115 protein-coding genes, 2 pseudogenes, 1 riboswitch and 2 other annotated features are annotated in these 115,343 nt (G+C 36.8%); of the genes and pseudogenes, 36 read left to right on the top strand and 81 right to left on the bottom strand.

Going from position 1 to position 115,343, the window contains the following annotated elements:
- Positions 1-63: 63 nt before the first annotated feature.
- Entirely contained in the window at positions 64-459 is a 396-nt protein-coding gene (locus GX497_05605) for a hypothetical protein (protein ID HHY72689.1), read from the bottom strand.
- 479 nt (positions 460-938) lie between these two features.
- Positions 939-2,804, bottom strand: coding sequence for a DNA primase (locus tag GX497_05600; GenBank protein ID HHY72688.1), 1,866 nt, complete (start codon positions 2,802-2,804; stop codon positions 939-941).
- A 58-nt stretch (positions 2,805-2,862) separates the two neighbouring features.
- On the opposite strand from GX497_05600, the gene GX497_05595 reads away from it, so the two are divergent.
- The gene (locus tag GX497_05595) at positions 2,863-3,099 is read left to right on the top strand and encodes a hypothetical protein (GenBank protein ID HHY72687.1); all 237 of its coding nucleotides are present in this window, start codon (positions 2,863-2,865) and stop codon (positions 3,097-3,099) included.
- On the opposite strand, the gene GX497_05590 is transcribed toward GX497_05595, so the two are convergent.
- The 25 genes and pseudogenes from GX497_05590 to GX497_05470 form a co-directional block, all read right to left on the bottom strand.
- Positions 3,096-4,784 carry a hypothetical protein gene (locus GX497_05590; GenBank protein ID HHY72686.1) on the bottom strand — a complete coding sequence of 563 codons (1,689 nt, stop codon included), beginning with the start codon at positions 4,782-4,784 and terminating at the stop codon, positions 3,096-3,098. The two genes, GX497_05595 and GX497_05590, sit on opposite strands and share 4 nt — an antisense overlap.
- Complete coding sequence (locus GX497_05585) at positions 4,784-4,969, bottom strand: hypothetical protein (protein ID HHY72685.1); 186 nt, start codon at positions 4,967-4,969, stop codon at positions 4,784-4,786. The genes GX497_05590 and GX497_05585 overlap by 1 nt, the downstream gene beginning before the upstream one ends.
- A 204-nt stretch (positions 4,970-5,173) precedes the next feature.
- A complete protein-coding gene (locus GX497_05580; GenBank protein HHY72684.1) occupies positions 5,174-5,356 on the bottom strand; it encodes a hypothetical protein in 183 nt (60 codons plus the stop codon).
- Between the two features lie 6 nt (positions 5,357-5,362).
- Complete coding sequence (locus GX497_05575) at positions 5,363-5,968, bottom strand: HNH endonuclease (protein HHY72683.1); 606 nt, start codon at positions 5,966-5,968, stop codon at positions 5,363-5,365.
- 2 nt (positions 5,969-5,970) lie between these two features.
- On the bottom strand, positions 5,971-6,201 hold the full coding sequence (locus GX497_05570) for a hypothetical protein (GenBank protein HHY72682.1): 231 nt from the start codon (positions 6,199-6,201) through the stop codon (positions 5,971-5,973).
- 168 nt (positions 6,202-6,369) lie between these two features.
- Positions 6,370-6,852 (bottom strand): DUF669 domain-containing protein, encoded by a 483-nt coding sequence (locus tag GX497_05565; protein HHY72681.1) that lies wholly within the window; start codon positions 6,850-6,852, stop codon positions 6,370-6,372.
- A 2-nt stretch (positions 6,853-6,854) separates the two neighbouring features.
- Positions 6,855-7,058: a hypothetical protein gene (locus tag GX497_05560; GenBank protein HHY72680.1), complete on the bottom strand. Its 204-nt coding sequence runs from the start codon at positions 7,056-7,058 to the stop codon at positions 6,855-6,857.
- Positions 7,059-7,091: 33 nt separating this feature from the next.
- Complete coding sequence (locus tag GX497_05555) at positions 7,092-9,047, bottom strand: AAA family ATPase (GenBank protein HHY72679.1); 1,956 nt, start codon at positions 9,045-9,047, stop codon at positions 7,092-7,094.
- Positions 9,044-9,370 carry a hypothetical protein gene (locus GX497_05550; GenBank protein HHY72678.1) on the bottom strand — a complete coding sequence of 109 codons (327 nt, stop codon included), beginning with the start codon at positions 9,368-9,370 and terminating at the stop codon, positions 9,044-9,046. Before GX497_05550 ends, GX497_05555 begins: the two co-directional genes overlap by 4 nt.
- Positions 9,367-9,540, bottom strand: a complete 174-nt coding sequence (locus GX497_05545) for a hypothetical protein (GenBank protein HHY72677.1) — start codon at positions 9,538-9,540, stop codon at positions 9,367-9,369. The genes GX497_05550 and GX497_05545 overlap by 4 nt, the downstream gene beginning before the upstream one ends.
- Positions 9,541-9,819 carry a VRR-NUC domain-containing protein gene (locus GX497_05540; protein ID HHY72676.1) on the bottom strand — a complete coding sequence of 93 codons (279 nt, stop codon included), beginning with the start codon at positions 9,817-9,819 and terminating at the stop codon, positions 9,541-9,543.
- Positions 9,812-10,066: an IDEAL domain-containing protein gene (locus GX497_05535; protein ID HHY72675.1), complete on the bottom strand. Its 255-nt coding sequence runs from the start codon at positions 10,064-10,066 to the stop codon at positions 9,812-9,814. The genes GX497_05540 and GX497_05535 overlap by 8 nt, the downstream gene beginning before the upstream one ends.
- A complete protein-coding gene (locus GX497_05530) occupies positions 10,056-10,892 on the bottom strand; it encodes a DUF1351 domain-containing protein (protein HHY72674.1) in 837 nt (278 codons plus the stop codon). Before GX497_05530 ends, GX497_05535 begins: the two co-directional genes overlap by 11 nt.
- Positions 10,889-11,398, bottom strand: coding sequence for a hypothetical protein (locus GX497_05525; GenBank protein HHY72673.1), 510 nt, complete (start codon positions 11,396-11,398; stop codon positions 10,889-10,891). Before GX497_05525 ends, GX497_05530 begins: the two co-directional genes overlap by 4 nt.
- Positions 11,373-12,647: pseudogene (locus GX497_05520) on the bottom strand (DEAD/DEAH box helicase). Before GX497_05520 ends, GX497_05525 begins: the two are co-directional and overlap by 26 nt.
- Positions 12,635-12,919, bottom strand: a complete 285-nt coding sequence (locus tag GX497_05515) for a hypothetical protein (protein ID HHY72672.1) — start codon at positions 12,917-12,919, stop codon at positions 12,635-12,637. Before GX497_05515 ends, GX497_05520 begins: the two are co-directional and overlap by 13 nt.
- A 75-nt stretch (positions 12,920-12,994) precedes the next feature.
- Positions 12,995-13,147, bottom strand: a pseudogene (locus GX497_05510) (endonuclease).
- A gap of 70 nt (positions 13,148-13,217) precedes the next feature.
- A complete protein-coding gene (locus GX497_05505) occupies positions 13,218-13,379 on the bottom strand; it encodes a hypothetical protein (protein ID HHY72671.1) in 162 nt (53 codons plus the stop codon).
- A gap of 224 nt (positions 13,380-13,603) precedes the next feature.
- The gene (locus GX497_05500; GenBank protein HHY72670.1) at positions 13,604-13,864 is read right to left on the bottom strand and encodes a hypothetical protein; all 261 of its coding nucleotides are present in this window, start codon (positions 13,862-13,864) and stop codon (positions 13,604-13,606) included.
- 15 nt (positions 13,865-13,879) lie between these two features.
- Entirely contained in the window at positions 13,880-14,044 is a 165-nt protein-coding gene (locus GX497_05495; GenBank protein ID HHY72669.1) for a hypothetical protein, read from the bottom strand.
- Positions 14,045-14,048: 4 nt separating this feature from the next.
- Positions 14,049-14,186 carry a hypothetical protein gene (locus GX497_05490; GenBank protein HHY72668.1) on the bottom strand — a complete coding sequence of 46 codons (138 nt, stop codon included), beginning with the start codon at positions 14,184-14,186 and terminating at the stop codon, positions 14,049-14,051.
- A 104-nt stretch (positions 14,187-14,290) separates the two neighbouring features.
- Positions 14,291-14,605, bottom strand: coding sequence for a hypothetical protein (locus tag GX497_05485; GenBank protein HHY72667.1), 315 nt, complete (start codon positions 14,603-14,605; stop codon positions 14,291-14,293).
- Complete coding sequence (locus GX497_05480; GenBank protein HHY72666.1) at positions 14,586-14,819, bottom strand: AlpA family phage regulatory protein; 234 nt, start codon at positions 14,817-14,819, stop codon at positions 14,586-14,588. Before GX497_05480 ends, GX497_05485 begins: the two co-directional genes overlap by 20 nt.
- 16 nt (positions 14,820-14,835) lie before the next feature.
- Positions 14,836-15,018 (bottom strand): helix-turn-helix transcriptional regulator, encoded by a 183-nt coding sequence (locus GX497_05475; protein ID HHY72665.1) that lies wholly within the window; start codon positions 15,016-15,018, stop codon positions 14,836-14,838.
- A 15-nt stretch (positions 15,019-15,033) separates the two neighbouring features.
- Positions 15,034-15,753: an ORF6N domain-containing protein gene (locus tag GX497_05470; protein ID HHY72664.1), complete on the bottom strand. Its 720-nt coding sequence runs from the start codon at positions 15,751-15,753 to the stop codon at positions 15,034-15,036.
- 62 nt (positions 15,754-15,815) lie between these two features.
- On the opposite strand from GX497_05470, the gene GX497_05465 reads away from it, so the two are divergent.
- Positions 15,816-15,977, top strand: a complete 162-nt coding sequence (locus tag GX497_05465) for a hypothetical protein (GenBank protein HHY72663.1) — start codon at positions 15,816-15,818, stop codon at positions 15,975-15,977.
- Here the strand turns inward: GX497_05465 and GX497_05460 are convergent.
- Complete coding sequence (locus tag GX497_05460) at positions 15,967-16,140, bottom strand: hypothetical protein (GenBank protein HHY72662.1); 174 nt, start codon at positions 16,138-16,140, stop codon at positions 15,967-15,969. The genes GX497_05465 and GX497_05460 overlap by 11 nt on opposite strands.
- 302 nt (positions 16,141-16,442) lie before the next feature.
- On the opposite strand from GX497_05460, the gene GX497_05455 reads away from it, so the two are divergent.
- The 4 genes from GX497_05455 (at position 16,443) to brnQ (ending at position 20,206) form a co-directional block, all read left to right on the top strand.
- Positions 16,443-16,865, top strand: a complete 423-nt coding sequence (locus tag GX497_05455; GenBank protein ID HHY72661.1) for a helix-turn-helix transcriptional regulator — start codon at positions 16,443-16,445, stop codon at positions 16,863-16,865.
- A 20-nt stretch (positions 16,866-16,885) separates the two neighbouring features.
- A complete protein-coding gene (locus tag GX497_05450; protein ID HHY72660.1) occupies positions 16,886-17,308 on the top strand; it encodes an ImmA/IrrE family metallo-endopeptidase in 423 nt (140 codons plus the stop codon).
- A gap of 71 nt (positions 17,309-17,379) precedes the next feature.
- Positions 17,380-18,552, top strand: a complete 1,173-nt coding sequence (locus GX497_05445; GenBank protein HHY72659.1) for a site-specific integrase — start codon at positions 17,380-17,382, stop codon at positions 18,550-18,552.
- 355 nt (positions 18,553-18,907) lie between these two features.
- Entirely contained in the window at positions 18,908-20,206 is a 1,299-nt protein-coding gene (brnQ, locus tag GX497_05440) for a branched-chain amino acid transport system II carrier protein (protein HHY72658.1), read from the top strand.
- Between the two features lie 34 nt (positions 20,207-20,240).
- On the opposite strand, the gene ezrA is transcribed toward brnQ, so the two are convergent.
- Positions 20,241-21,935 carry a septation ring formation regulator EzrA gene (gene ezrA, locus GX497_05435; protein ID HHY72657.1) on the bottom strand — a complete coding sequence of 565 codons (1,695 nt, stop codon included), beginning with the start codon at positions 21,933-21,935 and terminating at the stop codon, positions 20,241-20,243.
- 167 nt (positions 21,936-22,102) lie between these two features.
- Between ezrA and hisJ the strand changes: the two genes are divergently transcribed.
- The gene (gene hisJ / locus GX497_05430) at positions 22,103-22,930 is read left to right on the top strand and encodes a histidinol-phosphatase HisJ (GenBank protein HHY72656.1); all 828 of its coding nucleotides are present in this window, start codon (positions 22,103-22,105) and stop codon (positions 22,928-22,930) included.
- On the opposite strand, the gene refZ is transcribed toward hisJ, so the two are convergent.
- The gene (gene refZ / locus GX497_05425) at positions 22,927-23,559 is read right to left on the bottom strand and encodes a forespore capture DNA-binding protein RefZ (GenBank protein ID HHY72655.1); all 633 of its coding nucleotides are present in this window, start codon (positions 23,557-23,559) and stop codon (positions 22,927-22,929) included. The genes hisJ and refZ overlap by 4 nt on opposite strands.
- 155 nt (positions 23,560-23,714) lie before the next feature.
- Positions 23,715-25,637, bottom strand: coding sequence for a sensor domain-containing diguanylate cyclase (locus GX497_05420; GenBank protein ID HHY72654.1), 1,923 nt, complete (start codon positions 25,635-25,637; stop codon positions 23,715-23,717).
- A 417-nt stretch (positions 25,638-26,054) separates the two neighbouring features.
- Between GX497_05420 and rpsD the strand changes: the two genes are divergently transcribed.
- The 3 genes from rpsD to GX497_05405 all read left to right on the top strand — a co-directional run bounded on the left by rpsD (position 26,055) and on the right by GX497_05405 (position 30,069).
- Positions 26,055-26,657 (top strand): 30S ribosomal protein S4, encoded by a 603-nt coding sequence (gene rpsD / locus GX497_05415; protein ID HHY72653.1) that lies wholly within the window; start codon positions 26,055-26,057, stop codon positions 26,655-26,657.
- A gap of 133 nt (positions 26,658-26,790) precedes the next feature.
- On the top strand, positions 26,791-28,401 hold the full coding sequence (locus GX497_05410) for a Na/Pi cotransporter family protein (protein HHY72652.1): 1,611 nt from the start codon (positions 26,791-26,793) through the stop codon (positions 28,399-28,401).
- A gap of 153 nt (positions 28,402-28,554) precedes the next feature.
- Positions 28,555-30,069, top strand: coding sequence for a PAS domain-containing protein (locus GX497_05405; GenBank protein HHY72651.1), 1,515 nt, complete (start codon positions 28,555-28,557; stop codon positions 30,067-30,069).
- A gap of 41 nt (positions 30,070-30,110) precedes the next feature.
- On the opposite strand, the gene GX497_05400 is transcribed toward GX497_05405, so the two are convergent.
- Positions 30,111-31,367 (bottom strand): tyrosine--tRNA ligase, encoded by a 1,257-nt coding sequence (locus GX497_05400; protein HHY72650.1) that lies wholly within the window; start codon positions 31,365-31,367, stop codon positions 30,111-30,113.
- 41 nt (positions 31,368-31,408) lie between these two features.
- Positions 31,409-31,639 (bottom strand) — a binding site (T-box leader).
- A 134-nt stretch (positions 31,640-31,773) separates the two neighbouring features.
- Here GX497_05400 and GX497_05395 point away from each other — a divergent pair.
- Entirely contained in the window at positions 31,774-34,557 is a 2,784-nt protein-coding gene (locus tag GX497_05395; protein ID HHY72649.1) for a peptidoglycan glycosyltransferase, read from the top strand.
- 80 nt (positions 34,558-34,637) lie between these two features.
- On the opposite strand, the gene acsA is transcribed toward GX497_05395, so the two are convergent.
- On the bottom strand, positions 34,638-36,356 hold the full coding sequence (gene acsA / locus GX497_05390) for an acetate--CoA ligase (protein ID HHY72648.1): 1,719 nt from the start codon (positions 36,354-36,356) through the stop codon (positions 34,638-34,640).
- A gap of 357 nt (positions 36,357-36,713) precedes the next feature.
- Here acsA and GX497_05385 point away from each other — a divergent pair, with 357 nt between their 5' ends.
- Both GX497_05385 and GX497_05380 read left to right on the top strand, forming a co-directional pair.
- Positions 36,714-37,325, top strand: a complete 612-nt coding sequence (locus tag GX497_05385; protein ID HHY72647.1) for a CBS domain-containing protein — start codon at positions 36,714-36,716, stop codon at positions 37,323-37,325.
- Positions 37,322-38,497 carry an acetoin utilization protein AcuC gene (locus GX497_05380; GenBank protein HHY72646.1) on the top strand — a complete coding sequence of 392 codons (1,176 nt, stop codon included), beginning with the start codon at positions 37,322-37,324 and terminating at the stop codon, positions 38,495-38,497. The genes GX497_05385 and GX497_05380 overlap by 4 nt, the downstream gene beginning before the upstream one ends.
- A 61-nt stretch (positions 38,498-38,558) precedes the next feature.
- Here the strand turns inward: GX497_05380 and ccpA are convergent, their stop codons facing one another.
- Together ccpA and GX497_05370 are read right to left on the bottom strand one after the other, a co-directional pair.
- A complete protein-coding gene (gene ccpA / locus GX497_05375) occupies positions 38,559-39,557 on the bottom strand; it encodes a catabolite control protein A (GenBank protein ID HHY72645.1) in 999 nt (332 codons plus the stop codon).
- A 266-nt stretch (positions 39,558-39,823) separates the two neighbouring features.
- Positions 39,824-40,900, bottom strand: coding sequence for a bifunctional 3-deoxy-7-phosphoheptulonate synthase/chorismate mutase (locus GX497_05370; protein ID HHY72644.1), 1,077 nt, complete (start codon positions 40,898-40,900; stop codon positions 39,824-39,826).
- A 172-nt stretch (positions 40,901-41,072) separates the two neighbouring features.
- On the opposite strand from GX497_05370, the gene GX497_05365 reads away from it, so the two are divergent.
- Positions 41,073-43,238, top strand: coding sequence for a cell division protein FtsA (locus GX497_05365; GenBank protein ID HHY72643.1), 2,166 nt, complete (start codon positions 41,073-41,075; stop codon positions 43,236-43,238).
- Positions 43,239-43,272: 34 nt separating this feature from the next.
- Here the strand turns inward: GX497_05365 and ytxJ are convergent, their stop codons facing one another.
- The 8 genes from ytxJ to GX497_05325 form a co-directional block, all read right to left on the bottom strand.
- Entirely contained in the window at positions 43,273-43,599 is a 327-nt protein-coding gene (gene ytxJ, locus GX497_05360) for a bacillithiol system redox-active protein YtxJ (protein HHY72642.1), read from the bottom strand.
- 18 nt (positions 43,600-43,617) lie between these two features.
- Complete coding sequence (locus GX497_05355) at positions 43,618-43,992, bottom strand: YtxH domain-containing protein (GenBank protein HHY72641.1); 375 nt, start codon at positions 43,990-43,992, stop codon at positions 43,618-43,620.
- Positions 43,985-44,425, bottom strand: coding sequence for a DUF948 domain-containing protein (locus tag GX497_05350; protein ID HHY72640.1), 441 nt, complete (start codon positions 44,423-44,425; stop codon positions 43,985-43,987). Before GX497_05350 ends, GX497_05355 begins: the two co-directional genes overlap by 8 nt.
- A gap of 148 nt (positions 44,426-44,573) precedes the next feature.
- Entirely contained in the window at positions 44,574-45,875 is a 1,302-nt protein-coding gene (locus GX497_05345) for a UDP-N-acetylmuramate--L-alanine ligase (GenBank protein HHY72639.1), read from the bottom strand.
- Between the two features lie 142 nt (positions 45,876-46,017).
- Complete coding sequence (locus GX497_05340) at positions 46,018-48,318, bottom strand: DNA translocase FtsK (GenBank protein ID HHY72638.1); 2,301 nt, start codon at positions 48,316-48,318, stop codon at positions 46,018-46,020.
- A 21-nt stretch (positions 48,319-48,339) separates the two neighbouring features.
- Complete coding sequence (locus tag GX497_05335; protein HHY72637.1) at positions 48,340-49,134, bottom strand: DUF1444 domain-containing protein; 795 nt, start codon at positions 49,132-49,134, stop codon at positions 48,340-48,342.
- Positions 49,135-49,183: 49 nt separating this feature from the next.
- Positions 49,184-49,714 carry a hypothetical protein gene (locus tag GX497_05330; GenBank protein ID HHY72636.1) on the bottom strand — a complete coding sequence of 177 codons (531 nt, stop codon included), beginning with the start codon at positions 49,712-49,714 and terminating at the stop codon, positions 49,184-49,186.
- Between the two features lie 11 nt (positions 49,715-49,725).
- Positions 49,726-50,799, bottom strand: a complete 1,074-nt coding sequence (locus GX497_05325) for a M42 family metallopeptidase (GenBank protein HHY72635.1) — start codon at positions 50,797-50,799, stop codon at positions 49,726-49,728.
- Positions 50,800-51,021: 222 nt separating this feature from the next.
- On the opposite strand from GX497_05325, the gene GX497_05320 reads away from it, so the two are divergent.
- Positions 51,022-51,330, top strand: coding sequence for a hypothetical protein (locus tag GX497_05320; GenBank protein HHY72634.1), 309 nt, complete (start codon positions 51,022-51,024; stop codon positions 51,328-51,330).
- 11 nt (positions 51,331-51,341) lie between these two features.
- On the opposite strand, the gene trmB is transcribed toward GX497_05320, so the two are convergent.
- Complete coding sequence (gene trmB, locus GX497_05315) at positions 51,342-51,983, bottom strand: tRNA (guanosine(46)-N7)-methyltransferase TrmB (GenBank protein ID HHY72633.1); 642 nt, start codon at positions 51,981-51,983, stop codon at positions 51,342-51,344.
- Between the two features lie 74 nt (positions 51,984-52,057).
- On the opposite strand from trmB, the gene GX497_05310 reads away from it, so the two are divergent.
- Positions 52,058-52,342 carry a hypothetical protein gene (locus tag GX497_05310; GenBank protein ID HHY72632.1) on the top strand — a complete coding sequence of 95 codons (285 nt, stop codon included), beginning with the start codon at positions 52,058-52,060 and terminating at the stop codon, positions 52,340-52,342.
- 6 nt (positions 52,343-52,348) lie between these two features.
- Here the strand turns inward: GX497_05310 and GX497_05305 are convergent, their stop codons facing one another.
- The 6 genes from GX497_05305 to pepV are packed head-to-tail and all read right to left on the bottom strand — an operon-like array spanning position 52,349 to position 58,950.
- Positions 52,349-53,143 (bottom strand): phosphotransferase family protein, encoded by a 795-nt coding sequence (locus GX497_05305; GenBank protein ID HHY72631.1) that lies wholly within the window; start codon positions 53,141-53,143, stop codon positions 52,349-52,351.
- A gap of 25 nt (positions 53,144-53,168) precedes the next feature.
- A complete protein-coding gene (gene pulA, locus GX497_05300; GenBank protein HHY72630.1) occupies positions 53,169-55,322 on the bottom strand; it encodes a type I pullulanase in 2,154 nt (717 codons plus the stop codon).
- Between the two features lie 30 nt (positions 55,323-55,352).
- On the bottom strand, positions 55,353-56,378 hold the full coding sequence (locus tag GX497_05295) for an NERD domain-containing protein (GenBank protein ID HHY72629.1): 1,026 nt from the start codon (positions 56,376-56,378) through the stop codon (positions 55,353-55,355).
- A gap of 17 nt (positions 56,379-56,395) precedes the next feature.
- A complete protein-coding gene (locus GX497_05290; GenBank protein ID HHY72628.1) occupies positions 56,396-57,082 on the bottom strand; it encodes an LrgB family protein in 687 nt (228 codons plus the stop codon).
- Entirely contained in the window at positions 57,079-57,471 is a 393-nt protein-coding gene (locus GX497_05285) for a CidA/LrgA family protein (protein ID HHY72627.1), read from the bottom strand. The genes GX497_05290 and GX497_05285 overlap by 4 nt, the downstream gene beginning before the upstream one ends.
- Before the next feature lie 36 nt (positions 57,472-57,507).
- Positions 57,508-58,950, bottom strand: a complete 1,443-nt coding sequence (pepV, locus tag GX497_05280; GenBank protein ID HHY72626.1) for a dipeptidase PepV — start codon at positions 58,948-58,950, stop codon at positions 57,508-57,510.
- Between the two features lie 301 nt (positions 58,951-59,251).
- Between pepV and GX497_05275 the strand changes: the two genes are divergently transcribed.
- Positions 59,252-59,467 carry a DeoR family transcriptional regulator gene (locus tag GX497_05275; GenBank protein HHY72625.1) on the top strand — a complete coding sequence of 72 codons (216 nt, stop codon included), beginning with the start codon at positions 59,252-59,254 and terminating at the stop codon, positions 59,465-59,467.
- Between the two features lie 37 nt (positions 59,468-59,504).
- Here the strand turns inward: GX497_05275 and GX497_05270 are convergent, their stop codons facing one another.
- Entirely contained in the window at positions 59,505-60,227 is a 723-nt protein-coding gene (locus GX497_05270; protein ID HHY72624.1) for an rRNA pseudouridine synthase, read from the bottom strand.
- Between the two features lie 135 nt (positions 60,228-60,362).
- On the opposite strand from GX497_05270, the gene GX497_05265 reads away from it, so the two are divergent.
- The gene (locus GX497_05265) at positions 60,363-60,602 is read left to right on the top strand and encodes a lysogenization regulator HflD (GenBank protein HHY72623.1); all 240 of its coding nucleotides are present in this window, start codon (positions 60,363-60,365) and stop codon (positions 60,600-60,602) included.
- Between the two features lie 12 nt (positions 60,603-60,614).
- Here the strand turns inward: GX497_05265 and GX497_05260 are convergent, their stop codons facing one another.
- Positions 60,615-62,249 carry a polysaccharide biosynthesis protein gene (locus GX497_05260; GenBank protein ID HHY72622.1) on the bottom strand — a complete coding sequence of 545 codons (1,635 nt, stop codon included), beginning with the start codon at positions 62,247-62,249 and terminating at the stop codon, positions 60,615-60,617.
- A gap of 105 nt (positions 62,250-62,354) precedes the next feature.
- On the opposite strand from GX497_05260, the gene GX497_05255 reads away from it, so the two are divergent.
- Positions 62,355-63,626: an NAD(P)/FAD-dependent oxidoreductase gene (locus GX497_05255; protein HHY72621.1), complete on the top strand. Its 1,272-nt coding sequence runs from the start codon at positions 62,355-62,357 to the stop codon at positions 63,624-63,626.
- A gap of 39 nt (positions 63,627-63,665) precedes the next feature.
- On the opposite strand, the gene GX497_05250 is transcribed toward GX497_05255, so the two are convergent.
- The 3 genes from GX497_05250 to GX497_05240 form a co-directional block, all read right to left on the bottom strand.
- On the bottom strand, positions 63,666-65,642 hold the full coding sequence (locus tag GX497_05250; GenBank protein ID HHY72620.1) for a HAMP domain-containing protein: 1,977 nt from the start codon (positions 65,640-65,642) through the stop codon (positions 63,666-63,668).
- A 206-nt stretch (positions 65,643-65,848) separates the two neighbouring features.
- Positions 65,849-68,269, bottom strand: a complete 2,421-nt coding sequence (locus GX497_05245) for a leucine--tRNA ligase (GenBank protein ID HHY72619.1) — start codon at positions 68,267-68,269, stop codon at positions 65,849-65,851.
- A gap of 97 nt (positions 68,270-68,366) precedes the next feature.
- Positions 68,367-68,611 (bottom strand) — a binding site (T-box leader).
- Between the two features lie 63 nt (positions 68,612-68,674).
- Positions 68,675-68,950 (bottom strand): YtzC family protein, encoded by a 276-nt coding sequence (locus GX497_05240; protein HHY72618.1) that lies wholly within the window; start codon positions 68,948-68,950, stop codon positions 68,675-68,677.
- A gap of 136 nt (positions 68,951-69,086) precedes the next feature.
- Between GX497_05240 and GX497_05235 the strand changes: the two genes are divergently transcribed.
- Complete coding sequence (locus GX497_05235) at positions 69,087-70,043, top strand: TIGR01212 family radical SAM protein (protein ID HHY72617.1); 957 nt, start codon at positions 69,087-69,089, stop codon at positions 70,041-70,043.
- Positions 70,040-70,615, top strand: a complete 576-nt coding sequence (locus GX497_05230; protein ID HHY72616.1) for a methyltransferase domain-containing protein — start codon at positions 70,040-70,042, stop codon at positions 70,613-70,615. Before GX497_05235 ends, GX497_05230 begins: the two co-directional genes overlap by 4 nt.
- A gap of 56 nt (positions 70,616-70,671) precedes the next feature.
- On the opposite strand, the gene GX497_05225 is transcribed toward GX497_05230, so the two are convergent.
- Positions 70,672-71,703 carry a tetraprenyl-beta-curcumene synthase family protein gene (locus GX497_05225; GenBank protein HHY72615.1) on the bottom strand — a complete coding sequence of 344 codons (1,032 nt, stop codon included), beginning with the start codon at positions 71,701-71,703 and terminating at the stop codon, positions 70,672-70,674.
- A gap of 75 nt (positions 71,704-71,778) precedes the next feature.
- Entirely contained in the window at positions 71,779-72,567 is a 789-nt protein-coding gene (locus GX497_05220) for an alpha/beta hydrolase (GenBank protein ID HHY72614.1), read from the bottom strand.
- 132 nt (positions 72,568-72,699) lie between these two features.
- Between GX497_05220 and GX497_05215 the strand changes: the two genes are divergently transcribed.
- Positions 72,700-73,221, top strand: a complete 522-nt coding sequence (locus GX497_05215) for a gamma carbonic anhydrase family protein (GenBank protein HHY72613.1) — start codon at positions 72,700-72,702, stop codon at positions 73,219-73,221.
- A 375-nt stretch (positions 73,222-73,596) separates the two neighbouring features.
- Here the strand turns inward: GX497_05215 and GX497_05210 are convergent, their stop codons facing one another.
- The 3 genes from GX497_05210 to GX497_05200 form a co-directional block, all read right to left on the bottom strand.
- Positions 73,597-73,797 (bottom strand): cold-shock protein, encoded by a 201-nt coding sequence (locus GX497_05210; protein HHY72612.1) that lies wholly within the window; start codon positions 73,795-73,797, stop codon positions 73,597-73,599.
- A gap of 208 nt (positions 73,798-74,005) precedes the next feature.
- The gene (locus tag GX497_05205) at positions 74,006-74,212 is read right to left on the bottom strand and encodes a cold-shock protein (protein ID HHY72611.1); all 207 of its coding nucleotides are present in this window, start codon (positions 74,210-74,212) and stop codon (positions 74,006-74,008) included.
- A 268-nt stretch (positions 74,213-74,480) separates the two neighbouring features.
- A complete protein-coding gene (locus GX497_05200) occupies positions 74,481-75,683 on the bottom strand; it encodes a methionine adenosyltransferase (GenBank protein ID HHY72610.1) in 1,203 nt (400 codons plus the stop codon).
- Positions 75,684-75,839: 156 nt separating this feature from the next.
- Positions 75,840-76,006, bottom strand: a riboswitch (SAM riboswitch).
- 178 nt (positions 76,007-76,184) lie between these two features.
- On the opposite strand from GX497_05200, the gene pckA reads away from it, so the two are divergent.
- Positions 76,185-77,768, top strand: coding sequence for a phosphoenolpyruvate carboxykinase (ATP) (pckA, locus tag GX497_05195; protein HHY72609.1), 1,584 nt, complete (start codon positions 76,185-76,187; stop codon positions 77,766-77,768).
- 251 nt (positions 77,769-78,019) lie between these two features.
- Here the strand turns inward: pckA and GX497_05190 are convergent, their stop codons facing one another.
- A complete protein-coding gene (locus tag GX497_05190) occupies positions 78,020-78,826 on the bottom strand; it encodes a S9 family peptidase (GenBank protein ID HHY72608.1) in 807 nt (268 codons plus the stop codon).
- Positions 78,827-78,962: 136 nt separating this feature from the next.
- Between GX497_05190 and GX497_05185 the strand changes: the two genes are divergently transcribed.
- Genes GX497_05185 through GX497_05175 form a run of 3 tightly spaced genes read left to right on the top strand, consistent with a single transcriptional unit; the run spans position 78,963 to position 81,549 of the window.
- Positions 78,963-79,961, top strand: coding sequence for an ABC transporter substrate-binding protein (locus GX497_05185; GenBank protein ID HHY72607.1), 999 nt, complete (start codon positions 78,963-78,965; stop codon positions 79,959-79,961).
- Positions 79,962-79,979: 18 nt separating this feature from the next.
- The gene (locus tag GX497_05180; protein HHY72606.1) at positions 79,980-80,756 is read left to right on the top strand and encodes an ABC transporter ATP-binding protein; all 777 of its coding nucleotides are present in this window, start codon (positions 79,980-79,982) and stop codon (positions 80,754-80,756) included.
- A complete protein-coding gene (locus tag GX497_05175; GenBank protein ID HHY72605.1) occupies positions 80,737-81,549 on the top strand; it encodes an ABC transporter permease in 813 nt (270 codons plus the stop codon). The genes GX497_05180 and GX497_05175 overlap by 20 nt, the downstream gene beginning before the upstream one ends.
- 6 nt (positions 81,550-81,555) lie before the next feature.
- Here the strand turns inward: GX497_05175 and ytkD are convergent, their stop codons facing one another.
- From ytkD to GX497_05160, 3 genes are all read right to left on the bottom strand, one after another.
- Positions 81,556-82,032 (bottom strand): nucleoside triphosphatase YtkD, encoded by a 477-nt coding sequence (ytkD, locus tag GX497_05170; GenBank protein HHY72604.1) that lies wholly within the window; start codon positions 82,030-82,032, stop codon positions 81,556-81,558.
- Between the two features lie 101 nt (positions 82,033-82,133).
- Positions 82,134-82,490: a hydrolase gene (locus GX497_05165; GenBank protein ID HHY72603.1), complete on the bottom strand. Its 357-nt coding sequence runs from the start codon at positions 82,488-82,490 to the stop codon at positions 82,134-82,136.
- 89 nt (positions 82,491-82,579) lie between these two features.
- Positions 82,580-82,978, bottom strand: a complete 399-nt coding sequence (locus GX497_05160) for a phage holin family protein (protein HHY72602.1) — start codon at positions 82,976-82,978, stop codon at positions 82,580-82,582.
- 125 nt (positions 82,979-83,103) lie between these two features.
- On the opposite strand from GX497_05160, the gene GX497_05155 reads away from it, so the two are divergent.
- The gene (locus GX497_05155; protein HHY72601.1) at positions 83,104-83,364 is read left to right on the top strand and encodes a cytosolic protein; all 261 of its coding nucleotides are present in this window, start codon (positions 83,104-83,106) and stop codon (positions 83,362-83,364) included.
- A 185-nt stretch (positions 83,365-83,549) separates the two neighbouring features.
- On the opposite strand, the gene GX497_05150 is transcribed toward GX497_05155, so the two are convergent.
- The 5 genes from GX497_05150 to GX497_05130 form a co-directional block, all read right to left on the bottom strand.
- A complete protein-coding gene (locus tag GX497_05150) occupies positions 83,550-84,953 on the bottom strand; it encodes a HAMP domain-containing histidine kinase (GenBank protein ID HHY72600.1) in 1,404 nt (467 codons plus the stop codon).
- Positions 84,931-85,641: a response regulator transcription factor gene (locus GX497_05145; protein HHY72599.1), complete on the bottom strand. Its 711-nt coding sequence runs from the start codon at positions 85,639-85,641 to the stop codon at positions 84,931-84,933. The genes GX497_05150 and GX497_05145 overlap by 23 nt, the downstream gene beginning before the upstream one ends.
- Positions 85,642-85,770: 129 nt before the next feature.
- Positions 85,771-86,673 (bottom strand): c-type cytochrome, encoded by a 903-nt coding sequence (locus GX497_05140; protein HHY72598.1) that lies wholly within the window; start codon positions 86,671-86,673, stop codon positions 85,771-85,773.
- Between the two features lie 115 nt (positions 86,674-86,788).
- Complete coding sequence (locus tag GX497_05135) at positions 86,789-87,847, bottom strand: tartrate dehydrogenase (protein HHY72597.1); 1,059 nt, start codon at positions 87,845-87,847, stop codon at positions 86,789-86,791.
- The gene (locus tag GX497_05130; GenBank protein ID HHY72596.1) at positions 87,844-88,905 is read right to left on the bottom strand and encodes a TRAP transporter substrate-binding protein; all 1,062 of its coding nucleotides are present in this window, start codon (positions 88,903-88,905) and stop codon (positions 87,844-87,846) included. Before GX497_05130 ends, GX497_05135 begins: the two co-directional genes overlap by 4 nt.
- Before the next feature lie 125 nt (positions 88,906-89,030).
- Between GX497_05130 and GX497_05125 the strand changes: the two genes are divergently transcribed.
- From GX497_05125 to GX497_05105, 5 genes are all read left to right on the top strand, one after another.
- Positions 89,031-90,653, top strand: coding sequence for a sensor histidine kinase (locus GX497_05125; protein HHY72595.1), 1,623 nt, complete (start codon positions 89,031-89,033; stop codon positions 90,651-90,653).
- Positions 90,634-91,326 carry a response regulator gene (locus GX497_05120; protein HHY72594.1) on the top strand — a complete coding sequence of 231 codons (693 nt, stop codon included), beginning with the start codon at positions 90,634-90,636 and terminating at the stop codon, positions 91,324-91,326. The genes GX497_05125 and GX497_05120 overlap by 20 nt, the downstream gene beginning before the upstream one ends.
- Before the next feature lie 270 nt (positions 91,327-91,596).
- The gene (locus GX497_05115) at positions 91,597-92,646 is read left to right on the top strand and encodes a TRAP transporter substrate-binding protein (protein ID HHY72593.1); all 1,050 of its coding nucleotides are present in this window, start codon (positions 91,597-91,599) and stop codon (positions 92,644-92,646) included.
- 87 nt (positions 92,647-92,733) lie between these two features.
- The gene (locus tag GX497_05110) at positions 92,734-93,246 is read left to right on the top strand and encodes a TRAP transporter small permease (GenBank protein ID HHY72592.1); all 513 of its coding nucleotides are present in this window, start codon (positions 92,734-92,736) and stop codon (positions 93,244-93,246) included.
- 1 nt (position 93,247) lies between these two features.
- Complete coding sequence (locus GX497_05105; protein ID HHY72591.1) at positions 93,248-94,666, top strand: TRAP transporter large permease subunit; 1,419 nt, start codon at positions 93,248-93,250, stop codon at positions 94,664-94,666.
- Between the two features lie 62 nt (positions 94,667-94,728).
- On the opposite strand, the gene GX497_05100 is transcribed toward GX497_05105, so the two are convergent.
- From GX497_05100 to GX497_05080, 5 genes are all read right to left on the bottom strand, one after another.
- Positions 94,729-96,243 carry an o-succinylbenzoate--CoA ligase gene (locus GX497_05100; protein ID HHY72590.1) on the bottom strand — a complete coding sequence of 505 codons (1,515 nt, stop codon included), beginning with the start codon at positions 96,241-96,243 and terminating at the stop codon, positions 94,729-94,731.
- A gap of 191 nt (positions 96,244-96,434) precedes the next feature.
- Positions 96,435-97,259 (bottom strand): 1,4-dihydroxy-2-naphthoyl-CoA synthase, encoded by an 825-nt coding sequence (menB, locus tag GX497_05095; protein ID HHY72589.1) that lies wholly within the window; start codon positions 97,257-97,259, stop codon positions 96,435-96,437.
- Between the two features lie 33 nt (positions 97,260-97,292).
- Positions 97,293-98,111 (bottom strand): 2-succinyl-6-hydroxy-2,4-cyclohexadiene-1-carboxylate synthase, encoded by an 819-nt coding sequence (menH, locus tag GX497_05090; GenBank protein HHY72588.1) that lies wholly within the window; start codon positions 98,109-98,111, stop codon positions 97,293-97,295.
- Positions 98,101-99,879 (bottom strand): 2-succinyl-5-enolpyruvyl-6-hydroxy-3-cyclohexene-1-carboxylic-acid synthase, encoded by a 1,779-nt coding sequence (gene menD, locus GX497_05085; GenBank protein HHY72587.1) that lies wholly within the window; start codon positions 99,877-99,879, stop codon positions 98,101-98,103. The genes menH and menD overlap by 11 nt, the downstream gene beginning before the upstream one ends.
- Entirely contained in the window at positions 99,866-101,284 is a 1,419-nt protein-coding gene (locus GX497_05080) for an isochorismate synthase (GenBank protein ID HHY72586.1), read from the bottom strand. The genes menD and GX497_05080 overlap by 14 nt, the downstream gene beginning before the upstream one ends.
- Before the next feature lie 279 nt (positions 101,285-101,563).
- Between GX497_05080 and GX497_05075 the strand changes: the two genes are divergently transcribed.
- Together GX497_05075 and GX497_05070 are read left to right on the top strand one after the other, a co-directional pair.
- A complete protein-coding gene (locus tag GX497_05075) occupies positions 101,564-102,496 on the top strand; it encodes a 1,4-dihydroxy-2-naphthoate polyprenyltransferase (GenBank protein HHY72585.1) in 933 nt (310 codons plus the stop codon).
- Between the two features lie 90 nt (positions 102,497-102,586).
- Positions 102,587-103,339: a yteA family sporulation protein gene (locus GX497_05070; protein HHY72584.1), complete on the top strand. Its 753-nt coding sequence runs from the start codon at positions 102,587-102,589 to the stop codon at positions 103,337-103,339.
- A gap of 43 nt (positions 103,340-103,382) precedes the next feature.
- Here the strand turns inward: GX497_05070 and GX497_05065 are convergent, their stop codons facing one another.
- The 7 genes from GX497_05065 to glgB all read right to left on the bottom strand — a co-directional run bounded on the left by GX497_05065 (position 103,383) and on the right by glgB (position 113,388).
- The gene (locus GX497_05065) at positions 103,383-103,823 is read right to left on the bottom strand and encodes a universal stress protein (GenBank protein HHY72583.1); all 441 of its coding nucleotides are present in this window, start codon (positions 103,821-103,823) and stop codon (positions 103,383-103,385) included.
- Between the two features lie 97 nt (positions 103,824-103,920).
- On the bottom strand, positions 103,921-105,186 hold the full coding sequence (locus tag GX497_05060; GenBank protein ID HHY72582.1) for an S-layer homology domain-containing protein: 1,266 nt from the start codon (positions 105,184-105,186) through the stop codon (positions 103,921-103,923).
- A 179-nt stretch (positions 105,187-105,365) separates the two neighbouring features.
- Positions 105,366-107,765 (bottom strand): glycogen/starch/alpha-glucan phosphorylase, encoded by a 2,400-nt coding sequence (locus tag GX497_05055; protein HHY72581.1) that lies wholly within the window; start codon positions 107,763-107,765, stop codon positions 105,366-105,368.
- A gap of 52 nt (positions 107,766-107,817) precedes the next feature.
- Positions 107,818-109,254 (bottom strand): glycogen synthase GlgA, encoded by a 1,437-nt coding sequence (gene glgA / locus GX497_05050; protein HHY72580.1) that lies wholly within the window; start codon positions 109,252-109,254, stop codon positions 107,818-107,820.
- Positions 109,251-110,279, bottom strand: a complete 1,029-nt coding sequence (locus GX497_05045; protein HHY72579.1) for a glucose-1-phosphate adenylyltransferase — start codon at positions 110,277-110,279, stop codon at positions 109,251-109,253. Before GX497_05045 ends, glgA begins: the two co-directional genes overlap by 4 nt.
- Positions 110,280-110,292: 13 nt before the next feature.
- On the bottom strand, positions 110,293-111,426 hold the full coding sequence (locus GX497_05040) for a glucose-1-phosphate adenylyltransferase (protein HHY72578.1): 1,134 nt from the start codon (positions 111,424-111,426) through the stop codon (positions 110,293-110,295).
- 15 nt (positions 111,427-111,441) lie between these two features.
- Positions 111,442-113,388, bottom strand: coding sequence for a 1,4-alpha-glucan branching protein GlgB (gene glgB, locus GX497_05035; GenBank protein HHY72577.1), 1,947 nt, complete (start codon positions 113,386-113,388; stop codon positions 111,442-111,444).
- A 413-nt stretch (positions 113,389-113,801) separates the two neighbouring features.
- On the opposite strand from glgB, the gene GX497_05030 reads away from it, so the two are divergent.
- Positions 113,802-114,173, top strand: a complete 372-nt coding sequence (locus GX497_05030; protein HHY72576.1) for a response regulator — start codon at positions 113,802-113,804, stop codon at positions 114,171-114,173.
- Positions 114,174-114,213: 40 nt separating this feature from the next.
- Entirely contained in the window at positions 114,214-115,110 is an 897-nt protein-coding gene (locus GX497_05025) for a hypothetical protein (GenBank protein HHY72575.1), read from the top strand.
- Positions 115,111-115,343: the final 233 nt, after the last annotated feature.

Genomic DNA, 115,343 nt, shown 5'->3' with positions numbered 1-115,343 from the left:
TTTTTGATAGAATTCTATGCTATTAATATAAATCGGATTTTCAATACTTTCTATGGCACAAGCTTAAGTTAAGTTTATGTGAAGTGCAAAATCAATCATTTTAATAATTTGAGCATGTTTGTTGTAAATATATCCTGGTGTATATCCTAGCTCATAAGCAGCTTCAGTTAACGTTTTTCCTTCAACATATTTTTTAAATAATATTTTATTTTCTAAACCTTTAAATTTACTAATTAGCTTTTTGGCATCATATAAATCATTCATTTTATGTGCTAATTCATATTCAATATTGACAATGACTTCTTCAAGATTAGCCGCAATTGATTCACGGTCTAATTTAACATTTCGCAAATCACCTTGAATCCATCTTCGTAATTCCCTTTTATTTCGTGTCAATTCAAATTCTAAGTAAACAATTTCTTCTTCTAATCTCTGATACTCTTTCAGCCATTCATACAACATGCTCACCTGCCTTATTTCACAAAATTTCTCACAGACTCCTCACAGTAATACTTCAAACCTGTGAGACACTCAAAGCCTTGATATGATTGGTTTCATCATACCCATATTGGGTATTTTCTCACAGGTTTACCCCCTATTTTTCTTTATATAGAATTAATTTTTTATTTATTTATATATAAATTATTTAAGAAGGTGATTTTATCTGTGAGGCCTGTGAGAACTAAACAAACCCTTATATGTCAATACTTACAGACCTCACACATTCCTCACAACCTCACAGACTTAAGATGTTTTTTACATAAAAACCGTCAAAATTGTCACGAAAATAGGTGATTTTTTGACCAAATTTCGGTCATGACGTTTTGACAGATTCAGTTATATCAATGGTTAAAAAAAAGTATTTGACCAAAAAACGGTCAAAATTTTAGCCATTTTCATGACCATTTTTATTTCACAACTTTGGGAAAACGCAAAAATCATTCTTCTTTTACATAAATTCTTTTAGATTTTCCATCAACATATTTTGAATCTGAAATATACCCATATAATTGTCTTATTTGACTACTAAACTTTGCCAATGATACTGCTTGATACCCATTGTCAGAACAATACAATCTGTACATATCATAGACATCTTTGACGACTGCACGTTCCAAATCAACCTCTTCATTATTGATAAAACTAATAATCGGATTATTTTCTTCCTGGTATTTTTCCATTTCCCGTTCGACTAGTTTCGATTTCGTAAACTGTTTGTTTTTAAGTAATCGCTTCAGCGCATTTAACGCTAAATTAAGTACATACTGCATAGATTCATCTGACAGTAATTTATCAGTAATAAAGGGGTCAAAATCATCATCATTTGCGCTGAATTTTGCTTTGAATGGGACAATCTGCAACCGTCTGCCCAACCCATCTGAATAATCATTAATACGCGGCATTTCATTAGCTGAGAAAATGAGTTTTGCATAATTCGTAAAATCGAATGGATCCTTTCCTTTTCGCTCAACGTTTAATGCTTCACCAGTAGAGAGTTTTTTCAACACGCCTGTACTTTTAATATATGCCTTATCGATATCATCACCAATATTAACTAACTTTCCAAACAGTTCGGCGGTTTTAAATCGCTGGTCTAGCTCTTTCAAGTCAAGTGAAGATGTATTTTCCGAACCTACTAGTTCACGAATTATCTTTAAAAATGACGATTTTCCATTACTTCCACCCCCAGTTAGTACAAACATTGCTGCAAATTCATTACGGCGGAATAAAATATAACCCAAGATTTCTTCTAAAATTGCCCGTATTTTTTTGTCATTTACAGCCAGCTTTGATAATGTTTTATCAGTCACATCATAGTAGGCATCCTTTATGTAAGCGACTGGTATTTTATTTCTTGTGATAATATCAGGTGAAAAATCTTCTAATTCCCATGTTTCCAAATTAAATACTCCGTTTTTAACTGGCACATATTTGGTAGATGAGAAGTTTTTTTCTTTCGCTTTCAGTTGTAAGTATGCCAATGTTTCTTGACGCTGCATACGTTTGAGATTGGGAATATGCTTAATCATGGCGCCCTCAATGTATTCCTGTTTATCACTGTATACACCATCTTGGTAAATGTGCAGTACGTTAGCTATTTTACAAATATGATGCTCATTTATAAGAAAATCACCGAACTTTTCGTGTTGGAAAGAGCCTTTTATAAAAAAAGACTCTTTCATGAATGCTTCATCACGAAGAATAATATCTAGTTCACGTTGTTCCACTGGCTCTTCTAGGATGTATTTGTTAATGATGAATATGGTATCTTTTATATCCTTTTTTGCCATTCCTTGAGACTGCATTTTTAAAATGTAGGTAAATAATTTATCGTTCCGGCCGTCACCTTCAGTTAACTTTGTTAGGTTAGGATTTTTATTACTATATGGATATAACCACACTGGCAACGGTTCATGATTGTCAGCTTTTCGAATCCATTTTCTTGTTTTGCCATTAATTTTGAGTGGATCCGCGGTATTTTTAATACCTAACTTATAATCACAAAGTAACCCTATGTTGGAATACCACTTAATTTTATTTGCCGTTATGTCATAACCTTTGAAGTAAAAATGATATCCATTATCGGTTTCCAGGACTGAGCATTGAATATTTTTATCATCTACTATGTCTAGTAATATATCAGCTGCATCGATATCATCAACATCAACCATAATGTAGTCATCTTCCAAAATACCAACATAGGAATCTTCTTTTCTGGCAGTATGATAGGATAGTAACTTAGCACCATCTTTAAAACTGGTTGCCGCATGTTTTCCGAAACCTTTCAGGTAGCCTTTATAAATGTTAATCACCTACTTTCATGATAGAATGGTATAAAAAGTTAGATTGGATGTGTTTTATTTGTTAAGAATTTCTAGATTTATTCAAGGAGTTAAAGGTATATTTTATCTGTTTACTGGAACATTTTTAACAATTCAATATTTAGCTAGAGATGTTGAAAAAACTGAAAGCATCATTGATTTCTTGAAATCTATTGATGACAGCCTATTAAAAGCTACTTTAATACTGACTTTTTTACTTGGAATAGAACATTTATTAAAGGTAATGGAATATTCCCACGAAAAGAACTCAAATTAATACTCATCCCCATAAAAATCATTAATTCTCTTCTTTGCCAATTCTAAATACCACCAATGGTCTAACTTACTCGGTATTTCCATCACGTTCACATCATCATTGATAATGAAACAGTGTTCAGGAACATATGCTATTTTTTCAGCAAGCCCATCTTTTACTTTCCGCAGCTCCTTATCATTTTTGTCTAAGCTCGCAAACACCCGAAACACTTTTTCATTCATTCGTTTATTTCCATAGACCGCATAATCATATTTACCACTTACTTTTACGATTTTTTGAAATTTAACTAAGTCCGTACAACTGGCAATTGTATCTTCAGGATCGATGCCTTTAACAAAATAATTTACAATTGCTTCATTCACGATTGGTAAATCGTAATCTAAGTTGTTTAATTTTTTAACATATGATCCTTTAGACTTGTACTTCCCATCAGCGTCTACAACGATGTAATTATTAACGTCTTTTTGGATGACTTTGACAAACTCCTCAAATTCAAGTTCCATCTTGGTCCGTTGTTCCCACTCGTAGCAAATATCATCAATTAACTCGTAGTCATTATAGTGATGTAATTTAACCAGGACCCCATCGGTATTTGCTTGAATAAGTGTACAGTAAGGCTCTAACTTCTCAATTAAGTCCAACAATAAAACTTGCCCGCCAATACAAACATTGTTGGCCATTAATGGGTCATATAGTCCGTTATATTTATCCTTCATTGCTCCAAAAGTTCCATTTATGACTATTTTTAAAGGTGCCTGGCGCTTATCTTTAGCTGCTTTATATTCTAAACGTCTATCCCTGATTTCTCGGAATTTTTCAGGATTTTTAACGTTCCTGGACAAGTATCCGTATTCAATCATCAGGGCAGGATAATATGACGCAACATCTATATTGATAAAATGACCAGTGCCAATGTAGTTATTTCTTGCACCATGGACTCCACCCCAAGCGAACAAGTGCGGTACACCTGCGACATCAATTTCTAAAACTTTTTTATAATCCTTATTTTCTTTATAAAAATCTAGGACTTCCGTATATTTATCGATGCGTAGTGTTGGAGGGAACGAGAAATTAAATTCATCGTCCCTCGGAAATAATGGTTGTTTTGCATCTAAAATAGTTGCCGACAATTGAGCTTTTGTTTTTGAGATATTACGTAAAGGTAGATTGAACATTTTTAGAAGCTCAATTTGCGATTCAAATTCCTCCAAGTTTTCCATAAATATGTGCATGGCCTCATGAACATCGTGTCGGCAGTATTTAATGACTTCTTGAATCTCGGAATCTGTTAAATTACGGTCAGTATCAAATGACACGGATGATTCTCTTATGTCATGGCCCATGAAACCTTCCAGCTGCTTGAGTGATCGTAATTTATTGGTCATGACATCGTAATTGAAAAGTTGTATCTTCCAGAAGTCTTTGTAAAACTTCCATCCTGGTTCTTTCTTGACAATAATCCATTCATTTACTTCCTGCGGCTTGAATCCACATACAATGCCTTTCAAAATGTATTGGTCATAGTGTCGGCTATTGTAACCTACCCAAATGTCATTTTTATGCTCGTTGTAGTACTCAATTAAAGCTTGCGCATTATTTACAAAAACGTGTTCACTTTTTGTATCCGTATCAGTAATGACAACTAGCCAATCATATTTAAACACTTCAAAGTCATAAAAGAGCATTACATATCACCTGTTTTCCTCAATACATAACCTCGTAAATAAGGATCGAGCGAATGAATGTCAATGGTTTCATTCGTATGAAAACGAGTAAGGCACTCGAGACATTCACGATACCTGCGAATGCCTTTTCCATTTACACGACTGTTTAAAACTTTCGTTTTGCCGTTGCATATTGGACATTTCATGAAATCACCTTCTTTATTAATAACCATGTGTATATTTAAGAAAAGTTGTGTCTAAACTATATTTGAAAAATTGAATATTTAATAAAGGCGGTGGTGCAAATGAGCTGCGGAGTGAATCTTGAAATAAAAATTTCACTCAAAGGAATTTTACTTAAGTTCCGATCGTACTTTAAAAAGAAGTAGTACGACGGTTAGTAGCAATGTTCAAAACATTGTTACTAAAAAATACAAAAGTAAATTAAACAATAGAAAGCTCATTTGTATCACCTTTTTTATTAAATATTCAATTTCATTTTCGCAATCGGCACAACATTCTAAAATGGTGTAACCGCCAACAACCTTCGTCGGTGATTCACTTTCTCTACCGCAAAACGAACATTTATTCATTAAATATCACACCTTCTTTTTCTTACGTTGACCAATTTTTCCATATATGTCTGCGATGATAATGCCCGTTTTTGTTAGTTCGGCATTATCTGTAATTAATTTATTTTGATTTAATCGTGCAAGTTGTCCACGAGTAATTAATTGCAAATTATCTAATGACACGTTTTGTTTATTTCCATCTAGGAACAACAAACAGTGACCTTTTGGTATTGGTCCGTTTGCTTCTTCCCAAACAACAACTTGCTTTAGTCTCCATCGTTCATGCCATGCCCCTTCGTCAGATACTTTTATTAGGACATAGCCGTCTCGATCTACACGTTCAGTACCTACTGGCTTATAATTTTTTGGCCTTTGACCTTTTTTAAATGAAGTACTATTACCTCCGACATTGTATAAACCTTTTGTTCCTTTATTGGCAGGAGTTTGACCTGGTTTAAATTGACTATTTACCCCATTAGTCAATCCGTGATTTTTCATGAAATCTCGTATTTTTCGGACTTCTATATTCAATCCAAAATGCTCATTAAATTTCTTGGTTAACTCATTACTGGTTATACCTTTAACATTTTTACGAATAAATTCAGCTTGTTCTTCTGTATATTTATGGGCCACCTTTACCCCTCCAGCATTTTGGGTTTCACCGCATTAGCTGCAATGTTTTCCTCATACGCAGTTTTTGCTTTTAATACTAAAGTACCGTTTGCGATAATTTGAGTTGCAACATCAGTAACTGCTTTTGCCCTGTTAATTTCTTCTGCTAACCTATCACCAACTAGTTCTTCATCCCCTAATCGCTCTAGCTGCGCAAATAAATGATTTTGTAAATCACCCAATGTGTTTTTCATTTATAATCACCCTTTCAAAAATCCATTTTTAACCCAAATATTTCTCCAGGCTTTTTCAAGCCTTAATTTACTTCGCCTTTTGATTGCTTTTTTCAAACGTTTTACCCTTTTACGCTTGTTCAAAATATCAACCCCTAAAATAAAAGGGAGCGTGGTAGCTCCCAATATTTAAACTTCAAATACTTCTAAAATCTCGAATGTATCGTAGCCGTCTTTATTTGTGCCTTTTTCAAGCAAATACTCAAACTTACCATCAATATCTTCATGGATGTCCATCACTAATTCCGCATAATCTGAAAATCCTTTAAATTCAACATCATCTTTTTCACAATCCCAAATGCCACGCAACATTTCATTATTTTGATGAACTTGTAATCCAAATGCACGATCATTTTGCGGCTGCATCACCTTATTGTAGAAAATGCGTTGTCCCCCAAAATCTCCTTCTAAAATCTTAAACCAAATTGATAACATTGGGTCGCCTTTTTTTGATTGGGTTAATTCCATCTTTTCAACTTCAACCTCATACTCCCCATCAGGAACAGGCTCAAGATCACCAAGTCCACCGTTTTCCTCTACTTCCTTTACATCAGCTGCTAATGCCTCAACATCTACTTGTTTATCAAATTTGCTCCAATCGAATGTTGTCATAATTATTCAACCCCCATGATTTCTTTTGGTGTATTGTAAGAAAAAGTTAAATCAACTAAGAAATACTCACCATATTTGTTGTGTTTTTCAGCAATTTTGTGCATTATTAAATGCTTGTCCTCTTTTGCTTCAGTTACGATTGCTTCAGCTTCCAAACGAGTTGTTGCGAAGTGTTGTTCCTTTGTATTCAATTCATATTTTGCCATTTTCATAACCTCCAATAGTTATAGATTTTTATATTAAGAACGGCGGCGGCGTGTACGTTTTGCCGGTGGTTCCTCTTCAGTTTGTTCTTTTGCGGATGATTCTTCACCAGGTGGCGTATCGTCAACCGCTTCACGTTGTCTACGTTTGCGCTCTCTCTTAGGTACTTCGCTTTCATCCTCTTTTTCGTCCTCATTGTCAGATTTACGAGAACGTCTTTCACGTTTTGGTGGCTCGTCAGTGGCATTTGCTTCTTGTTCAAAAATCCCTTCGTCATATTCCTCTTTTGTTACTGGTTCACAATGTGCAAAATCGATTCCAGTTGGAGTTTCATCACCTTTTTTGTACATCACGTAAGAGTCACTTTCTGGATGGTAAAAATACGAATCTTCCTCGAAAACTTCTGTAGATTCTTGCTCTGAATCTTTTCTCTTTCTTTCACGCTTAGGCTTGTCATCTGATTGCTTTTCTTTCGCAGGTGCCGCTTTCTTCTTAGTCGCTTTACCTTCCTGTGCTGCAGTTAATTCTTCAATAAAGGCATCCATTTCTAGTGGAATGACATCCACTTGGAAATCAAAGCGGCCGCCACCAAATACATTTTGCTTTTTTGCCAGCTGCAGGAATCGTTCATCATCTGAATTAACGAATGCTCTTAATGTAAGGTCCACGGTACCAGTTAAGAAATTAGCGACTTTATCATTGATGTTAGGCTTAAATGTGGTCCGTTTTGCCCCACCTTTAAGAGTGATTTCCTCAACTTTTTCCTTACTGATATAGATGATTTGGTATCCTAATGCTTTTAATCGCTTCATAGCATTGTTAAATTCCGTTGTTACCTTTGACCATCCCTTACCATATGATCCATCAGATTCATGTTCCCATCCGTTTTTATCAAACACATAAATCCGGCAATGTTCATACAGATCCTCAACCAAGTCTAGTGCCACAGCTTCAAAATCGTTTTCTTCTGTTTCCAAGTCACTAATAGTTTCCAAGAAAACATCCCATGCTAATTTGCGATTTGTAACACGACCTGTTTTAGTTACCTCATCCTTAATCGCAATTACTGGTGCTGTAGTATTGTCCGTATTTCCATCAGTGTTAAGGAATAACACGTTATCCACATTATCCACAAAAGTACTTTTTCCAACATAGCTGTCTGCATAAATCCAAAAGTCCGGCTTAGTATCAATCTTTCTTTCGCGACGTTCATTTTTAGGTAATGCCATTAAAACCTCTCCTTTTTCATTTGTAATTAGTTCTAAATAATTTGGTGCAAATTTTGGATTGCAGCTGAAGCAATTTCCACTTGTGTTTTTTGGCCATTCCGTTGCCGATTCAATATTACTAATGCTGTTTTGAAAATAAATCACGTTCATGTTGTCATATTCAATAGGCACCAATGTTAGTTGTGATTCTTCAACAGCTTGGACAATTCGTTTGCGATAGTGAAACAAATCCTCGTTGTCTTTTTGCTTTAATGATGTTTTTGGAACAAACAAATAGGCTAATCGTTGTACATCAAATTCATCATCTTCTAAGTAGTGCTTATAAATATGCAACTGTCCAGAATCCATGTAATTTTTAATATGATTGGAATACTTAAAGTCCATCACCATACAAGTTCCATCTGGTGCCTTTAAGATTAAATCCACGAATCCCTTATAGTTTTCAGTGTTAATCTCGTATTCATGGATCAACTCAAAGTCTTGAAAATTTTTATCCAAGTAATCTTTAACTTTAGGAATCAATACTTCTAGCTTTATCGCTTCATTGATAATTTCATCCGTTAACACTGGAAATGCGTTGTAGTATTCTTCCAAAGCTGTTTCCACATTAGTTTCAATACCCCTGTGAAGTGCTGAACCAATGATTAATGGATTATCCGCATCATATTTCGGTAATTCAGTTAATTTATCAATGTAACGCAACTTAAAGTGATAGGGACAATCTTCAAATAGTGATACACGGCTGTATGAGTATTGAGTCATGTTTTCATCACTTCCAATACTTCCTTGGTTGATTTTTGAACTTTATTTATTGCTAAATAAATTTTTCGGTTCGAATCCTCGACCGATTTTAAATAGCTGTTTAAGTCGCTGACGGCTTTTTTTTCAACGAGTAATTCTCTTGTATTGATTAGTTTTAAAGCGTTCAAAATGGTACTTGAATAACCTTTAAATCGCCATTTCATTGATGTAGACTTATCTATTGGATTGAACACTTCTTCAAGACGTTCCACAGTTACGTTCATGCTGTCATATTCAGAGATTCTCACAGTACCTAAGTCTATTAATACTTTTTTATTGCTCACTCCATCACCTCACGCTTAAACCACTTGTACTTTTTAAATTCTGTCAGTGACCAATTATATTTGGAAGCCGGTTCCAAGTTTCCATTATTCTTTACATATATTTCTTTTATTTCATCTTTCATAATTAATTCGAACAACTCAGCAAGTGATATTTCTTTATATCTCTTCACCTAAAACCACCTCTCTTTCCAAGATTCAAAATCTTTTGGTCTTAAAATATAAGCTTCACCGCCTGAATCTTTTATTTTACGAATGTTATAAAGTTGCAGCTTACTAGGTTGTCCAACATCTGTTTTTAATTCAATCCCGTGGAACGTACCATCTATACAAGCCAAGATGTCTGGAACACCTTCCTTGGTGTATTGAGACCCCGCCCAATACTTTATATAATAGGCACCGTTATCTTTTAAAAACTGAATTACTTTCTTTTGAAATGCTGACTCACGCATGTAATTCACCCGTTAGCTGCATGAATGCTTCCTTATCTCGGTTATCAAGTGCTCGATCAATTGCATTCATTAAATTAAAATGCTCGATTTCTTTCATTACTTGATTTGTTTCGTCCCCTAATCGCTCTTCAACTTCTTGTTTAATAGCCTCACGAATTTTACTTGCCATATAGGCATGCACTAAACTCGCAAGAAGGTCATTACGGTGTTCTGGAATCATCAATTTATCACCACTTTCATTCTTCAATCACTTTCCATGTCAAGCTGTGACTTGTCATCCACTCTTCTAATGCATCTAACTGTGATTCGGTTCCTTCCACTTGATATTTTTCTTTGAAAAACCCAGCGGTTTTATTAGTTGTTGGTTTTGTCGTTATCACTGGTACTTTAACAATTCTGTCGGCACCTTCTTTTTCACCATCCGCTTGAATTTGCGCTCTAATTTCTTCAACGGTTTTATAGTCAAGTAGATTAAAATATACTGACTCTGGCAAGTTAACACCTAATACTGTATTAGCCTGTTGAACTGTCATTCTAATAATTTCTTTATCAGCATCTTCCTTATCTTGTTGTATTCCAAGGTACTCCGCTTTAGTTGTTAACTCATCCCTAATAGCTTTCATTGCTTTACCTTTGTTGTAATATTCATCCGGAATGATTAACTGAGCAGCAAATTTTCCATTCAATCCTTCTTTTTCAAGTAATCCATCAATAATTGTTTGAATTTGCTTTCGCTTCTCTTCTTTACGCTGATTTTCAAACTCATCATGTTGCTCTTTCAATGGATTGATAACAGAATCGAATTTAGCACCCAGTTCCTTACATTGATTTTCAAAAGCTGTTACTGATTCCGTTAGCTTCTTTTTAGTTTCCTTACGGTAGTCATCTAATGCTTTTTTACCTTTGTTTAGTTCTGTAATAGTTTTCTTACAAGCAGCTGCATCTTTTTCAGTAAAAGTAAGACCTTCATATTTTTTTAGTTGCTCATCTAAAACTGCTGATAACTCATCAAAGTTAAATTCAACGACAGCTGGTGTTAAATTAATAGTTTTGACTTGTAGCTCCGTACTCATTTGTTTACCACTCTCTTCCTTTGATTTTTAACTTGTTCTTTTGCTGTAGCCCACCTACAATTACCAGGCTCATAATTTCCATTAACATCCTTACGATCAATGCTTAATTCATCTGAATAACCGTTGTTTATCGCCCAGTCATAGAAAGATTGAAAGCTATTTTTCCATTCATCACAGATCGTTATTCCTCTTGAACCATACCATTTGATGTAATCTGGATTATTTGGGTTAAAACATCGTTCTTTCATATTGCACCAGATGTTATAAAGCCTGTGTTCAGATAAACCATGTGTTGTATTTCTTTTTATACAGGTTTCCTTTGCCTTTTCGATTGAGTAACAGCCGCACGATTTAGTATGTCCACTTCGTAATCTACCGGCTGTAACAGCAGTTTCATTTCCGCAATCACATCGGCATAACCAATACGAATTGTAATGTCTATCTTTTCTTATAAAACCTAACACTGTTAATCTGTGAAATTTATTGCCAGTCAAGTCCTGCATCATTCATCACCTTTTCAAATAGAAAATCAGTGAAATCAACACCTTTACTTAGCGCTTCATACATTTTTTCTTCTATTGAGTTTTTACAAATTAATTGGTAGTAAAAGCATGTTGATTTTTGACCTATACGATGTGTTCTTTTTTGTGATTGCATCCAATCTTCACATTTATCCGTTGGAGTAAAATATACAATCTTGTTAGATTTTTGAAGGTTAAGACCTTTCGCACCTGCTTGGTATTGTATTAAGGTAATTGAATCATCTTTCATTTCGTAGTTAGAAAGATCCTTAACATCACCATTCACTTCTGAGATTGGTCTTTCAAATTTTGATACAATCTCTTTTAATTTCAGCAACTCTTTTTTGAAATTGTAAAAAACTATTAATCTGTCATTTGTACTGGAAACTAAATCTTCAAAGGCTCTTAATTTGTTTTCGTTATAATGACCACACAGCATCCGTAAATAAAGCCTTTTACTAGATGTTGTATCTCCAACTAATACTTCATCGCCAATTTCAACAATGTGCTCTTTGAAAAATTGTTTGTATTCTTTGGAAGATTCAACTTTAAACTGAATGAAGTTTTGTTCAGGCAAATCAAACGCTTCTTCAGTCTTCATGAATATGGCACCGTGTTTCCTTAACTTTGCTTTTAAACGGTCAATGTTCTTGTAACCGGTTATGACATACTTTTGGTTGCGATCGTCCCATTCCTGGATAACAAACTGCTTGTAAAATAGTTCTTTACTAATATTCCAACCTAGCAACCTACACTGGCTCCAAATTTCTTCATACTTACCACCAATAGGTGTACCACTTAGTAAAATGACACCATCTGGTTTAAGCTGCAGTATGAATTTTGTTTGATTGGACTTCTCATTTTTAATCTTGGACGACTCGTCCAACATTAGAGTGAAATCTCGTAGTTTAAGTAATTCCATTCTTCTCCAAGCGGTTTCGTAGTTAACTACTAAAATGCTTTCAGCCGGAATGTTTTCTAAAAGCTGCTTGTCGAACCGTATCACGTTGTAACCGTCATAGTGTTGTTTAAAATGTTCTACCCAATCATCTATCTTTGATTTTTGACAGATTAATAAATTATAAGGAGTATTAAGTTCCCACATTTTTTCACTACCAACGAATGTTTTCCCAAGACCCGTTTGTCACATGTCAAGGTAATAAGCCACCCTATTAAAATCATAAGTTTCATTCAAAGTTCTTTCTTGATGTGGAAATAGCTTTAACCTTGACATTGCGCATCACCAACCTTTATACGGCGACCTCTTATTGAAAATTCGAATCCACGTTTCATTCGTTCATGAGCAACTCTAAAAGGTTTTAATCCCAATGATATACTCGCTTCTTTCATACTCTTATATCTTTTCCCATCAACATAAGTAGGTATTGGTTTTGGCTGCAATTCCAATTCATGAGAGTGTTTTATATTTTCTTTTTGAGTACACCATTCTAAATTTTGATGAAAATTATTTTTCTTAACTGCATCTTTATGATTTACAACTGGCAACTTATTTGGATTACCAACAAACGCTTCGGCAACTAATCTATGAACATATTTTTTCTTTACTTTTCCGTTTTTGTCATAAAGATTAACCCTTAAATAACCACCAGTGTTTATATATGGTTTTATAAGTCCTTTTCGCCTCGATGTTGTAGTTATAAGTGAATATACATTTCCATATTCATCAACCTCATATAGTCCCTCAAAGCCTTTGATTTGACGTCTAATGTAAATCCCCCCATTTCATGCTATAATGTCTGTGAAAAATAATTTCTTTTTAGGCCACTTTGCAGAGTGGTCTTTTTTAATCTCGCGCTCTGAAACATTCGACCTGCTGCTTTTCGATGAGATATCTTTGTAAATTATTTTCATTTACAATGTCATTTCCAAATTTGTAGTAAACATCACCTGGATAAATCTCTAACCCAAACACATCTTCAATTGGATGATTTTCAATCTCTGTCACTCTTACAAACTCCTTTACTGTATAAATTTTTTCCACCGCCCGGCTTTGGTAAGCTCAACAAACAATTCAAAAGTGATACCGTATTTTTCTTTGATACCAATGTGTACAAAGTAATCTCCCAACTTCTCTAACTGTTCATCTGGCATTCATTTCACCTGCCTTTTTATTTACTAACGTCGCTACCGTCACGTTTAGCTATCAGTCCGAACAAAAAATTTGATAAATCAAATATCTGTTATGTCTACAATCTCAAGTTCAGAATCATCAGGACTATCAGGAAAACCTGATGATACTTCTAAAACATTAATTCCATACGTGTTTTCCAAAACATAAGCAACATCTTTCGCAGAATCATATTTGCACTCTTTTTCAACCTTTCTTACAATTTCTTCCAACTCGTCATCATTCATTGTGTTAGGCTGTTTAATGATGACTTCTCCGCGATATTTTATATTTTCCTCAATCGTTAACTCTACTTTTTTCAAGTCTTTCATCTCCTTTCAAAGTTTAAAATTGTACTTCTTCATAAATCGTCTAGTTGTTACAGCTTTTCTTGGAAACCATAACGGCCTGTATTGCATCGACTCCCAATCACGCTGTATGCGAATACTTATCAATCTTCGATACTTTCTAAAGCGTTTCAGTGTTAAACGTTTACGCCGCATCTACTCACTCTCCTTTGTAATGCTCTAGCATTTGACCAACAGTGACGATTTCTCGCAGGTCCGTTGAGTAGCCAACGTTTGCTAGTTTTGCGTGTAGGTCACCGTCTGCAACGTAATCTAAAAGTTCTTTGCTTATTGGCATTGTTTTCACCTGCCTCTCAAAATAACTGGAATACTTTATGTCGTTGATGCATAACTTAGTAAGTTATGCTGATTTTTCCGCAAAAAGGTTAAAAAATTTTGGAGCTATGATCCTGGAACAGTGCTTGAATATTCTTTAAACATTTCAGCAAACTCAAGCACATCAAATATGTTAAGGCAATCGTGTAAAAAAAAATCTTGCAACCTACTAAAATAAAATTTATGACAAGTACTGCCAACTATCATTAACACGTTAAGGTTATCAATGTTGGGGTTTTCTTGTTTATACTCGCTGATACGAACAAACTTGATTGGAATGGTCTCGCCAGTATAGTCAACAAGTGCATTCTTGATTTCAGCAATAAATTCAGCTGACGTTTTGGATTCTAATTCTTTTAAATCAAGCTGTGTTTGAGTCATTTTGGTTGGCCTCCTCTTGATTCGTCTTAACCATCGACCCCGTACCAATCCACTTATCAATCTCATCGAGGTCGAAAATAACTATTCTTGGCGCAGGTCTTGAAAAAGGGATATCATTCGTTCGCATAAGGCGAAAAATAGTTGATTCGCTAACTGGACATCCAATAGAGTCAAGATATGAAGATACTTTTTTAGCTCCTCTTACTTTTCTCAACTAACTCACCTCGCTTCTAAATACATAAAATTTTACGAATATGCTTAATATGTTCTTGAGCCTTTGGACCATCTTTACGACCGTTGATAATGTCGGATAAATAAGCGTTTGAAATCCCGACTAAATCAGCAAGGTCTTTTTGCTTCATCTTGCGTTTGAATAACTCCGATCTAACTTGTGCCCCTAAATCCTCTGACATAATGTCACCTCACTTTCACTGAATAGCACGTATGGAACCTAGCAAACTTAACAATTTTGTCTTGCCAGCCTCGTTGTATTTCACTGGTAAGTAAAACCTGCCACTATTTTGATTTTGTTTAAAATTGCAGTATCTTGAATCTGAACGAATCCCATGTTTCTTGGAAAGCCAAGCAATCTTTTGTGGTTCCACTCTCGCAATTGCAGCCACATCTTTTGTCGTGTACCAATCTTGTTTAATCAGAGTTGACTCAGGTAACGTGTCACCAGTGAGTAACTGAACAATATGTGTCTGTATCACATTGTTCGATTCTTGATTGAGTACATCCCCATATTCTTTCAGACATTGGAGTAAACTTCTCGCCCTCATATATTCGATAGAAGCAGTTGGCAGAGGAATTTGTTCCTTGATGTTGTAATAGTCATCTACCAACATTTCATAAGCATCCCATGCTTCATCAGTATTGATGGACTTGGCATGAAGCCATGCGCCTTTCTCTGTCCAGAGGTAGAGAACAGATACAAATTTAAGGCTTTCGTCATTTTGACGACTGGCTTTAAATTCTTTTAAATCAACACCTTCTAACTTAATAAAGTGTTTACCAGGCTTGTATCTGTCTTTATTCCTTTCAAAATTTTTACTTAAAGTTTTATTATCAGTTCCATATACTTCCGCTAATTGTGTTGAAGTTAGAACCCTCATTCCGTTTTTAGTAATTGGTTGTAATTGATTCAATTTATTCCCTCCTCTCATCTACCTTTCTGCTAGAATGTTTAGTAGAAAGGTAGGTGTTATTTGTGGATAAAAATAAAATCATTCATGATATTGTCATGCTACATTTAGAGAAAACACATGATTTTGAACATGTTGTTTATGACATCGATGATTTAGCCTCAAAGTATGAGGACTGTTTTGAATCTGTAAAATTTATATTGGAAAACTTTGAACCTAACGAATAACTACATTGACTAATTTCTTTTCCGCTTCATTTAAAGCTATTTTGGCTTGACGGATTGTAAGATTGTTTTCACGGAACAACTCTTCAATCCGTTCACTTACTTCCAATGCTTTTTGTCTATCCTCCTTTGCTTTATTTAATTTCTCAAGATTTTTTGCCACCATCCTCTCTTACCTCCCTTCTATACATTTCTTTAAAAAAGCTATTTAATTAGCTAATTGTATTGACAAAAATTAAAGATAATTATAGACTAAAGACATAGCTAAATAAGACTTCAAAAAGCCTGTTAAATCAACATTTTAAACCGTTCCCCAACGATAAAATGACTATTATAAGGTTGCTTTTTCTGTTGTCTTTTTTGCTAATTAAATAGCTTACTTAGAGTATATTAAAGATTTTTATAGATGTCAAATGTAAATTAAAGAAATCTTTAATTTACTTTATGTGAGTAGCTAGGATGGTTGATATGACTACGTTTGACAGAGTAAAAAAATTATGTGAAGAGCAAAAAATATCAATTGTAGAATTGGAAGAGAAACTGAACTTTAGTAGAAACTCCCTTTATTCTTGGAAGAAAAATAACCCTTCTTCTGACAAATTAGAAAAAGTAGCCGACTACTTTGATGTAAGTACTGACTACCTTCTTGGACGCACTGATAAAAAACGATACTACGATTTAACAGAAAAAGATGAACTTGCTATCCAAAAAGAACTCAAAAAAATAATTGATGGTGAGGATGTAGACAATGCATTTGCAGCCTTTGACGGAAAAATCTTGGACGAACTAAACGAAGAGGATAGAGAGTTGCTAATTGCTTCATGGGAGAATACTTTACGATTAACTAAACGTATGGCAAAACAGAAATTTACTCCTAAAAGATATAGATAGTAAAGTGCGGTGATACCTTGATGGATATTAATAAGCTTGTTGGTCAACTAATTAAAAAATACGGTACGAGTAATCCATATAAAATAGCAGGTCAATTAAAAATAGCCATTGTTTTTGAGCCTTTAGGGTCAATTTATGGTTATTATAGTAGAACTCACCGTACTAAAGTAATCCATATCAACGAAGCAGTTACTGAACGAAAACAACTATTCACCTGTGCGCATGAATTAGGCCATGCTATATTACATCAAGATGTCAACACACCCTTCCTGAAAAAGCACACATTCTTTTCTACGGATAAAATCGAAGTTGAAGCAAACACATTTGCAGTCGAATTACTATGCCGAAAGGAGGCAGTAGACGATGTGATTACTGTTCATGAAGCAATTGAAGAATATGGTGTGCCTAAACAACTTGCTTTGTTGAAAAGTTTAGGTAAATAATTTTTTAAACAAAATTAGAACATACATTCTATATACAGGATGATTATTTTGAGATGCGGAGGTAATAAATCGTGGCTAGTTACGAAGAGCTTAAACACAATAAAAAAGGCTTACCAGGTATAAAGATAACCGTTGAACATGGATATGATGAAGAAACAGGCGAACGTATTCGATTTTTCAAAACGGTACGGATGAAAAATTTATCTGATCGAGCTATTAAAAAGGCAATTACCGATTTTGAAATCGAAGTAGCAAATAAAGAGAAAACAGAAAAGTTAGAGAATATTACATTTGCTCAGTTTGTTGAACGTTGGATGGATAATTACGTGAAAATTGATTTATCTGTTAGAACACGGAACGATTATAAATATCATTTAGATGGTGGGATTTTGGATGAATTGAAAGACCGTAAACTGGCAAGTATCAAGACTTTTCATCTAGTTGAATGCATAAATAAATGGAAAGAAAATAGCAGCCATATGGCACTTCAAAAATATGTCGTACTCAAGAGTATTTTTGCCACTGCTGTAGAGTGGAAAGTATTGAAAGAAAATCCAATGAAAGGAGCCAAGCGTCCACGCACAGAGAAAAGACATAAAGAATTAGAGTTTTATGATGAATGTCAATTAGGGCGATTATTCGAAGTACTTGAACACGTGAACAGAAAACATAAAATGCAAATTAAATTAACGGTACTTACTGGCTTACGAATGGGTGAACTCGGCGGTATACGCACTGAATGTATTGATTTTGAAAAGAATATCATATTAATTAACAAATCGCTACAATTCGACAAAGAAACCAAGAAACTTGTTTTAGGACCAACAAAAAATAAAAAAGCCCGTATAGTAGATGTACCAGATAAATTTATGAAGGAGCTAAAGTCGTTTGTGGAAGAACAAGATATGATGAGAGATGATATGGGCAGTGCATGGAATCCTATGAAAGATGATAACGGAGAACCAATCAACTTTTTATTTATTCGGGACGATGGATACCCGCAACATCCTAAATCCGCGGCTGTAGCGTGGGACAGAATAATGGAAAAATACAAATTACCGAAAATAAGCTTTCACAGCCTACGACACTCATACGCTTCTTACGCTCTTAGTAAAGGTGTTAATTTTAAAATAATCCAGGAACAACTTGGACATAGTGACATCAAATTAACAATTGGTACTTATAGTCACTTAACTGAACGTGATAAGGCGAACGCTAGTAATTTATTTAACGACTTACTTTAATGGTCACTTTTTGGTCACTTGTAAAAAATAATGCATATAAAATACAGTTATATCAATGTCTAATCTAGATTGTTGCACTATTGTCAAAATAAATCATCAAATCACCTTAGTCTCGGATAAATTTGCATTTACATATATTATCACAAAAGAAGGCAAATTAAAATTAGAAAGTAAGATATAAAAAGTCTCCTCTATGTCTTATTATTCGCAAAATTTAATTATTTTTCTAATATAGCAATTTATCTAAAAATTATGATATGATGATAAACGTTACGCAAATTTACGCTATTCAGACGTTTTCTTTACATCAGGAGGTTTTCAAGTGACTTTTAAACATACCCTTTCAATAGGATTAATGCTATTTGCGTTATTTTTCGGTGCCGGCAACATGATTTTCCCACCCCTACTTGGACAGGAAGCTGGAACAAATTTATGGCCAGCTATCATTGGCTTTCTAGTCACTGGCGTTGGCTTACCACTTTTAGGGATAGCGGCCGTTGCTTTAAATGGCGGTGATTTCGAAGAGCTTGGTGCTCGTGTTCATCCAATTTTCGGAATTATTTTTACAATCATCTTATATTTAGCTATTGGTCCTGTTTTTGCTATTCCAAGAACAGGGACAGTCGCTTTTGAAATCGGGGCTGCGCCATTTTTATCTAATGATGCAGCAAGTAATAGTATAAGCTTATTTATGTATACAATTATTTTCTTCGGTATTACATATTGGCTAGCGCAAAATCCGTCCAAGCTAGTGGACCGTATTGGCAAAATATTAACACCTGCCCTATTAGTAACAATCGCCGTTTTAGTTGGTAAAGCGATTTTTAACCCAATGGGAACCATTCCAAGACCAAGTGAAGCTTATTCATCTAACCCTTTCTTTAAGGGCTTTATCGAAGGCTACCTCACCTTGGATGCCCTTGCTGCCTTAGTTTTTGCGATTGTTGTTGTTTCAGCTGTAAAAGAGTTAGGTGTTACAGATAGTAAAAAAATAGCAATGACAACAATTAAATCAGGTCTGATTGCTGCAATCGGACTCATGCTTGTTTATTTGTCTTTAGCTTATCTTGGTGCAACAAGCGCTTCTGTTGTCGGTCAAGTTGAAAATGGTGGACAAATTCTTTCCATTGCAGCAAAGAAATATTACGATATTTTCGGTACGATTATGCTCGGGGCAGCCATCACCCTTGCCTGTTTAACAACTTCGGTTGGTTTAGTAACATCTTGCGCTGAGTACTTCCATAAGCTATGGCCGAAGATTTCCTATCAAGCACTTATAATCATCATATCAGTCTTTAGCATGCTTGTTGCCAATGTAGGTTTAACACAATTAATTAAACTTTCATTACCAGTTCTAATGATGATTTATCCGATTGCCATCACCCTTATATTTTTAGCCTTTCTTGACCGTTTGTTTAATCGGTCTCGCTATGTTTATATTGGCGGAGTAGTAGGCACAGGCATCGTTAGTATTTTAGACGGTCTTGTATTTGCAGGATTAGCTGGTGAAAAGGTAAGAAGTCTCTTAGCATCAATTCTCCCACTATATAATCATGGAGTGGGCTGGATTATTCCTGCTTTAATCGGTATTGTGCTCGGGTATATTCTTTCATTAATCAAAAAAGCTAAGAAAAAACAGCTTAAAGCTGCGTAATTTAAAACGGCTGACCAAAAGAGGTCAGCCGTTTTTATAATGTACTAGTATTTAGTAATTTTTCTATTTTTTTGAAAGCTCCCGGTTCCACTTCCTCGAGTGCAGTTGCCGCTTGTTCTAGCGCTAAATCGTAATCATACATACGAAAAACTTGTTCTGCTTCCAATAATTTTGCCGATAAAATGGCATTTTTTCTTCGATAACGATTGCCATATTGAATTAGACGTTCAACTAAAACTGCTTTTTCAACAATATCCTCTGTTTGTTCATGTGCTTTGTTTACAGCATTTTCGGCTTCTTCTAATAAATTATTTACCGCATACATATCAAGTGGTGATTCCTCCAGCTTAAATGCAACAGCCTTTACATTTGATTCAGCTGTATCAAATGTGCGCATAAGACTAGCAGGAAGACCTGGTAAATGATTTTTTCTAATTAACGCCCTTGCCTCAACAAGCATTTTCTTCATTTGCGTAATTTTCTCTTTTGCTTCACGCTCATCCTTACGAAGTGTATGCATCATTTCCATAAAATTATTGTACATCTCATTCACATTTTGGATGTTTTCTTTTATCTCTTCTAAATCATCGCGCAACTTTGTAGCAGGCTCGTTGTTTTCCTCTAGCCTTTTTACTAATCCCTCATATTTGGCAGTGATTTGCGCTACCTTTTTCTCAATTTTACGTTGGTCTTCTAAATCCTTTTCTTTTAAGTGATAAATTTGTTGGACACTTTCTGATTCTTCCTTAGTTTCTGTCGCTTGCTTTTCGAGCTCCCATATATGTGGTTCGATTGTAGGCATTTCTTTTTGCACAATCCCTTTTGCGAGTGCTTCCTTTTCTAAACAATCATAGATGTGCTCAATTCGGTCCTGTACATCAGCTATTCCATCCTTGGCAGCATCAATATCAGTTTGCTCTATTTTTCTTAAATAGGATTGAATTTCTCCCTCAATTTTGTCCAATTCTTTATTAATTTCAATATGCTCAACAACAAATCCTAATTGAAGCATTTCTTCTTGACCTTTTTTTAGTTCTTGGATTTGTGTAGGAAGCTGCCCATTGCAATATGTAAGTAATTGCGGAGTTTCCTCTATCTTAAAGCTGAGTTTTTCAAGATCAGCACGAATAATCAGGACAATCTCACGAGCCTCCAAATAATTGCCGCCTTCGGTCGCTGCCTCGAATTCTGTAAATTTTCCGAGTACTTCTTCGACATCTTTTTCTAATTGATTAATAGCATTTCCGAACGCATGCCTTGATGCTAACAAAATTTTACGTTGATTTTTCAACATGCCTTTCAGTTCTTCAATTTCCACTTTATTTTTTTCTTCACTGCCGATTAGCTCTTGCAGTTCCGCTAAAATAGCTGCTATTTTCTGATCTACGTGTTCTAAAATCTCTCGAATCCCTCGGGTTATTCCGCTTGCTTTTTTAAAGCGATATCGGTCAGCAGCTTCTTCTGCTTCAAATAATTGGTCGTCGATAGCTGGGAGTTCATTTGTAATGATTTCATCCCAAGTTACACGCCATACCTCAAATTTCTCTTCTGTTTGTCCAGTCATGTTTAACTGCTTAACCTTCGCAATTTCGTCTGTAACTGGCCTATTCATAATGCTTATTTTCCAAGCTTCTAGTTGATCAACTTCTGTATAAATTTTTTTTCTTTTTATAAACCCATATATGATAATTCCTAATAAAATTATAATAAAAAGTAACAAATACTCCATGATTGCCCTTACTCCTTCATTTCTATCATAGTTACCGTTGCAAAATTATTTTATTGTTTTTAACTACTAGCGATTTTGTATACATTTTCATTGTTTTTATGATACCATGTAAACAATCATTTTGCTTAAGTTTTTTCTAAAAAATAGTAGAAATATGGAGGAAAAAAATGAAAATTGATGGCCATATTCATTCTCCCTATTGTCCACATGGTTCAACTGATTCATTTGAACAATATATCAATCAAGCTATTTCTTTAGGTTACGGGGAAATTTCCTTTACGGAACATGCACCATTGCCAGCTACTTTCGCTGATCCAACACCTGATAAAGATAGTGGCATGAATCCCGATTTTCTTGAATTATATATTTCCGACTTACAAAAATTAAAAGAAAAATATAAAGATAAAATTAAAATTAATATCGGCCTGGAAGTTGATTATATCATTCATTTTGAAGAAGAAACTACCAAATTTCTTACTAAATTTGGACAATTTCTTGATGACAGCATTTTATCTGTTCATTTTTTATATAAAGAGGGGAACTATTATTGCCTTGACTTTAGTGTTGAGGAATTCGCGAGAATTATTTCTCTGTTTGGAACAACAGATGAGGTTTATCGAAGCTATTATGAAATAGTGAAACAATCCATCATGGCAGATTTAGGACCATTTAAACCGAAGCGAATTGGCCATATGACACTTGCTAATAAATTCCAAAAGAAATATCCTGCTAACACTGCTTTTCATGATGAAATCATCGACATTTTGGATCTCATTAAAGAGAACAATATGTCCTTGGATTATAATGGTGCTGGTGTTAGTAAGCCTTTTTGTTTAGAGCCTTACCCAGCAGAATGGATTGTAAAAGAAGCAGATAAACGAAAAATCCCTCTCATCTATGGGTCTGACGCCCATGTTTCAAGGGATTTAAATCAAGGCTATAAACAGCTTGTACCAACTATTAAACTTTCTTCCCCGACATCCTTGCTAGGCTAATTAACAAGCGATAGAGTGGACCGTTCATTTTGGATGGACAGGTTCTCTTCTATCCATCGTTCAATTTCCTTATAGTACTTCGAAACAAAATACGATTCTGCAGGATTAACATGTAAAACCTCTGTCATATATTGTAGATGAAGAAACGGCATCATTAACATTCCTTTTAGCTGCATGATTGTAATCACAATCGGAAGCTTTCGAAACTCCTTTTGTTGAATTCCACTCTCGATGATCGTTTGGAAAATATATTTTTCTTTTGTTAAATACGTCGTCATAATTTCTCTAACAAGCATTGTATCTAAAGTAATTTCTCGATAAACAAGTCTTGCCAGCTGATGGTTCTCACTTTCAAATTCCAATACAAAACGGACCGTCTCACAGAGAGCGACCTTAGCTCGTAAACGATCCATTTTCATAAAAACTTCTTCCAATACGGCGATATATCGCTCTAAAAAATTCGTCATCAACTCTTCTAATAAGCCTTTTTTTCCATTGAAATAATAAGAAATTAAAGCAATATTGACATCCGCCTTTTGGGCAATTTCCCGAACAGATGTACCATTATAGCCTTTGGCGTTAAATATTGAAATAGCGGCCTCAAAAACCTTTTGCTTCGTCTTTGACATTTCCTTCATTTTTTCACCCCAGTTCTTACCTGAATATGTTCTGTGCAAAAACTGGAAGTCCTTTAAGTTTTTATCGACAATAACTGTACTGCTTGATTTGTTTAGGACGAATATTGAGATTTATTGTCGCAAAAAAAAAGCACCCGAAAGTGCTTTTATTGATTGTTTTCTTCATATATGATGACGCGATTTTTACCGGTTTGTTTCGCCTTATAGAGGGCTTCGTCAGCACGGTTAAACAACTTTTTAACGGAATCGTTATTTTCCTTATTCCAAACGGTAATTCCGCATGAAATTGTTATTTTCGGATTTGTTTCGGCTTCCACTCTTTCAACAAGGCGTTTGGCCACCATAAGTCCAGTTTTTAAATCAGCTTTAGGCAGATAGATTGCTAATTCCTCGCCTCCCCATCTTGCACCAATATCATGTTCACGAATACTTCTTTTTATTATATTAGCAACTTGGATGATAACCTCATCACCAATTTGATGTCCATACGTGTCATTGATTGATTTAAAATCATCGATATCAATTAAAAGGAAGGCACCTAATGCATCTGTATTCATCGAAAGGTGAATTCTTTCATCAAGATAATTTCTTGAATAAAGCTTAGTCAAATGATCGGTAATCACCATTTTTTCTAATTCTTCTCTTAACATGGAATTCGTGAAGGCTAATGTTGAGTGATGGATAAGCGATTGTAATAATTTAAACTTATCAAAAGAAAAATGATAAGGATTTTCATGCAATACGTATACAGCACCAATAAGCATATTGCTTTGAATCATCGGAATCACCATAAGTGAGCGAAGCTTCCCTACTTTACTATTTTCATCTAAAGAAAGATCGCCAATAAAGATGGCATCCTTTTCTACCTTTATTTTTTTATTTATATATTTAAATAGATCTTCCACTTCATCAGAAAAGAAATACTCCGTGCTACCCATTAATACTTCAAATTGCTCTTTCCCATGAAACAATATGAAGCCTACTTCCCCAGCATCAAACGATGCTTTTATTTGATCAGTCATAAAATTGATCGTATCTGTTAAACGCAAATTTGTATTTAAACGATGGGATGTTTTATTAATTAATTGTAAATCTGAAATAAGCTTTCGTGATTGCTGATATAACTGAGCATTTTCCAAGGCACTTCCAGCTGTATTTGCCAATAATTCAATGAAACCAACTTCCTGCTTCGGAAAGACTAATGTATTAGGTGCAGTAACTTGCAGAACCCCATATATTCCTTGTTTTCCCTTTAACGGTGCATAGAGGACTGATCTACCGTCAATCATTGAATCTTCAAATTGAACATTACCTGTCAAATAAGCTTGGACAGCTGCATGATTTACTGATTCTGAACCGTATTCTAAATCACGAATAGGGAGGGATTGATCACAAGTCGTATCATGTGATAACAATAAGACGCAATCAAATGACGCATACACTTCTTGCAATGTGTGAATGACTTCTGCTAACACATCATCCATATTCATCGACGAATGGAATTTAGACGTCACGCGGTATAATTGCTCGTATCTTACCTCTTCATTTAAATAACCAAAATATCGTTTCGAGCTTTCCATTAATCTCGATGTCTCTATACCAACGAATTTAAGGAAGTCAGTTAATGTACTAGCAACTTCTTCCTGAATGGAATCGGATAATTCAAAATAAAGAAATCCAAACTTTGAACGTAATTTTCCGTGGTTATTTAGTAGAACAATATAAGCTGTCTCATTACCATCATTGCCCCATATAGAATCAGCAGATAAGACATCGTCTGCAACCGTTTTTACTAATTGTGTCTCAACAATTCGTTCTTTTGGAAGTGAATAGTAGCTTGAGTTCTTAGTAACAAAATCGGTTGACTGCTCAAGAAAATAACATTCTTTCCACTTATTGTATAAATATAAGCGCACAATATTCACACTAGTCATATCTTTTAAAAACTGCACTAATTTTTGATTTAATTGCGGAAGATTTGCCGAATGTTCTTCATCAATAATTAAATCAAAAAAATAGCTTTTTAATTTAGTTACATTATTTATTAGCATGCAATTTTCTTTGGGCATTTCAAATCACCTTCAAAATTGATTAGAAAGACATGGCTTTTAGCCCATAATGGCAAAAGTTGATGTCCTTTCTTAATAGTATAAATGAAATACGGTCGTTCTTAATATTATATTTCCATTATAAACTTTATAGTTATATTTTCCTATATTATTTTTAAGTAAATCTCGATTTCGATAAAATTATTCAGTTTTCTTGACTTTATGAGAAAAAAAAAATATAATAATTTTTGTGTGTAAAATAAAAGCAGCCTGAATGTGCTTGCTTTTGTTTCATTTTGTTCCTCTAAATAGAGGTGTATCGAGTAACTCTTTGCTGCTGGGGCGAGGGTACATGAAGACAAAATGGACAAATGTTCGGAGTGCATACGTCTGTGTTTTTATTTTACAAAATAAAAACATTGAAGGAGGAGCTATATTATGGCTCGTTATACTGGACCATCTTGGAAATTATCTCGCCGTCTTGGTATTTCACTAAGCGGAACTGGTAAGGAATTAGAAAAACGCCCTTACGCACCAGGTCAACATGGACCTAACCAACGCAAAAAACTTTCTGAATACGGATTACAATTACAAGAGAAGCAAAAGCTTCGTCATATGTATGGTGTAAATGAGCGCCAATTCCGTAACACATTTAATGAGGCTGGCAAAATGAAAGGTATCCATGGTGAAAACTTTATGGTTCTTCTAGAATCTCGTTTAGATAACCTTGTTTACCGTTTAGGACTTGCTCGTACTCGTCGTCAAGCTCGTCAGCTTGTAAACCACGGCCACATCGTTGTGAACGGCGGTCGCGTTGATATTCCATCTTACCGCGTAAAACCAGGACAAACAATCACTGTTCGTGAAAAGTCTCGCAACTTAGAAATCATTAAAGAAGCTATTGAAATCAACAACTTCGTACCTGATTTCTTAACTTTTGACGCTGAAAAGCTTGAAGGTACCTACACTCGCTTCCCAGAGCGTTCTGAAATGCCAGCAGAAGTTAACGAAGCATTTATCGTCGAGTTCTATTCACGTTAATAACATGCTCTTGTAGACTTCAGTATTTAAAAACCCTCAAACCCTTTATATATCAAGGGTTTGAGGGTTTTTTATTCAATATAGCCTAAAATTGTAGTATGTTAGATTTATTATAACTAGATAAGGAGCTTTTATGGAAACAGTTTCAATTGTAATCGGCGGTATCGGCTTGTTTTTGCTCGGTATGATTCTCATGACAGATGGGATGAAAGCGTTAGCAGGGGACTCCTTAAGGGAAACATTAAGTAAATTTACGGGCGGCATTTTTCGTTCAATCGCATCTGGAGCCGCTGTCACTGCAGTTGTCCAATCATCAAGTGCAACGACGTTAATGACGATTGGATTTGTTAGTGCAGGACTCATAACCTTTACACAATCGATTGGCATCGTTCTTGGTGCCAATCTCGGAAGTACGAGTACAGGTTGGATTGTATCGTTCATCGGCTTAAAGGTGAGTGTTACATCGTTTGCGTTTCCACTTATTGGAATTGGGGCGTTGTTAAAATTTTTTACAGAGGGTAAATGGGCGGCACAAGGAATGGTTTTCGCTGGCTTTGGCTTGCTCTTTCTCGGTATTGGTACGTTGCAGAACGGGATGTCAGGCGTTGCCGAAAGCTTTACACTTGAATCTTTTAACGAAGGAACATTCATTCAAATGCTAGCGCTCGTAGTAGTTGGACTTGTCATGACAGTTATCATGCAGTCCTCCAGTACGGCGATGGTTATTACATTAACAGCGCTTGCAGCTGAAGCGCTTTCGTTTGAACAAGCAGCCATTTTAGTCGTCGGGCAAAATATCGGAACAACATTAAAGGCGTATGTCGCAACAATTGGCGGTACAGTTCAAGCTAGAAGAACCGCAATGACACATATTTTATTTAATGTTCTCGTAGCATTAATCGCTTTTATTTTTTTACCTGCAATTGTAGCTTTTATTAAATGGCTAGGAAGTTTTCTTCACTATGACGACCCAGCAGTGTCTCTTGCTTTCTTCTCAACGCTTATTTATACGCTTGGAATTATTGTCGTCATTCCGTTTTTATCTTATTTTGTATTGCTCATTAGTCGAATTGTCCCTGAAAAAGATAATAAACTGACGAAGTATTTAGATGATAGTGTATTAACGGTGACACCAGTGGCAGTCGAGGCAACCCGAAGAACTTTAATTCGTATTATGAAAGCCATTGTCATTGCTGCAAAGGAACTGAATGAAGGAAAAATACTTACCTCTTCCATCCAAAAACAGTTAGAGGAAACGGAGTTAGCATTAAATGAGACTCGACAATTCGTCTCGCGAATGGGCAACCAAGCTTTTTCAAATACCGAGAAGGAATATTTTCAGCATATTGCTTTAATTCATGCAATCGATCATCTTGAGCGTTTATTGAAGGCAATTAGGGAGCCTGGCTATATTGAGTATGTAACAAGCGATGACTTGACTCTCCAACTCTCTGAAAATATGAATAAATTATTTACAACAATTGCGAATGATTTAACTTATGATCAGCACGGGGATTTAGTAGATATTGTGAAAATGAACAGTCTCTCTATTGCGGATATGCGTCGTTCAAGCAGAAAGGAAATTATTGAACGTACCGCTCTTCAAAAGGCTGATATTGATGCAACAATCCAAACAGTGAATACACTTCAATGGATCGATCGAATTGTCTATCATTTATGGAGAGGACTGCATCATTTGAATGCATGCCTTGAAGCAACATATAACGTGAAAAACGGCGAATAAAATTTAATTATGTATTTCTCTCTGCTTTTATGTATGATTTTAGAATATTTTGTTATAAAAAGTAAAAATGGTGTAGTAATCTTCCGAATTTTAAAATATAATTCAAACTACCTAGATGTTCGAATCTAAGGATACATAAGGGAGAGACTATTGATGCTTTTTCATTCTACTACGCCAAAACATTTAGATGAGTTACTTGAAGCAAGTCGACATTTAAAGAAAAAAATCGAAGCAAATGATTTTACCGCATCATACCCTTTTTCTTCACAGGAGACAAAAGAAGCAAAAGAAATTGCTGAAAACATTAACTTTGTTTTAAATGCGTTGCGAAAACAAGAGGAAAATACAGCGATTCGTTTAGATTTAGTTACAAAAGCGATTCATGTTGGCCTTTGGGATATGACTGTGATGGGAGGAGACCCCGTCAATCCGAACAACGAATTTATTTGGTCTGATGAATTACGTAGAATGCTTGGTTATAAAGACGTTAATGATTTCCCTAATGTGTTAGACAGTTGGGCATCGAAAATTCATCCTGATGAAAAAGAGTGGGTTCTGAATTCTTTTGCATCACATTTATTAGATCATTCAGGAAGAACGCCTTATGATATTGAATATCGTTTATTACGGAAAAGCGGAGACTATCGTTGGTTCCGTGCAACTGGAACAACCTTACGCGATAATCGAGGTGTTCCTTTACGGGTAGTTGGGGCTTTGTTTGATATTCATGAAAAAAAATTAGAAGACGAAGAATTACAATCATTAATTACCCGCTACGACCTAATTAATCGTGCATTAGTTGAAGCTCCTTGGGATATGACCGTCGTTGCTGGGGACCCAGTGAATCCGAATAATGAATTTTGGTGGTCACAGCAATTTAGAAAAACGCTAGGATTCAATGACGAGTCTGATTTTCCAAATGTGTTTAAAAGTTGGAGCAGCAGACTTCATCCAGAAGATAGCGACCGCGTGCTTCAAAGTTTCGCAAACCATATGAATGATTATTCAGGAAAAACGCCTTTTGACTTAGATTATCGACTACAATTAAAGAACGGGGACTATCGTTGGTTCCATGCTGGTGGTGAAACCGTTCGTGATGAAAATGGCATCCCGCTCCGCGTCGCGGGAACAATCCGTGATATCACTTTAGAAAAAAATAAGAAAGAATTTATCCACTCTATTAATGACCAGATGCAGCAATTATCCGATTCAATCAGTGAAATGGCGAAAGGGATTGAGTCTTTAACAACGCAAGCTCAGGAGCTTGCCTATGCCCAAGAACAATCATCGGTAGCTGCTAATAAAGCAAAAATAAGTACGGAAGAAACAAAAAACATTTCAAACTTTATTAGAGAAATTGCCGAACAAACGAATCTTTTAGGGCTGAATGCAGCAATCGAAGCAGCACGCGCAGGCGAACATGGTAAGGGATTTGGTGTTGTTGCTGAAGAGGTAAGAAAACTAGCTGTTAACAGCGCTCAGGCTACTGGTAACATTGAACATAGTTTAAATGATATGAACGATTTAATTGAAGAAATTTTAACACATATTGAAAATATGACAACGATGACACAAGGCCAAGCGGCTTTTACCGAGCAATTAAATGCCGCAATCGAACAAATAAGTGCGATGTCACAAACGATTGTCGAATTGGCTAAAACAATGTAATACGTCGGAAGCAGGGGAACCGCCCCCTGCTTCCTTTTAATTTAATATTGAATTAAATAATATTTCTTTTTCCCTCTACGAATGATTGTAAATTGTCCTTCGATTCGATCGGCCTCTGTAAGTACACGGTTAAGATCAGTCGCTCTTTCCCCATTAATATAAATGGCACCGTTCGTAATATCCTCTCTTGCTTGGCGCTTCGATGGACAGATTTTACTTTCGACTAATAAATCTAAAAGGCTACTTTCAGCTTGTTTACATTCATAAGAAGGCACGTCTTTGAAGCCTTGTTTGATTTCTGCAGCCGTTAAGTCTTGAATATCACCGCTAAATAAAGCTTCTGAAATACGAATAGCTTGTTGTAAAGCTTCCTCACCATGAACGAGCTTTGTTACTTCTTCTGCTAAGCGTTTTTGGGCTGTCCGTTTTTCTGGTGCTGTTTCAACATCAACGGCCAATGCCTCAATTTCTTCGTGTGATAAGAACGTAAAATACTTCAAAAATTTAACAACATCTTTATCATCGGTATTAATTAAAAATTGATAAAATTCATATGGAGACGTTTTATCTGCATCAAGCCAGATTGCCCCGCCTTCGCTTTTGCCAAACTTTGTTCCATCTGCTTTCGTTACAAGTGGAATTGTTAATCCAAATGCTTTCGCATCTTCATCTGTTGATTTACGAATTAACTCTAGCCCAGCGGTAATATTTCCCCACTGGTCGCTGCCACCGATTTGCATACGGCAATTTTCATTTTTATAAAGATTTAAAAAGTCATTGGATTGTAGGATCATATAACTGAATTCTGTAAATGAAATACCTGACTCAATCCGTGAATCAACGGAATCCTTTGCAAGCATATAGTTCAACCCGAAGTTTTTTCCAATATCCCTTAAAAAGGTAATCACATCCAAATTGCCTGTCCAATCATAATTGTTAACAACCTTTGCTTTATGTTCTCCTTCAAAATCTAAAAACTGTGATAATTGCTCTTTAATGCGATTACTCCATTCAACGACAATTTCTTTTTCATTCAATGTACGCTCAGCTTTTTTACCACTAGGGTCACCAATTAAGCCAGTCGCTCCACCAACAAGAGCAATTGGATTATGACCAGCTAGCTGAAAGCGGCGCAGCATTAAGACCGTCAACAAATGTCCGATATGAAGGCTGTCGGCTGTAGGGTCAAACCCACAATATAATGTTATCGAACCATTTTCAAGTTCTTTTTTCAGCCCTTCTGAATCTGTTACTTGATTAATTAATCCTCGGTATTCTAAATCCTTTAGTAAATCCATTTGAATTTTTCCTCCCTTAAAATAATAAAAAACGCCCCTCAAATAGGGACGAATTGCTTCGCGGTACCACCCTATTTGAAGAACGTCATGATCTTCCACTTGTTTGGATAACGGCCCAACCCGTTTGCTTATACTAAGAAAAACATGCTTTTCTTTTCCAAGCAAATACTCAAGGATGTAATTCGTGTCTATCTATGTACTGGCTTGCACCAAACGCCAGCTCTCTACAAACAGGGAGATATTCACTACTTAATTCCTATCAATGCAAAATATTGATTTTAAAATCTATTATTAAATTTACCATACTTTAAACAGAAAAGTCAAATCAATAATTATCATTACATAACAATTATATCATTGATAAATCCTTTATGCTATAATAATGCTGATTTAGGGGGAGATGTAAATGAATTTAAATAAGGATCAATTATATAAATTAACAAGAATATTTACGAAAGTATCGTGGAATTTAGCCCTTATTTTCATAGCATTTTGCTTAATAGGGCTTTCATTTGCTGGCGGTGTTGGGGCAGGTTATTTTGCCTCCCTTGTAAAAGATGAACCAATCAGAAGCTATGACAGTATGAAAAAAGATATTTACAACTATGAAGAAACGTCGGAGCTATATTTTAGCGGCAAAAAATATCTTGGCAAGCTTCGCTCAGATTTAGATCGAGAAGAAACAAAACTAAGCGATGTTTCACAATACGTTGTCGATGCCGTTATTGCAACGGAAGATGCGAATTTTTATGAACATTCCGGTGTTGTTCCGAAATCCATTTTACGAGCGGTTTTTCAAGAATTCACAAACTCCTCTGTACAAACTGGTGGTAGTACACTAACCCAGCAGTTAATTAAAAACCAAATTTTAACAGACGAAGTTTCGTTTGAACGAAAAGCAAAAGAAATTATGATTGCCTTACGATTAGAACAATTCTTCAAAAAAGATGAAATACTAGAAGCTTATTTAAATGTCGTACCCTTTGGCCGCAATTCTTCAGGTCGAAATATTGCTGGAATTCAAACAGCGGCCCAAGGCATTTTCGGTGTTGACGCAAAAGATTTAAATTTACCGCAAGCTGCCTACATAGCAGGATTGCCGCAAAGCCCTTTTGGCTATACACCATTTACGCAAAATGGTGAGGTAAAGGAAGACTTAACTCCTGGCCTTAATAGATTGAAAACGGTCTTAAATCGAATGCTGACGGCTGGTTATATTACTGAAAAAGAATATAATGAAGCCTTAACATATGATATAAAAGCAAATTTAATTCCACCTAAACCAAATACAGTCCAAAAATATCCATGGCTGACATTTGAAGTAGAAGAACGCGCCAAAAAAATCTTAGTAGAAATTTTAGCTGAGAAGGATGGCTATTCCAAAGAAGATTTGAAAAACGATAATAACTTGTATAAAGAATATTTTATGAAAGCCGATAAAAACCTGCGCCAAAATGGCTACCGAATCTATACGACTATTGATAAAGATGTCTATGACAAAATGCAAGAAATAAAAAATTCATATCAATATTACGGTAATGACAAAGCGGAAAAAGTGAAAGACCCAGATACAAATGAGATTGTAAAAATAATGGAGCCCGTCGAAGTTGGTGCCATGTTAATTGACAATGATACAGGCGCTATCATTAGTTTTATTGGCGGACGAGACCATAAACAGAAGCAGCTAAATCACGCAACAAATGCCTTCCGTTCTAACGGTTCTACAATGAAGCCGTTGTTAGTTTATGGTCCAGCGATTGACCTTGGACTTTTTCATCCAGGTTCAATAATTCCTGATGTTCCTCTCAAAATTAAAGCGGGACCAACTATATGGGAGCCGAAAAACTATGGAGAAGGATATCATGGCTTAGTGTCAGCAAGATATGCTTTAGCCAAATCTTATAATATCCCGGCGGCGAAGGTTTATTCATCTATCATCGATAAGAACCCCGCTCAATACTTAGAAAAAATGGGCTTTAGTTCATTAACAAATGGTGATAAAAGCCATTTATCAATGGCACTTGGTGCTTTAGATCGCGGCGTGACCGTTGAGGAAAACGTCAATGCTTTTGCGACATTTGCGAATGGCGGAAAATTTGTTGATGCCTATTTGATTGAAAAAATTGAAACAAAAGATGGTGAAGTCATTTATGAGCATCACTCAAAAGCTGTAGAAGTCTTTTCACCGCAAGCATCCTATTTAGTCATTGATATGATGAGGGATGTTTTGAAGCAAGGAACAGCAGCAGGAGTGCCTAGTAAGCTAAAATTCAAGGCCGATTGGGCTGGAAAAACAGGGACCTCTCAAGATTACAAAGATTCATGGTTTGTAGCGTCCAACCCAAAGGTTACGTTTGGGCTTTGGATGGGCTATGATACACCGAAGGCGCTTGAAAAAAGCTATAAAGGATACTCGTATGCTCAACGTAATCAAAAGCTTTGGGCGGAACTTATTAACTCGGTTTATGATGTTAAACCCGAAGTTATCGAAACAAAAGAGAGCTTTACTATGCCAGGTGGGATTGTGCGGAAGTCCTATTGTGCTATTAGCGGGAAACTGCCATCTGCACTTTGCGAAAAAGCAGGACTCGTAAAAAGCGATCTATTTATAGCAAAATATGCACCTACTGAAGTTGATGATAGTTTGATTCAAGGTTCCTATGTTGTAATCGATGATAAATATTATAAAGCGCCAGAGGACTTCCCTGAGGAATTTACGACAAAAGGAGTCATGCTGAATCCTGAATTCCTTAATAGCAAGGGTTTAGAAGGCGTGGTAGATGTGCGCTCGCTCATTCCAAACAACGGTGCATGGAAAAATATTATTATCCCGCAGAAAGATGCGGTTGCTGATAACGGAAAACATCCAAGTCCTCTTACAAACATACAGTTGAAAGAGAATTTGTTAACATGGGAACCTCATCCAGATTCCGATATTATTGGTTATCGAATCTATAAAGCAAATGGCCCTTCAGAGCCATTTACTAAAATTGCCAGCATTCCGAAGAAGTCTAATTCATCCTATCAAATTTCAAACGCTCATGCCAGTTACTATGTAACGGCAGTAGATATTCTCGGCAATGAATCAAACCCATCACAGGAAGTTTCCGCAACTAGCGAACAGAATAGTAATCCGATTGATAATATTATTAACCATCTTGATGAAGCTAATCATTTTAAAGAACAATAATCGGCTGATGGAATTTGCAAAGACCCTCCGAGAAAATCTCGGAGGGTCTTTTGATTAAGTATTAGCGACACACTATTCTATTAATCTTCCATTGTTGACAGATCACCTGTTGGTAAATCTAACTCCCATGCTTTCAATACCCGTCTCATAATCTTGCCGCTTCGAGTTTTTGGGAGCTTATCACGGAATTCAATTTCACGTGGAGCCGCATGAGCCGCTAATCCTGTTTTAACAAATGAACGAATTTCTTCTTTTAATTCATCGGTTGCCTCATAACCATCGCGAAGGGCAACAAACGCTTTAATAATTTCTCCACGGACTGGATCGGGCTTTCCGATTACACCAGCTTCAGCAATAGCTGGATGTTCTACTAATTTGCTTTCGACTTCAAACGGACCTACACGCTCACCAGCAGTCAAAATAACATCATCAACACGGCCTTGGAACCAGAAGTATCCATCTTCATCCATATAAGCGGAGTCGCCGGATACATACCAACCATTTGGTAAAAAGTAGGAGTCATACTTTTCTTTGTTATTCCAAATTTGTCTCATCATTGATGGCCAGCCCTTTTTTATCGCTAAATTACCCATGCGAAGTGGTGGCAATTCGTTTCCTTGGTCATCAACAATCGCAGCTTGTACACCTGGAATTGGTTTACCCATAGACCCTGGTCTAATATCCATGGAAGGATAATTTGAAATTAATTGGGCACCTGTTTCAGTCATCCACCAGTTATCATGAATTCGTAGCTCAAATACTTTATGGCCCCAACGAACAACCTCTGGATTTAAAGGCTCACCAACACTTAGTATATGACGAAGGGAAGATAAGTCAAATTGCTTAATGATATCATCACCAGCACCCATCAACATGCGGAATGCCGTTGGTGCACTATACCAAACAGTAACTTTTAAATCCTCAATTGTTTTATACCATGCTTCTGGTGTAAATCTCCCACCAACAATAACGTTCGTTACGCCATTTAACCATGGACCAAAGATTCCGTAGGAAGTACCTGTTACCCAACCTGGGTCAGCCGTACACCAATAAACGTCATCTTCTTTCAAATCTAGTATCCATCTTGCTGTTTGGTATTGTTGAATCATCGCATTGTGGACATGAAGCACTCCTTTAGGCTTTCCAGTTGACCCAGATGTATAGTGTAATAAACTTCCATCTTCGCGATCAACCCATTCTATTGCAAGTTCCACACTAGCCTCAGCCATGCGTTTCTTAAAATCAATAATTTTACCATCTTCATTAACGTCGTCCCCCACAATAACGACCTTTTCTAGTAATGGAAGCTCTGAAACTGGAATGCGATATAATAATTCAGGGGTAGTCACAATTACTCTCGCTTCGCTATCTTCAAGACGGTCGCGTACTGCGCCTTCCATAAAGGCCTCAAATAAAGGACCAACTATTGCTCCCAGCTTAATCGCACCTAATAGAACAAAATAAAGTTCAGGCGAACGAGGCATAAAGATAAAGACGCGGTCACCCTTCACAACATTTGCATCATTTTTTAGCACATTGCCAGCCTGATTAGAGTACTTCATCATTTCTAGGAATGTATACTGCTCATTCCGATTTGCATCCCGATAATGAAGGGCAATCTTGTCCCTTTTTTCACCAAAAGCATGGCGGTCAATCGCTTCATAAGCAATATTTACTTTTCCTGTTTCATACCATGTAAAGTTCTTTTCTACTTCTTTCCAATCAAAATTTTCATAAACCTCATTGTAATCTCCTAAATTATGATCCCCTTGTACTGCGAAAAGTGTCTCCACTGCCATTACCTTCTCCTCCTTATGTTTTTGTGGAATAAACCACATTATAATACGAATTTTCAGACTATTTAAGCCCTTACTTTTTGAATATGATAATTTATTGCCGTTTTCTGTGAACACCTCCTACTTCATGTATAATAGACGTACATAGAAAATATTACTTTAATTTTTTTAAACATTATGAGTTTTAAAATAATAATAAAATCACTAGTTTACAAGAAGGTAGAATAATAATCATAAGAAGGAATAATATGATAGTAGGGTATGTGACCTATGTTCACGATAATCCATTAGGAAGACAGTCCTGAGCGGAATTGGACGACCTATATCACTTAATGCATTAATTAAAAGGGGGTAAATTTCATGATTATCGAGGAAATTATGAATGAAAATGTTGTCACGATGAAACCGCATGAAGCAATTGGAAAAGCGGTTGAACTTATGCTTCTAAAACGCATTCGCCATATTCCAATTATTGATGAAAATGAATATGTGGTTGGAATAGTAACAGACCGTGATATAAAAAATGAAGATTTATATAAGCCGATTTCCTCTATTATGAAAGAAAATGTAATAACAGGGCATCCATTAGATTTTGTAGAGGATGTTTCTGCTTTGTTTTACGAACATAAAATTGGATGCTTGCCAATTGTAAAAGAAGGAAATTTAGTCGGAATCGTTACAAAATCGGATATACTCCATACATTTGTTAAAGTGATGGGGGCTGATCAGCCTAGTTCATTAATAGAAATTAAGGTTGAAAATACATTAGGCATGCTTTCAGAAGTTGCGCAAGTATTTAGCGAAAAAAAAATCAACATTATTAGTGTTCTCGTTTATCCTGATAAAAATGATACCGGTAGTAAATTATTATTGTTTCGAATCCAGACAATAAATCCAATGAACGTAATTGAGGAACTAAAAAATCGCGGCTATACTGTATTATGGCCAAATCTACCAGGTGTAACATCATGAGCAAGAGTGTTTACTATGTTTATTCAAATGAATTTCAAAGCTATAAATTTAATGAGAGTCACCCTTTTAATCAAAGAAGAGTAGAGCTAACAACGGATTTACTACGTATGTCAGGGGCGTTAGAAGATTTTCATATCATTCCACCAAGAATGGCTACTGATGAAGAAATAGCTCTAATTCACGATTACAATTATATCGAAGCAGTTAAAAAAGCCGGAAAAGGAGAACTGGCAGAGGATATTGCTGACAATTACGGTCTTGGCACAGAGGATGTACCTATCTTCCCTAATATGCATGAAGCAAGTGCCCTTTTAGTTGGGGGCACACTTACAGCCGTTGATTTAGTAATGGAAGGCAGGGCTGACCATGCTTTAAGCTTAGGTGGAGGATTGCACCATGGATTCCGTGGTAAAGCTTCCGGCTTCTGCATTTATAATGATAGTGCCATTGCTATAAAATATATGCAACAAAAATACGGGGTGAAGATTTTATATATTGATACAGATGCACATCATGGTGACGGGGTACAATGGTCTTTTTATGACGACCCTACTGTTTGTACTTATTCAATTCATGAAACAGGGAGATATCTTTTCCCAGGCACTGGCAATGTAAATGAAAAAGGGCATGGTGAAGGTTATGGAACTTCCTTTAATATTCCTGTGGATGCTTTTACTGAAGATGAATCTTTTCTTGAATGCTATTTAACATCTGTTCGTGAGGTTGCAGACTTTTTTAAACCAGATGTTATAATTACGCAAAATGGTGCTGATTCACATGTATTAGATCCATTAACACATTTATCTGCTACAATGAAATTTTATCAGGAAATACCTAAGCTTGCCCACAAAATCGCTCATGAATATTGCAATGGAAGATGGATTGCTGTCGGTGGCGGCGGATATGATCACTGGCGCGTTGTTCCCCGCGCATGGTCACTAATATGGTTGGAAATGCTGGAAAGACAAACCGACATAGCCAAAGGATTATTGCCATCAGAATGGATAATGAAATGGCAGCCACAGGCCCCGGTGAAGTTGATTTCTACTTGGGAGGACCCTGAAAATTTGTACCCTCCTATACCACGAAAACAAGAAATTACTGAGAAAAACAGGCAAACTTTAGATAAGGCATTACAACATATTCGAAATACAAGGAAAAAGGCAAATTAAATAGAAAAGCTGGATAAAAGGAGCAGGCCCATTTTATTCAGCTTTTCTATTTTGGTTGCATTTATTTAGTTGACTGGCGAAACTCTATTCTATGAGGTAATACAACAATATGATCTTCCACTTTTTCCTTATTCATAAATTTTGTAAGTAGACGCATGGCTACAGCACCAATATCATAGGTAGGCTGCACGACTGTAGTTAATTCAGGGCGTACCATGACTGCAAGTCTAGTATTATCAAAGCCAATGACCTCAAGATTATCTGGGACAGATAGGCCATGGTCTTGCGCTCCGTGAATAACCCCTAATGCCATTTCATCAGTTGTGGCAAAAATAGCTGTTAGTTTAAGATCTTTTTCTTTAAACTCTTGAATCGCTTCCAAGCCCGCTTCATGCGTGTAATCACCATGATATATATTATTTTCATTGAAAGGAAGGTTAGCCTCTAAGAATGCTCTCTCGTATCCAGCTAGTTTTAAATCTTGGTTTGTCGGTTCTTCCATTGGCCCTGTGACAAAGCCGATTTCACGATGCCCTTTTTCAATTAGATAGTGAACGGCATCATAGGCTGCTTGTTCATAGTCAATATTAACAGAAGGAATCTCATCGTTTTTCTCGATTGTTGCTGCTAAAACAATTGGCACGGGTGATTTTTTAAATTCTTCAACATGCTCTTCTGTTATTGTCCCTCCCATAAAAACAATTCCATCTACTTGTTTTCCAAGCATTGTATTTAAAAGATGCAGCTCTTTTTGTTTATTTTGATCAGAATTACTTAAAATAATATTATAGTTATACATCGTAGCAATATCCTCAATACCTCTTGCTAATTCAGCGAAAAAGACACTTGAAATGTCAGGAATAATAACGCCAACTGTTGTTGTCTTTTTGCTAGCAAGACCACGCGCAACAGCATTCGGGCGATATCCCAAGCGCTCAATCGCTTCAGTAACCTTCTTCCTAGTTGACGGTTTAACATTCGGATTCCCATTTACTACACGAGAAACCGTTGCCATTGATACTCCTGCTTCCCTAGCAACGTCATATATCGTAATATTCAAATCAATTCCCTCCTTTAATCCGTGGAGCTTTGCAATTATACATTTATTATACGTTAAAATATAAGTAGATTGTAGCTTAAACTAATGTCAAGTTCAAACTTCGTCTAGGTCAATCTTAGAATGTGCAAGTATGCCACAAGCCATAATCCTTTTGGTGGCCATGTTTGCACGGAGTATACCTATTTTGACCGCATTGTAACCCCTTGTCCAGACAAAAAAGGCCTCCCCGCTCCGGGTTAGCCCAATTTTAAAAAATATTTATTAAACTACGCTCTTACCTTCACATTATGAAGTAATTCCGTCATAAATTTATCAAATGTCGGAATATCCATTTGCTGTGCTGAATCAGATAAGGCAACAGCTGGGTCTGGATGAACTTCAGCCATTACCCCATCCGCACCAATCGCAATTGCCGCTTTTGCTGCCGGTAATAACAAGTCTCTTCTGCCTGTTGAATGGGTCACGTCTACCATGACAGGCAAGTGTGTTTCCTGCTTTAGAATTGGTACAGCTGTAATATCTAATGTATTTCTCGTTGCTGTTTCATATGTGCGAATGCCACGTTCACATAAAATAATATTGCCATTTCCTTCTGAATAAATATATTCAGCCGCATTGATGAATTCTGAAATCGTTGCTGATAAACCTCTTTTCAAAAAGATTGGCTTCTTAACCTGTCCGGCAGCCTTTAATAGTTCGAAGTTTTGCATATTACGAGCCCCTATTTGGATGACGTCAAGATATTCTACCGCTGCTTCCAAATCAGATGGCGTGACGATTTCACTAATGACTGCTAAATCAAATTCATCAGCAATTCTTTTTAAAATTTTTAACCCTTCCAAGCCTAAACCTTGGAAATCATATGGAGAGGTTCTTGGCTTATATGCTCCGCCGCGCAACAGCTTTAAGCCATGTTTTTTAATAGCTTCAGCAACTGCCCTTGTTTGTTCATATGATTCAACCGAACAGGGACCCATTACAAAATGGACGCTACCGTTACCAATCTTTTCACCCTTTATATCAATGATTGTGTCATCGGCTTTTTTCTTACGAGAAACGAGCAACGCCTTACGATGATCATCTTCTTGCAATTCTAAGCCTGCTTTAAAGATTTCTTTAAATATATGTTGAATAGTGGAACTTTCAAATGGTCCATCGTTGTTTTCGAGGATTAAATTTAACATATGGCGCTCACGAACAGGGTCAAAGCGATTCACACCTTGCTTTTCCTTTACTTTTCCAATCTCCTTAACGAGTTCACCTCGTTTATTAATTAATTCTAAAAGCTTTACATTTACTTCGTCAAGTTGGGCGCGTAGTGAATCTAATTCAACATTACTCATTTGAATTTCCTCCCTGTAAATTGTTTATAAGATTTTAAATTTATGGTACATTTCTAAATGATTAGAGTTTATTATAAACAATATAGAAGTAAATGTCACGAAGAACCTCTTTAATAATTCACCGCTTTTAAGCATTAAAGGAATATTAGTTTTTAAAAGGAAGGTGTTTTTCTTGGTCGACCAATCTTTACTATTTGCCCTAGATATCGGCACAAGGTCTGTTAACGGAATTATTTTAAAAGAAACAGACAACGGCTATGAAATTGTAGATATAGAAGCGAAAGAACATAAAAACCGCGCCATGCTGGACGGACAAATTCATGATGTCCTAGCCGTTTCGAAGCTTATTCAAGAGATTAAAGAAAAATTAGAAGGCAGACATGGAACTTTAAAAAAGGTTTGTGTTGCCGCAGCCGGGCGCGCGCTGAAAACAAAGCGAGCAAAGGTTTCTGTTGAGATTGCAGGTAAACCTTTCATAAATAAGCAGGATATTATCCATCTAGAACTAACTGCCGTTCAACAAGCACAAAAGGAATTAGCTTTAGAAAATACCTCCACACAAAGCGTTCATTATTATTGTGTAGGCTATTCCGTTCTAAGATATTTACTTGATGATGAGGAGATTGGTAGTCTTGTTGACCAACAGGGTAAAGAGGCTTCAGTCGAAGTTATTGCTACTTTTTTGCCTAAGGTTGTTGTTGAATCACTGCTTGCAGCCCTTCATCGGACCAATCTTGAAATGGAAGCTTTAACCCTTGAACCAATTGCAGCCATTAATGTGCTTATTCCACCTTCAATGAGAAGATTAAATGTTGCCTTAGTTGACATTGGCGCTGGTACTTCGGATATTGCTGTTACTGATTCAGGGACAGTGATTGCTTATGGAATGGTCCCGATTGCAGGCGACGAAATAACAGAAGCCATCAGTGACCAATACTTGCTCGATTTCCCACTAGCTGAGAAAGCGAAAAGAGATTTATCTACATGTAATCAAATTACAATTACCGATATTTTAGGATTTGAAACAGAAATACCAAAAGAAGAAGTAATTGAAAAAATAATAGGAAACTTGGACAAGCTAGCAACTTCTATAAGTGAGGAAATTTTAGCGTTAAACAATCATATCGCTCCGAAGGCCGTTATGCTTGTTGGAGGCGGTAGTTTAACGCCGGAATTACCAGCATTATTAGCGAAAAAGCTTAGTCTTCCCGAAAATCGTGTAGCCATTAGAGGGATTGATGCCATCCAAAATCTTGAATTCGCTGAACATATTAATAAAGGACCTGAATTAGTAACGCCAATCGGGATTGCCATTGCTGCAAGGCAAAGCCCAATTCACTACATTTCCGTTACTGTAAACAATCTACCTGTACGCCTTTTTGATATGAAAAAACTAACGGTTGGGGATTGCTTATTAGCATCAGAGATTGAGTTAGGTAGACTATACGGAAAGCCTGGAATGGCAATGATTATTACTTTAAATAACCGCGATATTACGATACCAGGCATTCACGGCGGTCCGCCCACTATTCTAAAAAACGGGCAACAAACTTCACTTGATGATGATTCGATAAACGAGGGAGATTCAATCATTGTTGAAAAAGGAGCAGATGGGAAGCCTGCTGAAATAAAAATCAAGGACTTAATTGAAGTTGGACCATCAATGCAAATTTCGATTAATGAACAGTCTGTTGATGTTGAAATGGTCATTTACAAAAATGGAGAAAAGGTAACAGCTGAAGAATCTTTACAAGATCATGATATCGTTGAAACAATTTATCCAAAAACAATGAACGAGCTGTTTCAGATTATAAATTTTACTAATCTTAAGCAATTAATGGAACCCTTTCATGTCTATTACAATCGGACAAAGGTTACATTGCCAAAATTCGCAGCAAAGATTTATAAAAACGGATTAGAATCTAATTTCAGCGCTGTAATCAATGATCAAGATAACATTACAATTAAACAAGAAGACAAACCTAAACTTAAAGAATTTTTACATGAAAAAGGACTTTCCTTGTATTATCAAATTCCAGTTATTTTTAATGGAAAACAGATTTCCTTACAAAAATCAGCTATCGAACTATTCCGTAATGGAGAATTGCTACATGAGGACAGCGTGTTATTTTCAGGGGATGAAATCGAAGCGATAGAAAAAAAAGTAGAGCCGTTTATTTTTCAAGATATCTTTCGGTATGTCCAAATCCAATTTCCAAGCGAACATTCGGGAAATTTCACATTATTAAAAAATGGACAAGATGCCACATTCTATGACAAACTAGCACCTGGTGACGAACTGGCGATTCAATGGCCAGCTGTAAACAGCCAAACATAAAAAGGAAGAATGAGGCTATCCTCTAAAGGGAGCCTCATTTTTCAATCGCTTGTTTTAAACTAGATTCAGTAATATCCCAATGGGATGCATACCATATCACTTTGCCACCTTCGAAAATAATGGCTTGCGGGGATTCATGCTTTACCGCGAATGTTTCCGCAATATAGTTGGAAAGCGGTCTCGCTTCTTGAACATATAAATAAAAAGTTGGAAAATCTGATTGAGCCACAAATTTCTCATATTCTTCAAAGGCAGTTCCACTAATCGGACATGTTAAACTATGCTTAATAAGCAAGAATTTTTCATTGCTTGTTAAAACGTCATTAAATGCATCAACTGATATTAATTGTTGTCTCTTCATACACTACTCCTACTAAAACTATTTTCTAGCATCCTGTTCTATGCTTTCTTCTACACTTAAATCGTTTTCTGTTACCTCAGCTTCTGTAGCGGAAGCTGTTTCAGCAATTGGTCCTTCAATTGCTATTAATTGATCATCAAACAACTCTTCTTCTGTTTTACAACATCCTGAGTTTTTAACTTTATCTAGCAAAGTCGTTGTTTTTTGCTTCGCGCTTTCAGCTAGCTTTCCACCCTTTTCTTTCGCAATTATTGCCTGCTCGTTAATGGAAGTGCGAAGCTCTCTTCCAGATTTAGGTGCCCATAATAACGCCATTGATGCCCCAACAATCCCACCGATTAATGTTCCAATTAAAAAGTCCTTGCTATTAATTTGATCTTGATTATTACTCATTTGCATCTCCTCCTATTTTTTGTCTTTTTGCCTCTTTTAGGCGCTTCCAAATATCAATGGCAGCCGAACTCCAGCTAACAACCTGTGAAACTGATTCATGCTTCTGCTCAGCACCATAGCTAACTTGATTAGCAACCTTGCGAAAAGAAGTGTTTAAGCGTTGGACAGTCTCCCCTACTTCTGAAATCGATGTTACTAAAGAGTTTACCTTTTCTGACTTATTTTGGATATCCTCCATTAATTCATTTGTTTTATGGAGCAAAGTTGCTGTTTCAGAAGTAACACCTTGTAGCTGTTTTTCAAGCCCTTCTAATGTATGTGCCACGCTGTCCATCGTTTGTTTAACAGAGTTAAGCATTTTATTCAAATAAATGACGAGGATTGTGAATGCAACTGCAATTAAAGCAACGCTAAAATATAATATTTCGACCATTACGACGTTCCCTCCTCCAATTGGATACTCACTCTATTATAACCTCTACTATTACTATACCAAAAATTATCATGAATTGGATAGATTTACCGAAATAAAAAACAGGGCGCGTCTACTGCGTCCTGTTGTCTAGTTTCCTTTATAGTAATTAGCTCTCGTATATTTTTTCATAAGCCTCTTGAAATTTTTGAACATCGCCTGCACCCATAAAAATTAAAACTCCGTCATCGTGCTGTTTTAAGATCGACGAATTCCCTTCTGTTAACAGCTTCGCGTTTTCAATTTTATCCTGTAAATCATTTATCGTTAACTTGCCATTGTTTTCACGTGCAGAGCCGAAAATATCACATAAATAAACGTAATCAGCGAGTGCAAGGCTTTCGGCAAATTGGCTTAAAAACGTTTGTGTCCGTGTAAAGGTATGCGGTTGGAAAATAGTAACGATGTCCCTATCAGGATACTTTTGCCGAGCTGCTTCAATCGTTGCTTTTATTTCTGTTGGATGATGTGCATAATCATCAATTAATACTTGGTTGCCTAAATTTTTTTCACTAAATCTGCGTTTTACACCTTGATATGTTAACAGCTGGCTTGTGATTATTTCTACAGGTATTTCCTCATAATGACATAGCGCAATGACTGCCAATGCATTCAGAACGTTATGATCCCCATAAGTTGGAATGCTAAAGGACGAAAAAAAGGTATTTCGAATAAACACATCAAATGATGTACCTTCTGTGGTTTTATTAACATTTCTCGCCTCAAAGTCGTTTTCAGGGTTAAAACCATAATACACTACAGGAACATTCGCTTGTATTTTCTGGAGCTGTTCATCATCACCACAGGCAATAATGCCTTTTTTCACTTGCAGTGCCATTTCTTGAAAAGCATGAAAGACATCATCTATGCCGCTAAAATAATCGGGGTGATCAAAATCAATATTGGTCATCACCGCATAATCCGGGTGATATTTTAGAAAATGGCGCCGATATTCACAAGCTTCAAAAACGAAATACTTTCCATTTTCCGTACCGACACCTGTACCATCCCCAATAAGATAAGAAGTCGGCTCTGCCGCCTTCAAAACATGCGCCAAAAGCCCTGTTGTTGATGTTTTGCCATGGGCACCAGTTACAGCAATACTAATAAACTCTTCAATAAGATTTCCTAAAAAGTTGTGGTAGCGGTATACAGGTAAACCTTGCCTATTGGCTTCAGCAATTTCTTCGTGATCATCCGGAAATGCATTTCCAGCAATTACAATTTGGCCGCTTTTTATATTCTCACTTGAAAATGGCAAAATTTTAATATGTTTATTTTCCAATGCTTGTTGTGTAAAAAAGCGTTTATCAACGTCAGAACCTTGAACTTCATAATTCATATCATGAAGAATTTGCGCCAAAGCACTCATCCCAGTCCCTTTGATTCCGACAAAGTGGTAAACTGTCATAAAAGAAACCTCCACAAATCTAAATCGTAGCTATCATTCACTAATGTCAGTATATGTAATAGAAGTTATTACGAGCCTGTTTTTTATAGGCTGTATTTTTCATTATACATATCTTTTGTCTTTTGTTGTAGTTTAAATCATCTTATTGCCTACTTTCTAGTTGCTCCTTTGTGACAAGAATTTCACGTGGTTTCGAGCCTTTCGCTTCAGAGACGATTCCTTGCGCTTCCATCATATCTACTAATCTAGCGGCACGATTATAGCCGATTCGAAAACGCCGCTGCAAACCTGAAGCAGATGCACCATCCTGTTCGATGACAAACTGGCAGGCTTCTTCGAATAATTCATCATCAATACCGACATCAAATGATTGTTTCATCAATTCTTCTTGTACGAATAAATAATTTGGCTTCATTTGCTTCCGAACAAAATGAGTAACTCTTTCAATCTCTTCATCCTTAACAAAATTACCTTGAATTCGCACAGGCTTATTGGCGCCATTTTCTAAAAAGAGCATATCGCCTCGCCCTAAAAGCTTTTCAGCCCCACTAATATCAATAATCGTTCTAGAATCAACCTGGGATGAAACAGAAAAAGCAATTCTTGTAGGTACATTTGCTTTAATTAAGCCGGTAATAACGTCAACAGAAGGGCGTTGGGTAGCTAATAGCAAATGAATGCCGCAGGCGCGTGCTTTTTGGGCGATACGACAAATGGCATCTTCAACATCTGTTGGTGAAACCATCATTAAATCCGCTAATTCATCAATAATAATCACTAAGTAAGGCATGATTTCCCCATGGGGGTTTTCGTTTAATACCCTTTCATTAAAGCGGGTAATATCGCGGACACCTTCATGAGCAAAAATCTCATAGCGCCGCTCCATTTCTTCTACCGCCCATTTTAATGCTGCCGTTGCCGCTTTTACATCAGTAATAACCGGACTAACTAAATGTGGCAGGTTGTTATATGGTGCAAGCTCCACCATTTTCGGGTCGATTAACATGAGCTTCACTTCATGCGGTGAAGCTTTGTAAAGCAAACTGATAATAATTGAGTTAATGCAAACACTTTTTCCCGACCCCGTTGCCCCAGCAATTAAGCCATGAGGCATTTTCTTAAGATCAGTAACAACCGGTTGACCAGAAATATCCAAACCAAGCGCCACAACTAGCGGTGAAGCATCCCTTTGGAATACAGGACTGCGTAAAATTTCGCGAATTAAAACAGGCCGACTTTTGCGATTAGGCACTTCAATACCGACTGTACTTTTCCCGGGGATTGGCGCTTCGATACGGATGTCTTTAGCAGCTAAAGCCAGCTTCAAATCATCTGCTAAATTCGTAATTTTATTAACGCGAACACCTAGCTCAGGCTGCACTTCAAATTGCGTAACAGCTGGTCCTTTCGTTGCTTTCACGACCTTTGCTCCAACATGGAAGCTTTCAAACGCATAATCTAAAAGCCGACTTTGTTCTTGAAGCCATTCCTCATCCTCTTCAACCTCTAAAGGTGGCACTTCAAGCAGGCTTAAAGGCGGCTTTGCAACGCCTTTTTCAGGAACTGCCTTTGGAGGCTCGGGCTGTTTGCTTTTAAAAGCATCCTTATCTTGCTTTAACATCAACACATTGAATGGGATGCCACTTCTTTTTCTAGTCTCTTCTTTCAGGCTTTCCTCATGAATTGCTACAACATCTGCGCCGTTAATGGATTCAATGTCATTGGCTTCAACCTTAGGTTCAACCTCAGGTTCAATTTCAACATTATCACTAGTTGTCTGAGCCTTGACAGCAATTTCAGTAACATCATCGGTTTCTATATCTTCAGCATCAATTTCTATATCATCAATGCTTGTCTGAATTTCAGCCTCAATTTTTGTAGCTTCAGATGTTTGAAATTCTTGTTCCAATCTTGTTTCTTCTAAAGTCTCTACAGTTTCTGTTATTTCTTCATGAATAAATTCTCGTTTTGGCCTTGAAAACCCATAAACCGGCGATGGAACCTCAGTTGGTTTAAATGGTTTTTTCGAAGTTGTGTGAACCGTCATGTTTGTTTGTTCTCGTTCTCGGCTTTGTCTTCGACCTCTTTGTTCTTTTCTAAATTCCTTTCTCGTTATATTTGGAACATATTCATCATCCGCTTGCGGATGTGTAAAGTACTGTTGTTCCGCTTTTTGCTTCCTTCGGACACTAGTGTTTATAGTCCAATTTGAATTTGAATGAGAAGTCTCAGTTGTCTTCTGGTAACTATTGGCATCTGGTATTACTGGAAAACGAAAATGGCCCTTTGGATAATCATAGACGACCTTTGCTTCCTGATTTTGGCTATTATAGACTGGTCGTTGTTGGCTCGAATTTTCCTGTTCCGATATGCTGCTAACTTCTTTTTCTTCATCTTCCCCTTCATTTAAACCAAACAACCTTTTAAACCAATTATTCTTCATACGATCACTCTTTCTAAAACCTTAATGTCGTTTATTTTGAGCTAATACAAAGATTGGCTCAAGCTCTTTATTCTCATATAGAAATGGAAGTGCAGTAATCGGTACACGACCTTCCGCAAAAAAATGCATTGTCATTTGGCCAAGAATGTTAAAGCCTTGCTCATTTCGGATATCACCGAAGATTAAAACATCTTGGTGAGGAATGGCTATAGTCATTGTGCCTTCTATTCTTCCCTGCATCTGTTCTAATAAAGAATCATTTAAAATACGGCTAGCATCATAGCCGTCATTCGTATTTATAAAATAAAATAGATTACCTGCTACTTCGTCTTTTTTAAAATTACAATGTAAGGATCTAATATTAAACCGTGCGACTTCTTTTACGCGTTCCTCCGTCCAGCCTTCTAGTTCAATTAAAGGTAAATCTATCAATCGATACGATGTTCCTAAATCTAATGCAAAGTAAATCCTCGTTTCAGCTGTATGCTCTTCCGATAAAAGCTTTTTTCCGTCGTTTGTTTCTGTAGGAAATGAGCTCGAACGGAGCACTGGAAAAATACTTTTTTCTTTTCCAGTTAAATTTTGTTCACCGCTCATCACCTTCAAAGCTTCTTCCACATAATAAACGATTTCATCAATCGCTTTTTCCTTTCGATCTTCCCACTTCGAAACGATAGTAGGCATAGAAATGGTGATTCCCTTATTCGTTTCTTTATCTTCAATGCGAAGCTGTTCGCTTTTATGATCATATTCAATGGTCCAATTCTTTCTTTGCAATCGTTCGCTTAAAATATTTTTCATTTTTAAACTTGTCATTTTCATAAGCAATCCACCTTCCGTTTGAAGATAAATGAACTACAATTACTTATTTTGCCGTTCCTTTTTCCTTACCGTACTGTACTGAATGTGCAATTTCCATCATATCTTTTGTATTACTTACCATATCACTAGCTGAAGTCAACGTCGTCATTTTAACCCCACCAATTCCAACGATAACCTCATATTTCCTATCTTTTACAGGTGTAATGCTTATGTAGCCAAAGCGGTTATCATCTTTAAACGTAGCTATGCTTTTTTCATCCTTCCCGCTTTTTTTCAATTCATTAAAAAGAACGTCACTTTTAAGTGGTTCGTGTGGATTCACAAACAATATATATTCCTGCTTTTCTTTTTTTAAAATTACGTTATTTTCAAATTTCTCATCTATTTTAAATCCTTTTGGAAGATAGTAGCTAAATCCCTTTGTTGTTTCTGTTGGCGTTTTTGCTTTTTCTTGAAAAGTAGTTTCTGCTATTTTTTTAGATTGGTTAATCGCTTCATCACTAGAAGCACTGCAACCAATTAACATAATTAAACTAAATAAAAGTATAACAAATATTTTGCTGTAAACCTTCATTTTTACACTCCCTAACTATTTTTACGAATTGTTTCGATTGTTGTTTGATCTGTTTTTCTTACAAGGGTTACTAATAATTCTTTCGCGGCTGCATAATCATCAACGTGAATAATTGAAGCAGATGTGTGGATGTAACGTGCGCAAATTCCGATTACGGCTGATGGAACACCGTTATTCGTAGTATGAACACGCCCAGCATCTGTTCCGCCTTGCGATACAAAATATTGGTAAGGGATTTTCGCACTTTCGGCAGTATCAAGGATAAACTCACGAATCCCGCGATGGGTAACCATCGTGCGATCAAGAATTCTTAATAATACACCATGGCCTAAATGACCAAATACTTCTTTTTCTCCAGAAGCATCATTTGCAGGGCTTGCATCTAGTGCATAAAAAATATCTGGTTGAATTAAGTTGGCAGCTGTCTGCGCCCCGCGCAAGCCAACTTCTTCTTGAACAGTTGCTCCAGCATAAAGGATGTTTGGCAGCGTTTCGTTTTTCGTTTCTTTTAAAAGCTCAATGGCTAGGCCACAGCCGTAGCGATTATCCCAAGCCTTCGCTACTATTTTCTTTTCATTTGCCATCGGTGTAAATGGGCAAATCGGTACAATTTGCTGTCCTGGTTTAATGCCAAGGCATATCGCATCTTCTTTATCATCCGCGCCAATGTCAATTAACATATTTTTAATATCCATCGGCTTTTTCCTTGTCTCCTCATCAAGCAAATGTGGAGGAACAGAGGAAATAACACCAATAATCGGACCGTTATCTGTTATTATTTCGACACGCTGGGCAAGTAGCACTTGGTTCCACCATCCACCTAATGGTTGAAAACGGAGCAGACCGTTATCGGTAATTTGCGTGACCATGAAGCCAACTTCATCCATATGACCTGCCACCATTACTTTAGGTCCGTCCCCACGGCCTTTTTTAACGCCAAAAATACTACCTAAATTGTCTTGTATCATTTCATCAGCATATTTTTCTAGTTCAGTTCTCATAAATTTACGAACATTATGTTCAAAGCCAGAAGCTCCCGGAAGCTCTGTTAATGTTTTAAATAGCTGTAGCGTTTCTTTATTCATTTGACAAAACCCCTTCAATAGTTGTGTATGAATAGCTAGTTATGTATATGATATTTAAAATACTACAAAATTAATTGTACACTATTCAAATACAACTTGGTAATTGCTTGTATTTTTTCATCTTTCTTATTTATAGTATAAATTATACGGTAAATTCGAGCTTCATTTAATAACTACGGAAAAAAACTGTATACGGATTTATAAAAAACTGGAGTGATAATTATGAATTGGAATAAACTTTTAGCTGGATTTTGCACAGGAATTGTTGTTGGTGCAGTTGTAAGCCAAAACGTAAAAAAGAAAACCATTTCGTCTGATACAGCGTTACAGCTTGCTAAAAAAGCATTTAAAAAAGAGGGGCCTATTAATGGTTCTTGGATCCATATGAATCCAGAAAGCATTAAGAAATTTAATCTTCCTTATAAAGTTTACCGCGGCGGCATTATGCGAACAATTGACCATAAAGAGGAGCAATATGAATTTTTAGTTGATGCCACAACTGGTACGATTATTGAAGTGAATCGATTGTAAAGGCGAATTTCCTAACGGAATTTCGCCTCACAACGGTAAATCCTATTGCCTTTTTTCGAAAACTTCTCTTCATACTCTGTCATGACATTCCCCTTCATATCGCTATGATGGAGATCAAGGCTAATGTTTTTAATAATCATCCCGTATCTTGAAAAACTTTCTAATGAATATTCAAATAGCCCTTGGTTATCTGTTTTCAGGTGTATTTCCCCACCTTTCACTAGCACCCTTTCATACATCGCTAAAAATGATTCATGGGTTAATCGTCTTTTTTCGTGTCTGTTTTTCGGCCACGGGTCTGAAAAATTTAAATAAATTCGTGAAAGCTCTCCTTTTTCAAAGATTGCTGGCAATGTATTTGCATCTATATTTAATAACCTCACATTTGGCAGATTATTTTCAAGCGTAAGCTCTAACGCACTGACGATTACACTCGTATATTTTTCAACCCCAATAAAATTTATTTCCGAGTGTTGTCTAGCCATTCCATTAATAAATGTTCCTTTTCCCATCCCTATTTCAATGTGGATTGGATTTCCATTACGAAAAATCTCAGTTTTCCATTTGCCGCAAAAGTGTTCTGGCGAAGCAATAAGCGCATTCGGATGTTCTTTTATTTTATCATATGCCCATGGTTTATTTCGCAATCTCATATAAATTACCCCCCTCTGAGAATATTATTTTATTATTTTGTTTACTATAAGAAAAGAAAAAAGGAGGAATAACAATGCCTTTAAATGAAAAACACCAATTATCCATATTACAAGATATATTAACAAATCATCAGCTTGACTGCAGTGGTACAGCGTCTGAATGTCAACAAATGGAAAGACTTATTCAGTCATTACTAGGAAATCAACAAGTGAACGAACAAATGAAAAATACTTTGCTAGATGTTTATAACTACAGTTTGCATGGGCAAAATGCAAAAAATATGGATGAACATATTACCGAACATAAAAATAACTTATCCATGTGGATTGACGATATAAGCCATTATAATTTGACATAGCCAACATCATTCCTGAGAAAATGGATACATCATTTGCTCTAAATCCCTAATCCACTGTTGGCATTGACTAATTTCGTTACGATCGTTATGCCATATAATTGCTGCTATTGCTTGGTAAATAATGTACCATTGCATTCTTCTTTCCAAATCTACAGTCAAATCTATACCATAATGGACAAGCCAATCTTTCCAGTTTTCTTTAGGGATATACAAGTATAGTAATGGACCCAAATCTAAAGCTGGGTCCGCAATCATCGCTCCATCCCAATCAATTAAATATAGTTCCTCATGATCACTCATCAGCCAATTATTATGATTGATATCGCAATGACAAACACATAAAATGTCTTGATTTATATATGGTAACTCTTCCTCTAAAAAACGAATAGAAGACTCTACAATATTTTCAGACATATTCATTTGCGCTAATTTTTGTTTTAAAGCCGCTAATAATTCGATTGGCGGTATTTGTTTTTTTCCAAGCTTTTGCAGCATAGTAAGAAGTTCTTTTGAATGATGTATTTTACTTAAAAGAGTAGCAACAGCAATGCTTGCCATATCAATTGGTTTTAACTCTCTCCCCTGTAACCAATGTTGTGCTGTAATGACATCGCCGTTTTCCATTCTTTTTGTCCAAATTAACTTTGGCACAATCCCTTCAGCAGATAACACAGCCAAAAACGGGGAGGAATTTCTTTTCAGGAAAAGTTTGTTTTGGCCTTCATATTGAGCGATGTAGGCTTCGCCAGTGGCACCACCTGCGGGAAAAACCTCCCAACCTTTTCCTAACCCTAAACTAATATCCAATGCTGTTCACCTACATTTTCTAGAATGTTTTATAAAGAATCAATGTTGAAAGTGGTTCAATCATCACTTTATTTTTCACTTGACTCGTTCCACTTTTATTTACATCATCTGTTCCACTAAATGTTACTATATTCCATACATTATCATCATTCAGCAGAAATTCTTTTTGAATAAGGCCGTTATTAAATAGCACGATGATTTTTTTCCAAGAGTCAATATCAGCTAATTCATCAAGCATAAAACCAACTAGATTAGGTGATATGTTCAACCATGTATAATGTTTTCGAATTTTTTTGGCCGTTGCCAACCGAAAGGCTGGGTGGGCTTTTCGAATTGCAATTATTTTTTTTATTAAAGGAATATAATTCTCGTACATGCTTTTTCTTGCCCAATCAAGCTGATTAATCTTATCAGGCTGATTATAGCTATTGCCTTCACCATATTTTGTCCGAAAAAACTCCATACCACTGTGGAGAAAAGGTATTCCTTGTGAAAGTAAAGCGATGGCGATGGCAAGATAATGCCGTTTTCTCCTAATTTCAACAGATTCATCAGCATTACAGATTGCCAACTTATCCCATAGCGTATGATTGTCATGACATTCTACATAATTCACACTTTGTGCCGGTGATGAGAACATTCCTTTTACATCGTTCGAAAGGCGTATACTACCTGCAAAAAGATATTTCAAGCTTTCTACACCCTTTGTATCGCCTGAAATAAAGCCTTGATCCAATAAATCAAAAATACTGCCCTTTACTGTATTGCGGAACACATCATTAAAATGAGCAATCCTCGGCATTTTGGTAGCATTCTTCATAATCGCCAGTTCGTTTACAGGTAATGCCGTATCCAAATTCCAGCCTTCGCCGATCATAATGATTGACGGGTCAATTTCATCGATTGCACAACGGATTGCATTCATCGTCTCAATATCCAATATCCCCATCAAATCAAAACGAAAACCATCAATATTATATTCTTTAATCCAGTATAGGACAGAATCAATAATGAATTTTCGCACCATAAGACGTTCTGATGCAATATCGTTTCCAACTCCTGTCCCATTAGATAGAAACCCAAATTCGTTATAACGGAAGTAATACCCTGGAACTATTTTTCTAAAGGAAGAATATTCAAGCTTATAAACATGATTGTAAACGACATCCATAATAACACGAATACCTTTACGATGAAGCGCTTCAATCATTTCCTTTGCTTCCCGAATGCGAACATAAGGATCATACGGATCTGTTGCATAGCTTCCTTCTGGTGCATTATAATGAACAGGATTATAGCCCCAATTATATTGCTCCTGCCAAGATGTTTCATTAACCCCGCCAAAATCATTAAACGGCAAGAGTTCAAGATGAGTAATGCCAAGATCAACGATATAATCTAGACATGTCAAACAATTATTAGGGCCTTTTGTTCCTTCTTCACAAAATGCTACATATTTTCCTTTGTTTTTTACGCCGCTTTCCGGATGGATTGAAAAATCACGAATATGAGTTTCATAGATAATGGCGTCTGTCGGAGATGTAAAGGGCGGCAAATGCTGTGATTGTCTAGGGACAAACGCTTTATCACTGTCAATTATAATTCCATATTCCCCATTCACGGACACGGCTTTTACATATGGATCGACAGCATCACGCCAAGTTTTATTTACATATACATTATAACGATAATACTTCCCCTCATGATTTCCATCTAATTCTAGCGACCAAACCCCTTTATTGCCACGCACCATATTCATTGCCCGGATTACTTGGCCTTTTTTATTGTAAAATAAAAGCGTAACACCCTCGGCTGTTGGGGCCCATACCTTGAAAATTGATTTCTTTGGCGAAAAGGTTACTCCTAAATCATTTCCGTCATAAAAAAACAACTGGTCAAATCTCGCTGTCCGAATAACAGAACCAATGAGTAGATCCGTTTGATTGCCAAAGAAATCTGATACGGTATATTTTTTTCCAAGTTCTACTTCGGCCGATGACTTGCAAATATATTTTGTTTCCGTTAATAATTGTTCCGTTTTTATAATTGACAAGGAATACGTTTTGATTCCATCACTTAAAACAAATTGTTTATGGTCAACTGAAGGCCTTTCTTTTGAAAACAAGATAGTAACGATATCCATTTCATCTAAATATGCTTCAAACCAGCTCATGTTTCACCTCAAATATGTCGCTACGACTTGTTAAAAAAAATCAGGATCATCATCATTAAAATAAATCTCATCTTCAGTTTTCTCCCATTCATTCCTGCGCACATACGTTGACTGAGTATGTTTTAAAAGCGCCTGTGCCCCTTTTAATTGAACGTATTTAATAGGGGATGGAAGCCTTCGTAATCGTGCATACCAATCACTATAATTTCTTTTATCAACAAAAAATGTATTAGGTGGTTCATAATTCCCTTCTATATATCCTGTTCTAGATAGGACAATTTTATGGACCGGCATCTCAACATTATAATGGTTATAATACCCCTTTACTAAACTTTCGGCCCGATTTAAAGAAAGCAAAGGATTGATCCTTTTAATATTTTTCTCCCCAATCGTCTCAAACCAATAGCGACCTCGGTCCATTTCAAAAACGCTCATTTCATCGCTTTCAACAATTGATATACAAAAGGTTGCCACAGGGCTTATTAAAATAATCTCTAAATCAATCGGCGCTTTTTTTACGAATAAAGTAGGCTTATATAATAAAAAATAGTTATCTGGGAAATGTTGTAAAAAGTATTTCAGAACATCATCATGATAAATCTCCTCACCAACAAAGGAGCGGTCAAGAATCGTCGAACTTGCCCAATTGATTTGAAAGCGAAAGATTTCGTCAAGAAATTCTTGCTTTATTTCTTCTTTTGTTTTTCTTTTATCCCATAAAATATTTGGTGCTTCATTATCAAATTCTGTATTTATATCGTCTGTTTCCACACCATTTTTTGATTTTTTAAACCAGTGTTTTATCGTTCCAAGTACGCCTTTTTTCCCACTTTCTAGCCAGTCTTCATCATAATCCTCAAAACCAGCGAATTTTACACCGCCACTTTGAGTATTTTCAAAATTCGGCTTATCTTCTACACTACCCTCATCAAGAGAACATGCAGCTTTGATTAATTCCCAGCGTTCTCTTTTTAAACGTAAATATTGACTTGGATAACGGAAAATATCAGTTTCATAACGGGATATAAAATCCTGTAATTTAATTAACTGTGCCACAAGGCTTTCCTCCAAATTTATAATAATAGATGTACGAGAAAGGGACTTAATAACGAAGCAAAAATGGTACTAAGGGTCATCGCAATTGAGCTAAGCGCTCCTTCCTTTTCTCCCATTTCCAAAGCCTTCGATGTACCAATCCCATGTGCAGACGTACCAAATCCTATTCCTCTTCCAATAAAATGGGTTACATGTATCCATTTTAACAGATATGGCCCTAAAACAGCACCTATAACACCTGCTACCATTACAAAAACCGCAGCTAATGTTGGATTTCCACCGATTACTGTAGCAATATCCATTGCTACTGGGGAAGTAACTGATTTTGGAACGAGGGAATATAGCGTTAATGGTTCAACATCAAAAAGTAATGCTAATTCAATCCCGCTAATAATGCCAACAAACGTTCCAACAAAAACTCCTGTAATAATCGGAATGGCGAATTGCTTAATTGTAGCCATTTGTTTATATAACGGATAAGCTAAGGCAACGACGGCCGGTCCTAATAAATGGACAATCCATTTCCCGCCAACCATATAAGTTTCATAGGGGATGTGAAACAATAATAAAAAGCACACTAAAAATACTGTTGCTGTAACAATTGGCACCATAAAAGGTGTATAAAACTTTATATATACTTTTTTCATAAAATTATATGTTAGGATTGTACCAATAATAGCAATAAATGCAATAACGAAACTCATAGTCTACTCCCATCCTCGGATCGCAGCTGTATTCGGCCCTCTTTCCTCTCTGCAAGCCATTGGCTAACAAACGAAGATGTCACCATAACTAAAATAGTGCTTAAGCTAACGACGATAATTGAAAATAAACCACGGCCTTTAAATAAATCAAAAAAGTCAATAACCCCGACAGTGATAGGAATAAATAATAATGACAAATGGGCGAGTAAAAAACTTGCCCCTTTTTCAACCCACGCCGCTTTAAACTTTCCCGTCATCAATAAACCGAATAAAAGGAGCATCCCAATAATGCTCCCCGGCATTACTAAATGGAAGGTGGTTTGAATCCATAAACCTATGTAGTAAAACAAATAAAGAATACCAATTTGAAAAATAATCCGAAAATACATCCCCAAGCCCCCCTGAAGTGCAATATTAAAGTTTAATTATTTTGCCAACTCATATATGGCTTGCGCATAAATAGCAGTTGCTTTTAATAAGTCCTCGATTTCAATATATTCATCCTTTTGATGGGCAACATCAGACCGCCCAGGAAATAAAGGCCCAAACGCTACACCAGCCTTTAATGAACGGGCATAAGTACCGCCGCCAATGGCGATTAACTCCGCTTGATCTCCTGTTTGCTCCTCATAAACCTTTTGCAGCGATTTAATTAATGGATGAGCCCTGTCCACATAATGTGGTTTTGAATCACTCAGTTCAGTAAATATAAAATGGTTACTTTCTGAAATATGACTAATTTTTTGCTTCGTTTGTTCAATATCATGTGTGAATGGATAACGAAGATTTAAGCCGATTTTTCCACCTTCATTTTTTTGATAGGAAATCATTCCGTTATTGATTGTCAACTCTCCTAGTATTTCATCGAGAAAAGCAATACCAAGCTCTTTGCCGCGCGTATCTTCGCCAAAATATTTTTGCACGAAGGACACAAACGCACTACCTTGCCTATCCAAATCATGACCCATCTCGTTTGACAAAAATTTATTCAATAACAAGCCTGCATTTTTCCCTTTGTTTGGCTCCATCCCATGAGCAGATATCCCTTCTAAGCGGAGCTGAACAGTGTTATTATCCGTTGTTGCCGTTCCGGTAAGACCATTTTCATTTAGATAATTCTTAAAAGCATCTTTTACCTTAATAAGCACTTCTTTATATTTACAACTAATAGTAGTTTCGGCTAAATCAGGGACCATATTTAGTCGCCTGCCCGCATGAAATGTTTCTAAAGCTACTTCATTCCATTCATCACTATTTTGCTCTGTCATGTTTTGCTCTAGCACAAAATCAAATATTCCTTTTTCCGCATTGATGATTGGAAAATCTGCATCTGGCGCAAAACCAATCGTTGGCATTTCTTCATGTTTGAAATAATGGTCTACGCAACGCCACTGGCTTTCTTCATCCGTACCTACTATTATTCTAACTCTTTTCCTTAACGGTAGTCCAAGCTCTTTTACAATTTTCAGTGCATAATAAGCGGCCATTGTGGGCCCTTTATCATCTATCGCCCCACGAGCATATATTTTCCCATCTCTTATTTCCGCACTGTAAGGGTCACTAGTCCAGCCATCACCTTCCGGTACTACATCAACATGGCATAAGATTCCGAGTAATTCCGTTCCTTCTCCATATTCAATATGTCCTGCTAGCCCATCTACATTTTTTACTTTAAAACTATCGTTTTGCCCTTTCATAAGGATAAAGTTTAGTGCATTTGCAATTCCTTGCCCTAACGGTGCCTCCGTTGTTGCTCTTTCCTCATCTAACACACTGTTAATCCGCAGAAAATCCTGTGTATCCTGAATTAATTGATGCTTCCGCTTCTCAACTTCAGCACACCAATGAACACCATCAACCCTATTCATTGTCACCTTTCCTTTCGCAACAATTTTTAAAACCATTTATAGCCTTTGCTAACTAGTCATAAAGTTTAAGCTGTATTGCATATATTTTATTAAGAAAATGAACGAATTGGAGTGACTAATCCAAGCTACTTTCATGTATACAAGTCTAATTGTAATTATGAATAATGTAAATATTGTGTTAATTTTACCATTTCAGTAGTTATTATTAAGAAAAATAGTGTACAATAATAATAAATAACAATGCACCTCTATTTAATTTCTTGTTCAAATATGTTTGAACAAAATATTAAGGAGTGGTTTTTTGAATCCGACTTCCCGAATGCTTAACCGCATTAAGTCAGTCTACTTATTTATTAATGAAAAAGGCTCTGTTTCAACACAAGAGCTTGTTGAAGAATTTGGCACGACATCTCGGACAATTCAAAGAGATTTAAATGTCCTAACCTTCAATAATTTAGTAATGAGTCCGAGTCGTGGCATCTGGACAACAACCGAAAAGAAAGTAAAGATATCATAAGATTGAAAGGCTGTACCGAGTAATTCAGTACAGCCCTTTATTTATTGAGCTTTAACACTTCAACTTCCTCATCATCAAGCTCCCGGTATTCGCCTGGTTTTAACGATTCATCAAGTGATATCGGCCCCATTTTTATTCGCATTAAAAAAGTAACCTTTTTATTCACAGCCTCAAACATTCGCTTCACTTGATGAAATTTCCCCTCTGTTATTGTTAATTCAATTTCCGAGCGATTTTCAGCAGCATCAGTGGACAATATAACAAGCTCTGCTGGCTTTGTTTTATAACCGTCATCAAGAGTTACGCCATTTTCAAATGCTGTTATATCATCCTTAGTTACAATTCCAGCAATTTTCGCATAATATGTTTTCGGTACATGTTTTTTCGGCGATAAAAGCTGATGTGCTAATTGACCGTCATTCGTTAATAATAATAAACCGACCGTATCTTTATCAAGGCGGCCCACGGGAAAAGGCTCATAGATTTGATCTTCCATTTCAAGTAAATCAATCACCGTTTCATCGTATTGATCTTCTGTTGCCGAAATAACACCCATAGGTTTATTCATCATTAAATAAATAAACTCTTTGTATGCTACGATTCCCCCGTGAACAGTTACATGATCTGTTTCAGGATTGAGGTGGGTCTGAGGATCTTTTACAACGTTATCGTTTATTTGGACCGCACCTGTCTTCAATAATTTCTTAACCTCTTTCCTACTTCCGAAGCCAGCATTCGCTAGCAGCTTATCAATTCTCACTTCAAAGCCCTCCCATTCATTTAATTTTGCAACAACCCTCACCATTTTCTTAAATGGGCATCCGTTTAGTCCACAATAACCTATTTCGCATAGATTAGTAAGGTAATATGTACATCAAGAAAAGGAGAGAAAATCATGAGCTATTATTATGACTATGAGCGACAATATGGCTTCCCTAGCGGATTCCCTAGCAGTGGATTTCCTACAAGTGGGGGATTTCCCAGTGGAGGATTTCCTAGCGGTGGAGGGAACGTAAATCGGCGCTTAGAGCAACTTGAAAATCAACTACAGCGCAATACAGAACGTCTTAACAGATTAAACCGCCGCCTACAGCGGGTTGAACGACAATTCGGTATTACCCAAGAACAGTGGTAAATAAGAGGCGAACTACCCGTTCGCCTTTTGCTTTTCTTTTTGTAAAAATTTGAAGCGATAACCTAAAACCTTTCCAGCTAAACCACTTTGCATGCTCAAGTACAAATACACTCCCGCCCCAGCCGTAATTGATAGGACCAAAACAAGAATAGACTGGGTGCGCCCGTTTTCATAATGAATCATAAACGATAATAGCCACAGCACTAACTGAACAACAACAACCATCATACATACAAAAATAGAAATTAACATACTGCGGCGTATCGTAAATTTAAAACGGAAATTCGCATATTTTTTAATGGCCCAGAAATTAAATACGATTGAAATAAAAAAGCCGATTCCGGTTGCCCAAATCACACCGTAAATTTCAAAAAGCTTAATAAACGGGAAATTTAAAATTAATTTTACTAGTAAACCTGCAAACATACCATAGACTGCAAAGCGCTGTTGATTGATTCCTTGTAAAATAGCAGCTGTAACCGTAAATAAAGCAAATAACAGTGCTACCGGTGCATAGTAACGAATAATGCCACTCCCGGTACTGATAATTTCAATATTAAAAAGTGCCCCGATTGTTGGACCTGCCACCACTGCTAAACCAAATGCGGCAGGCAGTGTTAAAAACATAATGATTTGCAATGATTGCGAGATTTGCTTATGTAATTGCTTAAAATTTTTTTCTGTAAAAGATTGTGTAATCGTAGGAACTAGCGTTAATCCAAATGCTGTTGCCAGTGAAACTGGAATCATAATTAATTTATGACCATACATATTTAAAATTGAAAACAATCCATGAGCATAGTCTCCACCTTTATTAATACTCTCCATAGCTCGGTTGAATGTAAATTCATCGACTAATTGATATAAGGGAATTGCCAATGATACAAATACAAACGGACCAGCATAGGTTACCAACTCTAAAAGCATCGCTTTCGTCGTAATATTGCTTGTTACTGTACTTTTCGCAAGCAATTCATTCAAATGATCCTTTCTTTTATACCAAAACCAAAGAAGGACGCCCATACCAGCAATGGCACCAATTGTAGCCGCAAAAACAGATAACCCAACGGCAACGTGGAGATCGCCATGCAACACCTTCATGACAATGTAACTACCGATTAATAAAAAGATAATCCTGGCAATTTGCTCAATGACTTGAGAAACAGCAGTAGGTTCCATCGATTGATAGCCTTGAAAAAAGCCCCTAATAATACTCATTGCCGGCACAATAATAAGGGCTGTACTGACCATTCTAATGACATAAACAACCTCTTCATGCTTAATTCCATATTCATTTTTTCCAATGATATGCGGCGCTAACCAAGGAGCGATACTATAAAAAACAAAAAAAGAAATCACACCGCTCACTAGCATTAACACAAGTCCTGTTTTAAACAGTTTTCTACCTGTATGATAGTCGCCTAATGCGTTATATTTTGATACAAATTTTGAAACCGCCAAGGGAACACCCATCGTCGCCATACTTAATAAAATCGTGTATGGTATGTAAGCATAGGTATAAAGCGCACCCCCCATATTTCCAACAATCGAGTAAAATGGAAAAACATAAATCATCCCTAAAAACTTGGAGATAAAGGTTGCTCCTGTAAGAATTAAAGTTCCTTTAAGAAATTTTGAACCGGACATTTTTGCCCTCCATCTAGTAAAAAACTAAAAATATACATCATTTGACAAGCTATTGCAACTTCTGTATTTTAACATACAGTACGTACCTAGGAAAGATGGTGGATTATGAACAATTATGATGTGGTTGTCATTGGGGGCGGACCTTCTGGGTTGATGGCAGCGATTGCTGCTGGAGAACAAAAATGCAAGGTGCTATTGCTTGATAAAGGAGAAAACTTAGGGCAAAAGCTTGCCATTTCCGGCGGTGGGCGCTGTAATGTCACAAATCGGCTTCCAGTAGATGAAATTATTAAACATATCCCAGGAAATGGCCGTTTTTTATATAGCGCCTTTTCCGAATTTAATAATCTTGATATCATTCGTTTTTTTGAAAATCTAGGGGTGAAATTAAAAGAGGAAGATCATGGACGGATGTTTCCTGCTTCGGATAAAGCGCAATCTGTCATAGATACGCTTATTGGCCAATTAAAAAAGCTGCATGTTGATATTCAAACAAAAGCTGCTGTAAAGGAATTACTATACGACGAAAGCAAGGTTGTTGGCATCAAATTACAAAATGGAACGGTCATTCAGGCAAAGGCCATCGTTGTTGCTGTCGGTGGAAAATCCGTCCCACATACTGGCTCAACAGGGGATGGCTATGCATGGGCAAAGAAGGCAGGCCATACCGTAACAGACCTTTATCCTACAGAGGTGCCATTAACATCTGCTGAAAACTTCATCAAAAATAAAGTTTTACAAGGACTTTCACTTCGTGATGTTGCCATTTCTGTTTTAAATCCAAAAGGCAAACCGATTGTTACCCATCAGATGGATATGATTTTTACCCACTTCGGCTTATCAGGGCCAGCCATCTTACGCTGTAGCCAATTTGTTGTAAAAGCTTTGCAAAAATATAAAACGGAAGAAATTATCATTTCAATTGATTGCTTTCCAAATGAAAATGAGGAAACGCTATTGCAGCAAGTGATGAAATCACTAAAATCCGATCCAAAAAAAGCTGTTAAAAATGTTTTAAAAGGTCTAGTTCCTGAGCGTTTTTTATTATTTTTGCTGGAGAAAAATAATATCGACGAGACTGTCACATATGCCAATCTTGCAAATGATAAGCTGCGTGGATTTATAAAAGATTTAAAAAGATTTGAAGTAAAAGTAAATGGAACCTTGCCAATTGAAAAAGCGTTCGTAACTGGAGGGGGCGTTTCTGTCAAAGAAATTCATCCTAAAGAGATGTCATCCAAAATTATGAAAGGTCTTTATTTTTGCGGTGAAATTTTAGATATCCATGGCTATACAGGCGGATTTAATATTACAGCTGCATTAGTAACAGGCAGGCTTGCTGGGCTTAATGCTGGAAAACTGGTCAAAAGCAAATAGTAAACAGGTGGAATTTACGTTCCACCTGTATGAAAAAATCTAAACTTTAAACCGATTAATAGCAGCCTTTAATTCTGTACCTACTTCTTCTAATGAATCAACGGCTGAACTTAGCTGCAACATTATTTTTGACTCTTCTTCTATTGATAATTTCATATTGTTTGATTTTTCTTTTGTGTGCTCTGCCGTTAGTGATACTCCTTGTATACTTGCTGATGCTTCCTCTGTACCAGCTGTTATTTCCTCTGCTGCGGCACTTACTTCCTGAATGTCATTTGCAACATTTTGCATTCGTTCTAGTATAGTTGAAAATACGCTACCCGCATCTTCAACTAGACTTAAGCCATTATTTGTTTCTTTTGAGACAATTTCCATAGATGTCACAGAAGCTTCCGCATCAACTTGAATACTAGCAATCAACGCAATAATATCATCTGCTGATTGTTTTGATTGATCAGCTAGCTTCCGCACTTCTTCAGCAACAACCGCAAAGCCTTTGCCATGTTCACCTGCTCGTGCTGCCTCAATTGCTGCATTTAAAGCTAATAAATTCGTTTGTTCGGCGATATCGGTAATTACCGCGACGATATTAGAAATATCGTTCGATTTTTCACCTAGCGATTTAATTTTTTCTGATGACTCTGCAACATAATCTGAAACTAATTGCATTTGCTCCATTGCCTTCACGATTGTGTCATTTCCGTTTTTTGATTCTATATTTGCTTGAACTGAATACTCACTAACCCTCCCTGCATTTTCTGCAATTCGGTTTATTCCGATAGCAATTTCCTCTACAGCGTTGGAGGCATTTTGTGTATTATCAGCTTGAATACTAAAATCCCGGTTCACATCGTCAATCACTTTATGAATTTCATATGTATGTTTTTCCGACTGTTCAACAACTTGATTTACTTCCCGCATTGTTTGGTCCATCTTCGCAACTGTTTCTAATGTTCTCGCAACGATGCCATGGATATTTTCAATAAACGCGTTTATATTTTGTGATAATTGATTTATTTCTGTTAAAGAATTGGCTTCCAATCGTTTTGTTAAATCCCCATCCCCATGGGCCACATCTTTAATTCTATCAACCATAATCTTTAATGGTCGCGTAATACCTTTTGCAAGGATAAAAGCAATAATGACCACGAATAGAGATGTTGCAAGCATTGGCATCAGCATTTTTATTTTAATTGGCTTGAAAATAGAGACAACATCAGCTTTGTGTACACTCCAGTAAATTCCAAAATCCATTTTTGAGACAGGAGCATAAAAAATAAACTCTTCAACCGCCTTGCTAATGACATCAAAAACCTTTGGCATATCAGCCTTATTTGCTAACACATTCTTAATTTCTGGGTTAAAAGAAATTTCATCGATATTTTTTCCAATAAATTCCTTATTATTTGAAGACATTCTTACAACATTTAAGTTGTCAATTAAATACATTTCACCAATTTGGTCGCCTTGTGCTGTAAACTCAACAACAAATTCATTAAAATTAATACTACTTGCTAATACACCGACAATTTCCCCATCTTTTGTAACAGGGGTTGCAATCACAACGATTGGATTTCCAGTTGCCTTTGAAACAAGGACATCAGAGAAATTTGCTTCCCCTTTTAAAGCCTTTTGAATATATGTACGGTCTGCATAATTACTGCCAATACTTGATTGTGTAGTATGGGCAAAAACGTAACCATCAGGTTTTACGTAAAAGGCTGTTTCAAAAACTGATGAACCCGATTTAAACTCCGCCATAATCGGTAGCATTTCATCAATATTTTCAGATTTTATTTCTTTTGTTTTTGCTAATAAATTAAGCATTTCCATTTGCTTTTCTAACCATTGGTCCATCCGTTTTCCCGTTTCGGAAACGACCTCTGTCATTGATTCTTTTTCTTTTAAAATCAACTGTTCTTCCATACTATTAAACATGTAAATTGTTAAAGCGCTAAGTGGTACCAAGCTTACAAGTAAAAACGCCGCTAATATCCGGAACTGTATTGATTTCATGTTTACCTCCTATCTTCTGTCTGAAATTTTATTATATTGTCATTTACGGTACTATTTACCTATTACATTATACTCATATCTTCCTTACCATTCAATAACTTTTTCATTTAAATTACTTTATTTGAATATATTTACAAACAGAAAAAGAGGCAGCCGATAGCCAAATAAATCGACTAATCGGACAGCCCCTCATTTAAAGTATTCTTCTAGTTAGCTACGATATTCACTAATTTCCCTGGAACAGCAATTACTTTGCGAACTGTTTTGCCTCCGAGGTCTTCTTTTACTTTTTCATCATTCATAGCTATTTCTTCCATTAATTCCTTCGTAGCATCTTTCGGAATTAATAGTTTTGTACGAACTTTGCCATTAAGCTGGACAACAATCTCAACTTCATCCTCCACAAGCTTCGATTCATCATAGCTTGGCCAAGCTTCAAAGCTAATCGAACCTTTACTAGCCCCAAGTTTTTCCCAAAGCTCCTCCGCTACATGTGGAGCTATAGGAGATAATAATTTTACAAAGCCTTTCATATAGTCGAGCGGCAATGTTTCCGCTTTATAGGCATCATTAATAAATACCATCATTTGTGAAATTGCCACATTGAAGCGCAAGTGTTCATAATCATCTGTAACCTTTTTCACTGTTTGATGATAAACGCGCTCTAAAGACTTTGACTCCCCATTTTCAGTGATTTTCGCATTTAATGTTCCGTCATCTGTCACAAATAAGCGCCAAATCCGATCTAAGAAACGACGGGCACCATCAAGTCCATTTGTAGACCAAGCAATTGATGCATCTAATGGACCCATAAACATTTCATAGAGGCGAAGCGTATCGGCACCATGGCTTTCAATAATATCATCAGGATTGACAACATTTCCTTTTGATTTACTCATTTTTTCGTTATTTTCCCCAAGAATCATTCCTTGGTTGAATAGCTTTTGGAATGGCTCTTTCGTAGGAACAACACCAATATCATATAGGAATTTATACCAAAAACGAGCGTATAATAAGTGCAATACAGCATGCTCTGCACCGCCGATATAAATATCGATTGGCAGCCATTGCTTTAATTTTTCAGGGTCTGCAAGATGCTCGCTGTTTGTTGGATCAATAAAACGCAAGAAATACCAGCAACTACCAGCCCATTGCGGCATCGTATTTGTTTCACGACGACCCTTTTTACCTGTTTCATGGTCAACAACATTTACCCAATCTTCAATAATGGCGAGCGGTGATTCACCTGTACCTGATGGTTTAATATTGTCTGTTTTTGGAAGAATTAAAGGCAATTCTTCTTCTCGTACAGTTGTAGTTGTTCCATCTTCCCAATGGATAACTGGAATCGGCTCACCCCAATAGCGTTGGCGGCTGAATAACCAGTCGCGCAGGCGGTATGAAATCTTCTTCTTACCTTTACCGTTGCCCTCAAACCATTCAATTGCCTTTTTAATTCCTTCTTCTTTATTTAAACCATTCAAGAAGGCTGAATTTACATGAACGCCATCACCTGTATAAGCTTCTTTTGAAACCTCTCCACCTGCTACAACTTCTTTAATCGGCAATTCAAATTTCACAGCAAATTCATAGTCGCGTTCATCATGGGCAGGCACCGCCATGATTGCACCTGAGCCATAACCCATTAATACATAGTCAGCAATCCAGATTGGCATTTTTTCTTGATTTACTGGATTGATTGCATAGGCACCTGTAAACACACCTGTTTTTTCTTTCGCTAAATCGGTTCTTTCAAGGTCGCTCTTTGATTTAATTTGCTCAAGATAGGCTTCAATCGCTGCTTTTTGCTCAGGCTTTGTAATTTCAGGAACTAGTGGGTGCTCTGGCGCAAGTACAGCATAGGTAGCTCCAAATATTGTATCTGGTCTTGTTGTAAAGACTTCAAAAGTTTTATCGATGCCTTCGATTTCAAACATAATTTCCGCACCTTCAGAACGGCCAATCCAATTTCGCTGCATATCTTTAATACTTTCAGGCCAATCAAGTTCTTCTAAATCTTCAAGGAGACGATCCGCATAAGCAGTAATTTTTAACATCCATTGTCTCATTGGCTTTCTCTCGACAGGATGTCCACCGCGCTCACTTTTCCCATCAATTACTTCTTCGTTCGCTAAGACGGTTCCTAGAGCAGGGCACCAGTTCACTGGTACTTCATCAACATAGGCCAGCCCTTTCTCATACAGCTTTAGAAAAATCCATTGTGTCCATTTATAATAATCAGGGTCTGTTGTATTAATTTCACGGTCCCAATCATAGGAAAATCCAAGTGATTTAATTTGTCTTTTAAATGTATTAATATTTTTCGCTGTAAATTCAGCCGGATCATTTCCTGTATCTAACGCATACTGCTCTGCTGGAAGACCGAATGCATCCCAGCCCATTGGATGGAGGACATTGTAACCTTGCATCCGCTTCATTCTTGAAAGAATATCGGTTGCCGTGTAACCTTCTGGATGCCCAACATGGAGACCAGCACCAGACGGATATGGAAACATATCCAAAGCATAAAATTTAGGCTGATCCTTCTCTTCTGTTGTTTTAAACGTTTTATTTTCTTCCCAATATGTTTGCCATTTCTTTTCGATTATCTTATGATCAAATGACATAAAAACCCTCCTGAGCTACTAATTTATTCGTTTTATGTATGGTGTAATTACTTAATCATTATTTAATAAAAAAACCTCCCGCCCTAGTTAAATAATAACCAGGGACGAGAGGTTATAATCAAACTTCCCGCGGTACCACCCACGATTAGTAAATCTTCATGCTTTTATCACATAAAGATTACACTCACTTATTATCCCTTAACGCGGTTGATACGGCAAACATTACTCCATTCACATTTGCAACTTAGAGGTGAGTTCATGATGATAAGTTATTGACTTGCACCAACCGCCAACTCTCTTTAAGACTTATTCAACATTACTATTCCTCATCATAGTTGTTTTATCATATAGTCTGTATTTTAAGAATTTGTACGTTTATTGTCAAGTACTCGCCTTGAATATAGTTTACATTAATAAGTTTTGCTCGTCTAAAACTAAATCATTTTGGATGCGATTAATTTGTAATTGCATCCTGTATAAGCGTTCCTTTTGTTGCTTATTAGAGCTTAACATTAATTTTTGTAAATCATTGTAGGCCTCGTTTAACATTCTTTGCGCATTTGTATACTCTGTCGTGTTATAATGCTCCTGCTGATTGGCAATTTCTAATTGTTCCAAAGCATATTTACAAGCCTCTTCGGCTCTGTTGACAAATTGATCAACGGATGCACGTGTTGCCATTGTTTTTCCCCCTTTACTGTATATGGAGTAGAACATTTTTATTTTGTACATTTTGCTTTATTGTTATTCGATTGATAACGGGACAAGAAGCATGCTAAAATGACAGTTGTATTTAAAAAAGAAGGAGGGAATATAAATGACGAAACAGTTCCCTTATGCCTCAGACAAGAAACGTTACCACACATGGAATTATCATTTACGGAAGACGTTTGGACATAAAGTATTTAAGATTTCACTAGATGGCGGCTTTGATTGCCCAAACCGTGATGGAAAAGTTGCTTTTGGTGGCTGTACGTTTTGCAGCGCAGCTGGCTCTGGTGATTTTGCCGGCAACAGGGCAGATGATTTAGTAAAGCAATTTATCAATATAAAAATGAAGATGCATGAAAAATGGAAGGATGGAAAATACCTTGGCTACTTCCAAGCATTTTCAAATACGTATGCTCCTGTAGATGAGCTTCGTGAAAAATACGAAATGATTTTACAACAGCCTGATGTCATTGGCTTATCAATTGCAACAAGACCGGACTGTCTGCCAGATGATGTTGTTGAGTATTTAGCGGAATTAAATGAACGGACTTATTTGTGGGTTGAACTTGGTCTGCAAACTGTACACGAAACAACAGCAAACCTTATTAACCGCGCACATGATTATGACTGTTATAAAGAAGGGGTAGCGAAATTGCGCAAGCATGGGATTAAAGTATGCGCTCATATTATTAACGGTTTGCCGCAAGAAACCCCGGAAATGATGCTGGAAACCGCAAAAGAAGTGGCCAAGCTTGATATCCAAGGCATAAAAATCCATCTCCTTCATTTGCTGAAAGGGACACCAATGGTCAAGCAATATGAAAAAGGACTCTTACAATTTTTATCTTTTGAACAATATGTAAAGTTAGTATGTGATCAATTAGAAATTTTACCAGCTGAACTTGTCATTCACCGTATTACAGGCGACGGGCCGCCAGATTTAATGATTGGGCCAATGTGGAGCCTAAGAAAATGGGAAGTTTTAAATGCAATTGACGCGGAACTACAACGCCGTGATAGCTGGCAGGGCAAATACGCTGTTAAAGAAGGTTGTTCATCATGATTTTAAAAAGAGTTTTGCCATTTGCCCACTCATTACTTGAATCAGCAGTAAAAGCGGGCGATGTTGCCATCGATGCTACTGTAGGAAATGGCCATGATACCGAACTTCTTGCTAAACTAGTCGGCCCTAACGGAAAAGTGTATGGGTTTGATATTCAAGCGCAAGCCATGGCAACTACACAAGCACGACTTAAAGAAAGCGGCCTCGAAGAAAGAGTCGAACTTTTTCTAAGAAGCCATGATGAACTAGAAAACAGCGTTCCAAGTGAACATCGCGAGAAACTAAAAGCAGCTATTTTCAATTTAGGTTATTTACCTGGCGGTGACAAAACAATTGTCACAACAGCAGATTCAACGATTAATGCTGTAAAGCAATTGCTAAAAATTATGGCAATCGAAGGCCTTATTATCCTTGTCATCTATCACGGACATCCTGAAGGGCAATTAGAACGCGATCAGCTTTTGGAATTTGTCGAAACAATTGATCAAAAGTGGGCCCATGTTCTTCAATATCGTTTTTTAAATCAAATCAATCATGCACCATTCGTCATTGCTATCGAAAAAGTTAAATAACGGGACGGGACTAGTCGGACAGGTACATTACGTTGTCCCCCTGTCCGACTAGTCCATCATCGCCCAAAAAACTTTCGATACCAGCGTCCATTTAAGTAAAAAAAGGTAGAAACAATGCCGCTGCTTTTCAAAATCCCCCACCTTGCACGTCGTACCTCTCTTTGATTTCTCACTTTTGCATCAGACAGATATAAACCAATAAGCCCATGATTAATTAAACGATGAAATTTTTCATCGGGCAAACGAGCAATATGTAAGTTAGCTTGTTGTAAAAAATGGAGTATACGTGCTTTTAATACTTCCTCGCTTGGAAAATAAAAACAAAAGTTCAAGTCCCCGCCATTTCGGTCCTCTTCCTGGTCGATAAAATAATCTAATAAAATATGAAGACCTTGAACATAAGGAAATAAAGCATGCCTTATTTCATATACTTGCCTATCTGTAAAATCATCATTAAATGCATAAGCTACTAAGCAAAAAATCCCTAGCGTTGAGCCAGCACAAGCAGAAAATTCATACCATGCCATATCTGGAATTTTATTTTTATATTGTTCAAACCAAGCCTTTAGTTTTGGTACTCTTTCTTCTTTTTTTATATGTTTATACACTTGCAGGTCACAGTAATAAGTAGCCAGTTCATGCAAAAAAGGGGCAATCTTATCATAGTGCTGCACCCTCATCAAAATTTGTTGACATGTCTCAACTAACGACCGCAAATACCCGCCGTCATCCTGTTCTATCCGATGCTGATAATAGTTTTTTATACATACACCAGGTGTTAAAGCATGGAGCATTGACTCATGAAGACTTCTGAAATCAACAGGATCTAGTGAAGTGCTACGGTCACATAAATTATCTAAATAATCGCTAATCGTTTGGTAGGCTACAATAAATTCGATGCAGTCATCCAACGATTGTCCTGCTAAAATCGCATAAATCCCCCCACCTTCACAATGAAAGGTTTTCGTATGAATACTAGCAAGAGCCTGCTTTCTAAGCTCATCATCAGGTATTTGACTCGCTTTTCTTTTCCATTCATTTAAATAAAAATGAACCTTTGGCAATACATTTTTATATATTTTTTTCATTAAAAATAGTAAAGTTCCTCGTTCTGTCAAACCCGTTTCACTCCAAACAAAAGTCAGTCCATGCTAAATATATGGCTATAACGATTTTTGCAATTGCATTTCTACAAATCCTTTTGCATACTTAAATACTTCATCTCTTTCTGGTTCATTAAAAATTTCATGATAGAGCTCAGGCCATTCTTTATAAAGCTTTTCATTGACATTTAATTTATCAAACCAACTTTTTACAACAGTTTTATCAACAATTTTATCTACACCCGCCTGCATAAGCAAAACAGGTATATTAGGTACTTTATCAATATTTCGGACGGCAAGCTGCATCGCTTTTGTAAGCTCCCTGTACCAGCGGACAGATACCTTTGTAACGTAAAGCGAATCATTTTCATCCAGCTCCTTCATCTCCTTATTTCGCGTCGCAATGTTTGACCCCATATGGGAAGCAAGTCGTATAGATGGAGCAACGACATTTAAAGCTTTTGAGGCCAGTTCCAGCCCTATAGGTGGCGGATCTGTAAGCCCTAAACACGGAGATGATAGAACAGCAGCCTTTACGGGTAACTGTCTCTCCTGCAATGTCCGAATCACCGCCAATCCGCCCATACTATGTCCAAATAAAAAGATAGGCAAGTGATAGCTTTGCGCTTCGTTCACCCACTCTGAAATCGTATCAATATATTCATTAAACGAATCAATATGTCCTCTCCGTCTACCTGATGTGCCTTGCCCTGGCAAATCTCCTAAGACAACATTCATGCGGTTTTCTTTCCACATTTCCGTAAGCCATTTGTAGCGGCCATGATGCTCAAATGCCCCGTGAACAACGACAAAAACTGCACGAGGATTTTCAACTTCCAACTTCCACATTGAAAAAAACTCCCTTTATTCTTAATTTTACTAATTTTCCATGATACAATTATTTTATGGTTAGAAGCGTCTTCAATACAAGGATAGGACAGATTATTTTTTTTACATTATATAAAAAGGAATGATATAGTTATGATTTATGAATTCAATGGAAAATATCCAAAAATTGCAGAAAGCGCATTCATTGCAGACTACGTGACGATTACAGGTGATGTTACAATCGGCGAGTTATCCAATATTTGGTTCAACACATCGATTCGCGGTGATGTTGCACCAACGATTATTGGTGAGCGCGTAAGCATTCAAGACAACTCTGTTCTCCATCAAAGCCCTAATAATCCACTTATTATCGAAGATGATGTCACAGTCGGGCATTTGGTCATTTTACATAGCTGCGTGATTAGAAAAAATGCTTTAATCGGAATGGGAACAACAATTTTAGATGGAGCTGAAATCGGCGAGGGTGCCTTCATTGGAGCTGGCAGTTTAGTGCCGCAAGGAAAAAAAATCCCTCCAAATACATTAGCTTTCGGTCGCCCTGCCAAAGTTGTCAGAGAGCTAAACGAAGAAGATTTACAAGACATGGCCCGAATTAGACGTGAATATGTTGAGAAGGGGCAGTTTTATAAATCATTGCAAAATAAGAATAAATAATTATGGATAAATAGTCTGTTTCATAAGGGGTCTGACCCCTTATGAAACAACCCCATTTTTATTTTTTTCTAAACATTTCTCATTTGTAACTAAAACAACGAAAGCCCTACCTCTCTTTCATCATTACGGCTCCTCGGCCGCGCCATATGAATTAGCATTTAAAAACCAACTTTTTAAAATCAATTTAACTATTAACATTCATAATACGAAAAATTAAATAATACGGAAATAATTAAGATGGAATTTACCTAGAGGAATTTAGAAGAAAAAAAATAAAGCTACCTCAAAATGCTCAGAACCACATATGCAGATGCTGAAAACAGCACCCACAATGGATACTAAACACTTTCAAGGTAGCCCATTGAATGCTAATAATTAAGCTTTTTGAACATTAGCAGCTTGTGGTCCACGATTTCCGTCAACAATTTCAAAAGATACTTTTTGGCCTTCTTCTAAAGACTTAAAGCCTTCGCTTTGAATAGCTGAAAAATGTACAAATACATCTTCTCCACCTTGAACTTCAATAAACCCAAAACCCTTTTCTGCATTAAACCATTTTACTGTACCAGTTTTCATTTTTATTCCTCCTATACTAGTTTTATTTTCACCATAAGCATTGTTACATTTTTGGAGTAAAATATAAAAAGCCGCAGCCGCAAATTATGGAGTAAGTATTCATCCACGTTTCATTTGCAGTTACGGCTAACGTATATACATGCAAAATGTTTAAACTAACTTAATAGCGCACTCTAATACTATAACATATTTGCAATAAAGTCAAATCTTATTTAAAATTATGTCGGCTATGATTTTCGACAACTTGCAACATTTTTGTACTTGGAGTCATTTCACTATTACAAAGTGGACAAACTGGCTCGTCACTGCTTTTGAAGTTATCACGAACCCAACAGTTGCATTCATCAGAGGTGCATACCCAAACTTTTGTCTCCTCCGTTACAACCTCTTCTATATTTCTTCTTCCAAATGCCATCCTTTTCCACACCTTTCACAAATTATGATCAGATGAAAATTGTAATACAATAAAAAAACTTATTATGAAAAAATAACCATAAATGTTACTTCTTTATAATAAGTGACACCTAACTTTGAAATTTTATATCCTTTATCATAGTATAACCTATAAATAGTTTTTATACCAATTTAACTCTATTTATCATGAAATATCTCATAAACCATTATTTGTTAACAAAAAAAGGGTAGATGGCTTAGTTTTAGCACATCTATCCTTTTTTTAATCATTATGCCAACGCTTCTTGCTTGAGGATTTCTGCTTTATCCGTTTTTTCCCACGGAACATCAAGGTCTGTCCGACCAAAATGCCCGTATGCCGCTGTTTCCTTATAAATCGGGCGACGCAAGTCTAACATTTTTATAATTCCTGCAGGACGAAGATCAAAGTTGTTGCGAACGACTTCAACTAATTTTTCTTCTGATACTTTTCCTGTTCCAAAAGTATCAATAGCAATTGAAACAGGCTGGGCCACACCAATGGCATAAGCAAGCTGGACCTCACATTTTTCTGCTAAGCCTGCTGCGACAATATTTTTTGCAACATATCTAGCAGCATAAGCGGCAGAACGGTCAACCTTTGTTGGGTCTTTTCCTGAGAAGGCACCGCCGCCATGGCGGGCATAGCCGCCATATGTATCAACAATGATTTTCCGCCCCGTTAAGCCAGCATCACCTTGGGGGCCGCCAATGACGAAACGGCCTGTAGGGTTAATGAAATACTTTGTTTCCCCATCGATTAGCTCTTTAGGAACAATTGGATTGATGACAAATTCTTTTACATCACGATGAATTTGCTCAAGTGAAATTTCAGGATTATGCTGAGTTGAAACAACAATCGCATCAATGCGAACCGGCTTATCATTTTCATCATACTCAACCGTTACTTGTGTCTTCCCGTCTGGACGCAAATACGGTAATGTCTCGTTTTTACGAACTTCTGATAAACGGCGCGAAAGCTTATGTGCCAATGAAATTGGAAGCGGCATTAATTCAGGTGTTTCATTACAGGCAAAGCCGAACATCAATCCTTGGTCCCCTGCGCCAATCGCTTCAATCTCTTCATCAGACATTTGTCCTTCACGCGCTTCTAAAGCTTGATCTACACCCATTGCAATATCAGGTGATTGCTCATCAATTGATGTTAAAACAGCACAAGTCTCAGCATCAAATCCGTATTTTGCACGACTATAGCCAATTCCAGCAATCGTTTCCCGAACAATTTTTGGAATATCAACATACGTTGATGTCGTTATCTCCCCCGCCACCAATACTAATCCTGTTGTTGCAGCTGTTTCAGCAGCAACGCGCGCATTAGGGTCATTTTTTAGAATCGCATCTAAAATGGCGTCTGAAACTTGATCACATATTTTATCTGGATGACCTTCCGTCACTGATTCCGAAGTGAACAAACGGCGATTCCCTACTGTCATAAAATATGTACCTCCTTAAATATAGATATTTTCACGGTACTCATTTCCCTATTATACGTTGGCTTAAATGATTCTCTTCTTTTTAAGGTGTCCATTTTGAATTAAAAAAACCTTTCCATCAAAAAATGAGGAAAGGTTTTATATTTTAGCCTTTCACTCTTATCGTTCAAGACAAACATGTCTCGCAACAGGTTAAGCACCTTATCACTATTACTAATTTTGTCAAAATAATCTGTGCATTTAGGATTATTTTGGATTTATAATAATAGTGTCGGTTGCCGGGTTTCTTTGGGCCTGTTCCCTCCACCAACTCGGGATAAGAGAGTATCCGTTGCGACATATGATATCGTAAAGACTCGAAATTTGTCAATTAAATTTTAAAAATCTACAGAAAGAAATTTTATATAGTATAGACTATTAATCTAAATATGTTATACTAATTAACATATTATATTAAAGATTACAAAAATGAATATATTAACGAAAAGGAAGGTTTTGTTCATGAACTCTGTTGGTAATACGATTGAATTAAAGGATGTGATTAATGGATCTAACATCCATCATAATCTATCTGTACCACAACTAGTGGAAAAAACATTATCAAGAGGAGAAGCCGTTCTATCTTCAACTGGTGCTATCCGCGCTACAACTGGAAAATATACTGGTCGTTCCCCTAAAGACAAATATATTGTAGAAGAAGCTTCTACTAAAGATAAAATCGAATGGGGTTCTGTTAACCAGCCAATCTCATCAGAAGTATTTAATTCACTTTATCAAAAAGTATTAAATTATTTAAGTTCCAAAGATGAAATCTTCCGTTTCCAAGGGTTTGCGGGTGCAGACACAAAATACCGTTTACCAATTCAAGTTATTAATGAGTATGCATGGCATAACTTATTTGTGCATCAACTTTTTATTCGTCCAACTGAAGACGAGTTAAAATCACATGCTCCAGAATTTACTGTTATTTGTGCACCAAACTTCAAAGCAGACCCTGCTGTTGACGGCACAAAATCAGAAACATTTATTATCATTTCCTTTGAGCAAAAAACAGTATTAATCGGTGGTACTGAATATGCGGGTGAAATGAAAAAATCAATCTTCTCTATCATGAACTATTTATTGCCTGAGAAGAATGTATTGCCAATGCACTGCTCTGCAAATATTGGCCAAGAAGGCGATGTTGCGTTGTTCTTCGGTTTATCAGGTACTGGTAAAACAACATTATCTGCTGACTCAAATCGTCGCTTAATCGGTGATGACGAGCATGGTTGGTCTAATAATGGTGTGTTTAACATTGAAGGCGGCTGCTATGCAAAATGTATCAACCTTTCTCAAGAAAAGGAACCACAAATTTGGGATGCAATCCGCTTTGGTACAGTTTTAGAAAACGTTGTTCTTGACAATGACAATAGAGTGGCAGATTACGATGATTCTTCTTTAACTGAAAATACTCGTGCTGCATATCCAATGGATGCTGTTGAAAATATTGTTGTACCTAGTATTGGCGGACATCCAAATACAATTATTTTCTTAACAGCTGATGCTTCTGGTGTTTTACCTCCAGTTAGCCGTTTAACAAAAGAGCAAGCAATGTATCACTTTATTAGTGGTTATACAAGTAAAGTTGCTGGTACTGAACGTGGTATTACAGAACCACAACCTGCTTTCTCTACATGCTTTGGGTCACCTTTCTTACCAAGAGCAGCAAAAGTATATGCTGAAATGCTCGGTGAAAAAATTGACCAATATAATGCTCGCGTGTTCTTAGTAAACACTGGTTGGACTGGCGGCGAATACGGCGTTGGCAAACGTATGAATCTTTCATATACAAGAGCAATGGTGCGTGCTGCCCTTGAAGGAGATTTAGATAACGTTGAAACAGTTATCGATCCAATTTTCGGATTACAAATTCCATTACATTGCCCTGGCGTTCCTGATGAAGTGTTACAACCTAAGAAAACATGGGCTGATGGTGCTGCTTATGAAAAGAAAGCAACAGAACTAGCACAAGCATTCAATGAAAACTTCAAAAAATTTGAAGTTTCAGATGAAATTAAAAACGCAGGTCCGTTAGTGAAATAAATTATAAGCATGGCCTCCCTTCACAACAGGGAGACCATGTTTTTTTGTAATTGCCTAACCCGCTATATGCGGTACCTTGCCTCACTCTTTCGGAGTATTTTCCCAGTATATAGCAATCGGACAATAAAGCATCTATTCTGGACAATAAAAAATTTTCTAGGACAATAAGTTATTCGCTTTGGACAATAAAAGGCGCACTTCGGACAATAAAATAAGCTTTTCTAACAATACTGGGCACTTCCCGAACCATTTTAGATTAAATAACTGTTTTTCATCCAATGAGTTACATCATGGACCACTTTTCGATTAACTTGGGGTGGAAAATAATGTGTATACTCTTCGAAAATCCAACTCGTATATTGCTTATTATGTTCCTTTAATTTTTCCGCTAATAAATAAGCATGGTTTACTGACACATTTTTGTCCTGCGCACCATGAATAATTAACACAGGGGCATTGATTTTTTCAATTTGCTCTAAAGGTGTTCGCCGTTTATATTGTTCACGTACTTTTCTAGGAGTACCGCCGATAACCCGCTTCATCATTCTTCGTAAATCAACTCTTTCTTCATACGTTAAAGCCATATCGGAAACGCCGCCCCATGTTACGATTGATTTCACAGCAGGTTGTTCTATTCCAGTAAGTAAAGCCATCGCACCTCCTCGGGAAAAGCCAAATACATGGATATTTCCTTCATTAACTAATGGGTGCTCTCTTACTATTTCGAAAGCTTGCAGTGCATCTTGTCGATCTTCACCAGCAAAATCCTCATAACCTTCTCCACCACAATTGCCCCTATAGAACGGAGCCATCACAATAAATCCTTCCGAAGCAAATTGAATAATCCTGCCAATCCGCACCATCCCTACACCTTTAATGCCCCCACGCAAATATAAAAATCCTGGAAATTTCCCATCCTGACTGTTCGCTTTCCACTTAGGAACAGCTAAAAATCCCTTTACTCTATATCCGTCACTTAAATATGTAACAAGAAAGACATCAATCCTTGGGTGTGGTGATGGATATCTTTGCATATCGATGATGTTTGCAATATCCATTACGCTCAACTCCCTTCTAGTTATTACTAAAGGGTGCCTGACTACATTTAAATTTTCACATAGGCATACACATATTTTATCATTCCATCATAGTCTATTTTAGATTCAATTCAAGTTTCAAGGAGGTTACGATCCGATGAGATTTCAGTTTCATCCATTTATAATTTTAACCCTTTCTTTAATTGTCCTTTTTGCATTAAGTGCATGTTCACAAGAGAAAACACAAAAGGTAAAGATTTCTGAGGTAACTCATTCCATTTTTTACACCCCACAGTATGTTGCTCTTGAAAAAGGCTTTTTCTCAGATGAAGGCTTAGATGTTGAGTTAACAACTGCTTGGGGCGGGGATAAAACGATGACAGCACTTTTAACTGGTGGCGCTGATATCGCCCTTGTAGGCTCTGAAACATCTATTTACGTTCAGGCACAGGGTGCAACGGACCCGGTTATTAATTTTGCACAGCTTACACAAACTGATGGAACATTTCTCGTTGCCCGAGAAAAAGTAGCCAATTTTACATGGGAGCAATTAAAAGGTAGCACATTCCTTGGTCAGCGCAAAGGCGGAATGCCTCAAATGGTTGGTGAATTTGCTCTAAAAAAACATGGCATTGACCCACATCATGATACCAATTTAATTCAAAATATCGACTTCGCGAACATCCCTAACGCTTTTGCCTCAGGCACGGGCGATTATGTGCAATTATTCGAACCAACAGCTAGCATTTTTGAAAAAGAAGGAAAAGGCTATATTATAGCCTCTTTTGGAACGGAATCGGGTCATGTCCCTTATACAACATTTATGGCGAGAAACAGCTATATGAAAGAAAATCCTGAAATTATTGAAAAATTTACAAGAGCCGTGTATCTGGCCCAAATTTGGGTACAAGAGCATAGTGCAAAAGAAATCGCTGAAGTCATCGCTCCACATTTCCAAGATACTGACCTCGATATTATTGAAACAGTTGTTGATCGTTATAAGAGCCAAGGCTCGTTCGCAACTGATCCAATTTTAGATGAGGAAGAATGGAATAACTTGCAGGATATTATGGATGAAGCAGGGGATCTTCCGAAGCGTATCGATTATGAAACACTTGTAAATACAGAAATTGCGAAAAAAATTATGAAAGAATAGGAGGGAGGCCAATCCCCAATGGCTTTTTTGGAAATAAAGAACATCCACCACACTTATTTTTCACCGAAAACAGCAACTACTGCATTAGAAAATATTTCTCTATCAATTGAGGAAGGGGAGTTTATCTCCTTCCTTGGACCTAGCGGCTGTGGTAAAACAACATTGCTTTCAGTTATCGCAGGATTACTTAAACCAACCGCGGGAACTATTAAAATCGATGGTATGAATATAAATGAACGTAAGACAATGATTGGCTATATGCTTCAGCAAGATTATCTATTTCCGTGGAAAACAATCGAAGAAAATATTTTACTAGGTTTAAAAATAATGAAAAAAGATACTGCCGAAAATCATCAAAAAGCTCTTAACCTACTTAAAGAAATGAATCTAAAAAACGTCGAACAGAAATATCCAAGAGAACTGTCCGGCGGGATGCGTCAACGTGTTGCTTTAGTACGAACATTATCAACGAATCCGAAAATTCTCCTTTTAGATGAACCTTTTTCAGCCCTTGATTATCAAACAAAGCTACAGCTTGAAGATTTAGTATTTCAAATCTTAAAAGAATATCATAAAACAGCACTTTTAGTTACCCATGATATTGGCGAAGCCATCGCCATGAGCGACCGCATTTTTTTATTAAAAGCAAACCCCGGTGAAATCGCCCAATCGTTTATAGTGCCTGAGGAGCTTAAAAACATAACGCCTTTTACTGCTAGACAGCATCGAAAATTCCCCGAGCTTTTTCAACAGATATGGGAGGAGTTGAACGGCCTTGAGTCCAAAACAGTTTGATAAAATATTCCTCCATGAAAATTATTTGCGGAATCTGAAACGAGAAAAGCGATGGATTCAAGTTTGGCAGCTCCTTATCTTCATTGTTTTTTTCGGAACATGGGAATTCGCGAGTAGAAACCACTGGATTGACCCGCTCATTTTCAGCTCACCAACAAAGATATGGAATTTATTTTTAGTAAAAATTAGTGATGGCTCCTTGCTTATTAATTTACAAGTTACATTGTTTGAGACGATTTTAGGATTTATTTTAGGAACACTGTTAGGGACTATTTTGGCTGCAATTCTATGGTGGTCCCCAAGGCTATCGAATATCCTTGACCCATACCTTGTTATATTAAATGCGATGCCGAAGGTTGCTTTAGGGCCGATTTTAATTGTAGCCTTAGGGCCCGGATATACATCGATTATTGCGATGGGGACAATTATATCAGTGATTATTACAACCATCGTCGTCTATACTTCATTTAAAGAAGTTGATGAGAATTATTTGAAAGTCATGCAAACATTTGGGGCAACTAGAGTACAAATTTTTCAACACACCATCCTACCCGCATCGTTTCCAACGATTATTTCAACATTAAAAGTCAATGTCGGTTTGTCATGGGTTGGCATTATCGTCGGCGAATTTCTCGTATCCGCCAAAGGCCTCGGCTATTTAATCATCTACGGCTTTCAAGTCTTTAACTTTACATTAGTGCTGATGAGTTTACTACTAATCGCCGTATTTGCGACGATTATGTACAAATTGGTGGAATGGATTGAAAACAAGCTTGTGAAAAATAAAGTATAAATGGGGTCAGACCCACCCCTCTATTTTTTCAATTTGCTTTAAACTTTCTTGCAATACTTGATCCTTCATAATAAAACTAAACTTTTCATCACAGAAAATATTATTGGGCAACTCCTCTAATACAATCGGACCATCTGTTTCAAAGAACGTATCCTTGCTATGTAATCGTTCAATTTGTGCAAAATAAATATTTTTTATTATTGTTTCTGAGCTTGCGAATACTGCATATTGCCCAATGTAAGATAAATTCTTTATTGTGCCTCCTGTTTCTTCCAATACTTCTCGATGGGCCGCTTCCTCTGGACTTTCGCCGATTTCAACTTTGCCTCCAGGAAATTCGATGCCCCTTTCTTTATGTACCGTTAATAACCATTTATCCTCATATTTACAGATCACCCAGACGTGCTTAGGTGTTTTGGAAAAAGGTAAATATGCAAACGAAAGCCGGACTTCATTTTCGTAGTAATCTTTAAATTTCAGCATCTGAAAAACTCCATTTATTTTTAGTTCTTTTTTTCACTAGTTTTACACTAATTATATCAATAATCATACCGTGGACAATCATAAGTTCGAAAAAGCCACTCCTACATAGTAGGGTGGCCTTCATCCCAATCGTATCCCTTATTCTCACGATTATTCAAAACTCCCATAGATTCTATATGCTGCTTCGTTTCCGGTGTTCCAAGCTTATGGAGCATCTTGTACACATTGATGAGGTTTTGATCAATCAAATCGTTTGGCTGATCGTGATGGTATTGTACAACCGGTACATGAGCCCTGAAAAATCCTACCCAATCATCAGAATACATCTCATTAAAAATCTCACGCAACGCTTTTATTTCATCCTCTGTTGCCTCAATTTCAAGTTCAAAAGGGGTTGCTGTTTCAATCTGCGATATCCCTCTTGATCCCACAGAAATATAGTACGCGTTTTTTTCCATCAATAATCCCCCCTACTGAGTGAGCAAAAAATAATAATGCTTTTAATTTTACTTTTTCCAAATATAACGGTTAAATATTCATAAGGGAATTATTTTGATTTATTTCGAAGAAGGGTAACAGCATTTCGTAAAAACGCAGGAATGGGTACCCCCATCCGCCCTGCATTTTCAATAGTGGAAAGAATTTCATTTGCCAAATAAAAAAAGATTGTCGCATCTCTAATAAGGTGACTATTCCCAACTAACTGATCGATAAAATACGCGACAGCAATAAGTGCAAAGATTATAATCTTTTTGGCAATACCCTTGAATCCTATTTGGCTCGATAATTTCCTCTCTACACCTGAGGCTAAAAGACCGGTAACATAATCAATAACAACCATTACAGTAAAAATCAATAATAATGTATCAAGTCCTCCAAATAGATAAGTTACTAGTGAAGCACCAATAGCAATAAAAAATTTAATGAATGTACCTAAGTTGTCCAATCACTTACACACCTCCTTGTCCTTTCATTTTATTAAGTTATGATATTTTTGCCTGTATATAAGCCTAAAAAATCTTGAATAATAATATATTGAATAAAATATGGAGTAAATAGGGGTGAAATAATATGAAGCTAATCGATGAGCTTTATAATATGTATAGCCATATATTAACTGGCGATGAAGAAGACGCGGATATTATTGTTTTTTCGATATTGGAGGCTTTAAAGCGTCAAGATCTTTTACAATTAATTGAAGAAATGAACGAGCAAGAACTTTTCGGTATGGTGGGAATGTACATGCTTGAAAAATTCAAAAGCAAAATGGCTCAAGAAGGTGTTGGCCGAGTTCAGATGATCAAGGAAACTGAACTCAAAAACCTACACTAATTCATACATATAAAAAAATACACAATTTTTGACTGGCGATGAAATATTTATCACAAATGTTACAAATCTATTTCATTTAGCGTTTATTTATTGTATACTTTGGGTATATTATTTTTGTAATCAGTATCTGATTAATAAAATATTTTCTCCCTATGTTTGCGCATGTGAATACATGCGCTTTTTTATTAATCCTCCGTATACTTCTGAAAACATAAAATAACCGTTGTTCCTTTATTGACTTCACTTTCAACAGCAATTGATGCACCTTGTGCTAAAGTTAATGCCTTTACAATCGACAAGCCTATGCCAATCCCGCCAGTTTTTCGATCTCGTGATTTATCCCCTCGATAAAAACGCTCAAATATAAAAGGAAGGTCTTCCTTAGAAATGCCGACACCGTTATCTGAGATTTTAATTTGAATAGCGCCATCCTTCTCAGCTGCACTTATAATGACTTGGCCATTATCACTAGTATATTTGTAACAATTATTCAATACATTTGAAATAATTTGCTTGAAGCGATCCCGATCTGCAAGAAACAAATCGGCAATCGGCATTTCCTTCATTAGCAGGGAAATATTCTTTTTTTGAAAAATAGGTAAATAAGCGTCCTTTATATCCGTTATTTCCTTACTTAAAGAAAGGGGCTTAATATTTAGTTGTAATTTTGGATTTTCAACAGCCATTAATTGTTCCTGCTCATCAACCAATCTTACTAAACGCATTAACTCCGAATGACATTTATCCAACCTTTCTGGTGTTGGTTCCCATATACCATCTTGGAAAGCTTCAATTTGACTTCTTAATGTAGAAATCGGCGTGCGAAATTCATGGGCCATGTCGGTTGAAAATTGTTTTCTAAGATGTTCCTGATGACTTAATGATTCAGCAAGTTCATTTATGGAGACAGCAACCTCCACCATTTCCTCTGATAGGCCTTTAAAAGGTATACGCACATTCAAGTTATTTCGAAGTTTTTTTGCGATTTCAGATACTTGTCTTAAACCATAGGTAAGCTTTTTTGAAAAAAAGAAACTTACAAGAAGGGCAATTAAAATCATTGTTATTTCTGCAGCAAAAATATATTTGTTTAAGCGCTCCTTAAATTGAAATTCTCCTTTTTTATATCCAAGCTTATAATGTAAAGTAATAGCGCCAAGCTCTGTCCCATCAATAATAAAAGGCCTAGTCTCTGAAATAAATCCTAACTCCTTTAAAATATTTTTCTTTTCATCATCATTAATTGTCATTCCCATCACATGATCCATCAAATTGGTAGAGTCTAGCATTTTCACACCATTAAAACTGTAAACCTCGTAAAATAACCCTTCCGTCATCCCTTGATACGACAATAATGTTTGTAACTCTTTTGCATCAGCGAGTATTTTCCCATCGAATTTGCCTTTCTTACTATATAAATTACTAAGCGTATTCGTAAAGTTTTCAATTTCATCCTCACGCTTATTATCCAAATAAATGGTGAAGCACTCATCAAAGGACAATCTAAAAGCAATGCTCATCAGAAAAATGCTTAACAGAGATAAAATAACAAAATAAAATAATAGCTTAGAATGCAATGATTTCAGCATCTGGTTGTCCTCCGAATTTATAACCGATTCCAAAGACCGTTTGTATATATTTAGGCTTCCTTGTATCTTCTTCAATTTTTTTGCGTATATTTTTTATGTGTACATCAATACACCTCTCATAACCTTCATAATAACCATCATCTTGAATGATCATTAATAGTTTTTTACGACTAAAAACAATACCAGGCGCTTTAGCCATTTCCATTATCAATTTAAATTCTAATTGTGTTAAACTAATTACTTTACCATTAACAATCATTTCATGTTCTTTTTTCTTTATAATTAGGTCATGATTATTAAATGTTAATTCATTGCTAGTTGAAACTCTATCAATCCTTCTTAAAATTCCTTTCATTCTTGCAACCAATTCCCTTGAACTGAAAGGCTTTACAATATAATCATCCGCTCCCAATTCAATTCCTGCAATTCTATTTTCTTCCGCTGCCTTTGCCGTTAACATAATGATTGGAACATCGGAATCCTTACGAATCTCTCTACATATTTCTTCCCCCGAAATATCTGGCAGCATTAAGTCTAAGATAACAAAATCAGGATTAAAGATTTTTATAAAATATAAACCATCTGCACCATTTGTTGCGGAGTAGACGGTCCAACCTTCCTTTTCAAAATAAGCTTGCAATACATCAATAATCGCCTCTTCATCTTCTACAATCATGACCTTTAACATGATGAAATACATCTCCATTTCAAAGACAATTTATTACGTTTACTGCTTTTACCTATTTTTAAGTATAGCAAAAATAGCCGAAGACGAATTCCATCTTCAGCTATCAAAATCTTACAATTTTATAAACTATTAAAGTCCTGCTTGGACACTTTTTAACTCATCGTAGTAAGGACTATCTTTTGGAGCCCCGCCCTTTGGCCAATCGTTAGCTCTTCCAGGGAATTTCGGGCGATCTTTCGAAAGAATATAGGCAGCTACGTCAGCAGCTTCTTGTAGTGTTAACGTTCCTTCTTGACCAACAGGCATATTTCGTTGGATAAACATTGTTGCTGTAGAAAGCCTAGCCATACCCGCACCATCATTAAATGAATTTTCGCCCCAAACAGCTGGGCCAGTATTAGCTCCTATTCCATTCCCGTCCGCACCATGACAGGCCACACATGATTGATTATAAATTTCTTCACCGCTAGCTAAGTCTGTTTCAGGTAAATCTTCAACCTTCATTGTATTTGGTTTTCTCCATGGTATATCCGCACCTACTGGAATACCCTTTGAAATATATGTTAAATAAGAAACCATATCTCTCATTTCAGTGCTATCAAGTGGCAATTTTTCGCCATTCATACTACGAATCATACAACCATTAATACGATCTTCTATACTCATAACCTTAGCTGCACGAGGATTATATTCAGGGGATACAGCTGTAACACCAACAAGCGAAGATGCTTCGCCAGTTCCAGCACCTGCATGGCAGCTTGTACAAGATAGTTGGTTACCAACATATTGATCAAGTGCGGTATTAGACTCATTAACATAAACATAACCACGTTTAATAGATTCACTAAGCGGGTCATCTTTCCCTTCTAAATCTGCCATTTTAGGTGGATTCATAACTAATTCTTTTACCACTTCTTCTGACGCAATCTCTTTGTCTGGTGATTTAACTACTTGCTCTGTCGTTCCATTACATGCGGTTACTACAATTAATAGAGCTGCAAACAAAGAACCTAGCCAACCTTTTCTACTCATTCCTCTTCCCCCAATCTATCATTTTGTCTATATTTCGACAATTTAAGTATAAAACTTAAAGGATACGATTAACATTGCGAGAATTTGAACAAGTTATAAAGAACTTATGAAGAAATTACATACTTCTTATATTATCCACGATGTCACTAACAACTTCATCCATATTGCTTGTACCACCAATATCAGGGGTCTTTATTCCTTTCGCTAATGTAGATTCAATCGATTGTAAAAGAATTCTACCTAATTCACTATAGCCTAAATGCTCTAACATCATCACCGCTGTCCATAGCTGACCAATTGGGTTTGCGATTCCCTTGCCAACAATATCAGGGGCAGAGCCATGGACAGGTTCAAACATTGATGGAAATTTCCCATTCACATTTATATTTGCGGCAGGAGCAATACCGATGCTTCCCATAATCGCCGCACCAACATCTGTTAAAATATCACCAAATAAATTACTTGCCACGATAACATCGAATTCATGCGGGCGTGTTACGAAAAATGCGGATAGTGCATCAATATGTCTAGATTCTGTTTGAATCCCTGGGTACTTTGCGGCGACATCCTGAAATACTTCATCCCAAAAAGGCATACTATGAACAATCCCATTCGATTTAGTCGCGCTCGTTACTTTCCCCCGTCTCTTTCTCGCTAACTCAAAAGCATAGTTCATCGCCCGTTCCGTTGCCTTCCTCGTAAACACCGCATTTTGGATGACGACTTCGTCTTCACCGCTATGAATACGCCCACCAACTTCACTATATTCACCTTCAGAATTTTCACGAACAACGATGAAATCAAAATCTGTCGGATTCGCTAATGGAGATTTTACACCTTTCATACTGCGAGCTGGACGGACATTAATCACTTGTTCAAACTCACGGCGGATTTTTATTAATAATCCCCATAGCGAAATATGGTCTGCTACAAGATGTGGATTTCCAACTGCCCCTAAAAAGACAGCATCGGAATCTTTTAATTTCTCCATACCATCCTCGGCCATCATGACGCCATGCTCTAAATAGTACTCACAGCTCCACGGATAGAGCTTATATTCAAAGCTTAATCCCCCATGAAGTTCCGCCAATACATCTAAAATCTGCAAAGAAGCTGGTACAACTTCCTTCCCAATTCCGTCTCCTGGTATAACTGCTAGTTTAACAATACTCATTGATGTTCCCCCTTCGTTGATAGTTCTTGAATTTGTTTAATCCATCTTTTTCCGTACTTCACTTCATATTCTTTATACAGAGGATGAAAAAAGTCAATCCAATTTTCTCGCTCAGCTTCCGTTAATTCATAAATTTGAATATCAGAAGTCGATTTTATAATATTTAACTGCTCTTCATTAATTTTCTGTGATTCAGTAAACAGCCATTCCGTTGTTTCATCCATCGCTTCTTCAATTTGGCTCTGAATCTCCTTAGGTATAGAATCCCAAAATTCCTGATTCATCATCACAGCATAGCCTAAATAACCGTGGTTGCTTATTGTTAAATACTGTTGCACCTTATAAAATCGCTTTGAATAAATATTGGAAATTGTATTTTCCTGTCCATCTAAATAGCCGCTTTCCAAGTTCTTATAAACTTGGTTAAATGGCATCGCATTTGTTTTCACACCTAACTGGCGAAATTGGTCTTCAAGGGCCTTGCTCGGCATGATTCGAAATCTTTGCCCATAAAAATCTTGAGGTGTCCGTAATGGTCCACGATTGCTCGTCATTTGCTTAAATCCGTTGCTCCAAAAGGCAATCCCTTTAATATGATGCTTTTTCAATTCAGCTAAAAGCGTCTCCCCTATTTCTCCATTAAAGACTGCTTCAACATGGTTGTCATCCCTAAATAAATACGGCAAATCTAAGATAAGCCATTCAGGCAAAAACTCAGTCAAATTTGAATAAGCGGGTGCAATCATTTGCACTTCACCACGTATTAATGCGTTCAATTCATGTCCTTCCGCATATAAAACACCATTAGGAAAAACCTCCACCTTCACTTTTCCACTTGTCTTTTCTTTCACCAATTTTGCAAATTTCTCAGCGGCTTGGCCTTTCGGCGTGTTTTCCGCAACGACATGGCTGAAGTTGATTATAATTTGTTTATTTAAATCAACCTGTTCATAGTCATATGTGATTGATTTTTGGTCATTACTTTTACCAAACCCGATAAAAAAAATAAAAATAAAACAAGCGACTATAATAATCGATGTGCTAACAAATACCTTCATAACCATCACCATTTAGTTAATATTTTTGCAAAGCGACCAATATTTTAAGATAATTTTATCATAGCATGATAGACATGGTACAATTATGTATATAAACAATTCTAAACGCTTGAGGTAATCTATATATGTATCAAAAAATACCAATCCATTGGAAAATAATAGGACTCTCTCTTGTTATTATAGGATTTTCAATCTTAATGGTTGGAATTGGCCTCGTTGGAAATTTTGTTAACGTTAAAGAAGATGAATTGAAAAACCGAGCTCTTATTACGGCGCGAACGGTTACTGAATTTCCTGGAATAAGATCTAGTGTTAACGGTAATCCAAAAGATCGAAGCACGATTAATCCACTTGTTGAACGAGTACGTATTATTAACGGTGCAACCTATATCGTTGTGCTTGATATGAATCGGGTAAGGCTATCACACCCTGTTCAATCATTAATAGGAAAAGTTTCCGAAGGCGCTGATGAAGGACCTGCTTTTGCAGAACACACATATACTACGAAAGCAAAAGGAGAAGTAGGCACTGCTGTTCGCGCGTTTGTACCAATTATGAATAATGAGCACGATCAAGTTGGCGTCGTCCTCGTTGGCTATTTGCTACCAACAGTTTTTGAAATTATTTCAAGCCTTAAATACGAAATTCTCAGTACGATTTTCGTTTCAATCCTTTTTGGGGGATGGGGCTCATGGATTTTAGCAAACAATATAAAACGGCAAATCTTTCATTTAGAACCTTACGAAATAGCTACCCTACTAGTAGAACGAACGGAGACGTTTAACGCTATGCATGAAGGGATAGTCGCCATCGACAATAATGAAGTGATTACGATTTTTAATGATAAAGCAAAACAATTACTAGGCATTTCCGAAGATGTCATTGGGAAAAAAATATCGGCTGTCATTCCAGACACTTATTTACCCGAAATTTTATTTCTCAATCAGCCAATTTATAACAAAGAATTATATGTCCGCAATCAAATCATCTTAAGCAACCGCATCCCTATAAAAGTAGATAATCAAACAGTTGGGGCTGTTGCCGTATTCCAAGACCAAACAGAGGTCAAAAAACTAGCTGAAGAGCTTACTGGTGTAAAAGCATTTGTTAATGCGCTACGTGTCCAAAACCATGAATATATGAATAAACTTCATACAATTGCCGGCTTAATCCAAATGAATCATAGAGAAAAAGCGCTTGATTATGTTTTTCAAATAACAGAAGAACAACAAGAATTAACGCAATTTCTAGGAAAAAATATTCATGATGAAAGTTTATCAGGTTTATTGTTAAGTAAAGTAAGCAGAGGGAAGGAATTAGGGATTCAAGTCATTATTGACCGCCATAGTCACTTAGGGCGCTTTCCAGCTCCATTAGATCATCATGATTTTGTTGTGATTATCGGTAACTTAATTGAAAATGCGTTTGAAGCGTTTCATGAAGTAAAACAACCAAATAAGCAAATATTCATAAGCTTTGAACAAGATGAAATTGTAACCTCAATCTTAGTAGAGGATAATGGCATCGGGATGGAAGTAGGAGTGAAGGAAAAAATATTCATTCACGGCTTTTCAACGAAAGGGGCCGTTGGCCATGGAATCGGCCTTCATCTCGTGAATGAAATTGTAAAAAAAGCGAATGGAGAAATTGTTGTTGAATCAGAAAAAGGACTTGGAACAACTATCATCGTTACTTTTTATGAAAATGGACAAACAGGAGGTTTTCAAAATGGCCCCGCAAACATTTAAAGTACTTTTAATTGAGGATGATCCGATGGTCCAAGAAGTGAACCGCCAGTTTATTGAAAGAATAGAAGGGTTTGAAATAGTTGGGATTGCAGGAAACGGCTATGAGGGATTGCAAATGATAAAAAAGCTTAAACCAGAACTTGTCTTTATTGATATTTTTATGCCTAGTCAAGACGGACTAGAGACAATTCATGAAATTAGAAAAGAAGGACTAAGTGTAGATATTATCGCCATTACAGCTGCAGCCGATATGGAAACGATTCGCAATGTTCTTCAAAATGGTGCTTTTGATTATATTATGAAGCCTTTCAAATTTGAAAGAATTAAAAAATCATTAGAAAAATACCGTTCGTTCCGAAACCAACTAGAAAGAAAAACAACTCTTACCCAAAAAGATTTAGATCAACTCCGCTTCGAAAAAGAAAAGCATACGACAACAAACGTAGATCTTCCAAAAGGCCTAAATGAAGTTACCTTTAAGAAGATTATGAAATACTTAAATGATCAAACTGAGCCACTTTCAGCAGAAGAAGTTGCTGAACAAGTTGGTTTAGCACGAGTGACTGCGAGACGTTATTTAGATTATCTCGCAAAGAGTGGTCATATATTAATTGATGTACAATACGGCGGAGTTGGCCGGCCAATAAACCGTTATATAACACATAGGAAATAGGGACAGGGAACAGGTTTCGTGTCCCTGTTTTTTTGTTTTATTAAGTAGAAACTTTAGAATAAAGGGGACATGGAACATGTCTCCTTGTCCTATGCCGCCACTATCTGGTAGCGTTTTCAGACCAAAAAGACCAAAAGGGACAATATGACCAAATTATTAACAATGTATGAACTCTCCTGTACTATAATAGTATATTTCACAATTGATAGAATTAATCCTATTTTATCAATTGTATGAATATACAAAAAAGAAAAACAAGGGGGATTTTAGATGAAAAAATGGCTTATGATGATGGTTGCGGCCGTGCTTATGGTTGGCCTATTAGCTGGCTGCGGCGCAAGATCACAACAAAGCGGTAGTTCAACTAATGGTGGAGAAGCTGGCGGTAAACAAGCTAGTGGCGAAAAAATCACAATTAAATTCTCACACGTTGTTGCTGAAAACACTCCAAAAGGTCAAGCAGCAGAAATGTTTAAGAAGTTAGCAGAAGAATATACAAATGGCAAGGTTGAAGTTCAAGTATTCCCTAACTCTCAACTATACACAGATGAAGATGTTTTAGCAGCTATCCAGCAAAATAACGTACAATTAGCTGCACCATCAACTTCAGTTATTACAAAACTATATCCACAATGGACGCTTTTTGATTTACCATTCATCTTTAAGGATGAAGCAAACGTCCAAGCAGCAATGGAAAGCCCAGAAATCGGTGGAAAACTGTTTACAATGCTTGAAGACCAAAATCTTCTTGGTTTAGCAATGTGGGATAACGGTTTTAAACAAATGCACTCAAATAAAGCAATCAAAACGCCAGCAGATTTTAAAGGTCAAAAATTACGTGTTATGTCAAGTAAAGTTCTTGAAGCACAATTCAAATCAGTTGGTGCAAACCCAACACCAATGGCATTCGGTGAAGTATATAGTGCGTTAGAACAAGGTGTTATTGATGGTGGTGAAAACACATTATCAAACATCTATTCTCAAAAAATGCATGAAGTTCAAAAGTCTATTACAATGAGTAACCACGGCTACCTTGGTTATGCGGTAATTACAAATGCTGATTTTTGGAATGGCCTTCCAGATGATGTGCGCCAATCTCTAGAAAAAGCATTAGACGAAACAACTGAGTGGGTTCGTGAAAATAGTAAGCGTGTAAACGACGAGCAATTAGAAGATATTAAAGCAGCTGGTAAAACAGAAATTATTACCTTAACTGATGAAGAAAAACAAGCTTGGGTTGATGCAATGACTTCAATCTACCCACAATTTGAAGACCAAATTGGCAAAGATTTAATTGATGCTGCTAAAGCACTTTGGTAATAATGTAATAAGTTTCAGTTTCATACTAGCAATCTTGTTAAAAAGGGGCGAAAACGCCCCTTATTTTTAAAAGGGGATGTGAAAAAATTGAACTTTTTTAATAAATTATTGTCAAGAATCGAAGAGGTACTCTGCGGTCTTGCCTTAGCATCTGCTACATCCTTGGCATTTATTGAAGTAATTTTACGAAGAGGGTTCGGCTCTAGTTTAGGCTTCACCCAGGAGGCAGTAAACTATTTATTAATTTTTGTAGGCTTAATTGGAGCCTCTATTGGTGTACGTGAAAAAGTTCATCTTGGTGTAGATTTACTTGTCAAACAATTTTCTCCTAATTTACAAAAAGGTGTGATCCTTTTTGTATATGGCTTAAATATATTGTTCTGCATCGTTGTCGCAATTCTCGGTTACCAACATATTGCAGTTTTAACCCAATTTGGTCAAGTTTCCCCAGAGATGGAAATCCCTATGTATATTCCAAAAGGTATCGTTGCAGTTGCTTTTACATTAATGACAATTCGTTATATGCAAGAGCTGGTGAAAGCATTCAAGACACCAACAGAACAACTTTTAGCGGAGCAACAGGAAGGCGGTGCACATTAATATGAGTTCAGTTTCTAATCAAACAATCGATCAAAAGATGTTGCCACAGTCAGGAACACCACTTAAAAAGTTTTCTTCACTATTTTTTATATTATTGGCACTAGCTTGTTCGATTTATTCTTTCGTCATTGGCAGCGCGGCAATGGCTGTTTTCTCGTTATTATTCTTATTCTTGTTTCTTGGTTTACCAATTGCCATTTCATTGGGCTTTGCGTCTTTTGCAGTTATCTACTTTTTTACAACTGATCCGCTTCCAGATTTAGCAGGGAAGGTATTTTCAGGTATTAATAGCTTTCCATTAATGGCGATTCCCTTTTTCGTACTTGCTGGTAATATTTTCACAACTGGTGGTGTAGCGAAACGCCTTATTAATTTAGCAAATGCTTTTATCGGTCATTTACCAGGCGGTTTATCAATTGCAGCGATTATGGCTTGTGCGTTATTTGCGGCTATTTCTGGTTCTTCACCAGCAACCGTAGTTGCAATTGGCGGTATTATGATTCCAGCAATGACGAAATTCGGTTATCCTAAAAAATATGGAGTCGGTTCGATTGCGACAGCTGGTTCCTTAGGTATTCTTATTCCCCCAAGTGTGCCAATGATTGTTTACTGTGTTACTGTTGAACAATCTGTAGGAAAAATGTTTTTAGCAGGGATCGTTCCCGGCATTATGTTAGCAGCAATGCTTGCCTTTGTAAGTTTTTGGGTTGCTAAGAAAAATAATTATCCACTTAGTCCAAAAGCAACAGTTAGTGAAAAAATGATTGCTGTTAAGGATTCTATTTGGAGCTTGGCATTACCAATTGTCGTAATCGGCGGTATTTATTCAGGACTTTTCACACCGACTGAATCCGCAGCCGTTGCTTGTTTTATCGGCTTAGTTGTAGGGTTTTTTATTCATAAAGATTTGCAGTTAAAAGATATCCCAGGCATTTTAGTAGAATCAACAAAAACAACAGCGATGTTATTCTTTATTATTTCAATGGCAATGGTTTTCGCTCATATTCTAACATTAGAACGAATTCCACATGAACTTGTTGCTGTTATTAAAGACATGGATATGGGGCCAATTGCATTCCTATTAATCGTTAACTTAATCTTATTTATTGCTGGACAATTCATGGAACCAACAGCGATTATTACAATTTTAGGCCCAATTCTTTTCCCTGTTGCAGTGGCACTTGGAATTGACCCAATCCACTTCGGTATTATCATGATTGTCAATATGGAAATAGGTATGATTACACCACCAGTTGGTTTGAACTTATATGTAGCAAGTGGTATAACGAAAATGCCACTCATTGATGTTACGAAAGCAACTGGACCATGGTTGCTTGCAACAGTTGTTGCCCTTGTATTAGTAACTTTCATACCACAAATTAGCTTATGGCTACCAAATTTCTTGTATAGTTTACAATAAACAGGCACAGAAGAAGCGTATCCTCTTAATGGAGATACGCTTCTATGTTTGGAAAAGGCCGATTATTGCGGCTGAAGCCATTCCCTTAATTCCATCCGTATTAATTTGTTCGAAGCATTTCGTGGTAATTTTTCTACAAAGTAAATGTCAACTGGCACTTTATATTTCGCTAGCTGCTCCTCACATAATGAAATAAGTTCTTCTTTTGTTACTGTCTGTGAGTTCCATACCTTCACAAACGCAACAGGTACCTGTCCCCATTTTTCATCATCTTTTCCGACTACGCCCGCTTCTTCGATGCTTCGGTGTGATAAAATAACCGACTCAATTTCTGCTGGATAAATATTCTCACCACCTGAAATAATTAAATCACTACGGCGGTCAAGCATGAATAAAAATCCATCATCATCTAAATAACCGATATCCCCAGTACGGAGCCAACCATCGACAATATTGGTTTTCGTAGCATCTTCTCTTTTCCAATATCCTTTTGTTACGTTTGGGCCTTTGACAACTATTTCCCCTGGTTTATTTGCTGGTTGTGTTTGCCCTTCATTTTCAATTTTTAATTGTGCTGGAAAAAGTGGTTTTCCTGCTGAACCCAACTTTGATAGCATATATTCAGCGCTTAATGTAGCTATTTGTGAAGCTGTTTCTGTCATCCCGTATGTTTGATAAACAGGGATTTGCTTTTGTTTACATTTTTCTAACAATGGCTTTGACGCTGAAGCTCCTCCTAATAATACGCATCTTAACGATTTAGGATAAGATCTTTCACCGAGATCAGCGAGTAGCCTTATTAACATTTGGCTGACAACAGAAATCATAGTGATGTTATTATTTTCTATTGCCTCATTCACTTTCGTAGGATTAAATTTTTCAATTAAATAGACTGGTATCCCATAAAATACACTTCGCATTAAAATTGAAAGGCCACTAACATGAAATAGCGGGGTTGCACAAAGCCAGCAATCATCCATATGTAAACCAAGGTTTAATGACGAACTAACAGCGCTCCACCAATGGTTTCCATAGGTAAGCATGACCCCCTTTGGTTTTCCTGTTGTTCCTGATGTATAAATAATCGTATGAATTTGGTTGAGTTCCCATTCCGGACGAATGACTGCTAGCCCTTCCCCTATGTTCATAAACTCATGTATTGACACCATATTTATAGATGTTGTTATATTTTCGACCTTTTCCACCAATGCATCATCATATAGCAATAGCTTACTCTCTGAATCTTCTAGCTGCCAACTAATTTCATGTGCTGTTAGCTTCGTATTTATTAAAATAGCTACAGCACCAATATACTCCAAGCCATGTAAAAGAAATAAAAATTCTTTACGGTTCCCCATTAAGATGGCCACATGGTCTCCTTCATGGATTCCCAACATAGATAATTTATTTGTAGCCTGAACGGTACGCTCATGTAGCTCGGCAAAAGTCCATGTTTCACTTTCTGTAATAAGCGCCAACCGATTAGGTGAAAGACTAGCCCTTTTGGCTAACCAATTTGGCATAACATCACTTGTCAATGCTAGCTCACTCTCCTTTTTAGGATACTTATCCACCATCAAGTAGCATATTTTCACTTCTTGAGGGTAGATAACTCACGTTTATCGGTACCAAATTGTACTTAAGCTACTTTTGATGGTAGATAAACAGGCCTTTACCACACGTTATCCCCTAATAACATTGAAAAAAACAGTTTAGCAAGGCAATTTGCTAAACTGTTTTTTGGTTGCACCATCATTAAAACTAATTTTTACGGAAAACGTGGGAACTGACCAAAGTCAGGTGTACGCTTTTCTTTAAACGCATCGCGTCCTTCCTTCGCTTCATCAGATGTATAATAGAGTAATGTTGCATCCCCAGCAAATTGTTGGATGCCTGCTAAGCCGTCTGTATCAGCGTTCATGGCCGCTTTTAGGAAGCGCAGTGCTGTTGGTGATTTTTCAAGCATTTCATTACACCATTGGATTGTTTCTTCCTCTAGTTTTTCCAATGGAACAACAGTGTTCACTAGCCCCATATCAAGTGCTTCCTGTGCATTATATTGACGGCATAGATACCAAATTTCACGGGCTTTTTTATGTCCGATAATACGCGCTAAATAACCAGAACCATAGCCTGCATCAAAGCTGCCAACCTTTGGACCTGTCTGACCAAAGATAGCATTTTCAGCCGCGATTGTTAAATCACAAATGACATGTAAAACATGGCCACCGCCAATCGCGTAACCCGCCACCATTGCCACAACAGGCTTTGGAATCACACGAATTAGACGCCGTAAATCAAGAACATTTAAGCGGGGAATATTATCTTTTCCTACATAGCCACCATGACCACGCACTTTTTGGTCGCCACCAGAACAAAACGCTTTATCACCAGCACCAGTTAAAATAATGACACCAACATCAGAGTCATCACGGGCATCAGCAAAAGCATCAATCATTTCCGCTACTGTTAAAGGTGTAAAAGCATTGTGTACGTGCGGACGATTAATCGTAATTTTTGCAATGCCATTGTATGTTTCATAAAGAATTTCTTCATATTTACCTGGATATTTGGCTACCCATTCTACTGCCATGTTACTACCTCCTAAATTATGTATAATGGTGAACTATTTAAAAATTCCACATAAATAGTCCCTTACTATTTTACCAAATAATTCTCTTTGTTCCACATGAATTGCATGTCCAGCGTCGTTTATAATGAAAATTTTTGAATTTGGAAGGCGCTTGTGCATTTCCTGATTTATATGACAAAACTTCTCGTCGAGTTCCCCTGCTAATAAAAGAACTGGCTTCCTTACTTCTGAAAGCTTGTCCCACCATGAAGGCTGGACACCTGTTCCCATTCCGCGCAGGCTTCCCGCTAGGCCAACACTGCTATTTTGTAAGCGTTGCGCGCGAATCGCTTGCTTTTCTTCCTCTGACAGCTTTTTCTCTTGTGTAGAAAACAGCGGTATTTTCCCCCAATAGTCAACGAACGCACGAATACCTTCCCGTTCAATTTGATTAGCCAAAAGATTGTCGTTCTCGCTTCTTGTGAGCCGCTCCACTTCTTTTTCCAATCCCGGCGAACTGCTTTCTAAAATAAGCGAAAGAACATGTTCAGGATATAAAATTGAAAAAGATAAAGCAAGCCGCCCACCCATTGAATAGCCTAACACAGATGTCTTCGTAATCTCTAAATGCTGCAGGATACCTTTTAAGTCACAAGCAACCTTTTCAATATCATAACGTCTAAAATCTTCAGGATGATCTGTTCTTCCATGCCCGATAATATCTACCAAAATCAACGTGAACGACCGGCTCCACTCCTCGACAAATGGGTCCCATGTTTCTAGCGAACCGGTAAATCCATGTAAAAGAAGCAAAGGCTCTCCATGACCAATGACTTTTACATAATAATTGACATCATTCACGTTAATGAACATCAACTTCACCTAAATCCAAGCTTTGCTTGATTTTTTGATTAGCGATGTTCCAAATTTTCCGATGCTTCGCCACATTTAAAGACCGGTCTGTGCGGACTTCTATGACATTTAGACCACCAACATTCTTGCAGTTCTTTATCGCTTCCGAAAGTTCATCCCAGTGATTAATACGGGTAAAATGACCATTATACATTTTGACAACATAGCTAAAATCAAGCCCCAATGGCGTTCCAAACAGCATTTCAAAGTTTTTAGGATGCTCACTTTGCGGCAAGAACGAAAAAATCCCTCCGCCTTCATTATTAATAATCACGATGGTTGCATTTAATTGATACAGCTTTGCTGCCAATAAACCATTTAAATCATGATAAAAAGTCAAATCCCCTAAAAGAAGGACAAGAGGCTCTCCTACGGTGCTCACTCCAAGTGCCGTTGAAATTGTACCATCTATCCCATTTGCACCGCGATTAGCCATAATCCTTATATTTCGCTCATTATTTAAGAAAAAGCTATCGACATCGCGGATTGGCATACTATTGCCAACAAACAATGTAGAATGGTCTGGTAAACTATTAGCAATTCTGAGCACGACCTGACCTTCAAATTCTTCTTCTTCATTTCCAAAGGTGCGAAGGACATCCCCAGCGATACTGTCAGCTGTTATCCAATGTTCAATCCACCGCATATCAGTTGCCTTATGAGTTTTAAAAAACTCAACCGCAGCCAAGTCTTTGCAAAAGAGCACTGGATTACAATGGATAACTTCGGTTGCCAGCAGTGTCGGATCACGCCATAACCCATCCCCATCAATGATGATTTGTTTAATCTGTGGATTTTTTTTCAAAAATAATAAAACAGCCTTAGAAACTGGCATTGCTCCAAACCGGATGACAACATCTGGAATAAGAGTCTTTGATATGTATTCATCACGCAAAAACGCATCATAGCTGTCAATCACTAAATTTTTATTATGCCCCCCACAGCGTAGTTGCGATAATGGGTCAGCAAGTATCGGGAATCCTAATGTTTCCCCAAGCTTCACGACCTCTTCTGCAAAACAAGGCATGTCTAATGGTCCACAAACGATTATGCCCCGCTTCACTTCCTGCAACTCAAGTGCCAACCGTTCTAAATCAGGCACGCTTAAAACCCTTTTTGTTTGTGATGCTTTAATGAATTGCTGTCTATTTTCCAGTCCGCTTTCCCAAATGGTATCATCCTCCAAATTTGGCACAAGCGGTTCTCGAAACGGAAAATTCAAATGAACTGGGCCACTAGGGCCTGTCAGCGAAGTAGAAACAGCCCTTGCTGCCACCGTTCGCACGTAACGAAGCATTTCTCGCCTTTCCTCGGGCAAAGCCATTTCCACAAACCATTTTACTTGTTTTCCAAAAAAATCAAGTTGATCAATTGCTTGCGGCGCCCCAATATCTCTTAGTTCATGAGGACGATCAGCTGTCAAAACAATGAGCGGCACCTGCGCTTCCTTTGCTTCTACTACTGCCGGCATATAGTTGGCTACAGCTGTTCCAGATGTACAAACAATCGCCACTGGCTCCCGCCTTGCTTTTGCAATTCCTAACGCAAAAAATGCGGCTGAACGTTCATCAACATTCAACCACACCTTTAAGTTCGGATGATCGGCTGCTAACATCGCAATAGGGGTCGATCTTGATCCTGGGCTTACGACAATATGTTTAACATTTGACCGTACTAATTCATCTAAAAAAGCCGCTACATATACAGTTAATGCCTTATTTGAGTTCATTGCATGATCCCCCTAATGCTGAGAGCATCGGCTTAAATTTTATTTGTGTTTCCTTATATTCACTTATAGGATTTGAATTGCCAACAATTCCGCATCCAGCAAATAAGGAGGCTTCCCGCCCTTGCAATAACCCTGAACGGATGCCGACAGCAAACTCACCGCTGCCATTGCCATCAAGCCAACCAATTGGACCGGCATACAGGCCACGGTCTAATTGTTCAATTTCCCTTATTTTTTGAAGTGCTTCCGCGCGAGGATATCCACCTAGAGCAGGGGTAGGATGAAGTTTTTCAACAAGCGTTAATAAGGAAATACCATCTTTTACTCTCCCTACTACAGGCGTATATAAATGTTGAATATCGCGAAATTTATATAAAGCAGGTTGTTCGGGGATTTCCACTTGTTCACAGCCCTGTTCAAAAGCAGACTTAATCGCACGAACAACAACCTCATGTTCATGTAGATTTTTTTCATCGTGCAAAAGCTCATGACCTAATTTGTCGTCTTCCATTGCCGTTTTCCCTCTCGCAATCGACCCAGCTAAACAAGTGGTAAATGCCTCATCACCCTCTTTTTTAATTAAACGCTCCGGTGATGCCCCAATAAAGCAATCTTCGCCACTTTCAATTGCAAAAATATAGCTTGATGGCTGTTCTTTTTGCAGACGGTTTAATATTTCCTCAGGAATAAAAGGCCATTCACTTTTTACCCTGATTTCCCGTGCTAGGACTACTTTTTCAATTTCTCCGTGCTTAATTTGATTTGCTACCGTTTCAACCGCTTCCAGCCACTTATCTTTTGAAACCTCAACAATTTTCAAGTCCTGTCCATACAAGCTAATAAACGGAACAGTTGCAGCCTCTAAAAGGGCTCTTTGTTCATTTAGTAAAAGTTCAGCTAGTTCATCTACATTCGTATTTTCATCTACCACGACATTTACCGTAAGCCAATATTCATCATTTGATATCGTTAATAAATGTTGTGGAAGCATCATTTTAGCGGTAGGGAAACTACCCCATAACTTCGTTTTTTCCTTTTTCGGATCGAAAGAAAACGAACCTAGTATAACTGGCCCCACGCCTAACACCCGTTCATTCGGTGCAACGATACTGGCCTTGAGCATTTCCTTCCATTTACTTTCAAGCTGACTAAAGTTGTTGCTATCATTACTTTCAAACGAATAAGCATTGCCAATGCCAACCATAACAAAGTCCCCACTCGGTGCGGACCAGAAAATCCGTTCACCAATGCGGTGTTTTCCCCGTTCATAGAAAGTAACTGGATCTATATGCAAATGTTCAACTTTTGTACTAGTACTAACCAATATAGAGTGAGAAAGAGACTTTGCTTGTTCAACTCCATAAGCGATTTTTTTATGTATTGTACTATGTTGAATCGTTACCACTATTTCTCCCCCTTAAAAAACCATACATCAACTTATTTTAACATACTTCCATGTTATTTACCTGTCAATAGAAGGAAAACTTAATAAATTTCAATTTTAATATAATATGCCCTTGTCAATTTGTGCATATTCTCTTAAAACCATTGACACTTTTTGACCATTTTCCTACACTTATATAGTGACATGGCCAAATTGTGCAATGTGTATCTTTTCAATTTTTTTATAAAATAAATGTATAGGGTATTTTGAGCTTGTCGAAAGGGGGCCAACTGAAATTATATGGAGGTAAAAATTCCAAACCAACAACTAGAACTTAAAAAGAAGAGCATTTGGCAAATTTGGTATCGCCAATTACGACCGCACACATTAACGGCGGCATTTGTTCCTGTTTCCATTGGGACGGCGTTAGCATTGCTAGATGGTTTTATCAATATGCCGTTATTTTTGGCCATGCTTTTAGCAAGTATTCTAATTCAAGCAGCCACGAATTTATTTAATGAATACTATGACTATAAACGCGGCCTTGATCATGCCGAATCGATTGGAATTGGCGGAGGAATTGTTCGCGATGGGATTGCTCCTAAAACGATTCGTAATGTTGCCATTGGCTTTTTTGCGATAGCTATTCTTCTTGGTTTTTATATTTGTGCCAGCTCAAGTTGGTGGATTGCCGCTATCGGAATTATTTGTATGTTTACTGCCTATTTTTATACTGGCGGTCCATACCCGATTGCCTATTCACCCTTCGGGGAAATCGTTGCCGGCTTTTTTATGGGGGTTGTCATTATCCTCATTTCATATTTTATCCAATCTGGCTCTATTTCATTAAAAAGTTTTTTAATTTCCATTCCAATTTCGATTTTAATTGGTGCGATTTTGCTTTCTAATAATATTCGTGATTTAGATGGCGATAAAAAAAGCGGACGCCGCACATTGGCGATTCTCATTGGCAGAGAAAATGCAGTTAAATTTTTAGCTGGAATGTTTGTTGTTTCCTTTATTTGGATTATCGCCCTTGTGGCTACTAGTATTGTGTCACCATGGCTTTTAATTGTTTTCGCTAGTCTTCCAAAAGCATTTCAAGCCGTGCGCGGATTCAAAGGCAAAACATTGCCGATACAGATGATGCCAGCCATGAAGGCAACCGCACAAACAAATACACATTTCGGATTTCTCGTCGCCTTCGGTTTATTGTTAAGCTACTGGATGTAACGTGTTTAGCATACGATTTTTGAATCGTATGCTTTTTTTATGCAAATACTACATTTGAAAACGAATTTTAAGTCAAAAGGAGCGTTTATGATGCTTACTCCTAATGAGCTTTTAGCTTTAAAAAAACAATTGCGACAGCGAAAAGAAGAAATAACTAGAGAATTAAGGGCAACAGATTATTTTGACATAGAGCGGGCATTCGAAACTGATTCAGTTGGCGAGCTTTCCCGTTATGATAACCACCCAGCCGATACAGCGACAGATCTTTATGAACGTGAAAAAGATAGCGCACTTGTCGAACATTTTGAAAAAGAACAAAAGGACATTGACCATGCCCTCGCAAATATCGACAATGGTACGTATGGAGTATGTGAAAAATGCGGCAAAGAAATACCAGAAGAACGCTTAAAAGCATTGCCTACAGCAACCCATTGTATTGAGCATACCCCTGATAAAATCGTCTCACACGGGCGTCCCGTTGAAGAAAAAATATTAATGCCTCCCTATGGTCAATTTGAATATGATGAGCGGGATGCAACCCTTTATGATGCAGAGGATTCATGGCAAGATGTGGCTAGATATGGCACATCTGAAACACCGTCCGACTTTTTTGACCAAAACATGCTCGATTATAATGACATGAACATCGAAGAAGATGAAAACATTGGCTATGTGGAAGATATTGAAAGCTTTATTGGAACCGATATTGAAGGGAAAGAGATAAAAATTTATCCTAATGCGGTACACCAGCTTTATGAGGAACAGCTTGATTCAGAGGATGCTATGTCGGTAACTGGCAATCTTGGTGCTACTGACCTAGAAGTTTTTGAAGATAAGGGATAAAATTTAAACAAGCACTGTCATTTGACAATGCTTGTTTTTATTTTTACTTCACTATAAATACTGGACAATTTGCACGCTGTACTACAAAATGACTTGTGCTTCCTAAAAACATTTCTTTTATACCGCTTAGACCTCTACTGCCCATTACGATTAAATCGCAGCTAATATGGTTAGCATGTTCAACAATCATTCTGCCTGGATTACCTTCTAGGACAACTGTTGACTTTTTATTTGGAATTGTAGTTAATTTATCCTTTACATCTTTCAGAATCTTTTCGGCATTTTCTCTAATTTCATTAATAAGCTCTTGATTATAAATACCATAGCTTCCCATCGACGTTGCTGTTGGAGGATTTGAGACAGCTACAACAGTTAATTCGATTCTTTCATCTTGTTTTGCAAGGGACATAGCTATGTCCAATGCTTTTTTACTTAACTCTGAGCCATCGTAAGCTACTAGAATCCGAGAATAAAAGGTTAACATTTGTATCACTCCATTTCTTTTATATTTTTTATTTTATAGCAGAAACGGGGCATAAATACATTGTAAATCTGAACTTTTTTAGAGAGTTTCTATTTGGCTACTTTTGCTCGCTTGGAGCAGGCTCTTGTAACAACTCTTCAAGTCCTGGCATTTTTTCAGCATTTTTTGCTTCCTCAGGAAGTACAATATCTATTACTTTGTTGAAATTTGAATACGAAAAATCCATTGCATATTGAATACTCTCAAATGGTATTACTTCGTCCTTTAATCCACCTAATTTCATTTCATATTCAATTGTTTGACGTGTTGGAAGCATTGTATTTTCATCAATCCACATGTATCCTGTCATTGCCATTTCAAGATCTGGCAAGTCCCCAAAGCTTGATAGCATCGCTTCTGATTGCTCATTAAATACAGTACCCATCATATCAATAATCTCTTTAAAAGAAGTTATCTTTCCGCTATAAGCTAGTTTATAATGGTTCGTACCATTCAACTTTTCCATTCCTAAATCACGATAGAAGAAATACTTCCGATTTAAATCATTCATTACATTCATATTGTCTTCCGTCATCTTCATAAGATCTTTAAACGTAAACGGCATAGATGCGCTCATATCAATCCATTGTTCCTCGCCAGTAAGCGGGTCAGGCATTTTCATGAAAATTCCTTCTGGAACATAGTATTGCTCCATCACCATTTCCAATTGTTCATTTGTCATTGGATTAGGAATTTTTGTAGTAATCGTTTGTTTCATGCCCTTTTCTTTGTTAAAGCTTAGGGCACTATTCATTTTCATACTAGCTGGCATTTCCGGAATTTTAGGAGTTCCCTCTTTCATCGTGAATCCCATAGTTATTGTTGCATTCGCTTGATACGAATTTTGTTGATTTTGAGCAACCGTCATTTTATCTACTAATTCAAGTGCACTATCATCACTAGTTAATGCTTTGGAAATAACCTCTTGCGCTTTTTCCAATGTAAGTGCTTCATTGTTCTCAAAATTAATACCATATTTAGCAGTTAAAGCTGACTGTGCATCACCTTTAATAGCGAGAATACGAGCTACGATTGTACTTGCTTCCGCTGGGGTAATTTTTTCATTTGGTTTAAAAGTTCCATCCCCAAAACCAGTAACGATTTTCTTATCCTTTAATATTTTAGCTGCTTGTGCATATGGTGAATCAGCGGAAATATCTTTAGGCAGTTCAGCCTTTATATTCGCTGCATCATACTTAAGATGGTCGACAACCAGCTTGAAAAATTGACCACGCGTAACAGCTTGGTCATCATTGGCACTTGCTGTTGAAAGTGGTACAACTAGCAATAATGCTGACAGCAATAACATCATTAATTTCTTCATAAAAAAGCCTCCTTGTAGTCTAATAAATTCTAATACATTTATATTTTACCATAATATGAACCTAGTATTTATACAATTTAGTGAAATTGGGAAAATATCCCCATTATAAAAGATTATACTTTCATATTAGTACAAAAAAAGATACCGAAGCATTTGCATTCAGTACCCTTATAGTTGCATTATATTGACCTAGTAACTCCCCAAATTTCATCAGCATATTCTTGTATTGTGCGGTCGCTTGAAAAGCGTCCTGATTTAGCAATATTGACAATGCTTTTTTCTAACCAGCCATCTCGATCCTTGTAAGCTTCCCCAAGTCTTTCATGGGATTGAACATAGGAGGAAAAATCCTTTAAAACGAAGAATTCATCGTTTTGCACTAAAAGTGAATCATAAATCGTTTCAAATTCATGGGCCGGAACAGGGAAGAAGCCATTGACTAACTGATTAATGACTTGATTCAACCATTTGTCATGATGATAATACTCAATTGCCCGATATCCGCCATTTCTTTGATAAGCAAGTACTTGGTCAGCTGTCAAGCCAAATGTAAAGATGTTATCCGCACCAACTTCTTCAAAGATTTCAACATTTGCTCCATCCATTGTCCCAAGCGTAATAGCGCCATTCATCATAAATTTCATATTTCCAGTACCAGACGCTTCTTTACTTGCTGTCGATATTTGCTCACTAACATCGGCAGCAGGAATAATAATCTCAGCTAAGGAAACACGATAGTTTTCCACAAAAATAACCTTTAATAGATCTTTTGTTTTCGGGTCATTGTTAACCATACTAGCCAACGTATTAACCAACTTGATGATTTTTTTTGCATAATAATATCCTGGGGATGCTTTTGCCCCAAAGATAAATGTCCGTGGTGCAATTGAAAAATTACTATCCTCACGCAAGCGGTTATATAAGTACATGATGTGTAAAATATTCAATAATTGGCGCTTGTAGGCGTGAAGCCTTTTCACTTGAACATCAAAAATAGACTTTTCATCTACAGAAATTCCTGTTAATTGCTCAATCCTCTCAGCAAAGGCAAGCTTTTTCTTTTGTTTAACTTCAAAAATCTTTTCCTTGAAGCTAGCATCTTTGGAAAACGGGAGTAGCGCTGATAAATGTTCTGGCTTTGCAATCCATTTATCCCCAATCGCTTCAGAAATAGTCTGTGTAAGCTCCGGATTCGACTTCATCAACCAGCGGCGATGTGTGATTCCGTTCGTCTTATTATTAAATTTCTCTGGATAATATTCATAAAACAACTTCATTTCGCGCTCTTTCAAAATATCTGTATGAATTTTCGCTACACCATTCACACTATGGCTGCCAACAATTGCTAAGTGCGCCATTTTGATAACGCCATGGGCAATAATCGCCATCTCCTCAATGCGCTTCCAATCCCCCGTAAACTTTTCCCATAGCTTGCGGCAATAACGCTCATTAATTTCTTCAACAATCATATAAATCCGTGGCAAAAGCGGCTTAAAAATTGATATCGGCCATTTTTCCAATGCTTCGGATAATGTTGTATGATTCGTATAAGAAATCGTGTTTATCGTAATATTCCAAGCTTCATCCCAACCCATGCCATGCTCATCCATGAAGATTCTCATCAGTTCTGGAATTGCTAGGACAGGATGGGTGTCATTAATATGGATGGCTACATTGTTATGGAAATCGTTTAAATGATCATGGTTTTTTAAATAAGCTCTAATAATGCTTCGGAGGCCTGCAGAAACAAGAAAATATTGCTGCTTTAACCGTAAAATTTTCCCCTCGAGATGGGAATCATCTGGGTATAGGAATTCCGATATCGCTTCTGTGTCACGCTTATATTTCATAACATCGCCTTTTTCAGGACGAAATTGTGAAGGCTCAGCGCTCCATAGCCTGAGTGTATTAATTGTCTTATTTTCATAGCCAATCACAGGCATATCATAGGGTACGGCTGTCACTGTTTCCGCATTTACATGATGAAACATCAGCGGACCATTTCCATATGATACTTGTACTTCCCCGCCAAATTTAACTTCAATGGATTGGCTTGCTTTTCTGATTTCCCATACGTTTCCGTTTCTTAGCCATTGCTCAGGCAATTCTACTTGATAGCCATCAATAATTCGTTGGTCAAATAACCCATGCTTATAGCGAATGCCTATCCCATGACCTGGCAAGGAAAGGGAGGCCAAAGAGTCTAGGAAACAGGCGGCAAGACGCCCTAAACCGCCATTACCAAGCCCTGCATCCACTTCTTGTTCTTCGACCTCTTGTAAATCTACACCAAGCTCTTTTAAACCCGCTGCTACTACTTCTTGAACCCCTAAATTTAGTAGATTGCTTCCTAATAATCTCCCTAAAAGGAATTCAATGGAAAAATAGTAGGCTTGTTTTTTCTGATTCGCCCGATTTCTTTCATTTGTTTCAATCCAAGCGTGACTTACATATTCACGAATCATTTGGCCTAATGTATTATACAACTCGGGCAAAGTTGACTCTTCAAAGCTTTTACCATACATAATTTCATATTTTTCAAGGAAATACTGCTTAAAAGCATCTTTACTTGAGAACATTTGTATTACTCTCCCCTTTACCTTGCAAATTCAACATGAGACACTATGATGCTCAGTATTGGTCTTGGTTAAGATAACTGTAAATTTCATGATATTTTTGGGCTGATTGAAACCAGCTATAATCTTGAGCCATAGCTGTTTTAACAAGTTCTTCCCATTCATTCTTTTCATTGAAGAAGGAAAGGGCACGCTCAAACGTGTAAAGCATGTCATGGGCATTAAAATTTTTAAAAGAAAAACCATTGCCGGCTTTTGTAAACTCGTTATATGCTGTGACCGTATCATTAAGGCCACCTGTTTCACGAACAATCGGTATCGTTCCATAACGCAAAGCAATTAATTGGCCTAAACCGCACGGCTCAAATTTAGATGGCATTAAAAATAAATCTGAACCGGCATATACTTTATGGGCTAATTCCTCATTAAAACCAATATATGCACGAACTTTTTTTCTGTTCGAGCTTTCCATTTCCCTAAAAAAGTCTTCAAATTCATAATCACCTGTGCCAAGAACAATAAACTGAATATCATGACTTATCATTTCATTAAAAACTCTTTTTACAAGGTCCAATCCCTTTTGCTTTGTCAACCTTGAAATAATTGAAATGACAGGAATATTGGCGTTCTCCTCTAAAGCAAACATTTTTTGCAGATGCAGTTTATTTTTCACTTTACGTTTAACCGTGTTTTCATCATAGTTCTCAATAATCAAAGGATCGGCACTTGGATTATAAATTTCGGCATCAATCCCATTCAAAATCCCTTTTAAAGCGGTATGTCTGGAACGAAGCAACCCATCTAATTTTTCCCCGTAATATGGCATTTGGATTTCATTCATATAGGTTGGGCTCACCGTTGTTATTAAATCTGATGAAACAATCGCTGCTTTCATAAAATTCACACAACCGTAAAACTCCAGCTGTTCATCAAAATAGGAATCGTCCAAATTTAGCAAGTCTCCCAAAATTTCTCTTGGAAAAATACCTTGGAATTGCAAATTATGGATAGTGAATATAGTACGTATAGTAGCATATTCCTCAAACTCTCGATATTGGGCATTTAACAAAAATGGCACCATCCCAGTATGCCAATCATGACAATGAAGTATATTAGGACTAAATTCTAAATATGGAATAGCATTTAAAGCTGCCCGACAGAAAAAGGAAAATCGTTCACCGTCATCATAATGCCCGTACATAGTATCCCGCTTAAAATAGTACTCATTGTCTAAAAAATAATAAACAATACCATCTTGCTCCAATTTTTCGATTCCACAGTATTGGTTGCGCCAATTTAATTGCACATTAAACTCAGCTACTTTTTCCATTCTATCTTTAAACTGCTTCCCTATGGTACCGTATTTGGGCATCATCACTCGAACGTCACACCCTAGTTTCTTTAACTCCTTTGGCAAGGCACCGGCAACATCGGCAAGGCCTCCAGATTTAATAAATGGTACACATTCAGAAACTACAAACAATATGTTCACGAATTCATCAGCGCTCCTTGTACACTACCCTTTGGAATAACTATAGGTGATTCTGCATAACCATTTAATCTCACATGGTTATCAATCGTAACATCTTTATCAAGAATCACATGTTCAAGCATGGCTCCTTCACCAATTTGGCTCTTTTGCATAATAATGCTGTTTTTCACGACTGCACCTTTCGCAATTTTAACGCCACGGAAAATGATGCTATTTTCCACATGACCTTCGATAATGCAACCATTCGCTATTTGCGCGTTTCGAACAATGGCATCCTTGCTATAACGTGTCGGTGGCTCGTCTTTAACTTTTGTATAAATTGGATTTTCCCTCGAAAATAAATGCTCCATAATTTTCGGCTGTAATAGTTCAAGACTGTGACGATAGTAATCATTAATTGAGTTAATAATTGCCGCATAGCCATCATACTCGTAAGTATGGCATGTTAACTTTTGTGGAAAATGATTAATTACATCATAAAGCGTGTAATGAGAATCATCCCGCTCCGAATCTAGCAGCTCTAGCAATAATGTTTTTTTCAAAATATACATTCCAAGACTTTCACCATTTTGGCAAATTTCCGTTATATCAGCATTTGTTTCAATATGACGGTTTAAGACAACATTAAAATCGAGATTGCAGACCGTGTTGCTCTGAACAATGACTGCATATTCTTGAGTGCTTCTATGAAAATAGTCTTTATGATGCTTAAAGTAGTGCAAGACTGACGCTAAATGATCATTTTGTGAATTAAATGGAGGCGGAAAGAAAAACAAGCCGTCTCTTTTTCTATTTAAATCCCAATCTTTACCGGAACCAAGATGGTCCATTAAAGAGCGGTACTGATATTTAGGAAAAATCGCTACACTTTGTACACCAGAGTTTACTAAATTTGATAATGCAAAATCAATTAGCCGATACCGTCCCCCAAATGGAACTGCTGCAACTGAGCGCATCATCGTAAGTTCTTTTAAATCGCCAAAACATGTTGTCGCGTCAATTAACCCTAACATCGTATTTCTCAATTTACCGTCACCCCTAACAGCTAATTTTCTCTTCTGCTACTAATACAATCTGACCTTTTTTCTCTGGTAAGATGATTCGGTTATCTTCTATCACCATGTCGCTTGCGATAATCGCATTTTCGATTCGACAATTCGCGCCGATTCTTGCCCCTGGCATAATGACAGAGTCCTTTACGACAGTATCTATGCCAATATGTACACGGGGAAATAACACAGAGTGCTCAACGGTTCCATACACCAGACAGCCCTCATTTACCAACGACTGATGGACGATTGCCGTTGGTGCAATATATTGCGGCGGCTGGTTTGGATTGACAGAATATATTCTCCAATTATAATCATTTAAATCAAGCTCAGGTTGATCCTCTAGAAGATCCATATTAGCCTCCCATAAGCTTTTGACTGTACCAACATCCTTCCAATAGCCTTTGAACGGATAGGCAATAAGCTTAAGTCCTTCTTCAAGCATGAGCGGAATAATATCTTTACCAAAATCGTGGCTGGATTCAGCATTGCGGTCATCCATTTCTAAGTAGTTACGCAATGTTGACCATTTAAAAATATAGATACCCATCGAAGCCAAATTGTTTTTTGGATTTTCTGGTTTCTCTTCAAATTCTGTAATATCCAAATCTTCATTTGTATTCATGATTCCGAAGCGACTTGCTTCATCCCACGGAACTTCAATAACTGAAATCGTAGCGTCTGCCCCTCTCTCTACATGGTAATCTAACATTTTCGAATAATCCATTTTGTAAATATGATCGCCTGATAGGATAAGTATATGTTCTGGATCATAATGATCAATATAATTTATATTTTGAAAAATGGCATTGGCTGTTCCACGGTACCAGCGACCGCCATCTTGCTCCATATATGGCGGTAATACCGTTACCCCACCATCTCTTCTGTCCAAGTCCCAAGCACTGCCAATCCCTATATATGAATTCAAAACTAAAGGCTTATATTGAGTCAAAACCCCTACTGTAAATATTTCGGAGTTCGTACAATTGCTTAAAGGAAAATCAATAATACGATATTTGCCACCAAAGGGAACAGCCGGCTTTGCTAGATTTCTAGTTAATAAACTTAAACGGCTGCCTTGACCACCAGCTAGCAGCATTGCAATACATTTTTTTCGACGCATTTACTCTTCTCTCCTTTATTTTTGAACTTTCACCTTAATCAAATCATATCTAGGAAAGGCTTTATGCTTACTAAGCTTATACATCCTACCAATTTTTTTGGTTGGTTTTAATATTGAAATACCAAAAGGTGGGATTTCCATCGAAATTACATATGGTTGACCATGCCAAGTTTGCTTTTTGCTACGAAGCTTTTGGTGATTAACTTTGCCTGAGCCGCCATATTCAATTTCATCGCTAGAAAACACTTCAACGTATGAGGCATTTAATGGAACACCGACCTTATAGTCATGATACACTACTGGTGTAAAGTTACAAACAATAACTAAAAAATCACTTTTATTTTTTGATTTTCTAATAAATGATAAAATGCTTTGTTCATTATTATCAGGGTCAACCCACTGAAAGCCGTCCCATGTCAAATCAAGCTCCCATAGCGATTTTTCTTGTTTATAAAATCGCAAAAGCTCTTTAGTATATGCATCCATTTTGCTGTGCATGTCATAATCTAACAAAAACCAATCGTTTTGTTCCAAATCCTTCCATTCGTCAAATTGGCCAAATTCCGCACCCATAAAAACTAATTTTTTTCCTGGGTGTGCCATCAGATATCCATATAATAAACGAAGCTGAGCAAACTTCTGCCAATAATCACCAGGCATTTTGTTTAATAATGACTTTTTACCGTGGACCACTTCATCATGTGAAAATGGAAGGATGAAATTTTCCGAATGAGCATATAAAAGTGAAAATGTCAGTAAGTTATGATGGTACTTGCGATAAATCGGATCAAGCTCCATATATTCAAGGACATCATTCATCCAGCCCATATTCCATTTATAGTTGAATCCTAGCCCACCACTGTCTGTCGGGGCTGTCACCAATGGCCACTCTGTTGAATCCTCGGCAATCATTAGAGCTTCAGGATTAAACTTGAATACTTGTTCATTAAGAGTTCTTAAGAAAGCTACTGCATATGGATTTTCTTGTATTTTCCCTTCGCCATTCATATCCCAATAAAGCATATTAGCAACAGCATCAACACGGAGACCATCAATATGATAGACATCCATCCAGAAAATGGCGTTTGAAATTAAAAAGCTTTGGACCTCAGTTTTACCTAAGTCAAAATTTGCCGTTCCCCAAACGTCATTTTGCATAACATATGGGTTGTTATACTCATAGGTTGGCTTCCCATCAAATAAATGAAGGCCATGAGCATCCTTACAAAAATGTCCAGGTACCCAATCGAGAATAACGCCAATCCCATGTTGATGACATCTGTCCACAAATTCCATAAATTCATGTGGTGTACCATAACGGCTCGTTGCTGAAAAATAGCCTGTCCCTTGATATCCCCATGATCGATCATAAGGATGTTCAACGAGCGGCATTAATTCGATATGGGTATAGCCACGCTCAGCAACATACGGAATTAACTCATCTGCAAGTTCTTTATAAGTTAAAAATTCTCCATCTTCTTTCTTTTTCCACGTCCCTAAATGGGCTTCATAAATAAACATAGGTTCATTGTAAGATGAGTGTTGCTTTTTATAACGATACCACTTGTCATCCGTCCAATTATAGTTTGAAAGATTGTAAACAATGGAGGCTGTATGTGGGCGCTTTTCAGAATAAAATGCAAAGGGATCACTTTTTCTTAAAATACGGTCATCCGTTGTCGTAATTTCATATTTATACAACGTTCCTTCTGACAGACCTGGGAAAAAGTTAGTCCAGATACCTTCATTGTTCATCTTTTCCAATTGGTAATGGTCCCCACTCCAATCATTGAAATCTCCAATTAAACATACTTTCGACGCATGTGGAGCCCAAACTGTAAAACGAACACCTAAAACACCATTTTCATTGCGAATATGTGCACCAAAGGTTTTATAGCTTTGAAAAAGTTCCCCTAGATGAAATAGATAGGCATCATACTCAGTTGGATGGGATATTACCATAATTTCAAACCACTCCTTACTAACACAGTCTTGTTGTTATATTATCTATCACAAACTATATTCAAGAAGTATGCATGAAAATCCTTTATATAAATGTAAATAATATGTAAAATTAAACAAAACCGCCACAAATTTGTTAAAAATTTGTACGTTATCATAAAAAAAGAGAAGACACCTACATGCCTTCTCTCAAAAAATATGTACCCTACATGAGGATATGTCTTCCAACCAATTTCTATTATAGCAAAACAGCTAAAATGCTACAATCATTACTTTTTTAGTTGCATTAGGGAATTGGCGGTAATTTTGTCCTTTTCTACATTTTTTGCAGGAAATTCACTTTTAATAGCGAATTTAATTTCAATAGCAATTTCATTTATAGCAATTTAATTTCTCACAAGGGGGCTCATATGATGGAAGTCAATTTAAAAGTATTAATAGTTGATGATTCAATATTAATCCGAAAAAAGCTAAAAAGCATACTTGAAAAATGTCAATGTAAAACTATTTCTGAAGCTGAAAATGGGGCAAAAGCGATTGAGATGGTTAAGCAGGAACAGCCTGATTTAGTGTTTTTAGACATTGTCATGCCTGATAAAGATGGGATTGAAGCCCTGACAGAAATAAGAGAACTTAACCCTGCGATTAAAGTTGTGATGGCTTCATCAGCTGGTACACAAGCACATCTAAAAAAAGCGCTTGAACTTGGCGCTTATGATTTTATTCAAAAACCAGTTACATTAGAAGCGGTTGCAAATATTATTGAAAAAATAATAACAGAATAACGTTATTAGAAAATAATACATAGTGAGTGGGGGTAAAGCAATGTTTAGCCAATATTTCGGGCAGTATTTATTAAATAATAGTTTAATCACAAATGAACAATTAAAGGATGCCTTACAACTTCAAGCATCAACACATGTTAAATTGGGCGTACTTTCTGTAAATGCAGGATTTATGAATTCCAGCCAAGTTGATGAGGTTCACGAAAAACAAAAGCAAGTTGATAAAAGATTTGGGGAAATAGCGATTGACCTTGGGTATCTTACTGAAGAACAACTAGACCAACTACTTTCAGGCCAAAAACAAAATCATCTCATTCTTGGACAAGCGCTTGTTGACTGTGGCTATATGAATATCGATCAATTTTCCACGGCCCTAAATAATTATAAAAAAGAACATAGTTTATCAGATGAACAATTTGAGGCAATAAAAAGTGGCGATATTGATACATTAGTAGACACAACCATTGAATTAGGCGAAACAGCAAATAAAGAATTATATTCAAATTATTTATCATTATTAGCAAAAAATCTTATTCGCTTTATTGATGACCAAGTGAGGCTGGAAGCAAAACAATTGAATGGTGATCAATATCAAGCGCAGTGGTATGTTTCACAAGTAATTAAAGGGGACCAAAATTTATCTACAGGGCTAGGATGTGACGAGGATACTTTTATTAAGTTCGCTTCTATCTATTCCGAAGAAACGCTTTCCGAAGTTGATGAGTTAGCAAAAGATTCGGTTAGTGAATTTTTGAATTTACATAACGGGATTTATTTAGTGAATATGTCGAACCGCGGCATAGAGCTAAATATGGAGCCCCAGCAGATTCAAGAAAATGTGGTACTTGTGACCAATGGTGCAAACGAAAATAATAGTGTTAAATTGATTGTAACTGCTTATCTGTCATTTGGTACAATTGATATTGCACTTTCGTAAGATTGTAATTTAATATTTTCATAGAAAAAAAGCGGCTAAACTAATGCAGGTAGCCGCTTATTTATGTAGCGACCGTGGTTGCGATTTGGACTTGTTTTCGGGCACCAGCTTGACAGGTTAGTGACCAGGGGGCGATTTTTTCTTGCTTTCGGGCGCTAGATTGCTCGTGTAGTGACCGTAGCGCTGATTTCCACCTGCTTTCGGGCACTAGATTGCTCGTGTAGTGACCGTGG

This window comes from Bacillus sp. (in: firmicutes) (assembly GCA_012842745.1).
Taxonomy (GTDB): Bacteria; Bacillota; Bacilli; order Bacillales; family Bacillaceae_J; genus Schinkia.
The sequence above is the reverse complement of the archived record's forward strand: the minus strand, read 5'-3'. Positions and strand labels throughout refer to the sequence as shown.

Bases quoted from the DNA above. Each gene is read 5' to 3' on its own strand.
- GX497_05530 (HHY72674.1), bottom strand. From the start codon at position 10,892: ATGAGTACGGAGCTACAAGTCAAAACTATTAATTTAACACCAGCTGTC.
- GX497_05060 (HHY72582.1), bottom strand. From the start codon at position 105,186: ATGAAGAAATTAATGATGTTATTGCTGTCAGCATTATTGCTAGTTGTA.
- GX497_05140 (HHY72598.1), bottom strand. From the start codon at position 86,673: ATGAGTAGAAAAGGTTGGCTAGGTTCTTTGTTTGCAGCTCTATTAATT.
- GX497_05065 (HHY72583.1), bottom strand. From the start codon at position 103,823: ATGTTAACCTTTTATTCTCGGATTCTAGTAGCTTACGATGGCTCAGAG.
- GX497_05290 (HHY72628.1), bottom strand. From the start codon at position 57,082: ATGAGTTTCGTTATTGCATTTATTGCTATTATTGGTACAATCCTAACA.
- GX497_05135 (HHY72597.1), bottom strand. From the start codon at position 87,847: ATGAGTATTGTTAAACTAGCAGTTATACCAGGAGACGGAATTGGGAAG.
- GX497_05340 (HHY72638.1), bottom strand. From the start codon at position 48,318: ATGAAGAATAATTGGTTTAAAAGGTTGTTTGGTTTAAATGAAGGGGAA.
- GX497_05325 (HHY72635.1), bottom strand. From the start codon at position 50,799: ATGAATAAAGAAACGCTACAGCTATTTAAAACATTAACAGAGCTTCCG.
- GX497_05345 (HHY72639.1), bottom strand. From the start codon at position 45,875: ATGACAGTTTACCACTTTGTCGGAATCAAAGGGACTGGGATGAGTGCT.
- rpsD (HHY72653.1), top strand. From the start codon at position 26,055: ATGGCTCGTTATACTGGACCATCTTGGAAATTATCTCGCCGTCTTGGT.
- GX497_05585 (HHY72685.1), bottom strand. From the start codon at position 4,969: ATGAAATGTCCAATATGCAACGGCAAAACGAAAGTTTTAAACAGTCGT.
- GX497_05380 (HHY72646.1), top strand. From the start codon at position 37,322: ATGAGCAAGAGTGTTTACTATGTTTATTCAAATGAATTTCAAAGCTAT.
- GX497_05350 (HHY72640.1), bottom strand. From the start codon at position 44,425: ATGGTCGAAATATTATATTTTAGCGTTGCTTTAATTGCAGTTGCATTC.
- refZ (HHY72655.1), bottom strand. From the start codon at position 23,559: ATGTCAAAGACGAAGCAAAAGGTTTTTGAGGCCGCTATTTCAATATTT.
- GX497_05100 (HHY72590.1), bottom strand. From the start codon at position 96,243: ATGGTGGATAAGTATCCTAAAAAGGAGAGTGAGCTAGCATTGACAAGT.
- brnQ (HHY72658.1), top strand. From the start codon at position 18,908: ATGCTATTTGCGTTATTTTTCGGTGCCGGCAACATGATTTTCCCACCC.
- GX497_05190 (HHY72608.1), bottom strand. From the start codon at position 78,826: ATGGATATTGCAAACATCATCGATATGCAAAGATATCCATCACCACAC.
- menB (HHY72589.1), bottom strand. From the start codon at position 97,259: ATGGCAGTAGAATGGGTAGCCAAATATCCAGGTAAATATGAAGAAATT.
- GX497_05250 (HHY72620.1), bottom strand. From the start codon at position 65,642: ATGAAATCAATACAGTTCCGGATATTAGCGGCGTTTTTACTTGTAAGC.
- GX497_05450 (HHY72660.1), top strand. From the start codon at position 16,886: ATGGATATTAATAAGCTTGTTGGTCAACTAATTAAAAAATACGGTACG.
- GX497_05395 (HHY72649.1), top strand. From the start codon at position 31,774: ATGAATTTAAATAAGGATCAATTATATAAATTAACAAGAATATTTACG.
- GX497_05330 (HHY72636.1), bottom strand. From the start codon at position 49,714: ATGAAGGTTTACAGCAAAATATTTGTTATACTTTTATTTAGTTTAATT.
- GX497_05040 (HHY72578.1), bottom strand. From the start codon at position 111,426: ATGCGTCGAAAAAAATGTATTGCAATGCTGCTAGCTGGTGGTCAAGGC.
- GX497_05285 (HHY72627.1), bottom strand. From the start codon at position 57,471: ATGTATTTTCGGATTATTTTTCAAATTGGTATTCTTTATTTGTTTTAC.
- GX497_05055 (HHY72581.1), bottom strand. From the start codon at position 107,765: ATGTTCTCAAGTAAAGATGCTTTTAAGCAGTATTTCCTTGAAAAATAT.
- GX497_05310 (HHY72632.1), top strand. From the start codon at position 52,058: ATGCCTTTAAATGAAAAACACCAATTATCCATATTACAAGATATATTA.
- GX497_05070 (HHY72584.1), top strand. From the start codon at position 102,587: ATGCTTACTCCTAATGAGCTTTTAGCTTTAAAAAAACAATTGCGACAG.
- GX497_05335 (HHY72637.1), bottom strand. From the start codon at position 49,134: ATGACAAGTTTAAAAATGAAAAATATTTTAAGCGAACGATTGCAAAGA.
- menD (HHY72587.1), bottom strand. From the start codon at position 99,879: ATGAACTCAAATAAGGCATTAACTGTATATGTAGCGGCTTTTTTAGAT.
- pulA (HHY72630.1), bottom strand. From the start codon at position 55,322: ATGAGCTGGTTTGAAGCATATTTAGATGAAATGGATATCGTTACTATC.
- GX497_05370 (HHY72644.1), bottom strand. From the start codon at position 40,900: ATGAGTAATGTTGAATTAGATTCACTACGCGCCCAACTTGACGAAGTA.
- GX497_05150 (HHY72600.1), bottom strand. From the start codon at position 84,953: ATGCTGAAATCATTGCATTCTAAGCTATTATTTTATTTTGTTATTTTA.
- GX497_05420 (HHY72654.1), bottom strand. From the start codon at position 25,637: ATGCCCAAAGAAAATTGCATGCTAATAAATAATGTAACTAAATTAAAA.
- GX497_05200 (HHY72610.1), bottom strand. From the start codon at position 75,683: ATGACAGTAGGGAATCGCCGTTTGTTCACTTCGGAATCAGTGACGGAA.
- ezrA (HHY72657.1), bottom strand. From the start codon at position 21,935: ATGGAGTATTTGTTACTTTTTATTATAATTTTATTAGGAATTATCATA.
- GX497_05475 (HHY72665.1), bottom strand. From the start codon at position 15,018: ATGTCAGAGGATTTAGGGGCACAAGTTAGATCGGAGTTATTCAAACGC.
- GX497_05460 (HHY72662.1), bottom strand. From the start codon at position 16,140: ATGGTGGCAAAAAATCTTGAGAAATTAAATAAAGCAAAGGAGGATAGA.
- GX497_05385 (HHY72647.1), top strand. From the start codon at position 36,714: ATGATTATCGAGGAAATTATGAATGAAAATGTTGTCACGATGAAACCG.
- GX497_05260 (HHY72622.1), bottom strand. From the start codon at position 62,249: ATGTCCGGTTCAAAATTTCTTAAAGGAACTTTAATTCTTACAGGAGCA.
- GX497_05120 (HHY72594.1), top strand. From the start codon at position 90,634: ATGGCCCCGCAAACATTTAAAGTACTTTTAATTGAGGATGATCCGATG.
- GX497_05410 (HHY72652.1), top strand. From the start codon at position 26,791: ATGGAAACAGTTTCAATTGTAATCGGCGGTATCGGCTTGTTTTTGCTC.
- pepV (HHY72626.1), bottom strand. From the start codon at position 58,950: ATGAATAGGGTTGATGGTGTTCATTGGTGTGCTGAAGTTGAGAAGCGG.
- GX497_05565 (HHY72681.1), bottom strand. From the start codon at position 6,852: ATGACAACATTCGATTGGAGCAAATTTGATAAACAAGTAGATGTTGAG.
- GX497_05555 (HHY72679.1), bottom strand. From the start codon at position 9,047: ATGACTCAATACTCATACAGCCGTGTATCACTATTTGAAGATTGTCCC.
- GX497_05210 (HHY72612.1), bottom strand. From the start codon at position 73,797: ATGAAAACTGGTACAGTAAAATGGTTTAATGCAGAAAAGGGTTTTGGG.
- GX497_05230 (HHY72616.1), top strand. From the start codon at position 70,040: ATGATTTTAAAAAGAGTTTTGCCATTTGCCCACTCATTACTTGAATCA.
- glgB (HHY72577.1), bottom strand. From the start codon at position 113,388: ATGGTAATATCCCATCCAACTGAGTATGATGCCTATCTATTTCATCTA.
- GX497_05495 (HHY72669.1), bottom strand. From the start codon at position 14,044: ATGCGGCGTAAACGTTTAACACTGAAACGCTTTAGAAAGTATCGAAGA.
- GX497_05240 (HHY72618.1), bottom strand. From the start codon at position 68,950: ATGGCAACACGTGCATCCGTTGATCAATTTGTCAACAGAGCCGAAGAG.
- GX497_05185 (HHY72607.1), top strand. From the start codon at position 78,963: ATGAGATTTCAGTTTCATCCATTTATAATTTTAACCCTTTCTTTAATT.
- GX497_05115 (HHY72593.1), top strand. From the start codon at position 91,597: ATGAAAAAATGGCTTATGATGATGGTTGCGGCCGTGCTTATGGTTGGC.
- GX497_05590 (HHY72686.1), bottom strand. From the start codon at position 4,784: ATGCTCTTTTATGACTTTGAAGTGTTTAAATATGATTGGCTAGTTGTC.
- trmB (HHY72633.1), bottom strand. From the start codon at position 51,983: ATGAGATTGCGAAATAAACCATGGGCATATGATAAAATAAAAGAACAT.
- GX497_05255 (HHY72621.1), top strand. From the start codon at position 62,355: ATGAACAATTATGATGTGGTTGTCATTGGGGGCGGACCTTCTGGGTTG.
- GX497_05180 (HHY72606.1), top strand. From the start codon at position 79,980: ATGGCTTTTTTGGAAATAAAGAACATCCACCACACTTATTTTTCACCG.
- GX497_05245 (HHY72619.1), bottom strand. From the start codon at position 68,269: ATGTCATTTGATCATAAGATAATCGAAAAGAAATGGCAAACATATTGG.
- acsA (HHY72648.1), bottom strand. From the start codon at position 36,356: ATGGCAGTGGAGACACTTTTCGCAGTACAAGGGGATCATAATTTAGGA.
- hisJ (HHY72656.1), top strand. From the start codon at position 22,103: ATGAAAATTGATGGCCATATTCATTCTCCCTATTGTCCACATGGTTCA.
- GX497_05220 (HHY72614.1), bottom strand. From the start codon at position 72,567: ATGTGGAAGTTGGAAGTTGAAAATCCTCGTGCAGTTTTTGTCGTTGTT.
- GX497_05355 (HHY72641.1), bottom strand. From the start codon at position 43,992: ATGAGTAATAATCAAGATCAAATTAATAGCAAGGACTTTTTAATTGGA.
- GX497_05485 (HHY72667.1), bottom strand. From the start codon at position 14,605: ATGACTCAAACACAGCTTGATTTAAAAGAATTAGAATCCAAAACGTCA.
- GX497_05130 (HHY72596.1), bottom strand. From the start codon at position 88,905: ATGAAGGTATTTGTTAGCACATCGATTATTATAGTCGCTTGTTTTATT.
- GX497_05400 (HHY72650.1), bottom strand. From the start codon at position 31,367: ATGGATTTACTAAAGGATTTAGAATACCGAGGATTAATTAATCAAGTA.
- ytxJ (HHY72642.1), bottom strand. From the start codon at position 43,599: ATGAAGAGACAACAATTAATATCAGTTGATGCATTTAATGACGTTTTA.
- GX497_05570 (HHY72682.1), bottom strand. From the start codon at position 6,201: ATGAAAAACACATTGGGTGATTTACAAAATCATTTATTTGCGCAGCTA.
- GX497_05235 (HHY72617.1), top strand. From the start codon at position 69,087: ATGACGAAACAGTTCCCTTATGCCTCAGACAAGAAACGTTACCACACA.
- GX497_05105 (HHY72591.1), top strand. From the start codon at position 93,248: ATGAGTTCAGTTTCTAATCAAACAATCGATCAAAAGATGTTGCCACAG.
- GX497_05125 (HHY72595.1), top strand. From the start codon at position 89,031: ATGTATCAAAAAATACCAATCCATTGGAAAATAATAGGACTCTCTCTT.
- GX497_05075 (HHY72585.1), top strand. From the start codon at position 101,564: ATGGAGGTAAAAATTCCAAACCAACAACTAGAACTTAAAAAGAAGAGC.
- menH (HHY72588.1), bottom strand. From the start codon at position 98,111: ATGTTCATTAACGTGAATGATGTCAATTATTATGTAAAAGTCATTGGT.
- GX497_05205 (HHY72611.1), bottom strand. From the start codon at position 74,212: ATGGCATTTGGAAGAAGAAATATAGAAGAGGTTGTAACGGAGGAGACA.
- GX497_05225 (HHY72615.1), bottom strand. From the start codon at position 71,703: ATGAAAAAAATATATAAAAATGTATTGCCAAAGGTTCATTTTTATTTA.
- GX497_05560 (HHY72680.1), bottom strand. From the start codon at position 7,058: ATGGCAAAATATGAATTGAATACAAAGGAACAACACTTCGCAACAACT.
- GX497_05165 (HHY72603.1), bottom strand. From the start codon at position 82,490: ATGGAAAAAAACGCGTACTATATTTCTGTGGGATCAAGAGGGATATCG.
- GX497_05215 (HHY72613.1), top strand. From the start codon at position 72,700: ATGATTTATGAATTCAATGGAAAATATCCAAAAATTGCAGAAAGCGCA.
- GX497_05405 (HHY72651.1), top strand. From the start codon at position 28,555: ATGCTTTTTCATTCTACTACGCCAAAACATTTAGATGAGTTACTTGAA.
- GX497_05540 (HHY72676.1), bottom strand. From the start codon at position 9,819: ATGCGTGAGTCAGCATTTCAAAAGAAAGTAATTCAGTTTTTAAAAGAT.
- GX497_05025 (HHY72575.1), top strand. From the start codon at position 114,214: ATGTTTAGCCAATATTTCGGGCAGTATTTATTAAATAATAGTTTAATC.
- ytkD (HHY72604.1), bottom strand. From the start codon at position 82,032: ATGCTGAAATTTAAAGATTACTACGAAAATGAAGTCCGGCTTTCGTTT.
- GX497_05490 (HHY72668.1), bottom strand. From the start codon at position 14,186: ATGCCAATAAGCAAAGAACTTTTAGATTACGTTGCAGACGGTGACCTA.
- GX497_05455 (HHY72661.1), top strand. From the start codon at position 16,443: ATGACTACGTTTGACAGAGTAAAAAAATTATGTGAAGAGCAAAAAATA.
- GX497_05525 (HHY72673.1), bottom strand. From the start codon at position 11,398: ATGATGCAGGACTTGACTGGCAATAAATTTCACAGATTAACAGTGTTA.
- GX497_05145 (HHY72599.1), bottom strand. From the start codon at position 85,641: ATGTTAAAGGTCATGATTGTAGAAGATGAAGAGGCGATTATTGATGTA.
- pckA (HHY72609.1), top strand. From the start codon at position 76,185: ATGAACTCTGTTGGTAATACGATTGAATTAAAGGATGTGATTAATGGA.
- GX497_05580 (HHY72684.1), bottom strand. From the start codon at position 5,356: ATGAATAAATGTTCGTTTTGCGGTAGAGAAAGTGAATCACCGACGAAG.
- GX497_05265 (HHY72623.1), top strand. From the start codon at position 60,363: ATGAGCTATTATTATGACTATGAGCGACAATATGGCTTCCCTAGCGGA.
- GX497_05320 (HHY72634.1), top strand. From the start codon at position 51,022: ATGAATTGGAATAAACTTTTAGCTGGATTTTGCACAGGAATTGTTGTT.
- GX497_05155 (HHY72601.1), top strand. From the start codon at position 83,104: ATGAAGCTAATCGATGAGCTTTATAATATGTATAGCCATATATTAACT.
- GX497_05030 (HHY72576.1), top strand. From the start codon at position 113,802: ATGGAAGTCAATTTAAAAGTATTAATAGTTGATGATTCAATATTAATC.